Genomic DNA, 114909 nt, shown 5'->3' with positions numbered 1-114909 from the left:
TTATCGCGCACGCACGTTCGGAGACATCACGCAGGACCAGCTTGAAGACCTGATCGAAGGGATCGAGATCGAGGGCGTGGTCTACGGCAAGATCGACGCCAACATGGAACGTCGCACCGGCCGCAACCAGTGGATCGAAATGACCCTGACCGAAGGCAAGAATCGCGAAGTTCGCCGCGTTCTCGAACATCTGGGTCTTCAGGTCAGCCGTCTGATTCGCACGTCCTACGGCCCGTTCCGCCTGCTCGATCTGCCCAAGGGCATGGTCGTCGAAGTCAGCGAGCGTGAGCTTGAGAACTTCCGCCGTACCCTGCCGGACGCGAAGGCATGAAGCCGGCAAACGCACGTACGGGCCTGCGCATCGTCGCGGGCGAGTGGCGCGGCCGCAAGCTGGCGACGCCTGAGGGCGATACCACGCGCCCGACGGCGGACCGCACGCGCGAGACGCTGTTCTCGATGCTGGCGAGTCGTCTTGGCACGTTCGAAGGGCTGAAAGTGGCCGATTTCTTCGCGGGATCGGGCGCTCTCGGCCTAGAGGCTCTGTCACGCGGGGCGGCGCATTGCCTGTTCGTCGATCAGGATCCCGCCGCGATCCGCGCGATCCGCACCAACATCGCCAATTTGCAGGCGCAGGCGCAGAGCGACGTGCGGGCAAGCTCGGTCATGTCGCTGGGGCAGGCGAAAGACACGCTCGACCTCGTCCTGCTAGACCCGCCTTACGATACCGGCGCAGGGGCAGTGGCGATAGACAAGCTGAACCGGCTCGGCTGGATCGGCGAGCAGACGTGGGTCACCCTCGAAACCGGGCGCGACGAAAGCGTGTCGATCCGCGGCTTCGAGGTTGAGTCCACGCGCGACGTCGGCAAGGCGCGGCTGCATATCCTGCGCCGCACCGCCTGATCGCCCATATACCTGACGGCGTTACTTCTTGTGGGCCGACTTGGCCTTCTTGGGCGTGCTGCGGACTACCCCGATCTGGCTCGGGTTGATGCAGCTGTCCTTCACCGTAGCCGAGCAGACCTTGTAAGTCTGGCCGTCGATCGAAACCTCGGTCGGCCGGCCACGACTGTCGCGCGCGGTCACGTCGGCCTTCTGTTGGGGAGGCGGAGGCGCTGCCATGGCAGCCGTTCCGAGAGGAGCCGCGACGACGGCGGCAGCAAGCATAAGCAAGTAACGGGACATCCGGTTTTCTCCAATGACGAGACGAATCCCGCCCGGTGAAATTCACCGGACGGGTTCTGGTTCCCGCCAACAAAGATAGTTCTGTTTAAATTTTCACAGATCATTTGCCGCCGCGATTGCGGCAATTGTCCTGAAGTTTCTTCGTGCAGACCGGATAGTCCTTTTCCATCGCCGTTGCCGGCGGCGGAGTAAGCGCCCCCTTGTAGGGTCCGCCCTGATAGTTTTCGTCCGCCGGCATGGCGGGCGGCACCGACTGGCCGGCCGCCTGCGGGTCCGGTACGCCGGTAGTCGGCATGCCCTCACCCGGCGGGTTCGCCTGCGCCATCGGCGTGGACGGCTTCTGTCCGTTGAGCTGCTGGGCCACGGCGGTCCAGGCGATCTTCTGTTGGTCCGGGCTCATCTTGTAGATCTGGCCGCGCTGATCGGCCGTCATCGCCCAATAGCCTTTCTGCTGCTCGCCAGACAGGCTCCAGAAGTAGGCTTTGTACTCCGGCGTCCACGAATCGTAGTCGGCTTTCATGTCGGCCGGCCAGGCATCGTAAGTGCTCTTCTGGTCGGGTGTCATCGCACCGGAATCGGAAGGCGCGGCGGGCGATGGTGGCGCCTCGGGCGCGGGGGCGACATCGCCGGCGGTGCTTTGGGCCTGGATGGGGCCGGACAGCGCGGCGAGTGACAGAACAGCCGCCCCGGCCAACAGGGAAATACGCATGGCATCTCTCTCCGTATGATCGTTATGCGAAAGCGACGCCCGGTGCCGGGGATTGTTCCGCCGATGCGACGAAGCGGCCTTGCGCCGCGATGCCCCGTTCCCTAGATGTTCACGGGTGAACGATCTGCAATCCCCCATGACTGACCCCGCTTCGGACCCGCTTGTCGAGGGGCTGAACCCGCCCCAGCGTGAGGCGGTGCTGACCACCGAAGGTCCGGTGCTGATGCTGGCAGGGGCCGGCACGGGCAAGACGGCGGCGCTTACGCGCAGGCTGGCGCATCTCGTCCGCAGCCGCCTTGCCTGGCCCAGCGAGATCCTTTGTGTCACGTTCACCAACAAGGCTGCGCGCGAAATGCGGGAGCGTGTGGGCCACCTGATCGGCCCCGCTGTAGAGGGGATGCCCTGGCTGGGCACCTTCCACGCTATCGCCGCCAAGATGCTGCGCCGCCATGCCGAACTGGTGGGGCTTCAGCCAAACTACACGATCATCGATACCGACGATCAGCTTCGCCTGCTCAAGCAGCTTATCCAGGCCGAGGGGCTGGATGAAAAGCGCTGGCCCGCGCGCCAACTGGCCGGTTGCATCGATCGCTGGAAGAATCGCGGCCTCAACCCCGCCGATCTCGATGCCGGCGAGAACGAGGCCTATGCCAACGGGCGGGGCCAGAAGTTCTACCAGCTCTATCAGGACCGCCTGAAGACGCTGAACGCCTGCGATTTCGGCGACCTGCTGCTGCACATGCTCAACATCCTGCGCACCAATCGTGAAGTGCTGGAGCAATACCAGCAGCGCTTCAAATACGTGATGGTGGACGAATATCAGGACACCAACCAGGTCCAATACTTATGGCTGCGGCTGATCGCGCAGGAGCGCAAGAACATCTGCGTGGTGGGGGATGACGACCAGTCGATCTATTCCTGGCGCGGCGCGGAAGTGGCCAATATCCTTAAATTCGAAAAGGACTTTCCCGGCGCCAAGGTGATCCGGCTGGAGCAGAACTATCGCTCCACACCGCAGATCCTGGCCGCTGCCTCGGGCCTGATCGGCGAGAATACCCAGCGCCTGGGCAAGACGCTGTGGACCGAACGCCATCCCGGTGAGAAAGTCCGCGTGATCGGCGTGTGGGACGCGCCGGAGGAAGCACGCCGCGTGGGCGACGAGATCGAGCGGCTGGAACGCGAAGGCGCCCCGCTCGATCAGGTCGCCATCCTCGTGCGCGCGCAGTACCAAACGCGTGAGTTCGAAGACCGCTTCATCTCGATCGGCATGAAGTACCGCATTATCGGCGGCTTCCGCTTTTACGAGCGCGCCGAAATTCGCGACGCCCTCGCCTATCTGCGCGTAATCGCTCAACCTGCAGACGACCTTGCGTTCGAGCGGATCTACAACGCCCCCAAGCGCGGCCTTGGCGCCAAGGCGCTGGAGGCGCTGCACACCCTCGCCCGCCGCCGGGCCATCCCGCTGGCCATGGCCGCGATCGAGATTGCCGATACCGACGAACTGCCCGCCCGTGCGCGCAACACCTTCCTCTCGCTGATGCGCGATTTTGCGCGCTGGCGCGATCTGTCGGGCACCGAGAACCCGGCCGACCTCATGCGCACCGTGCTGGACGAGAGCGGCTATACGGATGCCCTGCAGGCCGAAAAGACACCGGAAGCAGCGGGCCGCCTCGAAAACCTGGTCGAACTCGCCCGCGCCATGGAGGAATACGAAAGCCTGGGCGACTTCCTCGAACACGTCAGCCTCGTGATGGACAACGATGCGGCGTCGGACGAGGAGAAGGTCACGATCATGACCATGCACGCCGCCAAGGGGCTGGAGTTCGACAACGTGTTCCTGCCCGGTTGGGAAGAAGGCGTGTTCCCCTCCCAGCGCGCGATGGACGAAGGCGGCCTTGCCAGCCTGGAGGAAGAGCGCCGCCTCGCCTACGTTGCGATCACCCGCGCACGGCGCAAGTGCACGATCCTGCACGCCGCCAATCGCCGCATCTATGGCCAGTGGACCAGTTCGATTCCCTCTCGCTTCATCGCGGAGCTGCCGGACGACCATGTCGAGGCGGAAACCACGCTTTCCGGCGGTGCCTCGCTCTGGCGCGCGCAGTGGACGGAAATGGCCGATCCTTTCGCCGAAGTGGCCCGCGCCCAGCCTGCACGGACGATGACGCGCGGCCCCGGCTGGCAGCGCGCCGCAGCGCAGGAATACGATCCCAAGCCGCGCCGCATCGCCGAATCGACGCGCAGCGCCGCCAGCTTCGCCGCCAAGCCCCGCACCGATATCGCGATCGGTGCACGCGTCTTCCACGAGAAGTTCGGCTACGGCAAAGTCACCGGGCAGGAAGGCAACAAGCTGGAGATCGATTTCGAGCAGGCCGGTGCCAAGCGCGTGCTGGACAGCTTCGTGAAACCCGCCAGCGAAGTGTGAGCGGGCCTCAGGCCAGATATCAGATCACACCGGGAACCAGTCGCGAACGCACTTTCGCCGCATATTCGCGATAACTTGGATCGATGCGGAGGACCTTCTCCTCCTCATCGGTGCGCATCCACAGCAGGATCCAGGTCAGCGCGTAGATCGCGACGTTCCACGGCGACAGGTAAAGCAGCAGATAGCCGACGTGGTTGACGATATAGGCCATGTACATCGGATGGCGCACCAGACGATAGAGACCGCCACTTTTCACGCCGCGATTGGCCGCCACCAACCCGAAACTGCGCCGCAGCGAAAGCTTGGCGATGATCGACAGCGCAACGCCGCCGACGATTAACGTGGTCGAGACGATATCGGGCGCCAGTTGCACGCCGTTCGGCACGACCAGCAGCGCCGCACCGGTGCCGCCGAAGCCCAGCAATACCGTCTTTAGCCCCGTCGCCACGTCACCCGGTCGCTGCAGCAGGATCAGCGCCACACCCAGCAGCTCGGCAATCAGAAACACCAAGAGCTGCGGATGCTGCGGTATGGCCGGCAGCATCCGCCCAACCACCAGATAGGCAAGCAAAAGCAGAAATGCACATTCCGCAAAATGGATCAGGCGAGCCAGTGTCATCGAAGTCCCCCACCCAACCGAAACGGTCGGGCACGGATAAATTTCTGACTGAGTGCTGGTAAACAGCCATTTAAATGGTTTGCAGGATCATCCGAACGTACGAGCGTTTAGGTTTTGCAAACCATCGCGAACTCCATCCGGCAGCTGGGGGATGCCCGCCCATCTGCTTCATGCCAGCAATACGCGCCCGTCCTTGGGACCGTGGACGCAATCTTCCGCCGGTACCCCCCAGTGATCTGACGCCTATTGCCCGTCCGGCGCTGCCTCGATCTGCGACAGCAGTGGATCGGGCCCGAAGGTGGCCGAACCGTCCGGCGCAAAATCCATGATCGCCTCGCCCTGGCGTGAACGCGGACGCCATGCCGGCAGCCCCGCCCCGTTGGGATCCCCCGTCTTCGCGAAATTGGCGACATAGGCGCTTATGGTCCGGCCCATTTCGTTGTCGCGCTCGCTGGTGGCATCGCCGTACTTGACCGCCTGCGTGCCTAGGAAGAAGGGAATGTCACTGGCATGCGCCGCACCCTTTTCCCCCCTGCCTTCGGCCGACAGCGAAGTGGCGACATAACCGAAGCGGTATTCCCAGACCGGAACGCCCTGATCGGCCACCAGCCCCGAAATCTGGCGCGCGCCCGCGATCATGCCGCCGGTGACGCCGCCAATATCATCGCTGGTGGCGCCAATGATCATCGGCACCTCCCGAAATTCGGCCGAGGCATAAGCCTTGCGCTGGTCCACCGCGATGCGTCCGTCCGGAAACGGGCTCGCGAAAGTGCGCGGCGTATCCGACGGCGCAAAAAGCGCAGCGAGGTTCAGCCCGTCCACCACATCGTCCGCCGACAGCGCGCGCAGCTTGGCCACGACCTCCGGATCGTCAGGCGCAATGCCCTTGCCTTCCGCAAAGCGCAGGCCGTCCGCTTCGGCCGAGGCGAGATCCGGGTCGGCCAGCGGCGTGCCGTCCCCTCCGGACAGAACCACCGCCTTGTCGAACAAACCGTTGGCCATGGGCGAGGTGACGAGGTTGTGCACCGACATCCCGCCCGCGCTTTCGCCGATGATCGTCACATTGTCGGGATCGCCGCCGAATGCCTCTATATTGCGCTGAACCCAGGAAAGCGCGGCAATCTGGTCGAGATAGCCGTAGTTGCCCAGCAGGCCGTCATCCTGATCGGCCTTGGTCAGCGCCGGATGGGCAAAAATGCCGAACCGGCCAACGCGATAGTTGAAGCTGAAGAACAGCACGCCCTGCCTGGCCAGCTCAGCCCCGGAATAGGTCGGCGGCGAGGCCCCGCCGTTCACGAAACCGCCCCCGTAGATCCAAACGACCACCGGCAGCTTGCCCTCCGCCTTTTCCGGCCGCCAAATATTGGCATAGAGGCAGTCCTCCGCCGGCGGGGTGCCAAGCGGGGCAGCATCGCCATCGAACGGCTTCTGCATGCAGTCATGGCCGTATTCGTCGGCCTTGCGTACGCCGTCCCAGTCCGCAGCGGCTTGCGGTGCACGCCAGCGAAGGTCTCCCACCGGCGGCGCGGCGAAGGGAATACCCTTCCAACTGATCACACCGTCTGCAACGATGCCTTCAAGACTGCTGTTTTCCACCTGAACGACGGTCTGCGGATCGGCCTGGGCGCCGCAGGCCGCGCCGAGGCAAAGCGATAGTGCCAGAACCAGTTTCGCGCCTCTGCTTCCGGACCGCATCCGCCAAGTCTCCTGCCTCGATGCCGCAAATCTGGCACAGCCGGGCTTCGCGCATCAAGCGCGATACCGATAAAGGGCATGAGATTGCCCCGCTAAATATCTGGAAATGCAAAACGGGGAGCCGATGGCTCCCCGAAATCTGCATCAGGCCAGCGCGGACACGCCGAGGAATTCGGGGATCGGGCCATTCCACCCGAAGTCCGTCGTTTCTTCCTCACGCTGACGGTTGCGACGGCCATCGCTACGAGCCGGCTTGGGTGCCGACCGCGCTTCGCGCTCCGGCGCGCTTGCCCGCGCGGGACGACGTTGGGCCCGCTCCTCACGACGTTCCTCGGGTCGCTCTTCACGGCGTTCGGTACGCTCACGCTTTTCGCGGCGCGGCTTCTCTTCGCGCTCGGCCGAGCGGGTCGACGCGCGCGAGGAACGCGCAGGCGCGGCCTCCGCACCATCCAGCGCCACTTCGAACACCGGAATCTTGCCGCCGGTCAGCTTCTCCACGCCTTCAATCGCCTCAGCATCTTCGGGCGCGACAAGCGTGAAGGCGCGGCCCGTGGCGCCGCCACGACCGGTGCGACCGATGCGATGGACGTAATCGTCCGGGTGCCAGGGCGTGTCGAAGTTGAAGACGTGGCTAACGCCCTTCACGTCGAGGCCGCGCGCGGCAACATCGGAGGCGACCAGGATGTTGATCGCGCCATCCTTGAAGCCCTGCAGTTCGGCCAGACGCGCGGGCTGGTCCATGTCGCCATGAATTTCGCCTGCGGCAAAGCCGTGGCTCTTCAGGCTCTTGGCCAGTTCGCGCACCGTGGTCTTGCGGTTGGCGAAGATAATCGCCGTGGTGACGTTGTCCGTCCTCAACAGGTGCCGCAGCACCTCCCGCTTCTTCCGCGACTGGACCGCCACCTTGTGCTGGACGATGTTGGTGTTGGTCGAGGCCGGACGGGCGACTTCGATATACTTGGGGTTCGACAGGAAGCGGTCCGCCAGCTTCTTGATCGGCGGCGGCATCGTTGCCGAGAACAGCAGCGTCTGCCGGTTGGTCGGCAGCTTCGAACAGATGCTTTCGATGTCGGGGATGAAGCCCATGTCGAGCATGCGGTCCGCCTCGTCGATCACCAGCATTTCGCAGCCGGTGAGCAGGATCTTGCCGCGCTCGAACAGGTCCATCAAGCGGCCGGGCGTGGCGATCAGAACGTCAACGCCTTCCTGCAGCGCCTTAACCTGGTCCCCCATCTGCACGCCGCCGATCAGCAGCGCCATCTTCAGATCGTGGTTCTTGCCGTACTTCTCGAAATTCTCGGCAACCTGCGCAGCCAGTTCGCGCGTCGGTTCGAGAATCAGCGACCGCGGCATCAGCGCGCGGCGCCGGCCATGGGCCAGAATGTCGATCATCGGCAGCACAAAGCTGGCGGTCTTGCCCGTGCCGGTCTGCGCGATGCCGATAAGGTCCTTCATCATGAGGACCGGGGGAATGGCCTGTGCCTGAATCGGAGTCGGTTCGCTGTAACCCGCGGTTTCCACCACGTGCAGCAATTCGTCAGACAGGCCGAGATCGGCAAAGCTCATAGGCAGACTGGTTTATCCGGAGTTCAGGGAAGCACGGGTATTCGCCGATTTCGCCACTGCCGATGTTACCATCGCCAATGCTGCCATCAAAGCATCGCAACGAGTGCGGGCCGAAGCCTTTCGCGCGGGCCGAACGTATACCTGCGCGGCCCTTTGCCCGAACCGCCCCGAAAGTCAAGGAAATCCGCGTAGGCGGGGCGATTTAACTGTCCCGCTCAGCGATCGGCGGCAACGAGCTGGCGAATGCGGGTCAGCTTGCAGTTGGATCCGCTGCGCGAAAGAAGCGTATCGCGATCCACGCAAAGCTGCCCATCCGGCGATCGGGAGAGCAGGAAACCGGAATAGAATGCACCCGCGCGGCAGGCTCGCTCCAGTTCCGCGCTGATGATCCGGCGATCACGCATGTAGAGCAGCAGATTGCGCTGACCGTCCGGCTGCACGCCCGCAATTCCGGCGATTGGCAGACACTTGCCGATCTTGCGCTCCGCATAGTGCGGAGCCCGTTGGGGCAGCGAGATGGGATCTTCGCCATCGGGCGGCGCCGGCAAGGGCATGCGCGGGGAAATCCGGATGGTCATGCGCTGCTCGATCCGGATTTGCCAGGCGTCCCCCGCCTCTCGTCCCTGAAAAGCGGAAATGGCGAACGGATGAACTCCGGTCGGATGAGCCCCCACCGAATCGGCCCAGCCTGCCGGCCAACCGCCGGCTGCATCGTCCTCCGGCGTGGCATAGCCGGCCGAATCGGGCTGAACCGCCTCCTTCGGGTGCGACGAATCACCCTTGTCCCGGTCGCTTCCGCCTGCCGCCGGGAACAGCAGCATGAGCGGATATAACAGGACTGACGCTAGATTCATGAAAAGAGCTGATCCCCGAACGGCCTGGAGCGCAACAAGGCCGCGCCCCTCCCCTTAGTGCTGGAGCTTGAACCACCGCTTAACCCAAACGGCAAGCCGTCCCGGCTGCAAACCACGTGAAACCAACAGGCGGCTGTGCCATATCGCCCGTATGACGATCACCGAAAGCCCCACCCAGGCGCCCGCCGCCCACTCCGCCGATGCATTCCTGGCCGAAGCCGCCGCGCTGCTGGGCCCGCGCGGCCTTACCGCCGATGCCGATCTGCTGGCCCCCTGGCTGACCGACTGGCGCGGCCGCTTCACCGGGAAGGCGCTGGCCATGGCATCGCCGGCCACCACCGAAGAGCTTTCGGCGCTGGCCGCACTCTGCACCCGACACGGCATCGCGATCGTCCCGCAAGGCGGCAACAGCGGCATGTCCGGCGGCGCCACGCCCGATCAAGGCGGCCACGCCCTCCTCGTCTCGTTGCGCCGCATGGCAACGGTTCGCCACTTCGACGCCGAAGCGCGCCAGATCACGTGCGAGGCAGGCGTGGTGCTCCAGAACCTGCACGAAATCGCCGAGGCACAAGGCCTGCGCTTTCCGCTCTCGCTGGGCGGCAAGGGCTCGGCGACGGTCGGCGGGCTGATCTCCACGAATGCGGGCGGCACGCAAGTGCTTCGCCATGGCTCCATGCGCGCACTGGTGTTGGGGCTTGAGGTCGTGCTGGCCGATGGCCGCGGCTATTCGATGCTCACCCCGCTCAAGAAGGACAATCGCGGGTTCGACCTCAAGCAGTTGTTCATCGGCTCCGAAGGGACGATGGGCATGGTCACCGCCGCCACTCTGAAGCTGGAGCCCGCCGTTGCCGAACGCGTGGTGATCTGGGCCGGCGTGCCCACGCTGGGCGCCGCGCGCAAGCTGCTGCTCCATTGCGAGGATGCCGCCGGCAATGCGCTGGAAGGGTTCGAGGTGATGCCGCAGGCCTGCCTCGACGCCGTGTTGGAACACATGCCCGACGCGCGCGCGCCGCTGGAAGGGCGCCATGGCTGGCACGTGCTGATCGAAGTCGTCGCCGACCGGACCGCCGCCGACACTCTGCGCGACCGCTGCGAGGCGATGATGGCCGATGCCTTCGAGGCGGAAATGCTGGAAGACGCCACCATGTCCACCAGCGAAGCGCAGGCAGAGGCCATGTGGCTGCTGCGCGAATCGGTTGCCCCGGCGGAACGCGCGCGCGGCCCGGCCGTTCAGCACGACATCTCGGTCCCCGTCGAGAAGATGCCCGACTTCGTGGAGACCACGGCGCCGATGATCGAGGCGAAGTGGCCCGGCACCGAAGCCGTCGCGTTCGGACACTTGGGCGACGGCAACGTGCATTACCACGTGATCGCCCCCAGCGTGACCGACGGCGCCGCCTGGCAGGCCCACGAAGGCAAGGAAATCAGCCGTTACGTCCACGATCTGGTCACCGAATGGGGCGGCTCGATCTCGGCAGAGCACGGCATCGGCCAGCTCAAGCGCGACGAACTGGCGCGCCTTGGCGATCCGGTGGCGCTGTCGATCCTGCATGCGGTGAAGCAGGCGCTCGATCCGCAGGGCCTGCTCAACCCCGGCAAGCTGATCTAAGCGACTCGCCGGATATCCCCGTTTCGGCCCGGGAGCGCGCTTGCGTGCGCTCCCTTCGCCTTATAAAGCGGCGCTCTTGGAAATTTCCCAGACTTGCGGAGAGTATCGCAATGGCCACCGCGCCGCAGAATCCTGCCCTGCCCCTGTTCTACAAGGACCTTGTGCCGCTGAATTCCCAGCAGCACGCCAGCTGGAAGACCCGTTCGACCGACAAGGCCACCTGGCTGGTCGGCGTAAACTCGGTGCCGCTGACCGTTGAGGAATTTCCGCAGGCCCAGCGCCACTACCCGATCATCTTCACTTCGGGTGAGAATCCGGTTCCGCTGATCCTGATGGGCATGAACGAAGGCGTGAACGTCTTTGTCGACGATGAAGGCATTGTCGGCCAGCCGGTCTACATCCCGGCCTATGCCCGCCGCTATCCCTTCATGCTGGCACGTCTGCGTCCGGACAGTGAAGAGCTGTCGCTCTGCATCGACCCGTCGAGCGACCTCGTCGGCGAGATGGAAGAAGGCGAAGCCCTGTTCAACGAAGGCGAGCCGACCGACGCCACGAAGAACATGCTCAAGTTCTGCGAGAACTTCGAGATCGCCGGCACCAAGACCGCCAACTTCATGGCTGAGCTGGCCAAGCACAACCTGCTGATGGAAGGCGAGCTGAACATCGACATCGGCACCGGCCAGCCCTTCACCTATCGCGGCTTCCAGATGGTGGACGAAACCAAGCTGCGCGAAATGCGCGGTGACGTGCTGCGCCAGTGGAACCAGAACGGCATGCTGCCGCTGATCTACGCCCACCTCTTCTCGCTCGACCTGGTTCGCGACATCTTTGGTCGCCAGGTTTCGCAGGGCAAGGGCCCGCAGATCCCGGCCAACGCCTGACCTTAAACCGGCTTTTCAAGCCGGGAGATCCAATGGGGTGAGAGATTTTTGACATTTTTGTCACACTCTCACCCCAATCTGTGTCAGCTTTTATCCACGGCCTTGCAAAGTCGTTACACTTTGCTTCATTCTAAGGGTTGAATGTCGGCCAAGGTTTGCTAAGTTGGCAGCGCCTGATCGGCGCTACCCTCATGGCCCGGTCGGGTTGGTGCACATCGTGCACCTCCTCCCTGAACCTTGGCCACCTCGCGCATCGCGCGAGGTGGTTTTTTAATGTCTTGGGCAAACCTGCGGTTTTGGCGACACTTGCCCCGCGAAGGCCTTGGCCAGCCGCGAATGGTTAGCCGCGAATCATTCCGCAGCCTGATCCCAATCCTTCCCGCCCAATTCGCTCACGCCCGCCGCCAGATGGCGAACCAGCCCCGTCAGCAGTTCGATCGTTCCGGGCAAGCCAGACCCTGGCTCCGACAGGTGCGAATCGAGATAGCAACTGCGATCCACCTCCAGTTGGATGGCGTGGATCCCCTCCCCCGGAACGGCATGGCGTTCCAGCACATAGCCACCGGCATAGGGCCGGTTATGCGCGGCAATCGCGCCATGCGCCGCAAACCAGGAAAAGGCGCCCGCGATCAGGCTGCCATGACAAGTGGCCCCAAAGCGATCCCCGACGACGAATCGCGGCGGCTCTCCGCCTATCCGCGCAGGCAGGGGCGGCATCGAATGGAGGTCCAGCAGCAGGGCCGCCCCCCACCGATCGCGCAAGGCGGCCAGATGCCGCGCCAGTGCGTCGTGATAAGGCTGATGGATGCCTTCTATACGCGCGGCAAGATCGGCCCGCTCGTGCCGCCTGCGCCATAGCTCACCCACGCCGGGCAGGCGCCGGGGAATCAGCCCGAGCCCGCTGCGCGCGCGCCGGCTGGGCAGGCCCGGCGATTCGGGGCGGGCAGCGCGACCGAACATGTCCCAATCGATATCGTCAGGCGCGCGATTGAGATCGATCATCGCCCGCGGCGCTTGTGCCAGCAGGAGACCGGCACCCGTCTCACGCGCAACCGCCTGGGCGATCCGATCCACGTAGCGATCCTCCAGCCGCAGGGCGACCGAATCGGGATGGCGCAGATCGTCCAGCAAGGCGCGCGGATAGGCCCGACCGGCATGCGGCACGGCGATCAGCACGGGAAGGATGGAAGGCTCCGCCCCTTCGAAAGTGAAAGCCGGTATGCCCGAAGCGCCGGGAATCCAGCCCCCGGACTGTTTTTGCGAATCGCTCTCGCCGGAACCCGATACCATCCCCCAAAACTGGCGCTTCGCCCCGTGCAAGTCAAAGCGTCCCGTATCCGGTCACCCGCTTTTTCCGGACGAGAATTTTAACGGGTTAAGCGCTATGTCTATGGCCTTAACCAGCGCGACGCGCTGTCTACGAACGATTCAGGACATAACGCCGATGATCCGCATCCTGCTTGCCGAAGACGACCAGGCCATGCGCACCTACCTTGCCAGGGCTTTGCAGAACGCCGGCTACGACATTACTGCCGTCGACCGGGGCACTGCCGCACTGCCCCTGCTGGAACGCGAGCATTTCGACCTGCTGCTTTCCGACATCGTCATGCCCGAGATGGACGGAATCGAACTGGCGCAGCGCTGCGCCGACATTTCGCCCACTACCAAGGTCATGTTCATCACTGGCTTCGCCGCAGTTACCCTGCGCGCCAGTCGAGAGGCTCCGCACGCCAAGGTGTTGTCGAAGCCGTTCCACTTGCGCGACATCGTGATGGAAGTGCAGCGCGTCTTCGGCCTGTCCGAGCACGCGCAGCTCTAACGCGTTTCATCCACAGGCAATCCACAGGCACGAAAATCGGAAGCCGAAGTTTTTTGAAAAAGCGGGTTGCCAACCGGATGGGTCACCGTTAGAGGCCCACTCCACCGAGCGGCACACCACGCCGCTACGGACTGACCGAATGGTGCGGGCGTATAGCTCAGTGGTAGAGCACTATGTTGACATCGTAGGGGTCGCAAGTTCAATCCTTGCTACGCCCACCATTCGAGAAACCCCGGAAATCCTCGGATTTCGCGGGGTTTTTCTTTGTCCAGCCCACACCCGCAGTCCCCTCGGATGAGAAAGTGTCGGGAGCCAGTCCTCGCGGACTGAGGGGCGGCCGCTAGACCGCTACCCGAGTGAAATCACTCCCGCCCCGGCCAACCTGTCCCGGCTTCGCGATTCCGAAAAAGGCGATTGGTCCAAAACGCAACTGCGTCACCACTTTTAGCGCTTGCGGGCAACACTCCGACACGGAACATCAAAGGCAACGCCAATCGCAAAAGGCAACGGCAGCCATGTTCGACGAGATTCGCGCCGAAATGGCCCGGCGCAGCCGGCCTGAGCGCGCCAGCCTGACGGCGGAGATGCACAGCCGAAAGCTGCCGCCCTTCTCCGCTCCCGCCCGCCTGATGCAAATCGTGTTGCTGGCCAGCGATGCCGAACTCGATGCCGCAGCCGTCCACTTCGATGCCAAGGGCGCCCGTCACGCGGTGATCGACCTGGGCGGCGCCACGCTCGTCTGGGAACGCCACAGCGAGTTCGCCACCTACAACTTCATCATTACCGGCGCTTTCGATTCGCCATTCGATGAGGAGGCCTTTGCACCATTCATCGCACCATGGCTCGACCGGATGCCTGGCGCGATCATCCGCTCCAGTTTCCTGGCAATCTGCCGCACCGGCGATCCCGGCCGGCTTCCCCAGCATCTGGAACAGTGGTTCGACGCCAACGATCTGGTCGTCTGCGATGTTCATGCCGGCCATGCGCGAATCTGGTCGGACTTCCGCCTCCACTCCGGTTTCGGTCGAATGTTCGTGGCCGTGCGCGATGACGATCCGCGCCGCATCCCCGCCCTTGCCCAGTCGCTGCTGGAACTGGGCAATTATCGCAAGCTCGCGCTGCTCGGCCTGCCCGCCGCGCAGGAGCACGGCCCCGAACTGCGGCGGATCGAGGAAAGCCTGGCCCGGCTGAGCGCCGATATCGACCATGCCGTGCGCCCGCGCGAGGAACTGCTCCACGCAATCGGCGAACTTGGCTCCCGAATCGCACAGATCGCCGCCACCACCCGCTATCGCATGAGCGCAACCGCCGCCTATGCGGCGATCTGCGACGACCGCGTGCAGTCGCTTGCGGTCAGCGACGTCGGCGGCGGGCAGACGCTGGTGGGCTTCACCCAGCGACGCCTCCACCCGGCCGTGCAGACATGTGCCAGCTTCGTGCAGCGGCTTGACGATCTGGCCGGGCGCGTCACCTGGACCGCCGAACTTCTGCGCACGCGCATCGATACCGAGATCGCGGCGCAGAACCGCGACCTGCTGGCCTCGCTCGATCGGCGCAATGCCATGCAGTTGCGCCTGCAGCAGACGGTCGAGGGCCTCTCCGTCGCGGCGATCTCTTACTATACCGTCAGTCTGGTCGGCTATCTGGCCAAGGCCTCGCACGCGGCATGGCATTGGCCCGATTACGAATTGGCCACCGGCATCAGCGTGCCCTTCGTGGTCGCATTCGTCGCCTGGACCACGCACCGGCTGCGCAAAGCACATGAGGATCATACCGAAAGCTGATCGAGCCGCCTGACGATGCACCACCCATCATGCCAGCCGATCATGCCGCACCATGCAAGCGCGCTGCCGCGCATTGCGCGTCGCCGGGCCGATACCTGCCTTGCTAACCGCTCCGCCGCTGCCTAAGAGACGCCCAATTTCTATCCCCAGGGGAGTCTTCAGGAATGGCGAAAATCAAGGTCAAGAACCCCATCGTCGAGATGGACGGCGATGAGATGACGCGGATCATCTGGCAGTGGATCCGTGAACGACTGGTCCTTCCCTACCTCGACGTTGATCTCAAGTACTACGATCTCTCGGTCGAAAAGCGCGACGAAACCAACGACCAGATCACGGTCGATGCCGCCAACGCCACCAAGGAATTCGGCGTTGCCGTGAAGTGCGCGACCATCACGCCCGACGAAGCGCGCGTGACCGAATTCAACCTCAAGAAGATGTGGAAGTCGCCCAACGGCACGATCCGCAACATCCTGGGCGGCGTCGTGTTCCGCGAGCCGATCGTGATCTCGAACGTTCCCCGCCTGGTTCCGGGCTGGACCGACCCGATCGTTGTCGGCCGTCACGCGTTCGGCGACCAATACAAGGCCACCGACACCCTGATCCCCGGCGCCGGCAAGCTGCGCCTGGTGTGGGACGGCGAGAACGGCGAGAAGATCGACCTCGACGTGTTCGACTTCCCGGCTCCGGGCGTCGCCATGGCGATGTACAACCTGGACGAATCGATCCGCGACTTCGCACGCGCCTCGTTCAACTATGGCCTCAACCTCGGTTGGCCGGTCTACCTGTCGACCAAGAACACCATCCTCAAGGCCTATGACGGCCGCTTCAAGGATCTGTTCCAGGAAGTGTTCGACAACGAGGGCTTCGCGCAGAAGTTCAAGGACGCCGGCATCATCTACGAGCACCGCCTGATCGACGACATGGTCGCCTCGGCGCTCAAGTGGTCGGGCAAGTTCGTCTGGGCCTGCAAGAACTACGACGGCGACGTGCAGTCGGACACCGTTGCACAGGGCTTCGGCTCGCTGGGCCTGATGACCTCGGTCCTGCTCTCGCCCGACGGCAAGACCGTCGAAGCGGAAGCCGCCCACGGCACGGTCACCCGTCACTACCGCCAGCACCAGCAGGGCAAGGCGACTTCGACCAACCCGATCGCCTCGATCTTCGCCTGGACGCGCGGCATCGCCTATCGCGGCAAGTTCGACGAGACGCCGGAAGTGGTGAAGTTCGCCGAGACGCTGGAGCAGGTCTGCATCGAAACCGTCGAAAGCGGCAAGATGACCAAGGACCTCGCCCTGCTGATCGGTCCGGACCAGAACTGGATGACCACCGAGCAGTTCTTCGAGGAAATCGTGAAGAACCTCGAAGCCAAGATGGCTGCCTGGGCCTGAGCCCCCAACTCAGATTCGGCGTCTGACTGGACCTGAGTTCGAAGAAAGCCCTCCGCCTGCAAAGGCGGAGGGCTTTCTTTTGTCAGCGACAGGCTGGTGAGCATGGGCGCCTCACCAAACCGCGTTTCTGTCGTATTTTTCCACCGTCGCCCCCGCGAAGGTGGGGGTCCCGCTTTCTAGCGGTCAGGCTGAGACGTCTGCCGGGACGGATCGGTCCGCGCGCCTGAAGAAGAACAAGCGGGATCCCCGCCTTCGCGGGGATGACGGAGATTATTTACGCAACCGGTGCAGCAGAACGATCCTGTCCTGCCGGATCAACGGGCCAAAAGCCTCAGCCCATCAGGCGAAGGCTTCCTCGCCCTCCAGCTTGGTACGGTGCATCAGCCGGCCGCTATTAGCCGGATACCAGGTGGCGCGGTGCATGGTTCCGGTGTTGTCCCAGATCACCGTCTCGCCCAGCGTCCACTTGTGGCGATAGACGAAGCGCGGCTGCGTCGCCCAGTCACGCAGGCGGACCAGCAGTTCCTCACTCTTGGCCCAGTCCATGCCGACCACTTGCTGCGCCGTATTGCCCAGCACCAGCGACTTGCGCCCCGATTCGTGGGTCCAGACCAGCGGCAGCGTATTCTCCCCGCGCGACTTCCACGCCATGAGCAATTCGTAGCTCGGCTCGGGCTGGTGATAGAGCTGCGACCGCCAGAGCGAATGAACGACTTGCAGCCCCTCGATCGCGGCCTTGTCCTCTTCGGGCAGCGCGTCATAGGCTGCGTAGGTATTGCAGAACTCGGTATCGCCGCCCTCTTCGGAGAGCTTGCGGCTCGACAGGATCGAGGCGCGGATCGGCACTTGCGACATGGTGCCGTCGATATGCCAGAAGAACGCGCCCTTCAGGTAATCGGCGTTCGGATTGATCCGCGTGTCCATCGTGATCGGATAGACATTGTCGCCATCCTTGCCCGCCTGCTCATGCACTTCATGCGCGAAAGTGCCGAGGGTCTTGGTGAAGGCGATCTGCTCATCATCCGTGAAATTGGACTCGGGGAACACCAGCACGCCGCGCGCTTCCAGCAGGTCGCGGATTTCCGCGGCCCGGCTGCCGGACAGCAGCGTATCCTTGTCGGCCCGGATCACCGCACCAATCTCGGGCGCGGCATCGGAAACGTTCCAATGGGCGGATGGAATCGAAGTCGTTGCCATCGAATGCTCTCCCAGACGCTCTGCGGCGTTCATTTGCTGAACATTCGTACAGCACGCTTGCAAGCAGCGTCAAGAACTGCCCCGTGAGCCATAAAAGAACCCGCCGGACCCGAAGGCCCGGCGGGTTGCAAAGGATGGCTGGACGGCGCCCCCCGACGCCTTTGGTGCCAACCTTATTCGAAGGGTTCTTCGCCCTCGAGCTTGGTACGGTGCATCATGCGGCCGCAATTCGGGTCGTACGCCTCGGCGCGGTGCATGGTGCCGGTATTGTCCCACATGACGAGATCGCCGACTTCCCATTCGTGGCTGTAGGTGAACTCAGGCCCGGTCGCCCATTCGCGCAGACCGTGGATGATCATCGCGCTTTCCAGCGCCGACTTGCCGATAACCTGCGCAGAAGTGCAGCCGATCACCAGGCTCTTGCGGCCGGACTTGTGCTTCCACACCAGCGGCAGTTCCTGCTCACCGATCTGGGCATAGCCCTGAAGCTTGGCGAGGCTGGGTTCCGGCTCATAGTAGAACAGGCTGGCCCAAGGCCCGTGAACCACGCGGTACTGCTCGTATTCGGCCTGCTTGTCGGCCGGCAGATCCTCGAACGCGGCGTAGGTGTTGGCGAAACCGGTGTTGCCGGTGCCCCTGGGGCTCGGCACGCGGCAGGAAAGCAGCGAGGCCAGGATCGGCACGTCGTTGCGGGTGCCATCGATATGCCAGTAGAGCGAACCCTTCAGGTACTCTGCCGCCATCGGGTTTTCCTTGGCGTCCAGCGTGATCTTCGAGATCACTTCGTCACCGCCCTTGCGCTCCGGCGCGAATGTGCCGAGCGTCTTGGTAAAGGCGATCTGCTCTTCATCGCTGAAATTCACTTGCGGGAACACCAGCACACCGCGCGCTTCCAGCAGTTCGCGAATTTCCGCCGCGATCTCGCCCGAGAGCAGTTCTTCCTTGGTATTGAGAACGCGGCTGCCGATCTTCGGCTTGAGCGCCTCTGCCTTCAGCTGGGTCTTGGTCGCGACCGACATCGTGCAAACTCTCCAAACAACATTACGCCGCCGTGCAGCGTTCGGAGAGGGCGATATCATGGACTGAACGCCTGTTCAAACAAGCGTGGAGTGCCGCTGCAATCAATCGCCAGCGCGCGTTTCGCCGGACAAGTCGCGTGTCAGGGCTTCGCTTCGAGCCGGTCCAGCCACGATTCGACCGTAGCCCGGGCCTGCGCATGCCCATCGGTGACGCCAAGCCCCTCTTCCATGACGATGCAGCGGCCGATCCCGGCCAGCATCAGCGCAAGGCCCGCCGGATCGAACCCTTCCAGCACTTTCAGGCGATCGCCGAACAAGTGCTCGATGATTTCCACCTGGCGCTTGCGCATGGCGACGCTGTGCTCCGCCATCTTCTCACGCACGGCGGGGCGATGGTTGGCCAGCGCCATGAATTCCAGAGACATCGCAGTGCGGCTGGTATCGACGAAGAAGCCCCAGAGCGCGCGTACGGGATCGTCGCTGGCCAGTGCCTGCTCGATCATCGCGTCGCTATCCGCCGCGCCCTGGCGGCAGACTTCCAGCAGCAGATCGTCGGTGGTGGGGAAATAGTAATGCACCAGCGAGGGCTTCAGTCCTGCACGGGCCGCCACTCGGCGCGTGCTGGCGGCGGCATAGCCTTCGTCCCGGATCAGGTCGACCGCCGCTTCCACGATACGCGCCCGCGTAGCCGACGTTTCCGCCCCGATCCTGCGTACTGCCCCTGCCATCTGAACTCCTTTGAAGATCGGCATGCGTAGGGCCAGCCGAACACAAGATCAACCGAGCCCGACTCACTTGCCTTTTGTTCCCGTTATGTTCACAATGTTGGAATGCGAGTCCACAAGGGCAGAGGGGCCGTCTCCGGACAGGCCAGCACGCGCTTCAACCTTCACCAGCGGGAGGCCGATGGCGACTGGCTGGACGCGTCGGCCGATATCGACGGCGAACCGCCGCCGCTGCGCACCACGGTAACCGAACTGACGCCGCGCACGATCCTGTCCTTCAACAAGTCGCCGGACGTTCCGTTCGACCGCTCGATCAATGCCTACAATGGCTGCGAGCACGGCTGCATCTACTGTTTTGCGCGGCCCACCCACGCCTATCACGACCTGTCGCCCGGCCTCGATTTCGAAACGAAGCTCTTCGTGAAGCCGCAGGCGGTAAAGCTGCTGCGCGAAACGCTGGCGAAGCCCAGCTACCGCCCTGCCCCCATCGCCATGGGCACCAATACCGATCCTTACCAGCCGATCGAGGCGCGCTACGGGCTGACGCGCCAGATACTCGAACTTTGTCTGGAAGTGCGCCATCCGGTAACGATCACCACCAAGTCTGACCGGGTGGTGCGCGATCTGGACATTCTGGCCGAACTGGCGCGCCACAACCTGACCCACGTGGCCGTATCGGTCACCAGCATGGACCCGGCGCTCTCCCGCCTGCTGGAGCCGCGCGCGGCTGCCCCTGCCAAGCGCCTTGCCGCGCTGGGCAAGCTGGCCGAAGCGGGCGTGCCCACGCACGTGTCGGTGGCACCGGTGATCCCGGCGATCACCGACACCTATATCGAAGGCATTCTGGAGGCCGCGGCGGAGCGCGGAATTCGCAGCGCGTCGTGGATCATCGTGCGCCTGCCCCACGAAGTCGCCCCGTTGTTCCGCGAATGGCTGGACACCCATTTCCCGGACCGCGCCGGCAAGGTCATGGCGACCATTCAGTCGATGCGCGAAGGGCGCGACAACGATCCGCAGTTCTTTTCCCGCATGAGGCCCGATGGCGTGTGGGCACAAGTGTTCCGGCAGCGCTTTGCAGTGGCGATGCGGCGGCTGGGCTTCGGCAAGCCGCAAGTCGCGCTCGACTGCTCGCAATTCCGGCCGCCGAGCAGAGACGGGCAACTCGCTCTGTTTTAGACAAAAGCCCGTTCCTTTGCGGTCGTGTCGGCGTTCCGCGCGGCCGCCTAGGGCTTGCCCATGAGCAAGGGCCCCATGAGCAAGGGAGGGTGCGATGTCCGATAACCCGATAGTCATCGAAACGCGTGGCGCGGTCGAGGTGGTGACACTGAACCGCGCAGAAGCGCTCAATACGTTTGACGAAGCCATGACATTCGCCTTGCGCGAATACTTCACGGAGTTGCCCGATCGGCAGGACGTGCGCGTAGTGGTGCTGCGCGCCGATGGCCGGCATTTCAGCGCCGGGCTGGACCTTGCCGGGTGGGACAACGACCGTTCGCGCGGGGCGTTGCAGCATTGCTGGCACCTTCAGCGCTCGATCGCCGGGCTGCTGGAACTGATGCGCGCCTGCCCGCAGCCGATCATCGGCCTGGGCCATGGCGCCGCCTGCGGGGCCGGCTTCTCGCTGCTGCTGGCCTGCGACATTCGCTACGGCACGCCGGACCTCAAGATGAACGCCGCCTACATCAAGGTCGGCCTGGGCGGATGCGATCTGGGATGCAGCTACTTTCTGCCGCGCATGGTCGGCGCGTCGGTAGCGGCGGAATACATGCTGACGGGCCGCTTCATGGACGCGGAAACCGCGCTGCGCCACGGCTTGCTGGGCATGATCGTCCCGCGTGAGGATCTGCTGGACCGGGCACTGGCCGTCGCGGATGAGATGCTGGCCAATGCCCCGATGGGACTTCGGCTGACCAAGGATGCGATCAACCGCAACCTTGACGCACGCTCGCTATCGGACGCGATGGCGCTGGAAGACCGGCAACAGGTGATGATGCTGATGAGCGAGGATTTCGCCGAGGGCGTCTCCGCCTTCCGCGCGCGCCGCGTGCCCGAATATCGGGATCGCTGAAGCGCCGCCGGCAACCGGACCGGGCTTGGCGTGTTCTCTCCTCCATCGAACGGGACAGGACAGGAGGCCCGACATGGAGGAAAGGATCGTGGAGACCGATCGCGCGCCGGAAGCGCCGGTCCATACCACCACCGTCATTCGCGAGCGTGGCTCCGGCGGCGGCGCGGGTATCATAATGGCGCTGGCGCTGCTGATCGCGGTGATCGGCGGCATCTACCTATTCAGCCGCCAGAGCGCGAGCGAGAGTGCCCGCGACAATGCCGTCGCCAACGCCGCGCAGGATGTCGGCGATGCCGCGAACAAGGTCGGCGATGCAGCGAAGGATGCTGCCGACAACCTTAACCACAAGGATTAAGGATCCCGCCTCAGGCCGGTAGCGAGTAATCGGCATAGAGGCGCCGCAGCGCCTTCTTGTCCAGCTTGCCGCTGCCGGTGTGCGGCAGTTCCTCTACGAACTCGATGGCGTCGGGCAACCACCAGCGTGCCACTTTGCCGGCCAGATAGTTCTGCAGGTCGGCCGCTGCGAGGGTAACGCCCGGCTTCCGCACGACCGCCAGCAAAGGCCGCTCATCCCATTTAGGATGCGGAATGCCGATGGCGGCCGCCTCCAGCACGTCGGGATGGCCGACTGCGGCGTTTTCCAGCTCCACCGAACTGATCCACTCCCCGCCTGACTTGATCAGGTCCTTGGTGCGGTCGGTCAGGTGCAGCGTGCCGTCGGGCGCGATCGTGGCGACGTCACCCGTCCCGAACCACTGGGCGCTATCGACCGCATCGTCTTCGGCCCGGAAATAGCGCTGCACGGTCCAGGGGCCGCGCACCTGCAGCGCCCCCGAAGTGTCGCCATCATGCGGCAGCTCCCGGTTCGGATCGTCCAGCGCGGTCACTCGCACTTCCGCGCCGTAGAGCGGCCGGCCCTGGCTGGACTTGACCGCCACCTGCTGCTCGAACGTCATCCCGTCCCAATCCGCCGGCTCGTAAGTCACCGTGGCGATGGGCGAAGTCTCGGTCATGCCCCAAGCCTGCACCACCCGCACGCCCGCGCGCATTAGCCGCTCGACCACGCTGGCCGGGACCGACGCGCCGCCGGACAGCACTTGTCTAATCGGCGGAAGCTCGCCCCCGGTCCGCTCCAGATGTTCGAACATGGAGAACCACACGGTGGGCACACCCGCCACGTGGGTCACCCCCTCCTCGCGCATCAACGTGCAGAGCGCATCGGGGTCGTTGGTCTGGCTCCAGACCATCTTCGCCCCGCTGGCGGCACAGGCCCACGGCAGCCCCCAGTTGTTGGCATGGAACATCGGCACGATCGGCAAGACCACCGAGCGCGGCGCTAGATCCAGCGCAGAGGGAGCGATCATCGCCAACGTGTGCAGCACTTGCGAACGATGGGTGTAGACCACGCCCTTCGGCTGCCCGGTGGTGCCGCTGGTATAGCAGAGCATGCAAGGAGAGCGTTCGCACCCGGTCGTCCAATGCGCCTCGCCATCCTCGCAGGCGATCCATGCGTCGAAATCCATGCCCCATTCGATCGAATCGAAGCAGATCGCATGTTCCAGTTTCGGGCAGAGCGGCAGAAGGCGTTCCACGATGGGGCGGAAGGCAGCATCGTAGAACAGCAGCCGATCTTCGGCGTGATTGACGATCCAGGCAAGTTGGTCGTCGAACAGGCGCGGGTTGACGGTATGGAGCACGCAGCCCGCGCCGGTGATCCCGTACCACGCGGCGAGATGGCGGCCATGGTTCATCGCCAGGGTGGCAACGCGCTCACCGGGGTAAATGTCGATCCGGCGGAGCGCCTGCACCAGCTTCAGCGCATCGCGGCGAATGCCGGCCCAGTTGGTGCGCGTAACGGCACCGTCCGCCCAGCGGGTGACGATTTCGCGATTGCCGTGCTCACGCGCGGCGTGATCAATCAGACCCGATACGCGCAGGTCCCAATCCTGCATGTCGCCTGGCATAGCCGTCTCCCGCCATGCCGCCGATGTTATGAGGTCTCATGCCCCGGAGGCAAGACGGTCCTTCCACGATCCGTCGCAAAGTCCCGACACTATTGTATCAATTCGGGATTCCGGTCAGCCGCCCGCGTTATGCGGCCCGCCGCAATCCCTCCGGCCCGCGACGCGCGATCAGCGAAATGTTGGACAGGCCCTCTACACTGGCAAGCTGTTCCGCGAAGTCACCGTCCAACGCAAAGTCGCGGCCGAGTCGCACTTTCTGGGTGCGACCGCCGCCGATGTGCAGCGTCGCCACCACCTCTCCGCAGCCCGCAGGCCCCGGACGCATCAGCATGGCCAATTCCTGCACCGCCTCCACTCGATCGATATCGAGCGACAGGAACATGCGCGCATCCGCCTTCACTTCCGCCAGCGGGCGGGCGCCGCGCACGGTCACACGCGGCGGTTCGTCCGCGCTGGGGCTATCTAGTTCGACGTTGAGGAGGACGCAGGCACCCTCCTTGGCCCATTTCACGAAGTTCTCCACCATGCTTTCCTCGAAGCAGGAGGCGGAGAAGTTGCCCGACTGGTCCGAGAAATCGGCCATGACGAAGTCCTTGCCGCGCTTGGTCTTTCGGCGCTGCACGTTCTCGACCATCGCCGCCATAACCGCGCCGGCACGACCTGCCCCGCTGCCGCCGGCCATCAGGCTGGAGTACGTGCGCGCGCCATTGGCCGAAGCCACCGCGCGGTATTGCTCCACCGGATGGGCGGCGAAATAGAAGCCGAAGTTCTCGCGCTCCTTGGCCATCTGGTCGATGCGGCTCCACGGCTCGGCATCGACAAGGCGCAGGCCCTGTTCGACGTGATCGTCGCCGCCGAACAGGCTGTTCTGGTCCGAGTTACGCTCTCGCGAGGAACGGTCCGCCTCGGCCAGCAGCGTATCGGCATTGGCCAGGACCTTGGCGCGATTGGGCTCCAGCCCATCGAATCCCCCCGCCGCGGCCAGGCTTTCGAGCTGGCGGCGGTTCATCGATCCGGCCGGGGCGCGGCGGAACACGTCGTCCAGACTCTCGAACTTGCCGTTGGCTTCGCGCTCGGCGACGAGCGCGTCCATCGCCTTCTCGCCCACGTTGCGAATGCCCGCCAGTGCATAGCGCACGGCGTGGCTGTCCGGCGTTTCCTCCACGCAGAATTCGGCTTCGGACATGTTGATGTCCGGCGGGGCCAGTTCGATGCCGTTGCGGCGCGCGTCGTCCACGAAGATCGCCAGCTTTTCCGACTGGTGCATGTCGAAGCACATCGATGCGGCGTAGAATTCGTGCGGGTAATGCGCCTTGAACCACGCGGTGTGGTAGGCGAGCAGTGCGTAGGCAGCGGCGTGGGACTTGTTGAAGCCGTAGCCGGCGAACTTGTCGATCAAGTCGAACAGTTCATTGGCCTTGGCCGCATCGATCCCGGAAACTTCCTTGCAGCCATCGACGAAGCGCTGGCGCTGCTTGTCCATTTCCGCCTGGACCTTCTTGCCCATCGCGCGGCGCAGAAGGTCTGCGTCACCCAGCGAATAGCCCGCCAGGATCTGCGCGGCCTGCATGACCTGTTCCTGGTAGACGAAGATCCCGTAGGTCTCGCTCAGGATGCCCGAGAGCTTGTCGTGCGGATACTCGATCGATTCGAGCCCGTTCTTGCGGCGGCCGAACAGCGGGATATTGTCCATCGGGCCCGGACGGTACAGCGAGACGAGCGCGATGATGTCGCCGAAGTTGGTAGGCTTCACTGCCGCCAGCGTGCGGCGCATTCCTTCCGATTCCAGCTGGAACACGCCGACGGTATCGCCGCGCTTCAGCAGTTCGTAGACCGCCGCGTCATCCCACGCGAGCGTGGACAGGTTGATGGTGATGCCGCGCCGTTCCAGCAGGTCGCACGCCTTCTTCAGCACCGACAGCGTCTTCAGGCCGAGGAAGTCGAACTTCACGAGGCCGGTGTCTTCCACCGACTTCATGTCGAACTGCGTCACCGGCATGTCGGAGCGCGGATCGCGGTAGAGCGGCACCAGTTGCGCCAGCGGACGGTCGCCGATGACCACGCCCGCGGCGTGGGTAGACGAGTTGCGCGGCAGGCCTTCCAGCTGCACGGCAAGGTCGACGAGGCGCTTCACCTCATGGTCGACGTCGTATTCGCGGCGGAACTCGGCGACCGGTGGATCCTTGGTCACGCCGTGCTGCTTGCGGCCGTGCAGCGCCTCGGTCAGCGTCCACGGGTCGGTCGGATGGTTGGGCACCATCTTGCAGAGCCCGTCGACCCGGCCGTAACCCATCTGGAGAATGCGGCCGCAATCGCGCAACACCGCGCGGGCCTTCATCTTACCGAAGGTGATGATCTGGGCGACGTGATCGTGCCCGTACTTGCGCTGGACGTAGCGGATCACCTCGCCGCGACGGGTTTCGCAGAAGTCGATGTCAAAGTCAGGCATCGAAACACGTTCCGGGTTCAGGAAGCGTTCGAACAGCAGGCCCAGCTTCAGCGGATCCAGGTCGGTAACGGTCAGCGCCCAGGCGACCAGCGATCCTGCGCCCGAACCACGGCCCGGGCCGACCGGAATATCGTTGTCCTTCGCCCATTTGATGAAGTCGGCAACGATCAGGAAGTAGCCGGGAAAGCCCATGCCGACGATGATCTGCACTTCGAAATCGAGGCGCTTGGCATAGTCGAGGAAATCCTCGGTAACGCCGCGCTCGGCCAGTTCGCGATAGGCAGCCTCGCGCTCCTCGCCCTGAAGGGCCATGGCGGCATCGAGCTCTTCCTCGGTCACGTCCGGCCAATAGGGCGCCAGGCGGCTGGCAAGGCCGGCGCGCGAATTGTCTGCCAGCATCCTCGCCTCGCCCTCAAGGTCGCCGGCAAGGCTGGGCAGCAGCGGCTTGCGGCGCGGCGGCATGTAAGCGCAGCGCTGCGCGACGACGAGCGTGTTGGCCAGCGCTTCGGGCAGGTCTGCGAACAGCTCCTGCATCATCTCGGCCGGCTTGACCCAGCGTTCGGATGAGGATCGCGGACGCTCCGGCGCGTCGACTTGCGTGGAGTTGGCGATACAGAGCATCGCGTCATGCGCTGGGTGGAACTTCGCCTCGGCATATTGCGCGGGGTTGGTGCCCACCAGCGGGATATCGCGTTCGTAGGCGAGTGCGATCAGGTCTTCCTCGCTCTCGTCCTCCACTTCCTCGCCCGTGCGGGTGATCTCGATATAGAGCCGGTCACCGAACAGCGATTGCAGCGTGTTGCAATAGCTCTCCGCCGCCTCCGCCTTGCCGGCTGCATAGAGCCGCGCCAGCGCGCCCTCCCCGCCGCCGGTCAGGCAGATCAGGCCGTCGGTATGGCCACGCAGGCTGTCCAGTTCGACATGGGCGTCCAGTTCCAGCGGCCGGTCGAGGTGCGCGCGGCTGACCAGATCGCACAAGTTGAGCCAGCCCGCCTCGTTCTGGGCGAACAGCGCCAGCCAGTCGATCGCGCGGTCCTGCCCTTGCGCCACCGCGCCGGGGCGGCCCACGGCCAGGAAAGTACCGACGATCGGCTGCACGCCCGCGCCCTTGCACGCCTGTGCATAGGTGGGGGCGCCATAAAGCCCGTTGCGATCGCAGATTGCGGCGGCGGGGAACTTGCGTTCCTTGGCCAGCTTGGCCGCGGCCTTGGGATCGATCGCCCCGTCCAGCATCGTGAAACTCGAAAAGATGCGCAGGGGAACGAAAGGTGCATGGGCCATCGGCCGAATTTAGGCATTGCGCCCCCACCCGATCAAGGCCCCCGCGCGATCAAAGCAGGGGCTGGGGATAAGCCGGGGGATAGGACCGCGCTGGCGCTACAACCGCCGACGGCGAACCGGACCGCAGATGGGCCAGAAAGCCTTGAAAGCGATCAGAAACAAGAGCATCGTCGGCGCCGCAACTTCATCGAGTCCGGCTTGCCCGAATTGCCGCCCCCACTTTCGGAATATCGGCCAAAGTTCCCGCAAGTCCCGTTCATGTTCCGGGCCGCGCACAATTCGTGCCCGCGCCCTTCGTCCATTTCCGTGGCCGTACTGGGAGACCTCTGAATGAAGTACGCCTATCTTGCCCTCATCCCCCTGTTGCTTGCGCCGGACGGCCTGCTGCCCGATGAATTCGCAGCGATGGCCCAGCAGCAACAGAACCGACCGGGTTCGTCGCCGAACGCCAAGCCGCCCGGCGGCGGCGGCAATGCCGCGCGCCCTCCCAGCGGGGGAGGCAACGCAACTCGTCCGCCAAGCGGAGGCGGCAATGTGCCCCATCCCCCCAGCGGCGGGGGCAACGCCACACGCCCGCCCAGTGGCGGCGGGAACGCAACGCGCCCGCCAAGCGGAGGCGGAAATGCAACCCGTCCCCCCAGCGGCGGTGGCAACGCCACACGCCCACCCAGTGGCGGCGGGAACGCAACGCGCCCGCCAAGCGGGGGCGGAAATGCGACCCGTCCCCCCAGCGGCGGCGGGAATACAACGCGGCCTCCCAGCGGAGGGAACTACCAGCGTCCGCCGAACAATGGCCGTCCGCCGGTCGTGAAGCAGCCGCATCGCCCCGGCACCGGGCGCCCCAACACATTCCGGCCGATGCATGCGCCGCCCTTCCGCTATCCGCACGGGTATTCCTATCGCCGCTGGCAGACGCGCATGATCCTGCCAGCCATCTTCCTGTCCTCGGCCTATCTGTTCCAGGATTATGCGATGATCGGCGTCGGCCCGCCGCCGGTCGGCTATTACTGGGTCCGCTATGGCCCCGATCTTCTGCTGGTGGATCGCCGCACCCGCATGGTGGTCGACGTGATCTACGGCGCCTTCTACTGACCAAACGAAACGGGGCGATGCCATGCCGGCAGCGCCCCGTTTTCATGTCCAAGAATCGGCGCGCTGTTCAGAGCAGCGCGACGATATCCTTTTCCAGCGCCTCCGGCTTATCCGTGGGCGCATAGCGGCGGACCACCTTGCCATCGCGGCCGATCAGGAACTTGGTGAAGTTCCACTTGATCGACTTGCTGCCCAGCACGCCCGGCGCTTCCGCCTTCAGCCACTGCCAAAGCGGCGGCGCATTGTCGCCATTCACCTCAACCTTGGCCATCAGCGGGAAGGAGAGGCCGAAGTTCACTTCGCAGAACTCGGCAATCTCGCCGGCATCGCCCGGTTCCTGGCCGCCGAACTGGTTGCACGGGAAAGCGACGACCTCGAAACCCTGCGCGCCGTGTTTGCGCCAGAGTTCCTCCAGCCCCTTGTACTGCGGCGTGAATCCGCACTTGCTGGCGGTGTTGACCACCAGCAGAACCTTGCCCGCCCGATCGGCAAGGCTGATGCTCTCACCATTGGGAAGGGTGGCCGTGAAGTCGGCGATCGTGCGCGGATCCTTGCTCAACCGGCGTTACTCAGGCGTCTTTGCTGGGAAAGTCGGCCCGGCGGGACAGGGCACGAATCTCGCCGATGCGGAACATACGATCACCGTCCTTCTGGATGGCGTAATCGTCCTGTTCGTTCTCCGGCAGGCTCATCACGAAATTGATGAGCGCGACCACGGTGCCGCGGCGGATCACCTTCAGGTTATGGAACAGGCCGCCCCCGTCCGCGCACTTGTGCAGTTCCGCCGAATCTTCCCAGTGGAACCGTTCCGGTCCGGAGCTTTCAGCCCGGATGGTGGACGGAATGTCGCTCATGTTCTGCGATCCTTCTGTGCGCTAGTATTCTATCGTATCTGGTATGCGAAATCACGGAATTCAACGAGAGTTCCGCTTTCGTATCGGGGATACCCACAAGAGGGATACCCCGTCGGCTGCGATAGCATCCGGGCGATAGGGAATCAGGCCAGCACGCCTTCGTGCAGGCGCACCACCCGGTCCATCGCCGAAGCCAGTCGCTCGTTGTGCGTGGCGACCAGCGCGGCACTGCCCTGCCCGCGCACCAGTTCCAAGAACTGGGCGAAGACCTTGTCTGCCGTCGCCTCGTCCAGATTGCCCGTTGGCTCGTCCGCCAGCACCAGACGCGGCCGGTTGGCCAGCGCGCGGGCAACCGCCACGCGCTGCTGTTCGCCGCCCGAAAGCTTGCTGGGCCGATGTTCCAGGCGCTGACCAAGGCCAAGCGCGCCCAGCAGTTCCTTCGCCCGCTCCTCGCACTCGCCGCGCGGCTTGCCGGTGATGAGCTGCGGCAGCACCACGTTCTCGATCGCGTTGAAATCAGGCAGCAGGTGGTGGAACTGATAGACGAAACCGATGTGATCGCGCCGCACCGCCGCACGCTGATCCTTGCCCAGCTTCGAAGCATTGATGCCGGCAATCTCGATCAAACCGCCAAAGCCGCCCTCCAGCAAGCCGATGGCCTGAAGCATGGTCGACTTGCCCGAGCCTGAAGGGCCCAGCAGCGCCACGATCTCTCCCGGCTGAACATCCAGATCGACACCGCGCAGCACGTCGATGGTGACGCCGCCCTGCTCGAAACTGCGGGTGAGGCCTTTGAGGCGGACTACAGGATCACTCATAGCGCAGCACCTGCACAGGATCGGTGCTCGCCGCCTTGTAGGCCGGATAGAGCGTGGCAAGGAAACTGAAGATCAGGGACATTACGCAGATCACCGCAACCTCGACGGGGTCGGAGCGGGAGGGCAGCTCGGTCAGGAAGCGGATCGACGGGTCCCAAAGGTTCTGGCCCGTGACGATCTCCACCGCATGGACAATCGGCTGACGGAAATAGAGGAAGATGAAGCCGATGATGACGCCGGCCACGGTGCCGAGCGCACCGATGCAGAAGCCGGTCGTCACGAAGACCTTCAGCAGCGAGCGGCGCGTGGCGCCCATCGTGCGCAGGATCGCGATGTCGCGCGTCTTCGCGCGCACCAACATGATCAGCGAGGAGAGGATGTTGAACACCGCCACCAACACGATGATCGACAGCACCACGAACATTGCCACGCGCTCCACCGCCAGCGCTTCGAATAGCGATGCGTTGATGGTCTTCCAGTCGGTGACGACCGCGCGGCCGGCGAGCTTGCGCTGAACGGGGGCGAGGATTTCACCGACGCGATCTGGGTTGGTGGTCGTCACCTCGATCATGCCCACGGTATCACCCGTCAGCAGCAGCGTCTGCGCATCGCGCATCGGCATCACCACGAAAGCATTATCATAATCGTAGACGCCAATCTCGAAGATCGCGGCCACGCGGTAGGAGATCTGACGCGGCACCGTGCCGAAGGGCGTGGCGCGGCCCTGCGGGTTGATCACCGTGATCATGTCGCCCACTTGCGCGCCCAGGTTCTGCGCCAGTTGGGTGCCGATCGCGACATTGTTGCTGTCCGGCCGCAGGTCGGCAAGGTTGCCGGTCTTCACCTTCTCCTTCAGGCGGCCGATGTCGGCGGGCGTATTGCCGCGCACCAGGATCGCCTCCACCCGGCCGTTGAAGCTGGCCAGCAGCGGCTGCTCGATCAGCGGCGATGCCCGAACGACACCTGGCGTGTCCTGAACGTCCTTGAGAACGTCCTGCCAGTTGTCCAGCCGGCCGCCATAGGCCTGGATGATCGCATGGCCGTTCAGCCCCACGATCTTGTCGAAGAGTTCGGCGCGGAAACCGTTCATGACGCTCATGACGATGACCAGCGCGGCGACGCCGAGCATGACGGCGACCAGGCTGATGCCGGCGACCAATGCGATAAAGCGCTCACCCTTGCCGGGCAGCATATAGCGCTTTGCGATGGTCCATTCGAATGGGGACAGGATCAAGCGACGGGTCCGTCTGAGATCGTAGGATAGGGCGGCATTAAGGCTATGCGAGGGGACTGGCAAGCATGACCGCTGGCGGCCTGCACGGGTGAATTCCCGTGGCTGAACAATACGTGAAGCGTTTTCGCGTTCCCTGCCCCGCCGCGAATCGTCCCGGCCGCTCCCATCGCTTTCCGGCATCGTCATCAGGCGGTCATCTTCGGCGCGCAAACGCCCAGCCTGAGGGCGCATGTCCGTGCCGTTACAAGGCGGTTGCGCTTCGTGCGCCCTTCACCCCTTGCAATTCCGGCCGATCCGATCCAAATGCGCGCCAGATATTGACGCGCCAACGGGCCGGAAAAAACACCCATGAACCTGACTCACCCCTTCCATGACGCCGACGGGGACAAGCTGCGCGAAGAGTGCGGCATCTTCGGCGTAATCGGCGCTCGTGAGGCGGCGAATATCGCCGCCGCCGGGCTTCACTCCTTGCAGCATCGCGGCCAGGAAGCGGTGGGCATCACCAGCTTCAGCGGATCGGAGTTCCACTCCTACCGCGGCCTCGGCCATGTGGCGCAGGTGTTCTCTCAGCGAGAGCTGGACACCCTGCCCGGCACCATGGCTTCCGGCCATGTGCGCTATGCCACCACCGGCGGTTCGGGCCTGCGCAACGTGCAGCCGCTGTTCGCCGATCTTGCCGACGGCGGCTTCTCGATCGCCCACAACGGCAACATTTCCAACGCGATGGCGCTGAAGCACGATCTGGTTTCGAAGGGTTCGATCTTCCAGTCGACCTCCGATACCGAGGTGATCATCCACCTCGTCGCCACCAGCCGCTATCCCACCCTGCTCGACCGTTTCGTCGATGCTCTCCGCATGGTCGAAGGCGCATACTCGCTGATCTGCATGACTGCAGAGGGCATGATCGCCTGCCGCGATCCGCTGGGCATCCGCCCGCTGGTGATGGGCCGCATCGGCGATGCCACCGTGTTTGCCTCCGAAACCGTGGCATTCGACGTGATCGGCGCCGAATTCGTCCGCTCGATCGAGCCGGGCGAGATGGTTCAGGTGGACCACAAGGGCACGATCTCCAGCCATCGCCCCTTCGGCAACCCTTCGCCGCGCCCCTGCATCTTCGAGCACGTCTACTTCAGCCGACCCGATTCGGTGATGGACGGCCGCTCGGTCTATCAGGTGCGCAAGCAGATCGGCATGGAACTGGCCAAGGAAGCGCCCGCCGCTGCCGACGTCGTCATCCCGGTTCCCGACAGCGGCGTGCCTGCCGCCATCGGCTATGCCCAGCAGTCCGGCATTCCGTTCGAACTGGGCATCATCCGTTCGCACTATGTCGGCCGCACCTTCATCCAGCCGGGTGACGCGGCCCGCCATGCGGACGTGAAGCGCAAGCACAACGCCAACCGCGCCGTCGTGGAAGGCAAGAAGATCATCCTGATCGACGATTCGATCGTGCGCGGCACCACCTCGCTCAAGATCGTCGAGATGATGCGCGATGCCGGCGCCGCCGAAGTGCACATGCGCATCGCCAGCCCGCCGACCGAGCATTCGTGCTTCTACGGCGTCGACACGCCGGAGCGTTCGAAGCTGCTGGCCGCCAACATGGACATCCAGGCCATGGCGGACTTCATCAAGGCCGACAGCCTGGCCTTCGTCTCGATCGACGGTCTCTACCGTGCGGTGGGTGAGGAAAAGCGCATCAAGAAGTGCCCGCAGTTCTGCGACGCATGCTTCTCGGGCGAATATCCGACCAAGCTGACCGACTTCACCGACCGTTTCGCCACCGAGCTGACCGCAGCGTGAGCGACGAAACCGGGGGGAAGCCCTTCGCGGGGCAGGTGGCGCTTGTCACCGGTTCCAGCCGCGGCATCGGTGCGGCCACGGCCGTGGCGCTGGCGGAAGCCGGCGCCCACGTCCTACTGACCGGGCGCGATACCAAGGCGCTGGAAGCGATCGAGGAGCAGATCTACCAGTCGGGCGGCGCGGCCACGATCGCGCCGGTAGACCTGGTGGAGCCGGACGGTATTGCCCGCCTTGCCACCGCCGTCTCGCAACGCTGGGGCAAGCTGGACATCCTGGTCGTCAACGCGGCGATCCTGCCCGAACTGACCAGCGTGGCCGATATCGACCAGCGCGCCTTCAACAAGGCGCTGACCACCAATGTTCTGGCCACGCAGGCGCTGATCGCGAACTTCGATCCGCTGCTGCGCAAGAGCGAGGACGCGCGCGTGATCGGCATGACCAGCACCGTCGCGGAAAAGCCGCGCGCGTTCTGGGGCGCCTATGCCGCCAGCAAGGCGGCCGGCGACGTGCTGCTGGAATGCTATGCGGAAGAAACGCGCAACACGTCGAAAGTGCGTGTCGCCATCGTCAATCCCGGCGCCACCCGCACCGCCATGCGCGCCCGCGCCTATCCGGGCGAGGCACCTGCCTCGGTCAAGGCCCCCGAAGTTGTGGCCGAACGGCTGGTGGCCTTGCTTGGCGAACAGTTCCCCAGCGGACATCGCGAAGCCGTTAACCAAGCCGCGTAACCTCCCGGTAACCGCGAAGGCGGCAATTTGTGCCGGACGGCGCCCATCCGCGCCGTCCAAGCCAAACGGGTACCGGTACGATGATCAAGACCGAACAGCCGCCGCAGGATCCGCCGCAGCGCTATGAGCTGGCCGCGCAGGAAGACCGCAGCGCGCCGCGCGTGCGTATTTCGATTCCCGCCAGCTTCCGCGCTTCGGGCGCGAAGGGATTCCAGACGGCCGTGCGCGACCTGTCGCTCTCCGGCTTCTCCACCACCGCGATCAGCCGCATCCATCCCGGCACTTACTGCTGGCTGACCCTGCCCGGCATGGCAGCCCTGCCCGCGCGCGTGATCTGGTGGCAGGACGGCCTTGTCGGCTGCGCCTTCGAACAGCTTCTCAGCCCGATCATCCTCGAATCCATCCTTGCCCGCTGGAGCGGCGCCGGCGGCTAAAGCGAGGATACCGCGGCGCATCGGCCGCATGTCATTCGTCCGACGTGGTGGCACGTTCGTAGAATAAGCGTCGATCTTCCCGCCTTTTGAAGAAGATACGCCTCCCAACCGAGCCGGAGCAATCCGCGCAGGATGGGAGACAGCGGTGGAGCAGCGTGAGGCCGAGGAACTGGCCCGGACCCTCGAAATGTGGGCTTCGCTAGGTCATGACACCGCAGCCGGCACAACCATGCTCCAGGCCGCCGCCGCCCTTCGCGAACAGGCCGCCCTCATCGCCTCCCTGCGCACCCGCATCCACGACGACAAGCACACGACCTGCTGTTGAAACGGCTCGCAAGCAGGTCGCCCAGGATCTCATGTATTTGCGCAAAGGCCCCGCCTGCTCGTTCCCGATCCGATCGGCGTACGCGCTTATCTAGGGCGAGGCCGGGCAGGAGTATGCCCGCAGATATGTCGCGTCCCAACAGCGGAGAAGGGAATCGAGAACCGCCAGGTTGGGCGGCCACGTGACGGCCAACGGCTTGCCGTTGCCGTCGAAGGGATGAAATTCCAGCGGCTTTGACGTTCCCGCAAGCCTGACCCGTGCGCTTTCAAGACCGGGCCGATCGCGCCGCAGGAATGCCAGAGTACCATCCACATAGATGTTCCAGGCTTCGGCCATTTCCCCGTCAGGCTTTTTCCGGGATTGGTCGAAAAGGGCAATCGCCCGTCGATAGTCGCCGGCGTTCGCCCGCATCTGGCCTTCATGCCAGGTAAGGATGGTGTCCGATTTTGCGTTCAACGTCCGCCAATCCCGGATCAGATCGGCCGCCGCAGTGAAACAGCCGTTCCTCGCCAGTTCACGCCAACCGGTCGCCCCTTGGTCAAAGGCTTGCTGATCCAGGGCAAGGAGCCTTGTCCGATCTACAGCACATCGGCTTTCGTCAGAAGCGGCTAACGCAGAGGTTGCGGGCGCGAGCATCGCGCATGCGAGCACCGCGAGCGCGGCGCGAAGGAAGCACGGTCCGGCGTTCATGCCGCCACCCTAGCCTCGTGCCACCGCTCAACCGAGTTAACGGGATGCAAGGGCGCGAGGCGGGCCGCACGCAAAAAACGGAGATCGCCGCGCTAGGCCTTCACCAGCGTCACTTGCGCCACATCGATGCCGCCGCCCAGGAACCCGCCTTCGCAATACATCAGGTAGAAGCGCCATAGGCGAACGAAGCGCTCGTCAAAACCGGGTGGCAGCCGCCCTTCCGCAACCGCCGCGTCGAAGTTCTCGCGCCAGTTGCGCAGCGTGCGGGCATAGTCCTGCCCGAAGCCCTTGCGATCTTCCCACGCCAGCCCGCGTTCCACGGCCAGGCGGCGGAACTCCGTCTCGTTGATCAGCATGCCGCCCGGGAAAATGAACGTCTGGATGAAGTCGGCGCTGCGGGCGTAGGATTCGAAAATCCCCTCGTCGATCGAGATGTACTGGATCGCTGCCCGGCCACCGGGCTTCAGATTCTGCGCCACGCAGTCAAGGAAGTCCGGCCAGTACCGACGGCCAACCGCCTCCACCATCTCCACAGAAGCGATGCCGTCGTACAGCGCGCCACCGTTCTGGGTGGCAACGTCGCGATAGTCCTGCTTGCGGAAATCGACCGAGCCGACCTGCGGCTTCCAGCGCGTACGCGCATAGGCAAGCTGTTCGTCCGACAGGCTGATGGCGTCCACGGAGACTTGCTCGCAATCGGCCAGGAAGGCGGCCAGCGTGCCCCAGCCGCACCCGATCTCCAGCACCCGTCCGCCGGGTTGAAGCCCCAGCCGCCGCCCAATGGCGACGATCTTGTTCGATTGCGCTGCGTCCAGCGGCGTAACGAATTGCGCCAACGCATTCGGACCGCTGCCCGGCCGCGCGTAGATCGCGCTGGAATAGAGCATCGTGTCGCCCAACCAGGCTTCGTAGAAATCGTTGCCCAGATCGTAGTGCGCATGGATGTTGCGCAGCGAACCGGAGCGGCTGTTGCGGCGCAGCCAGTGGATCATGCGCGTCACCAGCCGCCACGGCCCCCGCGCGCGGCCGGCATCGCCAAGGCTGCGGGCATTATCCATGAACAGCGCGAACAGCGGAACCGGATCGGGGCTGTCCCACTCGCCCGCATCCCACGCCTGATACCAGCCGACCGAGCCTGACGTCGCCAGCCGCAGCAGCGCGCGCCAGCTTTTCAGTTCCACTACGGCATTGAAACCGGGCTCTCGCCCGCCCAGAATACGCGTCTCTCCCGAGGGTAATGTCGCCTCTATCGAACCGCGCCCCAGCCCGGCATCGATACGGTCGAGAATCTTCGTAACGCCGCCCGACCACAACTTGGCAAGCCATTGCGGGCCGACGCCAATGGCGCGGCCGCCGTCCACCAGTTCTTCACCTCTCCCGGATGCATGCGCGTTCATGATTTCGGATATGATACCGAATTCGGCCAAGGGCAATTGCCTATACTGCCTAGTTGTTTGTCTTAATCCCCTGCCACGCAGCCAAGGCCCGTTCGCGCCCGTCGCGATGCTCCACCAGCTTCGCTGGATAGGCCTTGGGGCGGACGGACGGCGCGGGATCATGGATGTCCTCGTCTGACAAGTCGGCCAGTTCGGGCACCCATTCGCGGATATAGGCGGCAGCGTCGAACTTCTCGGACTGGCTGAGCGGCGCCATGATGCGCACGAACATCTGCGCATCCACGCCGGAGCCCGCGCTCCACTGCCAGTTCACGCTGTTGGAGCCATAATCGGCATCGACCAGCGTGTCCCAGAACCACTGCTCCCCCTCGCTCCAGTCGATCAGCAGATGCTTGATCAGGAAGCTGGCGGCGATCATCCGCACGCGGTTGTGCATCCAGCCGGTGTGCCAGAGCTGGCGCATCCCGGCATCGACGATGGGATAGCCGGTCATCCCGCGCTGCCACGCCTTGAGGTCCGTCTCAGCCCCCTTTCCCGTGCGCCAGTGGAGATGCGCGAAATCCTCCTTGGCGGAGCGGCTGCCATAGTCGGGCAGCATCAGGATCACGTTCTGCGCATAGTCGCGCCAGCCCAGCTCTCCCAGAAACGTGCCGACCGAGCCCCCGGCATCGGCCACGGCGTGCCAGGCCTGCGCGGGCGAGATCTCGCCGAAATGGAGGTGGGGGGAGAGGAACGAGGTACCGTCGACCGAAGGCAGGTTGCGTTGCGCCTCATAGCGGGCGGCTTCCTCGACGAAGGCGTGCAGCCGCTTCTTCGCGCCCTCTTCCCCCGGCTGCCACATGTCGCGCATGCCGCCTGCCCAGTCGGGCCTGGTGGGCAGGAGGTTCCAGTCCTCCAGCCGGTCGGACTTCGGCCACTTCGCCGGCGCGTCGATCTTCTGCGGTCGGCGCAAGGGATCGTGCGGGGGCATCCGATCGTTCAGCGACCGCCAGAACGGCGTGTAGATGCGATAGGGATTGCCCGATCCATTCAGCACCGATCCCGGCGGGGCGAGGTAATTGCCGTGGTGCAGGTGCAGGTCCACCACCTTGGCCACCGCCTTCTCCGCATTGCGCCACCACGGTTCGTAGTGGTGCAGCGCGTGGACCTCCCGCGCGCCGGTCTCGCTGGCCAGATCGGCCAGCACATCCTCGCACTTGCCCCGGCGCAGGATCAAGCGGGAGCCCTTTTCACGCAGCGCCTCGTCCAGACTGGCGAGCGAATGGTGCAGCCACCAGCGGGAGGCACCGCCCATGCGGCGGTGTTTCGGGGTGTCGTCGTCCAGCACATAGACCGGAATCACCGGTCCTTTGCTTGCGGCCTCGACAATGGCAGGCTGGTCGGACAAACGCAGATCGCGTCGCAGCCAGACGATGACAGGAGTATGCATGGTGCCGGAACGCGTATCGATCATGGCCGTTCCCTAACCGCATGAGCCCTTTGCCCAAAACCCCAATCCTGTCTCGCCACCGCATCGATCCGCGCAAGGCCGCGATCGTCGCCTGCCTGTGCTGGACGGGCTTCGCGTTCTTCACCTGGGCGGTGCCGACCGGCCATACGCAGTATATCGACCGGATCGGCCTGCTGTTCTGGCGCGCGGGCGACTTGCGACCGCTCGGCCCGGTAAAGCTGCTGGAATGGGTGCGCGATCTTACCGCATTGGGCGGATCGCTCCTCATCACATCGTTTACGACGATGGCGGTCGTCGCGCTGTTCTGGCTGAAGTGCCGACGCGAAGCCGTGCTGCTGGCACTGACCGTGCTGACCGGCAGTGTGGTCAACACCCTGCTGAAGGCGCTGTTCGGCCGCCCTCGCCCCGAAATCGTGCCCCACCTGACCGAAGCGGGCGGCGCCAGCTTTCCCAGCGGGCACAGCTTCAATTCGGCATCGACCTATATCGCCCTCGCCCTCGCCTTCGCAGCGCTCAGCCCGCGCGCTGGGGTTCGGCACACGCTGATCGCGGCGGCTATCGTGTTGAGCATGATGATCGCGTGGAGCAGGGTCTGGTTGGGTGTCCATTGGCCCAGCGACGTGATGGCGGGCTGGCTGGGCGGCGCGGCCTGGGCCTTCACTGCCAGCGCCCTGCTCTATCGCCCGGCGCAACGCGTGGCGGCGATCACCCGCCCGGACAGCCCGGAACAGCCGTAGGCACATCCACCCCCACGTTGAAGTTGCGGCGCACGGCGGGCCCGGTGAAGCGCGCGTCGCCGAAAGTCACGCGGGCCGTGCAGCCGTGCCGCTCTATCCGCGCCATCGGCAATTGCGACCAGGCCAGGAACTTCGCCGCCTCTGGCGTCGCCTTGGCGGCAGCTACGACCAGCGGATCAGCCATATTGTCCGCCACCGGCGCACCGCTTTCGATCAGTTTCGTGAGGCTACGCAAAGGATCGTAGCGACCGAACGTGACCTGCCCCTGCTGCCGCCAGATGACGTCCCGACGCCAGAATGCCAGTGGCTCGGGAGAGGCGAAGATGCGATCGGGTGCGGCATGGGGTTCTCCCACCGAGGGCGCGCGCCATGCGAGCACGGAAAGGCCGATGTTCAGCGCGATGAAGGCGGCCACTCCGGCCAATGCCGCCAGCGCGGGACCGCCTGCTCCGGCGTGACCTTGTTTCGCCCGGCGACGGCTCAGCCAGATTCCCGCGCCCAGCATCGCGAGCAGCCAGGGCGAGAGGATGAACAATCCGTCGGTATGGAACCAGTCCCCGCTCATCGGTGAGAGCAACTGGATGGCATAGACGTTCTGCAAGTCGAGCAGCGGATGCGTGACCGCGCCCAGATAGCAGAGTGCCACCAGCCAGCCGAAGTGCATTGGCAAGCCGCTGCGGAACACCGCTCCGCGTCGCACTTGCCAACGGTCGATCAGCCAGAGCAGCCCGGCCAGCAGCGGCGGCATCAGCAGCACGCCGCCGACCAGTCCATGCGTGAAGCCGCGATGCATCGCCAGCGGCGCCCATGGCGACCAGCCGAAGAACACATCGATATCGGGCATGTTGGCCGCCATCACACAGGCCGCCAGCCCCTTGCGCGTGCGCCGCTTCAGCCCGGTTGCGCCGAGTGCCCAGCCGACCAGACTGTGGGTAAGATTATCCATAGGAAGCAGTGTCTTGCATCGATGGCAGGAGAGCGGAAGCGATTATCGGTGCGAGGAGTAATATCCACGCAATGCGCACCGCTCGATTGCCTCGGAGAAAAACACTATCAAGCGCCCCAAACACCTCGTCGCCCCCGCGAAGGCGGGGCCCCGCTAGCTCTTGCCGCGCCCGCAAAGAAAAGCGGGGTCCCCGCCTTCGCGGGGATGACGGGTTTGGCGGCGTTGAGCCTGGATCGGCCACGTTTGGATTAGGGGTGCTGGACGAAACGCCCCCAACTCACCCTGCCGGCGTCGCCTCCACTACCCAGGTCTGGCCCTTGCCCAGCAGCTTGCCGAGGTCTGCGGTCTTGCCCGCGATCAGCTTCGCGCGCTCCTCAATCACGGCGCTTTCGAAAGTCGGCGCGGGATCGTCGTAGATCACGCCCAGCGCCATCGGAAACGGACCGAACGGCATTTCCACCAGCATATGCGCCAACCCCCGGTTGCGCACGTTGTGCACCGCCACGCCCGCCGCCTGCCAATCGCCATCCACGACATCGACCACCTTCAGCGAAAGCGTGTCCAGATCGAGCGCCAGACCCTTGGTATCCTTGGCAAATAGCAAAGGTGCGCCGTCACGCAGCATGATCTGATTGTCCGCCGCCACCGCCTTGGCAGTGAAGTCGTCGAAGCGGTCCTTGTTGTAGACGATGCAGTTCTGGAAGATCTCGATGAACGCCGCGCCCCGGTGTTCATAGGCGGCCTTCAGCACATCCGGCAGGTCCTTCGACACGTCATATCCGCGCGCCACGAACCGGGCGCCCGCCCCCAGTGCGAAAGCGCAAGGCAAGGCCGGGCGGTCCACCGATCCCACCGGCGAGGTGGGCGAACTGGTGCCGACCCGGCTGGTCGGCGAATACTGGCCTTTCGTCAGGCCATAGATCTCATTGTTGAACAGCAGGATCTGGCAATCGAGATTGCGGCGCAGCACATGCATCGTGTGGTTGCCGCCGATCGACATGCCGTCGCCGTCGCCCGTCACCAGCCAGACGTCCAGATCGGGATTGGCCAGCTTGATCCCGGTGGCGAAGGCCGGAGCGCGGCCGTGGATCGTATGGAAGCCATAGCTTTCGACGTAATAGGGGAAGCGGCTGGAACAGCCGATGCCCGATACGAACACGGTGTTCTTCGGATCGGCGCCGACCATCGGCAGAGTGCGCTGCACTGCCTTCAGGATCGCGTAGTCTCCGCAGCCGGGGCACCAGCGGACTTCCTGATCGGTTTCCCAGTCCTTCAATGTCGTCTGGATCGGGGTCATGTCGTTCATGAACTGCTTCTCCCGTTAAACCTGCAAGTGCGGCTCCGTTTAGGGCTGCTCCACTTCCGGTGCGGGCAGTTGGGTTTCGTTTACCGCAACCTCTCCGCCCTCATTGTCGGCAATGCCATCGAAGAATTTGCCGATCGCCACTTCCAATTCGGCGATGGCGAAAGGCTGGCCGCTGGTCTTCGCCAAGGGCACCGCATCGATCAGGAACTGGTCGCGAAGCACGGTCTTGAACTGGCCGGTGTTCATCTCCGGCACCAGCACGTTGTCGAAGCCTGCCAGCAGTTCGCCCAAGTTGGCCGGCAGCGGCCAGACGTGGCGGACGTGGACATGGCTGACGTCCAGCCCCCGCTTACGCGCGCGCCGCACCGCCTGATGGATCGGCCCAAAGGTCGATCCCCAGCCGACGACAACAAGCTTTCCGCTCGCGTTGCCAAGGCAGACCTCCTGCGCCGGGATGGTCTGCGCCACGCCGTCGATCTTGGCCTTGCGGGCATCGGTCTGCTGCTGGTGGACATCGGGAGCGTAATCGATGTTGCCGGTATCAAGCGCCTTCTCGATCCCGCCGATGCGGTGCATCAGGCCGGGCGTACCGGGCTTGATCCACGGGCGCACACCGCGCTCGTCGCGCTTGTAGGGTAGCACTTTGCCTTCGGGATCGTTGCTTTCTTCCAGGAATTGCGCGGGAAACGGCGCGAACGTCGCCGGATCGGGCACTTTCCACGGCTCCGACGCATTGCCGATATAGCCATCCGTCAGCAGGATCACCGGCGTCATGTACTGCGTGGCGATGCGGCACGCCTCTATCGCGCATTCGAACGCGTCCGCCGGGGACCGCGCGGCGACCACCGGCAGCGGCGCATCGCCATTGCGGCCATAGACCGCCTGATAGAGATCCGACTGCTCGGTCTTGGTCGGCAGCCCGGTGGACGGGCCGCCGCGCTGCGAATTGACGATGACCAGCGGCAGTTCGGTCATGATCGCCAGCCCCATCGCCTCTCCCTTCAGGGCAAGGCCGGGACCGGACGAGGATGTGACGCCAAGCTGCCCGGCGTAGCTGGCGCCGATGGCGGCGCAGATCGCGGCAATCTCGTCCTCCGCCTGGAAAGTGGTGACGCCGAACTCCTTCATCTTCACCAGATTGTGCAGCACGGCCGATGCCGGCGTGATCGGATAGCCGCCGAAGAACATCGACAGCCCGGCCAGTTGCGCACCCGCGACCAGCCCCAACGAGATCGCCTCCGCCCCGGTGATCGTGCGATAAAGGCCGGGCTCGGACGGCACCGGATCGATATGCAGCTTGCGCAGCGGGCCGGCCAGTTCCGCCGTCTCGCCATAGGCATGCCCGGCATTGAGCGCGGCCACGTTGGCCTCTGCCAGTACCGGGTTCTTGGCGAACTTGGCGTTCAGCCAGTCCACCAGCGGCTGCCGGTCCCGGTCGAACATCCAGAGCGCCAGCCCCAGCGTCCACATGTTCTTGCAGCGCAGCGATTCCTTATTGCCAAGGCCGAAGGGCTTCACCGCCTCCAGCGTCAGCGCGGAAATGTCGAAGGCCAGAACGTCCCACTTGGCAAGGCTGCCGTCCTCCACCGGATCGGTTTCGTACTTCGCCTTTTCAAGGTTGCGCTTGTTGAATTCGCCCGTGTCGATGATGACGAGGCCGCCGGGCTTCAGCGCATGGATATTGGTCTTCAGCGCGGCCGGGTTCATCGCCACCAGCACGTCCGGCGCGTCGCCTGCGGTGGTAATCTCGCTGGAGCCGAAATTGATCTGGAAGGCGGATACGCCGAACAGCGTGCCCTGCGGCGCGCGGATCTCGGCCGGGAAATCGGGGAATGTGGCCAGGTCGTTTCCGGCCAGCGCGGTGGACAGGGTGAACTGCCCGCCGGTCAGCTGCATGCCGTCACCCGAATCGCCCGCAAAGCGAACGACGACGGCTTCTACCGGGTGATCCTGTTCAGATGCGCCCTGATGCGGCGCTCGCGAGTTAGGTGAGCCTTGATCCGACAACACTGTCGCCATCATCGTCCTCCTCCGGGAGTACCGTTCTGATGCCGGCCGATTTGTCTCCCGCGTCCCAGACTATGCCTGCTTAGTATCCGTGCAAAACAGAAAAACTCTCAAGTGGGAAATCCCGAGCCTGCCCGTTTCGTTCCCGGAAGGGTTACCGGGGATGGAACCATAAATCGCGCTGGCTTTGCGCGTGGGCTTGGGCCATTGTGCCGGCCATGCGCTCCGAACCAGCGATCCATAAGCAGATCTCCGCGACGAGCCTCCTTCTGACAATCTGGATACCTTTCCGACGATGAACGATTTCGCGTCCCTGCCTTACCGCCCCTGTGTCGGAGTCATGCTGGTCAATTCCGACGGCAAGGTCTTCGTCGGCAAGCGAATCGACACCAAGGAAGGCGACTGGTGGCAGATGCCGCAAGGCGGCGTAGACGATGGCGAAGACCTGAAGGACGCCGCGCTGCGCGAGCTTTGGGAAGAAACCGGCGTGACCGAACAGAACGTCACGGTGCTGTCCCGCACGCGTGAGGAACTGCTGTACGACCTGCCGGACGAGCTGATCGGAAAGCTGTGGAAGGGCAAGTATCGCGGCCAGCGCCAGACCTGGTTCCTGCTGCGCTTCGAAGGCAGCGACGAGGCTGTCGATCTGGAAGCCCACAAGCCGGCCGAATTCAACGACTGGAAGTGGGTTGAGGCCGAACTGCTGCCCGACCTGATCGTGCCGTTCAAGAAGCGCGTCTACCGTGCCGTGCTGGAAGAGTTCCGCGCGCTGATCTGAATCGCGCAGCTTGGCGGGAGCGGCCTGATCGACAGGCGCTCCCGCTCAAAACCTTCAGTTTTCCGAGACCACCGGCTTGGGCGCAACCGCGTCGGCGCTGACCATGCGCGGTGCGCCGACCTTGGAGATTTCCGCCGCAAGCTGCTGGGTTTCCGTGCAATCCTTGCCGCACAGCGTCTGCAGGCGTGCCAGATTGCGGCCGGCCTTGTCGGTCGCGCCCTTTTCGGCGAGCGCGATGCCTTCGCCGGCGATCGCTTCCAGATTGCGCGGATCCGACGTCAGCGCCACGCGGTAATAGTGCAGCGCCTTGCCCTGAAGGCCCTGGCGGCGCGTGGCATCTGCCAGCGCGAGAAGAACGGTCACATTGCCGGGCGCTACCGTCAGCGCCGCTTCATAGGCATCGATAGCGGCATTGACGTTGCCGGACGCAACGGCGGCGCGGCCTTCGCTCAGCAGAGTGCCCGCACGCGGGTCGATCGCGGCAGCGGGCTGCGAGAAAATGGCGCTGGATGAAACGGCGACAACGAGAGAAAGGGCAATGGCAACAGGCGTGTAACGCATCAACAGGTCCTTGGCCGAGGGCTTCGTCCTCATCATGACGCCGACGCTATCACAGCCGGTGGAAGCGCGCGACGAAAAAGCCGTCTGTCCCGCCGTGCCACGGCGAAAGACGAAGCCCTTCCCCGCGCGGCGTTCCGGCCGGCAGCACCGGCATTTCGGCGCGCCAATCGGCGTGGCGGCGCAGGAAGCCGACAGCCTGATCGGCGCCTTCCTCGTCCAGCAGCGAACAGGTGACGAAGACCAACCGCCCGCCCGGCCGCACCAGTTCGGCGGCCACGTCCAGCAGGCGCGACTGGATCGCGGCATAGCGGGCAAGCTGTGCCTCGGTCAGCCGCCAGCGCGCTTCGGGATTGCGGCGCCAGGTGCCGGTGCCCGAACACGGTGCGTCGACCAGCACGGCATCGGCCGCACCGGCAAAGCGCTGGAGCGCCTGCATTTCCTTATTCGGATTGAGCAGCACCGTCTCGATCCCGGTCGCCCCGGCCCGTTCGGCACGCGGCGCAAGGCGTGAGAGGCGCGTGCGGTCCGCATCGGCGGCGATCAGCGTGCCGGTGTTTTCCATCGCGGCGGCCAGCGCGAGGGTCTTGCCCCCTGCCCCGGCGCACAGGTCGATCACCGTCTCACCCGGCTGCGCGGCCACGACTTCGCAGGTCAGTTGCGATCCGGTGTCCTGCACTTCGATCGCGCCCTGGAGATAGGCTTCGGACTGTTCGATGCGGGTTTCGGGCGGATAGCGCCAGCCGTGCACAGCCACCGAACGCTCCCCGCCTTCCGGCATGTCGAGCGGCCCGGCCTTGAGTGTGTTGACGCGAATGTCGAGCGGCGCGCGGTCCAGCAGAGTCGTAGCGTCGGCTTCGGAAACCCCGCTGGCGGCAAAGCGATCGACCAGCCAGTGCGGCGCGATGCCGGCTTCGGCCACCGGTTCACCGGCAACGATGATCGCCGGTGCATGGCCCGATCCATCGAACAGCGCCGACAGCTCCGGATCGTCCGTCGCGACGCGCAGCATCGCCGCGCGCCCGGTTTCCGGCACTTCACCGCAGGCGCGGATCGCGCGGTAGGTCAGTTCGCGGACCGCGCGGCGGTCCTTGCTGCCGGCAAAGCGGCGCGTGCGGAACCAGTCCGAAATCAGCCGGTCGGCAGGCGCACCATTGGCGCGCGCCGCCGCGATCACGAGGTCCAGAACCTCGATCGCCGCCTGAACGCGCGCGCCCGGTGTCATGCTTCCCGCCCCGTTCTTGCCGGAATCAGCGCGAGGGGTAGTTCGGCGCCTCACGCGTGATGGTCACGTCATGGACGTGGCTCTCACGCAGGCCGGCATTGGTGATGCGAACGAACTGCGCACCCTTGCGCAGATCTTCGACCGTGGCCGAACCGGTGTAGCCCATCGCCGCCTTAATGCCGCCGACGAGCTGGTGGATGACGTCCTTGGCCGGGCCCTTGTAGGCCACCTGGCCTTCGATGCCTTCGGGAACCAGCTTCATCTGGTCCTTGATGTCGCCCTGGAAGTAGCGGTCGGCCGAACCACGGCCCATCGCGCCTACCGAACCCATGCCGCGGTACGACTTGTAGGCGCGGCCCTGGTAGAGGAACGTCTCACCCGGCGCTTCCTCGGTGCCCGCCAGCATCGAGCCGACCATGATGGTCGATGCGCCGGCGGCCAGCGCCTTGGCAGCGTCGCCCGAAGTGCGCAGACCGCCATCGGCGATCACCGGCACGCCAGACTTGTCGGCCTCTTCGGCGGCATCCATGATCGCGGTCAGCTGCGGCACGCCGACACCGGCGACGATGCGCGTGGTGCAGATCGAGCCCGGCCCGATGCCCACCTTCACGCAGTCCGCACCCGCGTCGATCAGCGCACGCGCTGCTTCGGCGGTGGCGATGTTGCCGGCGATGACCTGCGCCGAGTTCGACAGCTTCTTCACGCGCTCAACCGCGAGCGCCACGTCCTTGTTATGGCCGTGGGCAGTGTCGATCACGACGACGTCGCACTCGGCGGCCAGCAGCGCTTCGGTGCGGGCAAAGCCCTTGTCACCCACGGTGGTGGCGGCGGCGACGCGCAGGCGGCCGGCGGCGTCCTTGGTCGCGTCCGGATAGGTGACGGCCTTCTCGATGTCCTTGACGGTGATCAGGCCGACGCAGCGGAAGTCGTTATCGACCACCAGCAACTTTTCGATACGGCGGGCGTGCAGCAGGCGGCGCGCCTCGTCCTGATCGACGCCCAGCTTCACCGTGGCGAGGTTCTCGTGCGTCATCAGTTCGCGCACCGGCTGTGCCGGGTTGGCGGCGAAGCGCACGTCGCGGTTGGTCAGTATGCCGACCAGCTTGCCCGTAGCCTCAACCACCGGGATGCCGCTGATGCGGTTGGCCAGCATGATCGCCTGTGCCTCTCCCAGCGTGGCGTCGGGCGAAATCGTGATCGGGTTGACCACCATGCCGCTCTCAAACCGCTTCACGGCGCGGACCGCGGCGCACTGTTCCTCGATCGTGAGATTGCGGTGCAGGACGCCGATGCCGCCCAGCTGGGCCATGACGATCGCCATGTCCGCTTCGGTCACGGTGTCCATGGCCGAGGAGATGACCGGGATGTTGAGGGAAATGTCGCGCGTAAGGCGCGTGCGGGTATCGGCCTGGGTGGGGACGATATCGGACTTGGCGGGACGCAGGAGTACGTCGTCGAAAGTAAGTCCGAGGGGAATGTCCATGTGCGCCACCATTATCTTGTCGGGGGAGAATCGTGGCGGCTCATGTAATCAAAGGGTGGCGCCAGTGCTAGCCCCCATTTTGCCTGCCAGGCCTCATTTTCCCGTGGGCGGAACGGGGCTGGATGCGGGCGTGGGGGCTGGTGCCGGCGTGCCCTTCGGCATGCTGCTCACGGCGCTTGCCGGAACCTTGCGCAGATCGCCGAACCAGCGGCCAAGTGCCGAAAGAAGCTTAACATCGTCCACCGCGCCGCCCAGTTCCAGCGGGTGCGCCATGTGCACCAGATCGTCGCTGGGCCGGTGATAGTCGCTATCGAAGAAGGCGCGCATCCGCGTCATGTCGCCATAGGCAGTGGACACCAGAACGGCCGGAATGTCGTGCTGCGCCAGTGCCCAGCCGTCCTGCCGGCGCACGTAATCGTTCGCCTCGTCGCTGTTGACCACCTTGAATTTCTCGGACTTGGCAACCTTCACGATCGTGGCGTCCAGCCCGGTCATTCCGCGCCCGACGATGGCGAACGGCGTGCCGTGCGGGGCAATGGCGTTCGAATCGATGTTGAAGGCCGCCACGATCTGGCGCAGCGGCAGCGGAGGATTCTCCGCAAAGGCATGGGCGCCGAGCAGCCCCAGCTCCTCACCCGTGGTGGCCAGGAAATAGACGTCGCGGTCCAGCTGCGGCCCGCGCGACAAGCGGCGCGCCACTTCGGTGAGCGAGGCGACGCCGCTGGCATTGTCTATCGCGCCGTTGCAGATCACGTCCTCTGCCGGCGGGGCGCCGCACTCGCCGAAATGGTCCCAATGCGCCAGGAACAGCACCGCGCCGGTATCCGGGCGGCGGCCGGGCAGCTTGCCGATCAGGTTATGCGTGCGGATCGTGGTTTCGCGCGTGGTCGCCTCCATCGAGGCGGTCAGATCCAGCGGGACCGGCGCGAAATCGGGCTTTTCGGCCAGCTTCTCCAGCCCCAGCAGCGTCTGGCCGGTGCCTTTCAGCAGGACCGTCATAGCCTCTCGGGTAATGAAGGCTTCCAGATCGCCGCCCAGCGAATCGTTGGACAGCGCATAGCCCGAGCGCTTGCGCCGCGCCGCCACCTGATCGAGGCTGCGGTCGCCATCCAGCACTGTCAACACGGCAGAGGCGCCCATCTCCAGCAGATCGTTCTGCCGCTGGCTGTCCGGTGTGTTTCCATCCAGCACCACCGCAACCCGGCCGGCCAGTTCGGTGCGCGAATAGTCACGCCCGCGCCCCTTGCCCACGAACAGCAGCGGCACGCTGCGCACCAGGCTGCGCTTACCGGAGGTGAGCACCAGGATGTCCTTGGGCGTGACCAGGCGGCCGCCCTTGCGCTGGAACTGCGCGGAAGATGCCGCCGGCTCGCGCGCGACAAGCATGACCGGAGCGAACCATTCATGACCGGGATCGTTGGTGCCGGAGGTCAGACCGATGTCGAACCACTGCTTGCCCAGATAGCGCAGCGTCTTCGCCTCGCCATCGGTGCCGGGTTCGCGGCCGTCGAAATCGTCGCTGGCCAGAACCGCGATCTGGGCGCGAAGGCGGCTGGCGATGTCCTGATCCGCGCGGGATGTCGACGCAGAATGAGCAATACCGGCGCCAAGGAGCGCAGCCAGCGAAGCCGCGCCCAAAGCCACCGCTCCGACCGTTCGGCCCATGCTCGCCTTGAAACCCCTGTTCATCGTTCCGCACCCTATACGCGCGAATTGCACCTGCGGTTAACGAATCTCACCCAGCCATCGGAAGCGATGCGATTTTTCTGGCCAGCGTGCCAAAGGAACCACAGCGCGCCTTTTCGATTGAACAGAACCGGGCCGCGCGATTAGGCTTCGGCCTGAGGGATCTGACAGAAGGGACAGCGGACGGATGCGGCTCGACAGGTTCAACCCCGACAACATCCGCGTAACCCAGGGCGGCAGCCGCTTTCCCGGCGGCGGCGGCGGCAAGCTGGGCTGCGGCACGCTGGTCATCGTGCTGATCGGCATGTTCGTCTTCGGCGTCGACCCGCAGCAGATGCTGGGCACGATCGAGAACGTGCAGCAGCAGGTGCCGCAGCAAGGGGCCCCTGCCCAGCCCGGCGAAACGCAGGATCCGGCGAAGATTTGCGGCCAGAACGAATATGCGCTGGAAGCCTGCAACGCGCTCAGTTCGCTGAACCAGACGTGGGAACCGCTGTTCAAGCAGGCCAACATCACTTTCGACCAGCCCGAACTGCACTTCTACAACGGCACCGACCGTTCTGGCTGCGGCGCGGCGCAGGCGGCGATGGGGCCGTTCTACTGCCCCGCCGACCAGGGCATCTACATCGATACCAGCTTCTATGACGAACTGGATCGCAAGCTGGGCGCCAAGGGCGATTTCGCGCGCTACTACGTCGTCGCGCATGAATACGGCCACCATGTCCAGCACTTGCTGGGCCTCGATTCCAAGGTCCGGCAGGCGCAGCAGCAGAACCCGTCGCAGGCCAATGCCCTGCAAGTGCGCATGGAGCTTCAGGCGGATTGCTATGCGGGCGTCTGGGCCGGCAAGCACAAGGACCGGATCGAGCCGGGCGACATGGAGGAAGGCATGACCGCCGCCAGCGCCATCGGCGACGATACGCTGATGAAGAACGCCGGCCAGCGCGTCAGCCCGGAAAGCTTCACGCACGGCTCCAGCGCCCAGCGCATGAAATGGCTGAAGCGCGGTCTGGACACCGGGAACGAGGACGCGTGCGATACGTTCACCGACCTGTAAGCATCAGTAATTCGGGCGGGTGCGACCGTTCGGCTGCCATCCATGCGACGATCTTCGCATGACCACTTGAGGCACGCCTGCACGCTCGTGCGCACTCCGCATTCAGGAGACGATCATGCGCCACGTATGGACTGCCGCCGTCTTGACCGCCCTGCTGGCTGGTCCTCTGATCACCTCCCCAGCCGTCGCCAAGCAGCGCCCGATCACCCATTCGGAACCCGATGCGGTGGACATCGCCAAGACGCCGGCAACCGACCTCAATCTCGACAAGACCAAGATCCCGCCCCTTCTGCAGGCCGCGACGCGGGAGCCCTATACGCTGGTTGGCATCAAGACTTGCGCCCAGATCTCTTCCGCCGTGCTGGCGCTGGACGATGTGCTGGGGCCGGATGCCGATCTGCCATCCGATCCGGGCGGCTCGATCAGCACCGGGCGCGTCGCCAAATGGGCGGTCGGCTCGCTGATCCCCTTCCGCGGCCTGATTCGCGAGATATCCGGAGCGAACGCGCAGGACCGTGCCGTACTCGCCGCGATCCGCGCAGGCGTTGCCCGCCGCTCCTTCCTGAAGGGTGTGGGCCACGTCAAGGGCTGCAAGTATCCCGCCTCTCCGGCGACGCCCGCGATCATCAAGGCCCATCTGCAAAGCCAGGAAAAGGACCGGAAGCGCGACGGCAAGCAGGATGATCGCACGACGGCGGACGACACCAAGCGGGACGGCAGTACCGTCCCCACCACCTCTACCCCCGTCGTACAGAAAGTGCCCTGAACGGCGTAGCCGGCGGGGACATCCCACCGGCCAGACCGTTTGAGCATTCAATCGTTCCAGGCGTTAGCCGCTTCGGTACGGGCCCGGTCGGCTTCGGCGCGTGCCCGATCGACTTCGGCACGGGTCCTTGCCATCTCCGCATTGAGTTCGGCGGTGATCTCACTGCGCATTTCGGCCGAGAGATGGCGGTTCGCGGCCACGGCGGCGCGGGCATCGGCGATCGCCTTCGTGGCCTGCAGGGATGCCTCGGCAGCCTCCCTCGGCGTGCCCGTGCAGATCACCGTGGACGAGGCGCCGCGGCTTGAGCGCGCCTCGCTGCGGGCGCTGTCTGCCGGGCAGCGGCTGTCGATCGTCATTTGCTGATAGACGCGCGATCCGTCCGCATTGCGCGCTACGATGCGAATGGTCTGCACCTTTCCATCGGAAGAGACGCGCTGCTTCACTTCCGGAACGCCCCGCATGGCTTGGGCAACGCTTGCCTGCACGGAGCGGGCGATGGCGCGATTGAGCGAAACGGATGCCGGCGGCTCGGGCGGCTGCGGCGGCACAGCCGGCACGGGCGGCATCGGAGCGCCGGCGACGTGTTGCGGCAGGGCCGGAGCCTCGGGCGCTTCGGGAGCGGGCGGCGCCATGGGCGCGGCGGGAACCGCACCAAGGCCCACCTCGGCCGATCCGACAGTGTCGGAATCGACAGCATCGGGATCTACAGGGCGGATGGCCTGAGCCGGAGCCACGCTGCGCGCAGCAGGCGCAGCAGGCGCAACGGGAGCCTCGGGCGCTTCCGGAACCTTGGGTGCATCCTCCATCGCGGCGTAAGTCACCGTGGCGGTCAGCGGCACCGAAACGATGGCCAGCGCAAAAAGGCTACGCGCGGCAACCTTGCGCGCGGGGGAGACTTCCGCCCGGCCAAGCGCCTTCAGCCGTTGGATGATCGGCTTTTCCCCCGCCAGCGTGCCGGCCATCGGCGCGGCCAGCGTCAGCCGCGTGCCGGCCGCGAAGCTGGCGATCAGCCGGCCATAGCGTGCCCGCATCTCTCGCCCGCAGCCGGCCATGACCCGTGCATCGCAGGCCGCTTCCTGATCGGAGCGCAGCGCGCGCCACGCCGCCCAGCCCAGCGGGTTGAACCAGTGCAGCGCGAACAGGGGCTGCAGCGCCATGATCGCAAGCAGGTCGTTGCCGGCGTGGTGTTCCAGTTCATGGGCGATCGCGAAATCGGACGATTCCGAATCCACGCCGGCCAGAAAACCCTGCGGCAGCGCCACGAACTTCTCGAACACGCCGAACGCCAGTGGTGCGGCGGCGGCGGGGCTTTCGAAGATCTTCACGTCCCCGGAACGGGCCACAAGCCGGGCCTGTCCAAGAATCTCCTGCCGCATCAGGTGATAGTTCCAGAACCGCCATGCCAGAAAGACGGCCGCACCGCCCAGCCAGACCGCCAGCAGCAAGGCCGCCCAAGGCACATGCGCAAGCAGGCCGGGATCGGCCGCTGGCACCGCCGCCAGCGGTTCCGCGATCGGCGGCGCGGACGTGGTGGCCGTGGCCGCCAGCGTCATCGACGCGCCCGCGGTCATGTCCCCCACAGATGCGGCCGGAGCCGCCATCTGCCCGGCAACCGCCGTGGCCGGCTCGGCCGCGATAGAAATGTGCGGGATCAGGCCACGCGGCAGCGCCAGCGGCGGCAGGATCAGCCGGATCATCGGCAATGCCCACAGCGCATAGGCGGCCGCCGGGCCGAACCAGCGCGCCACCGGGCGGCGAACCATCAGGATCAGCGCCATCAGGACGCCGGTCATCACAAGCGTATCGACAAGCCACTCGGTCATGACTTGAGCTCCTTCAGGAGTGCCTCGATTTCGGCAATGTCATCTTCGGTCAGCGCGTCCGCATCGGCAAGATGCGCGAACAGCGGCGCGGCGCGCCCGCCGAACAGGCGGTCGACCAGACGGCGGCTTTCGGTGCCGACATAGGCCTCCCGCGCGATCCGGGGGGAGTAGAGGAAGCGCTTGCCGTCCGGCTCGGTCGCGACGGCCTGCTTGGCCACAAGGCGCGACAGCAGCGTCTTCACTGTGGCCAGGCTCCAGCCGCGCGGCACGCAGACCTTTTCGCACACTTGCTGGGCGGTAAGCGGGCTGCGTTCCCACAGCGCCTCCATCACCGCATGTTCGGCGTCCGAGATACGCTCAGGACTTTCGGACTCGTCCGACATCCCACTCTCCATCGTTTACACACGTAATCGACTACGTTTGTAAACATGAACGTCAGATGAATTTTCGTCAAGCCGCCCGGCTACTTCACAAGGATGCCGATCATCACTGCAATGCCCAGAATGACCAGGAAGGCGTTGAACCCTACCAGCAATGCAGCCGGCAGCCGTGGCGTATCGGTTTCCGGCGCCGGGGCCACCGGCCGTAGCTGGCGCCATATGCCGGCCACGAAACAGAACTCTGCGAACAGCAGCAACATGATGGTAGTGGTCATGACCAGCCACTGGCTTACCACGCCCTGCAATAAGGCCCGTGCGCCGATGCCGGATGCCAACGCGCCCAGCCCGGTGCGCACCCAAGCCGCATACGTGCGTTCCGCCGCCAGGATCGTACGGTCTGCAGCGAGCACCGTGCGCCGGTCGGCCGTGTCGGCCTGCTTCTCGACATTCTCGGCAACGCGGCGGGCGTCTTTCGCGATCTCACCCGCCAATTCGCCTCGAGGAGTGTCGCTCATGACGGCTCCCCTTCCCGGTGCATTCAGCCTGCGGACTTGCCCAGCTTGCGCAGGCCCAGCGCAACGGCCAGCATGAACACGCCGCGCATGAAGAAGCTGATCGCGACCATGATCGCCAGGAAGCCAATGGCCGTTCGCGGGCTGGAGATCAGCAGCAGCACGCCCAGCACCACGTCCAGCGCGCCAAGGAACAGGCGCCAGCCCCGGTCATGCCGCGCCTTGACCGCGAAGGCGATCTCGAACCCGCCGGAGATCAGCAGCCATGCCCCGATCGCCCAGACCAGCGTAATCGCGCCGGCAACCGGATTGAACAGCACGTAAAGGCCCGCGAGCAACCCCAGCGCGCCCAGCAGGATCTCCGTCCAGCGTGCCCGCTTCGACATCGAATGGATGCCCGCCGCGATCCCGGCGACGCCGTAGACGCACAGCATGAAGCCGATCAGGAAACCGGTGGCGAAGCTGGCCACCACCGGATTGGCGACGACGATGATCGAAACGAAGATCAGCAGCAAACCGTAGGCCAGCACCCAGCCCCAGCCGAGCGGCGGAGAACCGAGATAGGGAGGGGCCAGAGGATCGGCAAAAGCACTCGGGTCGGTGTGTGAGGTCGTCATGCAATCGACTCCTGTTCCCGTGCAATGTTGCCCAAGTAATGCGACGGAGTGGTTTCGGTTGCAATGCAATTGGTTGATCAAATAGCGGCGCCAACGTCCTGCTTATCGATGCGCGATGCTCGAACCCGGCGATATCGCCGGCATTTATAGATCGGATTGTTCCGGGCTTGCCTTGGCTGCGCGGCACTGCGAGCCGCACATCCAGCCGGGCAGCCCGATCCGGATTCGTTCAGACCGGAAAAAGAAAACCGCCGGCGAACAGAAGTCCGCCGGCGGCCATCAATATCGTTCCGGGAGCCACGGCGCCGAAGCGCCGGTTCCCCGGCAATGCCGTCAATACACGCGCGCCTTGGGCTTGATGTACTCGGCATCGTCGGTGAGCGTGTATTCGTGGACCGGGCGGTAATCGAGGCGGATTTCGCCGCCCTTGCCGCCCCAGCCGTTGAACCAGCCCACGGTGTGCTTCATCCAGTTCGCGTCGTCGCGGTTCGGGAAGTCCTCGTGCGCGTGGGCGCCGCGGCTTTCCTTGCGCGCCTGGGCGCCGTGCAGCGTGACCGAAGCCTGCGAGATCAGGTTGTCCAGCTCCAGCGTTTCCACCAGGTCGGAGTTCCAGATCAGGCCGCGGTCGGTAACCTTGATGTCCTGCATGCGGTCATAGGTCTTGGCGAGCTTTTCCTTGCCTTCGACCATGAGTTCGTCAGTGCGGAACACGGCGGCGTGGGCCGACATGGTGCGCTGCATCTCGGTACGGACTTCCGCCGTCGGCGAATCGCCGTTGGCGTTGCGGAAGTGGTCGAGACGGGTAAGCGCGAGGTCGGCCGAATCCTTCGGCAGTTCCTGCTGCGCCGCGCCCGGCTTGACGATTTCCTTGAGGCGGTGGCCGGTTGCACGGCCGAACACCACGAGGTCGATCAGCGAGTTCGAACCCAGGCGGTTGGCACCGTGGACCGAGACGCAGGCCGCCTCGCCCACCGCGAACAGACCCGGCACCACGGTGTCCGGATTGCCATCCGGGCCGATGGTGACGACTTCGCCGTGGTAGTTACAGGGAATGCCGCCCATGTTGTAGTGGACGGTCGGCACGACCGGCAGCGGCTGGCGAGTAAGGTCCACGCCCGCGAAGATCTTGCCGCTTTCGGTGATGCCCGGCAGACGCTCGCCCAGCACCTTGGGATCGATGTGATCGAGGTGCAGGTAGATGTGGTCCTTGTGCGGGCCGACGCCGCGGCCTTCGCGGATTTCCAGCGCCATCGAACGCGACACGACGTCGCGGCTGGCAAGGTCCTTCGCGGAAGGCGCGTAACGCTCCATGAAGCGCTCACCCTCGGAGTTGGTGAGGTAGCCGCCCTCGCCGCGCGCGCCTTCGGTGATCAGCACGCCCGCGCCGTAGATGCCGGTGGGGTGGAACTGCACGAATTCCATGTCCTGCAGGGGCAGGCCGGCGCGCAGGACCATGCCGCCGCCGTCGCCGGTGCAGGTATGGGCCGAAGTGGCGGTGAAGTAGCTGCGGCCATAGCCGCCGGTGGCAAGCACCACGGCCTGCGAACGGAAGCGGTGGATCGAACCGTCATCCATGCAAAGCGCGATCACGCCGACGCACTTGCCGCCGTCCATGATCAGGTCGATGGCGAAGTATTCGATGAAGAAGTCCGCGTCGTACTTCAGCGACTGCTGGTAGAGCGCGTGCAGCATGGCGTGGCCGGTACGGTCCGCGGCGGCGCAAGTGCGCTGCACCGGCGGGCCTTCGCCCATGTTCTGCATGTGGCCGCCGAACGGGCGCTGATAGATCGTGCCGTCGGCGTTGCGGCTGAAGGGCACGCCGGCGTGCTCCAGCTCGTAGACCGCCGCCGGGGCTTCGCGCACCATGTATTCGATGGCGTCCTGGTCGCCCAGCCAGTCCGACCCCTTGACGGTATCGTACATGTGCCAGGTCCAGTGGTCCGGCGTGTTGTTGCAGAGCGAGGCGGCGATGCCGCCCTGCGCCGCCACGGTGTGCGAACGGGTCGGGAAAACCTTGGTGATGCACGCGGTCTTCAGGCCGGCTTCGGCCGAACCCATGGTGGCGCGCAGACCCGAGCCACCGGCGCCGACGACGACGGTGTCATAGGTATGGTCGATAATCTTGTAAGCAGGCGCGGACATTATGCATGTGCTCCCAGCGCGAGGCGAACGATGCAGAAGACGCCGAAGGCGATGCCACCGCAGGCGGCAAGGTTCAGCGCCGCGATGCAGGCGAACTTGTTGGCGTGCTCATGCACATAGTCTTCGACGAGGACCTGAAGGCCGAGACGCGCGTGCCAGAACGTGGTGACGACCAGCAGGATCATCGCCACGGCAGGCACCGGGCGAACCAGCCATTCGACGACCGAAGCATAGCTGAGGTCAGGCAGCATCACGAACGAGGCTGCGAGGAAAAGGCCGGTCAGCAGGTTGCCGATCGCAGTGAAGCGCTGCAGCAGCCAGTGGTGAACGCCGGTCTTGGCCGAGCCGAGGCCGCGCACGCGGCCGATGGAAGTTCCGTTACCCATGTTCCGTTCCTTCAGCGAAGCAGCAGGAGCGCCCAGAAGGCGACAGTGACGACCACACCCATGACCGGGGCCAGGATCGAGAAGGTCTTGTTGGCCTTCAGTTCGAAGCCGGCGCCGATATCGAGCACGAAATGGCGCAGACCGCTCATCATGTGCGAGAAGAAGGCCCAGGAGACGCCGACGAGCACGACATAGCCCGGAATCGAAGTCATGCACTTGGTGAACTGCGCGTAAGCTGCGGGGCCGCTGGCCAGCGCCCCCAGCCACCACAGCAGCAGGCCGAGGCCGGCAAATGCCATGCCATCGCCCGTCACGCGGTGCAGAATCGAGACGAACATGTGAGGGCCCCAACGCCAGATCTCGAGATGGGGCGAAAGCGGACGGTTCCTGGTGCCGTCTTTGGCCATGGCTCTTTCGAATCCTTTTTGCCTTTTAGCAGCCCCTGAGGCTGCCCCTGTCGAGAAGTCCCCTTAGACAAATCGCGGCTTGGCGCAAGTTCCGCGAAGCACATCGCGAATGCATCGCACACAAGCGGCTTTTCGTTCGGCACATCGGCCCGGCGGCTCGGGCCGCCTCACCCGGTCGTGTGCGCGAACGTCCTGCCACTGGCCTTGTCGGTCCCCGCGGCCTAAAGCCCAGCCCTATGACCAGCCCTATGAATCGTCGCATGAACATCATCGCGCCCGCCCTGCTGCTGGCCGCCTGCTCTTCCGCGCCGGGCGCCGCCGCGCAATCGGAAGACACCGCCGGGGACGATGCAGCGGGCAACGCAGACGCCTCACAGGCCCGACTCGTCGCCGCCTGCAAGGGCCATGACGGTTGGGCGGACGCCGCGCCGCCCGCGCATCTTTTCGGCAATACCTGGTACGTCGGCACTTGCGGCATCACCGCAATCCTGATCACCGGAAAGCAGGGCCACGTGCTGATCGACGGCGGTGTACCCGAAGCGGCCCCGCTGGTTCTCGCCAATATCAAGGCGGCGGGCTTCAAGCCGAAGGACGTGCGCTGGATCCTCTCCACGCATGAGCATTTCGACCATGCCGGCGCCCTCGCCGCGATCCAGCGCGCCACCGGCGCGCGCGTCGCCGCCCTGCCGGCCTCCGCCGAAGTACTGGAAAGCGGCAAGGCCAATGCCGCCGATCCGCAGTTCGGCCAGTTGGACGCCTTCCCGCCCGTTCACGTCGACAAGCGACTGACCGATGGCGAGCGGGTGACGCTGGGCAATATCACGCTCACCGCCCACGCTACCCCGTCCCACGCCGCAGGATCGACAAGCTGGACCTGGCGATCCTGCGATGACGCCGGCAAGTGCCTGAACATGGCCTATGCCGACAGCGTCAGCGCGATCTCCGTCAAGAGCTACCGCTTCACCGACCACCCCGAGCGTATCGCCGCCGTCCGCCAGGGCTACGCGCGAATCGCCGCCCTTCCCTGCGACCTGCTGATTACCCCGCATCCCGGCGCCAGCGATCTTTTCGCGCGTCTTGCGGGCACATCGCCGCTGGTCGATCCCACCGCGTGCCGCACTTATGCGGCCGCCGCCACTACCCGCTTCGACCAGCGCCTCTCCGAAGAGGGCAAGCCCGAAGCGAAGGAGACCCATTCGTGAGCTGGAAAATTACTGCCTTCGCCCCCCGTTCCGTGATCGAGGGCGCCCTTGTCGCCCACGAGGACGCCTTCGACTGGGATCCGGAGATCGTCATTTCCGGCAGCGAGATCGCCGAGGACAAGCCGGACGACTGGCAGCTTGAAGCCTGGATGGCGCACAAGCCGGGCAAGACCGAGAAGGACGCGCTGGCCGCGCTGTTCACCGGCGAGGCCCCCGCCTTCACGGTGGAGGAACTGCCGGAAACCGACTGGCTGGTCGCCAGCCAGGAAGGCCTGGAGCCGATCCGCGCCGGCCGCTTCTATGTCCATACCCCGGAATATCCGCCGCTGGATGAGCCCGGCATTACCGACTTCGTGATCCCCGCCAGCCAGGCCTTCGGCACCGGCCAGCACGCCACCACGGCGGGCTGCCTGGAGATGCTGACTTATATGAAGTCGCGCGGACTGATCATCCGCAACCATGCCGATATCGGCACCGGCACCGGCCTGCTCGCCTTCGCGGCGATGACGCTCTGGCCCCGCGCCCGCGCCACGGCGAGCGACATCGACGCGGTTTGCGCCACGGTGGTCGCCGACAATGCCGATGCAAACGGCGTGCCGCTGGGCGGCCGCCCCGGCGAACTGGTGATGACCATCGCCGACGGCATGGACGCGCCGCTGCTCGACGTGCGTGGCCCCTACGACCTAATCATGGCAAACATCCTCGCCGGTCCGCTCGTCAGCCTGGCACCGGACTTCGCCAAATCGCTGGCGCCGGGGGGACACCTTCTGCTCGCCGGTCTGCTGGAAACGCAGGAAGCATCGGTACGCCGCGCCTGCCGCCGCGCCGGACTTCGGCTCGTCGCGCGGCTGGTCAAGGGCGACTGGTCTATCCTCTGGATGCGCGCACGCCGGTTCTGAACCAAGGCACTCTCACCTTGCCGGGCCTGCGAACAGGTCCGGCAAACCACTCAGGCCCGGCGTAGCTCCAGCCCCGGGCCTTGCGGGCCTAGGCGCATCATGCCCATCAGGTCCGCCGCGATCGGCGCATCGAACGCGAAGCCGGCGCGATCCTCTACCACCCAGCGCACCGTCCCCGTCACCCGGGGATTGCCGGCCAGCGACAGCACCAGTCTGACGCCCTTTTCCAGCAGATTGCGCTCCACCACCAGCTGACATCCCTCTGGCGAGACGTGCTTTGCCAGCGCGGTCGCGTATGGGGATATCCCGAGGGCCACGTTCACTTCTCCAGGTCTTGCGGCATCAACCGCTTCATAGGGAAGAGTAATTAAGAAAGGTAAACGCTCCGTTAATACCTTCGCAACTTTTCTAACGCAAAAATACTTATATTTTACAGTTACTTACGTAATATAGCCAAATCAAAAATTAACTATGTTTCGTAAGATGGAATTAAGGGTTCCAAACAAGAATTGAGCACCAAGGGGGGCTGGTAACAACAGCTCATGAGGCCAAATATGCTTCGTACCGAAATCGACCGGCCTGCGGTCGTTGTGGGACCCCTGGGTGAAGCTCTCGACCGCAAGAGCCTGCCGCCGCGTGATACCCTACGCTGGGTTGCGCGCCGGAAGGCCGAGGTCGTGGCTGCCGTCAACGGGGGCTTGTTGACGATCGCCGAGGCCTGCGAACGCTACGATCTCACGCTCGAGGAACTTGCCTCGTGGCAACGCGCTGTGGAGCGCGAAGGAATGGCAGGGCTGCGCGCCACCCGCGTGCAGCACTACCGACAGGTGCACGAACGTAAGTCCCGCCTCTCCTGAGCGGAACTACGCTGCGGCACCCTTGCGCCGGCTCTGTCCCCCCGGCGTTGACCAATGGGCCCGGTCCGAGAACCTTGGACTGATATTGCGACCCGTCAGCCGGCGGCTTCGACGATCCGGGCCCATTCCGCCTCATCGATGACCTTGATGCCAAGGTCCGCCGCCTTCTTCAGCTTCGAACCCGCGCCGGGGCCTGCCACCAGGATGTCGGTCTTGGCGGAGATCGACCCCGCCGCCTTGGCCCCCAGCCGTTCGGCCTGTGCCTTGGCCTCGTCCCGGCTCATCGTTTCCAGCTTGCCGGTGAACACCACGGTCTTGCCCGCAACCTCGCTCTCCACCGTTTCCACGACATATGGCGGCGGCGAGACTTCGGAGAGGATATCCTCCCACACTGCGCGGTTGTGCTCTTCGTGGAAGAAGTCGCCCAGCGCCTCCACCACGGCCGGGCCGATGCCGTCGATCGAGACGAGTTCCGAATAGGCGTCGCTGGCGGCCTGCGCGGCTTCCTCGCCCACCTGCTCGCCCACAGCCTCATGCGACTTCTCGGCAATCTCGCGCAGCGCCGGCAGCGTTTCGAAACGCTTGAGCAGATCGCGCGCCGTCACTGCGCCGACATGGCGGATACCCAGGCCGAACAGCAGCCGCGCGGCATCGGGCTGGCGCTTGTTTTCCACCGCTGCCAACAGGTTGTCCACAGACTTGTCCTTCCACCCATCGAGCGCGAGGATCTCCTCGCGGCGCTTGCGCAGGCGGAAGATATCGGCCGGGCTTTCCAGCCAGCCCTTGGCGAAGAACTCGTCGATGGTCTTCTCGCCCAGTCCCTCGATATCGAGGGCGCCACGGCTGACGAAGTGCTTCAGGCGCTCGGTCCGCTGGGCGGGGCAGATGAGCCCGCCGGTGCAGCGCACATCCACCTCGCCCTCCTCAGCCACGGCTTCGGAGTGGCATTCGGGACAGTGATCGGGGAATGCGAAGGCCGGTCGCTCCACCTCGCGCGTCAGGTTGTCGACGATCTGCGGGATCACGTCACCCGCACGCTGGAGCACCACGGTATCGCCGGGGCGCACGCCCAGGCGGCCGATCTCGTCCCGGTTGTGCAGCGTAACGTTGGTGACGGTGACGCCGCCCACCAGCACCGGCTTCAGGCGCCCCACCGGGGTCAGCTTGCCGGTGCGCCCCACCTGGATGTCGATCGATTCGAGCGTCGTTTCCGCCCGCTCGGCCGGGAACTTGTGCGCCAGCCCCCAGCGCGGCGCCTTGGCGACGAAGCCCAGGCGCTGCTGCCAGTCCAGCCGGTCGATTTTGTAGACGACCCCGTCGATCTCGAACGGCAGGTCCGGCCGCCCGTCGCGGATCGCGCGGTAGGCGGTGAGCATTTCCTCGACCGTCTGGCAAAGCCGGAACTGCGGAGAAACCGGCAGGCCCCAGCTTTCGATGCGGCGGATCACCTCATGCTGGCTCGCCCCCGGCACATGGCTGGCAGCGCCCCAACCGTGCGCCCAGAAGCGCAGCGGGCGTTTGGCGGTGACGGAGGCATCCTTTTGCCGCAGCGATCCGGCGGCGGCGTTGCGCGGGTTGGCGAACTGGCGAACCTTGCTCTCGTCGAACGCCTCACCCTTTTCTTCGGCCAGAGCGCGCGCCTCGGCCATCAGCGTCTCGTTGAGCGCGTGGAAGGCGGCCTTCTCCATGTAGACTTCGCCGCGCACCTCGAACACTTCGGGAATGTCGTCACCGACCAGTTCCTGCACGATGTCGGCGATGTGGGCGACGTTGGACGTCACGTCCTCACCCACCTGCCCGTCGCCGCGCGTGGCGGCGCGCACCAGCTTGCCGTTCTCGTACCGCAGCGAGCAGGAAAGGCCGTCGATCTTGTCCTCTGCCGTCACCAGCACCGGCTCCTCGGCGGAGAGCGAGAGGAAGCGGCGGACGCGGCCGACGAAGTCTTCCACTTCCTCGTCCGTGAAGGCGTTGTCGAGGCTCATCATGCGAACTTCGTGCCGCACTTTGCCCAGCGGCGATGCGGCAACGTCGTGCCCCACCTTGTTCGACGGCGAATCGGGCCGGATCAGATGCGGATAGGCCGCCTCAAGCTCCGCATTGCGGCGCACCAGCGCGTCGTACTCGGCGTCCGTGATGTCGGGCGCGTCCTCGGCGTGATAAAGCCGGTTCGCCCTGTTGATCTGGCGCGCCAGACGCATGAGTTCATTGGCGGCCTCAGCCTCGCCCGGAAGGTCCGGCTTCGAAAACAGATCGGAATTTTCGCTCATCGCCCAGCCTATGCCGCAAGCCTTTGCCCGGTGGTAGACCACAAGGTGACACGGTTGACACTGTTTACACGGTTCAGGCGAAAAACTGTCGCCTTGCGGGTCGAAACCGTCACCTTGCACGGGCATCTGAACGTGCAAGGTGACACTTTGCGCAGCCGCCTGTCACCTTGTGAAGCGGCTTCGGTGCGCAGAGCAATGGAGATCGGGAAAGGCATCACGCGCGCGAAGCTACGCGCGTCGCGCCTTGTAGGAAAATCCGCCATGGGAGGCCTGCCGGGCGGCTGACCTATGCCGGCCTGTTCTTCTTCGCGCCGATCCGCGTCGCGGCATGGGGCGGCATGAAGGGCATGGGGCGGCGCGGCCGCCGTGGTGGCCGGGACGGGCAACCGCATCGGCAGCTGACCCGTCCCGAACTTTGAAAAAGGCGGCAGTGGCGCGTGCCGGGCAAGCCGGAACGCGCCACTGTCCCGTCATTCGCTTACGGTCACATCCACACGGCGGGCCTGCGAATTGGTATCGCCGTTGCCAGTCGTATCGGCAGGCTTGATCATCTTGATCGATGCCGCCGGGATGCCGGTATCCACCAGCGCCTTGCTGACTTCCTCCGCACGCCGCTTCGAAAGCGCGGCATTGGCCGCCGGATCCCCGGTCGGGTCGTTATAGCCCGAAACGGCCACGAAGGAGCCGGGGTGCGTGTCGATATAGTCCTTCACACTGCTTGCCGCGGTGGAAAGATCCTTGGTCACATCGGATTTGCCCACGGCGAAGAACACGCGCAGCACCGGCCGGCCATTGGTCACTTCGCTGACCATGCCGGAACCCGTGGGGATCGCGGCGGTTGGCGTGGGTTCGACCATGGGCGCGGTTTCGACCGCATCCGTGGTCGGCGCCATCACGGTAGTCGTGGTTTCCTTGTGGCCGCACGAACGCAGGGCCCAGATCAACGCAATCACCACCAGCGCGGCCAGCAGAAGCGGCAACCACTTGCCCATCCCGCCCGACGCGGCGCGGGCCGTTTCCTCGAAAGCCGGCGATGCCGCCGTCGGGTGCGCGCCCAACAGGCCGGAAACGCCGGGCGGCAGCGCGGCGTTGATCGACGCCCGCTCCCCATTCAGCAGAGTGGTCACTTCCGGCAAAGTGGGCGTTGAGCCCAGCATCTTTCCGATGCCGCCCGCCGCGAGCAGCCCGCCGACGCCCAGCAGAGAGCGCACGCTTTGCGGCGCAATCCCGAAATGGCCGGCAAGGGTGGACACCAGCCCGCCGAAACTGGATCCGAACAAGTCCGGAAAACCGCCACCATGCTGCGGCAGCGCCGGGTCGGTACCAAGATGGTCGGTCAGCGCGGCCTGATGGTCCAGCGGGTTGCCGCCGGCAAGGGCGGCCTTGATCATGCTGAGGACCCCGCCACCACCGCCGGCCGTGACGCGGCTTGCCATTCCGGCGAGGACGACGGGAATGATCCCGGTTAGAGCGCTGCCGGTGGCCTGCGGGCTTTCGCCCAGTTTCGCCGCCAGACTATCGACAGTTCCGGGCGCAATGGCCCCGCGAATGGTGTCGAGTAGAGCCATATTCTTCTCCTCTTTCGGCACCCCCCGATTTTTCAAGACAGGCCGCCCTCTTCCGGCGAGGCCAGCCCGGCACCTTAAGTGGAATCTCTTATCGTAAAAAATTGAGCAATCGGTACTTGTACCGACAAGGACGATCCAAATGTGTAAAAATCACATTCGATTTAAAATTCGATCGACCTTCATATATTTAAACAAATGCGCAGAAATACATACTTTTTATTTTCTGCCGCTTTTCATGGCATTATGCGCGCTAGACCCGGCACAGCCGCACCTTCGACGCGCGCCGCGCGCGCCGGCATTCAGCGAGAACCATGAAATTGCGCGATATCCGCCCGGCGAATGGGGCGACGGTTACGCCCGTTCCAGCAGACGGTTCGCCTGCGCCCGCGCTTCCGCAGTGACTTCCGCGCCGGAGAGCATGCGGGCGATCTCTTCCTGCCGTTCCGCATTGCTGAGCGGGGTGACCGAAGTTCGCGTGACCGTACCTTGCGAGGACTTGGCAATCATGAAGTGCCGATCGCCGCGCGCCGCCACTTGCGGGCTGTGCGTGACGGCCAGCAACTGCCCGCCCGCGCCGCTGCCATTCGCCAGCCGGGCCAGGCGTTCGCCGATGGCATCCGCCACCGCGCCGCCCACGCCGCGGTCGATCTCGTCGAAGATCACCGTCGCCGCGCCGCCCTCTTCCGCCAGCGCCACCTTGAGCGCGAGGATGAAGCGCGAGAGTTCGCCGCCCGAGGCGATCTTGGCCAGCGGCGCGAAATCGGCGCCGGGATTGGTGCTGATCAGGAATTCCACCTGATCCATGCCCTGCGCGCCCCAGCGATCCTCCGGCAGTTTCAGCACCGAGGTCTGGAAGCGTGCGGCGTCAAGCTTGAGCGGGGCCAGTTCGGCGGCAACCGCCTTGTCCAGCCGCTTGGCGGCGGCGCGGCGCAAGTCGTGCAGCGCCTCTGCCTGCTGGCGATAGGCCAATGCCGCCTTCTGCGCGGTGGTCTCCAGCGCGGCAACATGCCCTTCCCCGCCCTCGATCGCGTCCAGCGCCTCGCGCATTTCGCGCATCTTTTCGGGCAGGTCGTCCACCGCGCACATGTGCTTGCGGGCGGCGGCGCGCAAATCGAACAGGCGGGTTTCGATGCGGTCCAGCTCGTTGGGATCGAAAGCCAGCGCCTCTGCCGCGCGTTCCAGCTTTTCCTCGGCCTCGCCCGCCTCGATCAGGGCGCGGTCGAGTGCACCCAAGGCATCGGCCAGCAAAGGATGCTCGCCGGCGATACGGTCCAGCCGGCGGGCAGCGCCGCGCAGATTCGCCAGCGCCGAATCGGAACCGGTCCAGAGGTGTTGCAGGGCCGAGAGATCGTCGGCCAGCTTTTCGCCCTTCTGCATATCGGCGCGGGCGTGAGCGAGTTGCTCCTCCTCCCCCTCTTCCGGCGTCAGCGCGTTGAGTTCGGTGAGGTGCGCCAGCAGCAGGTCCTGATCCTCGGCCGCCTTGGCCACTTGCGCGCGGGCAGCGTCGAGCGCGCCCTGCGCGGTGCGCCAGGCCTTCCACGCAGCCTCCACGCCAGCCACATCGCCACCGGCGAACCGATCGAGCAGCATGCGGTGCCCCTTGGGGTTCACCAGCCCGCGATCGTCATGCTGGCCGTGAATTTCGACGAGAACCGGGGCAATCTCCCGCAGCAGCGAAACGCTGACCGGCTGGTCGTTCAGGAAAGCGCGGCTGCCGCCATCGGCGCGGAGCTGTCGCTTCAGGATCAGCGGCTCGCCCGGCTCGATCTCAAGATCCGCCTCGTCCAGAACGCTGCGCACCACGGCGGGCAGCGCGGCGAATTCGAAGCTGGCAGTTACGCTCGCGCGGTCCTCCCCGGCGCGAACAAGGCCGCTGTCAGCCCGATTGCCGATGACGAGGCCCAGCGCGTCCAGCAGAATGGATTTGCCCGCGCCCGTCTCACCCGTGAGGACGCCCAGCCCCCGCGCGAAATCGAGATCGAGCGCTTCGATCAGCACGATGTTGCGAATGGCGAGGCGTGTCAGCATGTTCGCGTTGCGTTCTAGCGAAAAGATTTTCGCCCGTCACGCCCTATCGCGTTGGAGCATTTTCTAATCGGATGGAATCATCCGATAACTCGGAAAATGAGACAGACAAACGAAAGATAGAGCGTTTTCTAATCAGGTGGAATCACCTGATGACTCGGAAAACGCGGAAAACCAAAAACTTAGAGCAGTTGATCCGATGCGATCGGATCGGAAACTACTCTAGAGCGTGACCCGGTTCGGTATGACCGGATCTCGCTCTATCCCGATAACGAAAACGCCGGCCGGCCGATGGGGCCGACCGGCGTCGAATCTCGTCCAAAGGCGTGCCCGTCAGGCTGCGACGTGCTTCGGCGCGTAGCGGTTCATCAGCTTGTAGGCGCGCTGATACCACTTCGATTCGGGATAGTTCGTTTCCAGCACGGCAGCGGCCTTCTGCGCCTCTTCCGGGATGCCGAGCGAGAGGTAACCTTCCACCAGGCGGAACAGCGCTTCGGGCGCGTGGCTGGTGGTCTGGAAATTGTCGACCACGTTGCGGAAGCGCAGTGTGGCGGCCAGCCACTTGCCGCTACGCTCGTACGAGCGGCCGATGGTCATTTCCTTGCCGGCCAGGTGATCGTTCACAAGGTCGATCTTCAGCTTGGCGTCGGCCGCGTAAGGCGTGCCGGGATAGCGGCGCATCACGTCGGTCAGCGCCTGCTTGGCCTGCTCGGTGGTCTTCTGGTCGCGCGTTACGTCGCTGATCTGCTCGTAGTACGAGATCGCGATCAGGTAGTAGGCGTAGGGCGCGTCCTTGTTGCCCGGATGGATCGAGAGGAAGCGCTGCGCCGACTGGATCGCCTTGTTGTAATCGCGCGCGGCGTAGTAGCTGAACGCGCTCATCAACTGGGCGCGGCGGGCCCAGGGCGAATAGGGGTGCTGACGTTCCACTTCGTCGAACAGCGCGGCGGCGGCCTTGGTCTGGCCCTTGTTCAGGCGATCCTGGGCAGCCGCGTAAAGCGTATCAACGTCACGCGCGACATAGGCGGTATCCTTGTTCTTATTGCCCCGCCCGGCACAGCCGGCGGTGAGAACGAGGGCCCCGGTAGCGGCGGCAAGGAGAGCGATCTTGAAGCGCGAACGTTCGAACATGGGGCCGGTCTATAGACAGCGCTTTGCTGAACGCCAAGTGAAGTTACACGCCCTTACACTTTGATCTTCGATCGGTTTGGAAATCCGGCGCCCCGGCGGATTTTGCGCCGCCCCCGCAAGTTACGCCGCGCACACGATCGGGCCGGGAAAAGCGCCGGTGTCATTCCGAATGCGCCGGCAACGCATTTTCAACCAAGGACTTGGCGGATTAATGGGCAGTTCGCCATTGTCTGGCCGCGCTGCCCTGCCATAGTGGCACCACATGGCCGGCACAAATGCACTTTCCTCCCCCGTCATGTCCGATGCGCTCGTGATCCTGGGCGCTGCGGGCATCGTCATTCCCGTGTTCAACCGATACCGCATCACCCCGGTGATCGGTTTCATCCTGGTGGGCCTGCTGGTCGGCCCGTTCGGCCTGGGCCGGCTGGTGTTCGACCATCCGTGGCTGTCCTGGGTGACCATCACCGATCCGGACGGGCTGGAGATATTCGCCGAATTCGGCATCATCCTGCTGCTGTTCTCGATCGGGCTGGAGTTGTCGTTCGCGCGCCTCTGGGCGATGCGGCGCTTCGTATTCGGGCTGGGATCGCTGGAACTGCTGCTGATCGGCGGGTCGATGACCTTCATCTTCGCCACGCTGGGGCAGGGAATCTCCGGCGCGATGGCGCTGGGGCTGGCGCTGGCGCTGTCCTCCACGGCGCTGGTGCTGAAGATCACCGATACCTCCAGCCCGGTCGGCCGCGCGGCGCTGGCCATGTTGCTGTTCGAGGATATCGCCCTGGTCCCCATCGTCTTCATGCTGGGCGCACTCGCCCCGCATGCCAAGGGCGCGGGGATGGACGGGCTGATCCACACACTGGTCTGGGGCACCGGCGTCGTCATCCTGCTGCTGATCGCCGGGCGCTTCCTGCTGCCGCCCCTCTTCGCGCAGGCCGCGCGGACGAAGAGCCCGGAACTGTTCCTCAGCGCCAGCCTGCTGGTGGTCATCCTCGCCTCGCTGGCGACCGCCGCAACCGGGCTTTCGCCCATCGTCGGCGCGCTGGTGGCAGGCCTGCTCATCGCCGAGACGGAATATCACACCGAAGTCGAACAGATGACGGAGCCGTTCAAGGGCCTGGCCCTCGGCGTGTTCCTGATCACGATCGGCATGCGGATCGACTTGCGCGTGGTGTGGGAGAATCTGGGCCCGATCCTGATCGCGACGATGGGCGTGATGGTGCTGAAGGCCATCGTCACCAGCCTGCTGCTGCGCCTGATGGGCGCGCGGCGCGGCACGGCGACGGAGACCGGCATCCTGATGGCCAGTCCTTCCGAAACCACGCTGATCGTGCTGAGCGCGGCAGGCGCGGCGCAGCTGATCCAGCCGGGCACCGCGATGTTCTGGCAGATCGTTACCGCGCTGGGCCTTACCATCACGCCCGCACTGGCCAAGATGGGCAAGATCATGGCCCGCCGCGTGGAGCGGCTGGAGGCTCCGCACCAGCCCGCCGAAGCCACCGACAAGCCGCCCACGCTGATCGTCGGCTTCGGCCGCGTGGGCCATCTGGTGGCGGACATGCTAACGCGCCATGGCCGCCCCTATCTGGCGGTGGACAGCAATTCCGACCTCGTCACCGAAGGCCGCCGGCTGGGCTACACCGTCGCCTTTGCCGATGCCGCACGGGGCGATGCCATGCTGCGGCTGGGCGTGGCGAACGCGGCGGCCGTGATCCTGACGATGGACGAGCCGGTCTCCGCCCAACGCATCGTGCGCAAGCTGCGCGCGGACTTCCCCGACATGCCGATCATCGCCCGCGCCCGCGATACCGTTCACGCCGGCGTCCTCTACCGCGCCGGGGCGACCCACGCGGTGCCGGAAACGCTGGAAAGCTCGCTCCAGCTATCGGAAGCGGCGCTGGTGGAAATCGGCGTGGCCATGGGCCCGGTAATCGCCTCCATCCACGAAAAGCGCGACGAATTCCGCGAACAGATCATGGAACAGGGCGGCCTTTCGCAGAAACCCGCACTCAAGTCCGGCCAACTGCGCGAGGCCAATACGAACTGACCGGCTGCAAGGCGGCCATCGGAGGAAACGCATGTCGATCACCGGATCCGCCCCAGGCCCGATGCGAAACCTCGCATGGCTGGCGCTTCCAGTATTCGGCATCGCGCTCGCCAGACTGGCCTGTCACAGCCGCTTGGCGGAACGGCATCCGCGGATAACCGCGCTGCTGTTCGTATGGATCACGGCCGATACACTGGTGCTGTCGCTGATGGCCCGCACCGGAGACCACCCTCCTTCGCGCGAAGCCGTGCTTGCCCGGCTGGCCAGCGCGGCGCTGATCGTGCTGCTTGGTGCGCCGCCGGCAGTGCGCGATGGCCTTGGGGCGATGCCGGCCATTCCCGAGGCACTGGCGATTACGCTGCTGCTCCATACCGGCTGGTCGCTGCTGCGCGCGGGTAAGGCTTGGCGAGCCAGCGTTCCCGGCGAGCGCTGGCGCATGGCGGCAATGCAAATCCTGCCCGAGCGGCTGCTGCGCCTCGCCATGGCCGAAGTGACCGTTCTTCGCATGGCGCTTGCCGGATGGGGCGCAAGGCCGGACGTACCCGGCGGTGCCCTGCCCTTCACGTATCACCGCCATCTCGCGCCAATGATGGGCGCACTGCTCGCCCTGCAAGCCATCGAAATCGCCGTGCTTGATGTGGTGCTGCGATTGTGGAGCCCGCGCATCGCGAATGTGCTGCTGGAATTGGGAATCGTGGCTCTGCTCTACTTCGTGGGCCTGATCCGATCGCTGCGACTGCGTCCTATCCTGCTGACCGATAAGGGATTGCGGGTTCGCAGCGGCCTGCTTGTCGAGCGATGCGTGGCTTACCGGGACATTGCCGGACTCGCACCCGAAATCTCGGCAGCCGAAGTCAAGTCCGGCGCCACGCACAACATGGCGCTGCTGGCATGGCCTAACGTGGTAGTAAGGCTTGCCAGCCCCATTGAGCGAAAGCCGCTGCTGCGCGCTAGGCCGCCGATCCGGGCGATTGCCTTTCGCGTGGATGACCCGGCTGCCTTCAATGCCGCACTGACTGCGCGCCTGCGTTCTGAAAACCGTTAACAAGCGCGCGAAATTGCGCCACAGGCTGGCCGTTTTGCAGGATATGCGATGACCGAAGACGAAAACCAGCCACTGGACAGAGCCCAAAGGCGGTTGCTGCGGCGCGTTTACAACGGGCGGACAGTGCCCATCGTGGTCGATGGCACGCCGTTCCTCACGTACAAGGAAGCCGCGAAGTATCTGGAATCGCTGCCGCCTGAGCAGCGCGAGGCGGCCTATGCGGTGATGAAGACCTTTGCCGGAAACCGGAAAGGCGAAGCGGCTACGGATTGATCGGCTGGTCCAGATAGTCCCCGATCCTTCGCCACAGTTCCAGCTTCGCGGTCTTCGGCATGCTGGCATGCGCGCCGCTGGAGGATGGCAGGTCGATCAGGGCCCAGCGGCTCTCCTGCCCGGTCAGTTGCCGGCGCCCGTCGCGGGCCGCCTTGCCGCCGTTGAAGCCGATCGCGCGCAAGTTCGGCAGCGTGGCGGCGAAGGCGGCAAGGTCGCGGTGCGTCGCGTCACGGATCGCAGCGTCCAGACTGCCCTTGCGTCTGGCGCTTTCGATCACGTCCCACAGCCCCACGCCATGCCTCTGCAGCGCGGCCAGCCTCTCGGCATAGGGCATCGCGGGCAGCGCGGTTTCGCCCAGCACTTCGCCGATAAGCCACCAGAAGGCGTTGCCCGGGTTGGCGTAATATTGCCCTGCCGCCAATGACTTCTCGCCCGGCAGGCTGCCCAGCAGCAGGACCCGCGTATGCCCGTCCACGCAAGGCGGGAAACTGGTTTTGACGGCGGCGGCAGGTGCGGCCGATGGCGTTTCACGGTTCATGCGAGGCCGCCCTCACGGCGCGCCGAAGCGCGGCTCGAACACCGACCATCCGGTGCGCTGCACCAGCCGCTCCAGCGCAATCTGGCCCAGCTGCGAATTGCCGCTTGGGTTGAGGCCGGGCGACCAAACCGCGATGCTGGCGATCCCGGGCGCCACCGCCAGGATGCCACCGCCCACGCCGGACTTGCCCGGCAGGCCGATGCGATAGGCAAAATCGCCCGAATTGTCGTAGTGCCCGCAGGACATCATCACGGCATTGATACGCCGCGCGCGTCGGGCGGTGATCAGGCGGTGGCCGTTGGACAGGCCGCCGTCCATCAGATAGCGGCCGGCCAAAGCCAGTTGCCGGCAGCTCATCGCCAGCGCGCAATAGTGGAAATAGGTGCCCAGCACGAGGTCCACCTCACCCTCGATATTGCCGAAGGCGCGCATGTAGTTGGCCAGCGCCTTGTTGCGAAAGCCGGTGTCCTGTTCGGCACGCGCCACCGCTTCGTCTATGCCGATGCTGTCGTCACCCGCTAGTTCGCGCACGAAGCGCAGCATCTGGCCGATCGCCTCACGCGGTTGGTGGTGGCCCAGCAGCACGTCGGTCACCACGATGGCCCCGGCATTGATGAACGGGTTGCGCGGGATGCCATGTTCGTTTTCCAGCTGGACGATCGAGTTGAAGGCGCTGCCCGAAGGTTCCCGCCCCACGCGTTTCCAAAGCTGGTCCCCCACCGCGCCCAGTGCCAGCGTCAGCGCGAAGACCTTGGAGATCGACTGGATGGAGAATGCCTCCTCCGCGTCGCCCGCAAGGTGCGTCTCGCCCTTTGCAGTGACCACGGCGATGCCGAATTTTTCGACCGGCACTTGGGCCAGCGGCCGGATATAGTCCGCCACTTTGCCGCGATGTTCCATGCCGCGCATCTCGGCGGCGATCTCGGCCAGGATGCGGTCAAGGCTGTCCATGGTCGAAATTCCCCGGATCGATAGGATGGCCGGCGACGTCCGGTCGGGTTCCCTCTGCCGCAACCGGGTGGCCCGGGCAAGCGAGAGAGGGACAATCGGACTATCCTAAATTGCTGCCGGGTCAGCCTGGCCACTCCGATGGAGAAACCGGCGGTGCCACCCTGATGGCCTTCGGGATTATAAAGTCCTGTAGATTCTGCCGCCCCCCGAATGCCCGTAGACTTGCTCCCTTGGATGGGCCCGTTTGAACGGAAATGTGGGGAGCGGTCTCGCGTGGCGACACAGCTATCGACGGCAAGCGAAACGATATCGGAACAGGGCCGCGCAACGCTTCGGCGGGACCGGAAGGCCCGGCGCGACCTGCTGACGCTGGGGCAGAGCCTTGCGCTTGACGAAGCGACGGTGCGGGACCTTCATGCCGCCCATCTCGACCGGCATGCCATGCAGTTCCGCGCGGCGCTGGGCCTGCGCGAGATGGATATCGTCAGCGCACAGGGCTGCGAGATCACGCTGCGCGGCGGGCGGCGTGTGCTGGATTTTTCGGGCGGTTTCGGCGCACTCGGCCTGGGCCACAACCATCCGCGCGTGATCGCGGCGGAACGGCGCTGCCATGAGGCGCTGGTGCTCGATTGCATCAAGATCGCGCCGCACAAGCTGCAAGGCGCGCTGGCCTACAATATCGCGCGTTTCCTGCCCGAACCGCTCGACGTCTCGTTCCTTGCCGTCTCCGCGGCGGAGGCGAACGAGGCGGCGATGAAGCTGTGCGAACGTGTGCAGACGCCGAAGGGCAAGACCCGGTTCCTTTGCGTGGACGGAATGGAAGGCGAGGATGCAAACGGCTCCGACGGGCTCCGGATGGGCGGGTTCCAGATGGGCGTGCCCCGGGAAAACCTGATCCATTGCCGCTATGGCGACATCGCTGCGCTGCGCGAGGCGATCGAGCGTGAGGCCGCCAAAAGTGAGGACGGCGGGCAAAACGCGATCATCGCAGTGATGGTGGAGACACTGCACGGCGCCTCCTGCGAGACTCCGCCGCCCGGTTACTTCCACGACTTGGTCGAGATCTGCGCCGCAAACGACATCCTGACGGTGTTCGACGAAACGAAAGTGGGCATGGGCCGCACCGGCCTGTTCTGCGCTTTCCAGCATGAGGACGCGGTGCCCGATATCGTCACGCTGGCGAAAACGCTGGGCGGCGGCAAGCGTGAGATCGGCGCCATGGTCACCTCCCAGTCGCTGTTCGACAAGGCTTACGGCAATACGCAGGACTGCAACCTGCACAGTTCCAGCTTCTCCGGCATGGGTGAGACCTGCGCCGTCGCCATAGAGACGCTGAACGTGCTGGCCGAGGAACGCCTGATCGAGCGGGCCGGAGCAATGGGCACCCACTTGCGCGGCGGGCTGGAGCGGCTTCACGCCCGATATCCCCGCCGCATCACCGCGCTGCGCGGCAAGGGGTGCTTCCAGGCCATCGAACTCGATCCGGGCGTCGACGTCGCCACCGTCGCGGGCGCGCTCTACGAACGGCACGACATCCTCACCCACTACCTGCCCGACGCGCCGCGCGTGCTCCACTTCATGCCGCCCTACGTGGTGAGCGAGACGCAGATCGACCGCCTGCTGGGCGCACTCGACGCGGAAATCGACGCCATCGACCGCGAAGCGAGCGAAGGGATGCCGCACTGATGGACATGACCGCATCGACAGCCCTGCCGAAAGGCGGGCCGGCCTTCGACCGCGAAACGGCCGCAAGCCGGAGCGGCTCGGCTGCCCGGATCGCGTGCATGCTGCTGATGGCCGTGGCCTTGGCGATGTTCGCGTTGAACATTCATCACGGCATCGGCGTCTATCCCGACAGCACGCGGTACATGGGCATCAGCCCGGTGCCTTACGACGCGCCGGTCTATCACTGGATGCTGGTGGGCGGCCACGCGCTGGGCCCATCGCTGATGACCGTGGCCGCCGTGCTGGCCGCGCTGTTCCTCTGCACCAACGTCCTGCTGATCTTTGCGCTGGTGCGGCGCGCCAGCGGGGATTGGCGGTTTGCCGCCGCGGCCACCGCGATCATCATTCTGGCCCCGCAATTCGTCACGCTCCACTCCGGCGCGATGTCCGAAGCGCCGTTCATGACCTTCATGATGGCCACCATGTGGTTCGCCTTGGACTACTTCCAGCACGGCCGCCGCCGCGACCTGCTGCTGGCCTCCATCCTGCTGGGCGTGGCGACGCTGACGCGCTTCACCGGGCCCCCGCTGGGCGCAGCGATCGCGCTGGTGATCCTGGCCCGCCCCGCGGTTCCGCTGGGCCGCCGCGTGGTCGATTGCGCGCTGCTGGCGCTGGCCGGTGGCGCCCTGTTCTTCGGCTGGGTTGTCTGGAGCACCGAGACCGTGGGCCACTCCATCGGCCGCGATCTGGTGTTCTATGGCAACATGGGGGCGCGGCAGTGGCACAACAATCTGGAAACGCTGGCCGCGTGGCTGTTTCCCGATGAGGTGCCACTGCCGCTGCGCGTCGCGCTGCTGCTGGCGGTGATCGGCTTCGCGGGCTGGCAGAGCCTGCGGCAATGGCATCGCTGGCGCTTGTCGACGGCGGAGAGCCCGGACCTGCGGGCAGCGTTCTCGCTGGTGCTGGCGATCTTCGTGGTCGCCTACCTGGCCTTCGTCTGGCTTTCCACGTCGCTGGAGGCCAACCTGTCGCTGAACGGGCGCTACGCGCTGCCGGCCTATTTCGCCTTCATGATGCTGCTGGCCGTGGAGGCGAGCGCGCTGGACCGTAGTGGCAAGGGCGCGCGCAAGAGCGAGCGCATCGTGCTGGCCGCCCTGGCCGTGCTGGCGCTGGCGGTGATGGGATCGCACACGGTGCGCTCCGCCGTGCGCACGCATCAGGTCTATGCCAAGGGCTTTGGCTATTCCGCGCGCATCTGGAGCGAATCGCCGACCATCGCGGCGGTCCGCACCCTGCCCGCCAATGCCGTGATCTATTCGAACGGCCCCGAAGTGATCGCCCTGCTGGACGAGCGCGCCGCGCTGGTTTCCCCGCATGAGCGCCAGCTCCGCACCGACCGGCCGGAGCCGGGCAACCCCGCCAGCCGCCAGATCGACGCGATCCGCGCGCGCGCCGCGGTGGGCGACGTGCCGGTCTATCTGGTGATCTTCGACAATGTAGACTGGCGTTTCTACCTCACGCCCGAGGAGACGCTGGTGCGCGATCTTTCGCCGCAAGTCGTGACCCGCCTCACCGACGGGCGCGTCTACCGCGTGCTGCCCGCGCCGGCACAGCCGGTGCACGTACAGCCCACGCCGGCACAGCCGGTGCACGTACAGCCCGCGCCGGCACAGTCGGTGCACGTACAGCCTGCCCCGGCGCAGCCCGTTTCAGGCCCGCGCCCATGATCGTCCCGCACCGCATCGCTACCACCGCCGCTTCATCTGGCTCCAGCCCGGCCTAATGCACCAGGAGAATCCGCAGATGCCCGCTTCCGTGTCCATGGAGAGCCGTACTGCCCGGCTGCGCGATTATCTCAGCCTTGCGCGGTTCGATCACATTTCCAAGCACGTGTTCGTCATCCCGGGCCTGATCCTGGCTTATGCCCTGCGCGAACCTTCGCTGCTGGACGCGCCGCAGCGGGTGGTGATCGGCTTCATCGTGGCCATTGCGATCGCGTCCGCCAACTACGTCATCAACGAATGGCTGGATCGCGAGTTCGACGCGCATCACCCCTCCAAGCATCATCGCAAGGCGGTGTCGCTGCAACTCTCGCCCGCGCTGGTCTACCTGGAATATGCGGCCTTCGCGATCGCCGGCCTGCTGCTGGCGGCGTGGATGGGCCGGCCGTTCTTCATCTGCGCGCTGGTGTTCCTGATCTCCGGGCTGGTCTACAACGTGCGGCCGATCCGATCGAAGGACCGGCCGTTCCTGGACGTCATTTCCGAATCGGTGAACAACCCGATCCGCCTGACGCTGGGCTGGCTGATGCTCGATCCCACCAGCATGCCGCCTGCCAGCCTGTTGCTGGCCTACTGGACCGGCGGCGCCTTCCTGATGGGATCCAAGCGCCTGTCGGAATATCGCGACATCACCGCCAGCGTCGGGATCGAGACGCTGAAGCGCTATCGCAAGTCGTTCGGCGGCTACACGGCGGAAAGCCTGATCGTCAGCTGCCTGACTTACGCGATGCTATCCTCGTTCTTCCTGGGCGTGTTCCTGATCAAGTACCGCATCGAATACGTGCTGGCCTTCCCGTTCATCACCGGGCTGTTCGGCTGCTACCTCTGGCTCTCGATGCTGCCGGACTCCATTGCGCAGCGGCCTGAGCGCATGTTCCGTTCCCGCCGGTTGATGACGATGCTGGGCGTGAACATCTGCGTGCTGCTGCTGGTGACGTTCTGGGACGTGCCCAGCCTCGATTCGCTGACGGATCGCAGCTTCACGCCGGTGGACATGGTGGATGGCCCGGGCAAGTAGGATGCACGCGCGCCCTTCCCGCATCGCCCGGATCGTCGGCCCGTTGGTGGACACGCTGGTGGACGAACAGTGCGCCACCGTGCGTGAGGATGCGCGCGCACAAGTCCGTGCCTATATGCTGGCCACGCTCGCCGCCATGCCGGATTTCTTCCGGTTGGGCTTTCACATCCTGGCCTACCTGTTCGAATTCACGCCGATCCTGCATGGAGAGCGGCGCTTCTCACGGCTGGTGCTGGCGCGGAGGCAGGCGCATGTCGCCCGCTGGCGCGGATCGTCGCTGGGGCCGATGCGTTCGATGATCGCGTTCTATGCCAGCTTTTCCGCCTATGGCCTCTATTCGGCCGCCTACCCCGCCGCAATCGCCGAAGGGGGCAGGATCGCCGCATGAGCGCCGATGGCATCGAACCGGCCAAACGCCGGACCAGCGAGATCGAAACCGCAGACGTAATCGTGATCGGCTCCGGCCCGGGCGGCGCGGTCAGCGCCACCGAACTGGCCTGCGCCGGGCACGCGGTGCTGATGGTGGAGGAAGGCGCGCACGTGCCGATCGCCCAGATGCCCCACTTCTCGCGTGATGAGATGCTGTTCAAATATCGCAATGCCGGGGTCAGCGTGGCGATGGGCGGCAGCAAGCTGGCCTGGGTGGAAGGCCGCTGCGTGGGCGGCGGCAGCGAAGTCAATCGTGGGCTCTATCACCGCACGCCGGACTATATCCTGGACGACTGGCGCCGCAGCTTCGGCGTGGACGATCTCGACCTTGCCGGCATGACCCCGCATTTCGAAGCGTGCGAGCAAGTCGCGCTGGTCGAATACGTGGCCGGGCGCCCGTCCGAAATGTCGCAGATGCTGCACCGGGGCGCGAGCGCCAACGGCTGGCACGCGATCGAGACGCCCCGCCTGTTCCACTATCGCGGGGACGGCAGCGGAGAGCGGCAATCGATGTCCGCCACTTTCGTCCCGCGCTTCCTGGCCGCCGGAGGCCGGCTTTCTCCCTCCACCCGGATCGACCGCCTGCGCCGCGCCAACGGCATGTGGATCGCCGAAGGCAGCCGCGCCGATGCGTCGGGCACGCGCCGCCCGGTCAGCTTCCGCGCGCCCGTGGTGATCGTCGCCTGCGGGGCGGTGCAGACCCCCGCGCTGCTGCGCCGTTCCGGGCTGACACGCAACATCGGCAACTCGCTGCGCTTCCACCCGATGGTCAAGGTGGTCGCCGAATTCGACCATGAGGTGAACCGGCCGGGCGATTCCGATCCGGTCCACCAGATCAAGGAATTCGAACCGCGCTTCGGCATGGGCTGCTCGATCAGCAATCCCGCGATGCTGGGCATGGCGCTGGCCGGGCGGGAAGATGCATGGAGCCTGATCGCCGAACGCTGGCGGTCCATGGGCATCTACTACGTCCAGAGCGGCGTCGGCACCGCATCGGTGCGCAACATGCCCGGCTTTCGCGATCCCTTCGTGCGCATTCGCTTCGCGCAGGAGGAACTGCGCGTGCTGGCGGAGGGGCTGGCACGGCTGGCGCAGGCGCTGTTCGCGGCGGGCGCGCTGCGCGTGCATCCCTGCGTCACCGGCTATCCCACGCTCCATTCGCCCGCCGACATCGCCCGCCTGCCCGAACTGCTGGCGGCGGCGGACGGCGCGCTGACTTCGGTGCACGTCTTCTCCTCCTGCCCGATGGGTGAGGACGAGCGGCGCTGCGCGGCCGATTCCTTCGGCCGGGTCCATGGTGCCGAGGGGCTCTACATCGGCGATGCATCGCTGCTGTGCACGCCCACCATGGTCAATCCCCAGGGCACCGTCATGGCCGTGGCGCACCGCAATGCGCAGGCGATGATGGCGCATCGGTTCCACTAGCATGGCGCAGCACCTGATCGTCGGCGGATCGGGCTTCATCGGCGCCCGCCTGGCCGCACGGTTGCACGCGCGGGGCGAACGGGTGCGCGTGCTGGATGTGGTGGACGATCCCGCCCGCCCGGCCGAAATCGAATTCGTGCCCGGCAGCGTCACCGATCCCGCCGCCGTTTCCGCCGCGATGCGTGGCGTGGACGTGGTCCACCACAATGCCGCGCTGGTCGCCCAGTCTGCGGCGGGGCGCGACTATTACCGCGTGAACGAGGGGGGCGCCGCGATCGTCGCCGAAACCGCCGTCCGCGCCAAAGTGCGCATGGTCGTGCATCTCAGCACCACGGCGGTTTACGGCCTGCCCCCGAATGGCCCGATCACCGCCGCCACCGTGCCCCAACCCATCGAGGACTATGGCCGCTCCAAACTGGCGGGAGAGCGGGCCATGCAGGCGATCTGCGACGCGGCGGGCATTCCGGTCGTCACCATTCGCCCGCGCGTGACGCTGGGCGCCGGGCGGCTGGGCATCTTCGCCATCCTGTTCGACTGGATCCGCGCCTCCCGCCGGGTCTACGTGATCGGAGACGGCCATCAACGCCAGCAGTTCATCCATGTGGACGATCTGATCGACTTCCACTTGCACGCCGTTGCCATGGGCCGGCCGGGCACGTGGAATGTCGGCACCGACCGCTTCGGCACCTTGCGAGAAGATCTGGGCGCGCTGATCGATCACGCCGCCTCCCGCTCACGCGTTACCGGGCTGCCGGTCGCCCCGTCGACGGCGGCGCTGCACGCTCTGCACAAGCTGGGCCTCTCTCCGCTGACCGCCTGGCACTATCGCACGTACCACCGGGATTGCCATTTCGACGTGGCCCCACTGCTGGCGACGGGTTGGCGACCGCGTTATGCCAATTTCGACATGCTTTGCGAAAACTACGACTGGTTCCTGGCGCAGAAGCCCAGCGCGGTGGACCGTGCCGCCTCACCCCACCGCCGCATGCTGGAACAGCGCGCCCTGCGGGTGCTGAAGGCGCTTTCCTGAAACGACCGAGGGCGCCGACACCAAGTGCCGACGCCCTCCGCCTGAACTTCACAGGATGGCAGGATCAGCCCGCCAGCGCGGCCTTCACCGCGGCGATGGCGTCGGCCGCCTTGTCGCCGTCCGGACCGCCGCCCTGCGCCATGTCGGCACGGCCGCCGCCGCCCTTGCCGCCCAGCGCCTCTACGCCCTTGCGGACGAGATCGACGGCGCTGATCGTACCGGTAAGGTCATCGGTGACGGCTGCGGCGATGCTGGCCTTGCCCTCGTTCACCGCGACGATCGCGGCGACGCCCGAACCCATGCGCTGCTTCGCCTGATCAAGCAGGCCGCGCAGTTCCTTGGGATCGAGCCCGTCCAGCACCTGGCCCGAGAACTTGACGCCATTGACCTCTTCATCGGCCGCCTCAGCCTTCGCGCCGCCGCCACCGAGGGCCAGCGCCTTCTTGGCTTCGGCCAGTTCGCGCTCCAGCTTGCGGCGTTCCTCGACCAGCGCGGTGACGCGGGCCTCGACCTCTTCGGGCGTGGTGCGCAGCACGCTGGCAGCGCTCTTCAGCGCTTCCTCGCGGCCGACCAGCCACTGACGTGCACCTTCGCCGGTCAGCGCTTCGATACGGCGCACGCCGGACGAAACTGCGCTTTCCGAAACGATGCGGAACACGCCGATGTCGCCGGTGGCGCGCACGTGGGTGCCGCCGCAAAGCTCGACCGAATAAGTGCGCTCACCCTCGGCGCTCTTCGCGGTAGTGCCCATCGACAGCACGCGGACTTCGTCGCCATACTTTTCACCGAACAGCGCCATGGCGCCGGCCTCGATGGCGTCTTCCGGCGTCATCAGGCGGGTGAGAACCGGATCGTTGGCGCGGATTTCGGCGTTCACTTCCGCCTCGATCGCGGCGATATCCTCGGCCGAGAGCGCGGTGGGGTGCGAGAAGTCGAAGCGCAGACGCTCGGCAGCGACCAGCGAACCCTTCTGGGTGACGTGGCCGCCCAGGCGGTTGCGCAGCGCGGCGTGCAGCAAGTGCGTGGCCGAGTGGTTGGCGCGCACGGCATCGCGGCGCGCAACGTCGACCGTCAGGTTGACGGCATCGCCCACCTTGATCGTGCCGGCCTCTACCGTGCCGCTCATCGCATGAAGGCGACCAAGCGGCTTCGACGTGTCGGACACCGCGATCTTCAGGCCGTTCGCGCCTGCAATCGTGCCGCGATCGCCTTCCTGTCCACCCGATTCGCCGTAGAACGGCGTCTGGTTGGTCAGCACGACAACCTGCTCGCCAGCGGTGGCGGACTGGACTTCCTTGCCGCCCTTCACCAGCGCCACGACCTGGCCTTCGCCGGTGGTCGAGGCATAGCCGGTGAATTCGCTGGCGCCTTCGCGCTCGGCAATGTCGAACCAGACTTCGCTGTCCGCAGCCTGGCCGGAGCCCTTCCAGGCGGCGCGGGCGGCGGCCTTCTGCTGGGCCATGGCGGCGTCGAAGCCGGCACGGTCCACGGCGATGCCGCGCGAACGCAGTGCGTCCTCGGTCAGGTCGTAAGGGAAACCGTAAGTGTCGTAGAGCTTGAACGCGGTCTCGCCCGGAAGCTCGCCGCCCTCGCCCATGTCGCCGGTGGCTTCGTCCAGCAGCTTGAGGCCGTTGGCCAGCGTGCGGCGGAACTGAACTTCCTCGCGCTCCAGCGTTTCCTCGATCAGCGGCTGCGCGCGGCCCAGTTCCGGATAGGCCTGGCCCATTTCGGCAACCAGCGAAGGCACCAGACGGTGCATCAGCGGATCCTTGGCGCCCAGCAGGTGCGCGTGGCGCATGGCGCGGCGCATGATGCGGCGCAGGACGTAGCCGCGACCTTCGTTCGAGGGCAGAACGCCATCGGCCAGCAGGAAGCTGGTGGAACGCAGGTGGTCCGCGATCACGCGGTGGCTGGCGCGCTGCTCACCCTCGGCGGCAACGCCGGTCAGGCTTTCGGACGCAGCGATCAGCGCCTTGAAAGTGTCGATGTCGTAGTTGTCATGCACGCCCTGCATGACCGCCGAAATGCGCTCAAGGCCCATGCCGGTATCGATCGAAGGCTTGGGCAGGTTGCCGACGATCTCGCCAGCGGCCTGCTCGAACTGCATGAACACGAGATTCCAGATCTCGATGAAGCGGTCGCCGTCCTCTTCCGGCGATCCCGGAGGGCCGCCCCAGATGTGGTCGCCGTGGTCGAAGAAGATTTCCGAGCACGGGCCGCACGGGCCTTCGTCGCCCATCGCCCAGAAGTTGTCCTTCGTGGGGATGCGGATGATCTTCGATTCCGGCAGGCCGGCGATCTTCTTCCAGAGGTCGAAGGCTTCGTCGTCTGTGTGGTAGACGGTGACGAGCAGCTTCTCGACCGGAAGGCCCCATTCCTTGGTCAACAGGGTCCAGGCGTGCGTGATCGCCTGTTCCTTGAAGTAATCGCCGAACGAGAAGTTGCCCAGCATCTCGAAGAAGGTGTGGTGACGCGCGGTGTAGCCGACATTGTCGAGATCGTTGTGCTTGCCGCCGGCGCGGACGCACTTCTGCGAGGATGTGGCGCGCGGCGCGAAGGGCGTTTCAAGACCGGTGAAAATGTTCTTGAACGGCACCATGCCGGCATTCACGAACATCAGCGTCGGGTCGTTATAAGGAACGAGCGGCGCTGACGGAACGGCCTCATGGCCGTTCTTGGCGAAGTAGTCGAGGAAGGACCGGCGGATCTCGTTGGTCGTGTGCATGATCGCGCCGATAATGCAGCCGCGCGGCGGCGGCAAGCGGGTTGCAACGGTCAGACTGTTCGGGAATTGCGATATCTCGTCCTGCGTGGCGGGAACGACACCCTTGTTGGGCTTAAATCGCCTTGGGCGCGGCTGTACTTGCCACCGGGGTGAAGCGGTGTTCCGTTCGACAGCGCTTGCGAAAAGAAAGCGGGGCCCCCGCCTTCGCGGGGGCGACGAAACGCTTTAACGTCCAACGCAGTTTGTCGCCGAACATTATGACTGCAAAGAAAAACCCCAGCCTTGTGGGGCCGGGGTTTTCTTATCTCTAGCAGAGATCGCCGAACTTATTCGACGTCGTCGTCCTCCGACGGGCCGACCATCATCTCTTCGGCCAGACCGTCGGTCTTGGCGCGGATCGCCTTTTCCAGACGCTCGCAGACTTCGGGGTTCTGCTTCAGATAGGTCTTCGAGTTCTCACGACCCTGACCGATACGGATCGAGTCGTAGGAGAACCATGCGCCCGACTTCTCGACGATGCCGGCCTTGACGCCGAGGTCGAGGATTTCGCCGATCTTCGAGACGCCTTCGCCATACATGATGTCGAATTCGACCTGCTTGAACGGCGGGGCGACCTTGTTCTTCACGATCTTGACGCGGGTGGCGTTGCCGACGACTTCGTCACGATCCTTGATCGCACCGGTACGGCGGATGTCGAGACGGACCGAAGCGTAGAACTTCAGCGCGTTACCACCGGTGGTGGTTTCCGGGTTGCCGTACATCACGCCGATCTTCATGCGCAGCTGGTTGATGAAGATCACCATGCAGCGCGAACGGCTGATCGAACCGGTCAACTTGCGGAGCGACTGGCTCATCAGGCGGGCCTGAAGGCCGACGTGGCTGTCGCCCATCTCGCCTTCGATTTCGGCGCGGGGAACCAGAGCGGCGACCGAGTCGACCACCAGCACGTCGATCGCGTTCGAACGCACCAGCGTATCGACGATTTCCAGCGCCTGTTCACCGGTGTCGGGCTGCGAGACGATCAGTTCGTCGATATTGACGCCCAGCTTCTTGGCATAGACCGGGTCCAGCGCGTGTTCGGCGTCGATGAACGCGGCGGTGCCGCCAGTCTTCTGCGCTTCGGCAATGCAGTGCAGTGCCAGCGTGGTCTTGCCCGAGCTTTCCGGCCCGTAGATCTCGATCACGCGGCCGCGCGGCAGGCCGCCGACGCCCAGAGCAATGTCGAGGCCGAGCGAACCGGTGGAGATCGCTTCGACCTGCATGGTCTCCTTGGAGCCCAGCTTCATCGCGCTGCCCTTGCCGAACGCGCGGTCGATCTGCGCGAGGGCGGCTTCCAGCGCCTTCTGACGGTCCATCGCTTCCTTTTCCTTGCCTTCCTGGATCAGCTTGAGCTGAGCAGCCATTTCACTTCCCCTTTGCTACCGGCCTGACCAGAAAGGTCAACGTCATGGGGAACGATGTATCCTCTTTGTTCCAGTAGAACAAGAGGGGAACTTTGGCTATTTTCCGATTTTTAATGCCGCGCCATGCGCGCCAGAACATCCCCGACTTTTTCGGAGAGCTGCTGCACCGAGAACGGCTTCGGCATGAACCACGCATTGGCGATGCCGATTTCCTTGCGCAGCTGCTCTTCCGCATAGCCCGACATGAACAGCACCGGCAGTCCGGGCGCAATGCGGCGAACCTCGCGCGCCATCGCCGGACCGTCCAGCGTGGGCATCACCACGTCGGACACCACCAGATCGAACCGGCCGCCCTGCTGGACCAGTTCCAGCCCCTCCTCGCCATCGCGCGCGCACGTCACCTGATAGCCCTGCCGCGTGAGCGCGCGTTCGGCGACGATGCGCACCGGATCCTCATCCTCCACCAGCAGGATCGATCCGCCGCCGGCCCACTGGCTGGGCGGCGCCTCATCCTTGATGGCCGGCACGCTCGTCTCGCCGGGCGCCATGTGATGCACCGGCAGGTAGACCACGAAGCGCGTGCCAAGGCCCATTTCGCTTTCCGCGAAAATGAAGCCGCCGGATTGCTTGACGATGCCGTAGACGGTCGAGAGGCCGAGCCCGGTGCCCTTGCCCTGCTCCTTCGTGGTGAAGAACGGTTCGAATATCTTGCCCAGATGCTCTGGCGGGATGCCGCTGCCGGTGTCCTGCACGATCAGCGCGGTATAGTCGCCCGCCGGAATGATCTCGCTGCGCATGGCCCGCACGTCGGTGGTGGTGACGCGGTGGGTGGCGAGCGTCAGCGTGCCCGAACCGTCCGAGCCCTTTTTCATCTGCATGGCGTCGCGCGCGTTGACCGCGAGGTTGACGATCACCTGCTCCAACTGCGTCGGATCCGCGCGAACGGGGCCGAGATCCCGGTCATGGGTGACGACGAGCTGGATCTTCTCGCCGATCAGGCGGCGCAGCATCTGCGAAACGTCCGCCACCACGTCCGGCAGCTGGAGCACTTCGGGCCGCAGCGTCTGCTGGCGCGAGAAGGCCAGCAGCTGACGCGTCAGCGAGGCGGCGCGGTTCGAGTTCGCGCGGATCTGCTGGATGTCGTCATAGTCCGAATCGCCCGGCGTGTGGCGCATCAGCATAAGGTCGCAGGTGCCCAGGATCGCGGTGAGCACGTTGTTGAAATCGTGCGCGACGCCGCCGGCCAACTGCCCCACGGCCTGCATCTTGGTGGCCTGCGCCACCTGCCGCTTGAGGCGCGTTTCCTCCGATGTGTCGGTCAGACCCAGCAGTACCGCCGCCTCGCCCAGCCCGCGCACGCCGGCAAGGCTGAGCGAGACCGGATCGTCGGGCAGTTCGGCCAGCCGCACGGCGATATCGCCCGCTGCCGAGGGCCCCTGCGCAAAACGACGAATCGCTTCGGACAGCGCGCGCTTGTCTTCCTTGGTGACGAGGTCGGTCGGATACGTCGGCGGAACGTGTCCTTCGCGACCCGCCGCCCGCATGAAAGCAGGGTTGGCGAACAGCAGGCGCCCGTCGCGGTCGGCCATGGCAAGGCCGAGCGGAAGCTGACTGAGCAATGCTTCAAGATGCGGCGCGGCGGTGCCGCTGCTGCCGCCTGCCCCGATGCCCTGCCCGGCCTCCACCACCAGCATCAGCGCCGGCGTGGTATTCGGATCGGGATCGCCGGGAAGATCGGGATCGGCCACCGGCACGTGATAGAGCACCAGCGGCCCGCCGCGCCCACTCTCGCGCGCCCAGCCGATCCGCTCACCCTCTTCCTGGCTGAGCAGCGACACGAAATCGAGCCCGGTCATGTCCGCCAGCGCATCGCCGGTGGCGCGCTGGGCGAAACCGGCGCTGGCGGCGCGGATGGTCCCGTCCGGATCGACCAGCGCGGCGGATATGCCGGCGCGGGTCAGGCCCTTGCCCAGCTTGCCGTCCACCTGCCTGGCCATGTCGCCAACCAGATCGACCGCGCTGACCGACTGGATACGCCAGACCAGAAAATCCTCGCCCCGGCCGGCGCGGCGCACTTCGATGCGCCAGTCGGCCTCGGCACCGCTCGCGCTGCCGTTACCGATCGCGGCGTGCACTTGCGTCACGCCCTGCCCGTCCCGCCAGACGGAGCGGACCAGTTCGGCAACCTGCTCATGCGCGGCGTCGCCCATCGGCAGGCGCGAGGGATCGTGGCCGGCGCCGAACCACGTCTCGTAGCTTGCATTGGCGCATGTGAGGCGGCCGGCGCGGTCCGTCAGCGCGATGGCCATGTCATCGCGGTCGATCGCAGCGACAGTGACGGACCAGTCCGGCAGGGCAAATTCCGTTTCGGCAACGTCCACCCGGCGGTTGGAGATCATCCAGGCAAGGCCCGCCAGGACCAGCAGCGCGCCGGCCAGAATCGCGGCCAGCAAACCGTCCCCGCTTACCAGCCAGACCAGCGCGACGCTCACCGCCAGAGCCAGCCCGATCACTCCCGCTTCGGACAACCTGCCGGTGTGCTGCTGGCCTGCGTTCATGCGATCCCTTCCCTGTCGGCAGCCCTTTCAGCGGCCTTTTCCTCCGCCTCGGTTGCCACTGCCCGGAACGGCGCGCGATTGCGGCGCGCGCGATGCTTGCGGCCGATCCAGTAGCGCCAGAACCATACCGTGAGGAAATAGCTGACGACGGCGGCGATCACCGACTGGATGAACAGCCCGATGACAACCGCAGGCGCGGTGTCGGACAGCATCCAGCCGCGCCACTGCGCCAGGCTCGCCCCCTCCCGCACCATCGCCTCCACCGTCGCGATGTCGGCATGGTAGCCGAAGCTGTTCCCGATCGCCACGGCCACCGGAAGGATGATCAGCAGCGTCGTCACCGGATTGGAGATGAAAGTGATCGCGGCGGCCAGCGGTATATTGCCGCGCACCGGCACGCACATCAGCGCCGCGCCAACGATCTGGACGCCGGGAATCAACGCGAAGATGCCGATGAACATGCCCACCGCCACACCGCGCGGCACCGAGCGGCGGGTGAAGCGGAACAGTTCCGGCCGGCGCGTGAACGGCGCGGTAAAGCGGTTCGCCTCCAACTGCGCGTGCGTGGGCATCTGGCCGTGCAGCCAGGCGCCGAGACGGTGGAGCAGCGCGCTCACCCGTGTTCGCGCAGGATGCGGCCCTGTTCCCGCTTCCAGTCGCGCTCCTTGATCGTATTGCGCTTGTCGGCCGCGTTCTTGCCCTTGGCGAGCGCAAGCTCAACCTTGGCGCGGCCGCGTCCGTTGAAATAGACCGACAGCGGCACCAACGTCATGCCCTTGCGCTCTACCGAGCCTTGCAGGCGCGCGATCTCACGCTCCTTCAGCAGCAGTTTGCGCGGACGCTTCGGCGTGTGGTTGAAGCGGTTGCCATGGCTGAATTCGGGCACGTTGGAATTGACCAGCCAGCACTCCCCGCCCTTGATTTCGGCATAGGCCTCGGCAATCGAGCCCTCACCAAAGCGCAACGACTTCACTTCGGTACCGGTCAGGACGATGCCGGCTTCGAAGACCTCGTCGATGTGGTATTCGAAGCGCGCACGACGGTTCTCGGCTACGGACTTCTTCTTGTCGAATGTAGGGTGCTGCGGACGTGCCATATCGAAGCGGCATTTAGGGTTTCCCGCGCAAAAAGGAAACGTCCGTTTAAACGATTTGCGACCGTATGGACGCCGGGCCGCACGGATCGCCGCCGCAAACACGCCAATCGCGCTGCAAAACGGCCCATTCTTCGCTCAAAACTCGGCAAAAGGCAGAGGATAACAAGTATTTAATCGCGCTGACGCGGCGCCAACCCCTTGCCGTTTCATATGGGCATGGAAATAGCTGCCGAATTCCAGGGGGAAATTACGAAGATGAAGTCACGTATGCGCTGCGCGCAAGCCATCCTGCCGGTTGCAGCGCTGGCGGCGTTCTGGTCGGCTCCGATCCTTGCCGCGGTGGAGCAGCCGGCCACTGCGCCGGCCCTGTCCGGCCCGCCGCCGCTGGATGCCTATGGCGAACTGCCGCGCGTGGAAGATGCGGCAATCTCCCCCGATGGCCGCAACATCGCCAGCGTCTCGCAGATCGAGGGGGATCGTCGCGTCGCCGTGATCGACGAGACCGGAAAGGTCGTCTTCAACACATCTTCCGGCAAGGCCAAGGTGCGATCGATCAAATGGGCGGACAACGATACCGTCCTGCTGACCAACAGCGCCACGGTGCCGGTGTTCGGCTTCACGGCGGCCAAGTACGAACTGTACGGCACGATCATCTTGCCGATCTCCGGCGGCGGCGCGGCGGGCATGGTGTTCAGCAAGAACAAGAACATCGCCAATACCACGACCGACCAGTTCGGCATCCGCACGATCGGCGGCAGGACGGTGGGCTTCTTCGGCGGCATCGCGCTCGACAGTTCGGCCGGCGGCGATCCGCAGTTCGTCCATGGTCGCACCACGCTCTATGCGGTAGACATCAAGACCAACCGCCCGCGCGTGGCCGCCCTCGCCCCGGCAGAGGATCACGGTCGCGACTGGCTGATCGACGGATCGGGCCAGATCGCCGCCACGCTCGATATCGACGAGAACAAGGGTTCCTGGAGGATCACCACGCCCAAGGGCCCGGAACTGGCGCGCGGTGTGGACCCGACCGGCCATGTCAGCCTGATCTGCTTCGGCAAGGACGGCAGCACCGTCCTCTATTCGATCCGCGACAAGGAAAACATCACGCGCTGGTTCGAGGTCCCGCTGGCCGGCGGTGAGGCTCGCGAGATTTTTTCCGAAGACAAGATCGATCGCATCTTCACCGATCGCAGCAACGGCCGCCTGCTGGGCTATCGCCTTGGTGACGACACCTCATCCACCGTGATGTACGATCCGGCCCAGCAGATGGCGTTGACCAAGATCTTCAAGGCGTTTCACGGCCGCGACCCGCATCTGATCGACTGGACGCCGGACTTCAAGAAAGTGCTACTTTCCACCAGCGGCAACGGCGACAGCGGCACCTGGTATCTGGTGGACGTGGCCGGCCGCCACGCCGAACCGATCGGCTCCGAACGCCCGGACATCGCGCCCGAACAGGTGGGGCCGATCTCCGTGGTGAAGTACAAGGCGGCCGATGGGCTTGAGATGGATGGTGTGCTGACCCTGCCGCCGGGCAAGGAAGCGAAGAACCTGCCCGTCATCGTCTTCCCCCACGGCGGCCCGGCGAGCGAGGACAAGCCGACGTTCGACTGGTGGGCCCAGGCCTTCGCCTCACGCGGGTATGCGGTATTTCAGCCCAATTTCCGCGGCTCGACCGGGCGGACTGATGAGTTCCGCCACGCTGGCGACGGCCAATGGGGCCGCAAGATGCAGACCGACATTTCGGACGGCCTTGCCGAACTGGTGAAGCGCGGCGTGGTCGATCCCAAGCGCGCCTGCATCGTCGGCGCCAGCTATGGCGGCTATGCCGCACTGGCAGGCGTCACGCTGCAACAAGGGCTCTACCGCTGCGCCGTTTCGGTGGCGGGGATCGGCGACGTGCGGATGATGTACGATACCGACCTTCAGGAAAGCGGCGATTCGCAAATGCTGCGCAAGAACCTGCGCGCGCAATTGGGCGAGCCGTCCGGCTACGACGCGATCTCCCCCCGGCCGCTTCGCAGCCAAGGCCGATGCGCCGGTGCTGCTGATCCATGGCAAAGACGACACCGTCGTCGCCTATCGCCAGAGCACGACCATGGCCGATGCATTGAAGGACGCCGGCAAGCCCTACGAAATGGTCACGCTCGCCAGCGAGGACCACTGGCTGTCACGTGAGGAGACGCGCAAGCGCATGCTCTCGGAAACGATGCGCTTCGTGCAGAAGTACAACCCGGCGGATTGAGGGATATGCTGCGCCTCTCCTACGCCCTGAGACTCAGCGCGGTGACGGTTTGCGCAACAATCGCCCTCGTTGCGGTGTTTGGGAGTTTGGCATCCTACAGCAGGCTCGGAAAAGGACGGGCACAGATGCAGGCGAATCTCGCCCATTTTCGAGCGGCCGGCGGCTTTGTCATGCAATTCCGTGCGGCTCATCAGCGCTATCCCACCAAGGACGAGTTGAACCGATGGACGCGCGGAAAGGGTATCGAACAGTGGGCAAGCACGCTGAGCGGAGATTCCTTTGGAGGCGTTTCGGTTGTATGTACGGACGCGCAACCTGAGCACGATTTTGCACCTCCATCATCGGACACTTACATCCTCAGCAGATGGCGTGGCGAATGGTTCGACTGCTACAGCCTGCCTTCCAGGACAAACAACATCGTCCACCCGCTACCCGGCGAAAACGCCAGATCCCATGTACTACTTTGGACACTCGCAACCCTGATGCTGCTTGTCGGATGGCTGATTGCCCCCTCCCGTCGGCGCCGACTATCGCGAGCTTGATATGGTGCTTCAACAAAAGCCTCGGAACAGTGGGCGGATCAGGATCGGATGGCTGGCGATTGCGCTCTGCCTCGTGGCATTCATCGGATGGTTCTGCCGGATGACGATGGCGATCAGCCATGACAAATCGATAAATTCCGACCTTCAGCGGCTCTGGGATAATCCGCAGGGCCTGCCGCTTGGGGTTGCAGTCCCTGCAAACAATCGCTGGATGCCAAATGCTTTCGTCGCAGACAGGTCTTCAGGCGAGTTCAGAAAAGTCAGTTTGCTGATCCTGGATGACCACTATCGAAGCACGGACCCTGCTTACCTCTCGGAAAACGGGGTAATCGGGGGCGTAATCAGCGGCAACGTCCTATGCTCGATCCCCGTCCAATCGCTACGGAACAATATCGAACTCGATCCGGCTGTCCGCAAGCTGATCGAAGCCGAATGCCCGAATACGCGCTAGCTCCACATTCTTGTCATCCAGCACGATCGAAGTGCTTGCCCTGCCCAGTTCTGGATCATCTTTCCTGATCTCTTCCCCACGCACAGCGATCCCAGCTTGCGCTGGTGTGACGACGTTGTGTGCGAAAACAAAAAGGGCGCCGGCTCGCACCGACGCCCTTCCCTATTCCGTAGAACAATCCGCTCAGACGAGGCCGGCGTGCACCAGCGCGTTGTCCACGGCCTTGCGGGCCTTGTCGCCGCAGGGGACCAGCGGCAGGCGCAGTTCGTTCTCGATCCAGTCGTGGACTTGCGCCAGCGCATACTTGCACGGGCCGGGCGAGCTGTCTTCGAACATGGCGTAGTGCAGCGGGTAGAGCAGGTCGTTGAGGCGGCGTGCTTCCTCAAGGTCGTTCGCCGCACAGGCGGCCTGAAACTCGGCGCAAAGCTTCGGCGCGACGTTCGCGGTTACCGAGATGCAGCCCACGCCTCCCGCCGCGTTGAACGGCAGGGCCAGTTCGTCGTCGCCTGAAAGCTGGCAGAAGTTCTTGCCGATGCCCATGCGGTGGTCGGTCACGCGCGAAAGGTCGCCGCTGGCGTCCTTGATGGCGACGAAACGATCCGGATAGCGACGGGCCAGCTCGATCACGGTTTCGGGCAGCAGGTCGGTCACCGTGCGGCCGGGCACGTTGTAGAGCACGATCGGCAGGTCGTTATGCTCGGCCAGGTAGCTGAAGTGGGCCAGCAGGCCCTCCTGGCTGGGGCGGTTGTAGTAGGGCGCCACCAGCAGCGCGGCCGATGCCCCGCACTTCTTGGAGAAGTTCATGTGCAGCAGCGCGTTCATCGTGTCGTTGCTGCCGCAGCCGGCAATCACGGGCACGCGGCCGGCCGCCTGCTCCACGCAGAGTTCGATCACACGGTGGTGTTCGGCATTCGACAGGGTCGAGTTTTCACCCGTGGTGCCGCAGGGTACGAGTGCCGATGAACCCGAATCAATCTGCCAGTCCACCAGCCGCCGAAAGGCCTGTTCATCGAACGCTCCATCGCGAAATGGTGTAACAAGAGCAGGAATAGACCCCGAGAACATGGACTTTACCTCAGCTGGCGTTCATTCATCGGACGATCGGTCCCGACGTTCAGCGCCTGATAAGGAGCCTTTTCCCCAAATGTCCAGCATGCAGCGTGCCGCCCCCCTCATCCTGCTTGCTTCGACGTTCCTTTCCACGCCCCCTGCGTTGGCGCAGGACGGCCGGGAATGGGACATCGCCAAGGCGCAGCAGATGCAATCGCACGACATGAGCGTGCACCAGTCCATCGACCGCTGGCGACAGCTTACCGCCAGCGACGCCCTCGATTTCGGCACTTATTCCAATTTCCTGATGACCTATCCCGGTTATCCGCTGGAAGACCGCCTGCGCGGCTATGCCGAAAGGGCGCTGACCCGCTATCCGGCGGATGCCAATTCCACGGTCGCCTTCTTCACGCGCTTCCCCCCGCTTTCGAGCGAGGCGGCGGGGCGCTACGCCGTGGCGCTATCGACATTGCAGCGGTCCGACGCCGCGCAGAAGGCCGTGGCCGCCTGGCGCGCAGGCAGCCTGGCGCCGGATGACGAGGCACGGCTGATGTCGATGTACGGCTCGCGCTTCACCCAGGCCGACCACGATGCCCGCATGGACGAACTGCTGTGGCAAGGCGCCACCGATCAGGCCGAGCGGCAGATTTCCTTCGTTTCCACGGCCAATCGTCCGCTGTTCATGGAGCGGCTGTCGATGCTGCAAGGCTCCGCGCCGGGCACCATGGGACTGACGCTGACGCCGCAGATGAATGCGGACCCCGGCTATATCTATGCCCGCGCGGTGCAAGCGCGAAAGTCGGGCAATCTGCCGGGCGAGATCGCGCTGCTGTCCAACCGCCCGCCGCTGTCGAAACCGGTGCCGGAGCCGGAAAAGTGGGTGCGCGAACTGCTGAACGCGGCGCGCGGCGCCGGTTCGGATTCGGCAGTGCGGATCGCCAGCTCGATCGACGATGCCTTCCCGCCGGGCACCGACATCTCCAAGCTGTCGTTCCGCCTGCGTGACGATTACACCACGCTGGTCTGGCTGGGCGGCACCAAGGCGCTGTGGTCGCTGGGCGATGCGCGCCGTGCCGCACCGCTGTTCTACCGCTATGGCGCCGCCGCGCAGACGCCGGGCACGCGGTCAAAGGGCTTCTACTGGGCCGGCCGCGCGCTGTCGCAGGCGGGCGATGCCTCCGGCGCGAACCGCTATTTCGAGATGGCGGCCGCCTATCCGCAATACTTCTACGGCCAGCTGGCGCTGGAACGATTGGGCCGCCCCCTGCCCGATCTGGACACCAAGCCGCGCGGGATGCCCACCTCGGCAGAGCGCAGCGCCTTCATGGCCAAACCGATCACCAAGGCCGTGCGCGACGTTGCCCGCGATGCCGACTGGAAGACCGGCGTGCAGTTCTTCAAGGAAATCTCCGACCAGGCGCAGAGCGAGGCGGACCACGTGCTGGTCGCCGACCTGGCGCGTGAGATCGGCCGGCGCGACCTTGCGGTGATCCTGGGCCAGAGCGCCCATGCCGATGGCTACGGCGATTTCGGCCAGATCGCCTATCCGATGATCCCGACGCCGCCGGGTGCGGACTGGACCATGGTGCACGCCCTCACCCGCCAGGAAAGCCAGTTCGCTCAGAACGCCTTGAGCCATGCCGGTGCGCGCGGACTGATGCAGCTGATGCCGACCACCGCGCGTGAGCAGGCAGGCAAGCTAGGTCTATCTTATGACGACAGCCGGCTGGTCAGCGATCCCACCTACAACATCCAGTTGGGCGATGCCTATTTCGCGCGGATGCGCAATTACTTCGGCGGGTCCTACCCGCTGGCCATCGGTGCCTACAATGCCGGCGCGGGCAACGTGAACAAGTGGCTGGCCGCCAACGGTGATCCGCGCATGGGTTCGGTGGACTGGGTGACCTGGATCGAACAGATTCCGATCTACGAGACCAAGAACTACATCCAGCGCGTGCTGGAGAATGCCGTGGTCTATCAGGCGATGTATCCGGAAAAGGCGGGCAGCCGTAGCAACATGCCGTTGAGCCGATTGATGGGTAAGAACACGCCGGGTTGAGGTTGGCGGGTGACGCGCTGCCATCGAATAGCAGCGCATCACCCGAGCCCACTAACCTCGTCGCCCCCGCGAAGGCGGGGGCCCCGCTTCCTTTTTCCTGCTGCCGCAAGAACAAGCGGGATCCCCGCCTTCGCGGGGATGACGGGGATGTTCGAACGAGATCGGGGAGTCACTGGGCTGGTCCGACCCAACCCAACCCAACCCAACCATGCAACGCCTAAGGCCGTCGATCAGGCCTGCTTGAGGCGATACAGTGCAGAGGCGTGCGAGCGCAGCTTGGCGGTCACGCGGCCCTCGCTCACGCCAAGGTCCTCGCCCTTCCACAGATCACGCACGGTTGCGCGCTGAAGGCCAAGCTCGCGCAAGGGCACGCTTACATCCAGCGGCGCATCGCCGGTGTTGAACAGCGCGAGATAGCGATCCTCACTCCCCTCGGCCCATGCCGACCAGACGCGGGTGTTGTCGGCCAGGAAATGCGGGCGGTTGCCGGTGCTGTGCTGGTTCACCGCCAGAACCTCCCGATTGGTGAGCAGCGCCATGGTCGCATCGTCGATGCCGCGCAGATCGCCGCCCATGATCAGCGGCGAGCGGGCGATGGACCACAGCGTCATCAGCGTCTGCTGCTCGTCGGGCGTGAAGCGGCTGCTGCGCTCGCCAAGGGCAATGCGGCCCAGCGGCAGCATGTCCGCATCGGGCCAGGAACCCGGCCCCGCGAAGGGAGACCAGTTCTCCAGCCGCGTGAACTGCGCGAAGAGTTGCGGCCATTCGTCCCAGAAATCGTCCGAAATGCGCCACATCTGCGCATGCTTGCGTACCTCGCTCCCGCGCGGCACCGGGGTTTCGCCGGGGGAGAGGCTAAGCACGATCGGACGGCCGCAACGGGCGATCGCCTTGGCAGCCGCCTCGATCTCCGGCGCGTGGGCGTCGTAGGGGCGGCTCATGTCGTCCATCTTCACGAAATCCACGCCCCACGAGGCATAGAGGCGGAAGATGCTGTCATAGTATTCCTGCGCGCCGGGCTTGCTCATGTCGACGCCGTACATGTCGGGATTCCACGGGCAGATGCTGGACGTGTCGGCAATGTCCTGCGCGCGGTAGGACGTGCCCAGGATCGGCAGATTCTTCTCGACCGCCAGCCGCGCGATGCCACGCATGACGTGGATACCGAACTTCATGCCCATCGCATGGACCTTGGCGGCGAGTGGCGCGAAACCCTTGCCGCCCTTGGACGAAGGGAACCGGTTCGGCGCCGGGACCAGCCGTCCGTTCGCGTCCAGCGCTGGGACCGGATGGGCGTTGTAGGTATAGCTGTTCGCTTCCGGCTCGTACCACTGGATGTCGACGGTGAAGACGTCGTAGCCGAAGGGCAGCAGCCGATCGCGCATGATCGCGGCGGTTTCCAGCGCCTGCGCCTCGGTAATCGTGCCCGCGAAGCTGTTCCACGAGTTCCAGCCCATCGGCGGACGCGGCGCCAGCGTGGCGCCAGGCACAGTCGGCAATGTGCCGACGCCTTCCGCTGCAACGGCGCGCGCGGCAAGGCCGGCGAACGGCGTGGCGGCGGCAGCGATCAGCGCGGAGCGGCGTGAGATGTCCATGATATCCTCGATCCCGAATGGTTTGCGCTCTTTTGTCGGACTAATTAACCCGATGCAAGCCGTGGAGAAGCCCCTCCTCCTCGGCCTCTCCCCTTGGCCCCACCCGCGACGCCGGATAAGGCTCAGCCGATGAAACCCGCAGGTCCCCCGATCACGCCCGCCGGCATGGCGAAATTGCGCGCCCGCTATGACCATCTGCTCGGCAAGGAGCGGCCGGAAATCGTCGAAATCGTCTCGTGGGCAGCGGGCAATGGCGACCGTTCGGAAAACGGCGACTATCTCTATGGCCGCAAGCGCATGCGCGAGATCGACCGGGAACTGGCCTTCCTCGCCCGCCGCATGAAGGCGCTGCGCGTGGTCGACCCGCGCGAGCAAACCGATCGCGCCAAGGTCTTCTTCGGCGCCACCGTCACGATCGCTGACGAGGACGACAACCACAAGACCGTCACCATCGTCGGCGATGACGAGCAGGACGCTTCGAAAGGCCTGATCGGCTGGAGCGCGCCCATGACCCGGGCCCTGCGCGGTGCGGCCGTGGGCGACCTTCGCATGGTGCGCCTACCCTCCGGCGAGAAGGAATGGGAAGTGATGGAGATCGCCTACCCGACTGCCTGAGGCGGCAAGGGTTCCATTTTCCACCTAGATTCCGCTTGGCCGCACCGGCGGCGCCATGGCACCATGCTCAGCAAGCTTAGGATCGCACCGACACGCATCGGCGCGGCCAGAGAGGAGCAGGACATGGCTGGCATCGGCATTGAAAATCTTCGCGAAGATCTGAATTTCGGCGCGCGCGTCACGGGCGTGACGTTCGAGACGCTGCAGGACGAGTCGGTCCGCCAGCAATTGCGCGACCTCTTTGTTGCGCGCGGCGTCATCGTCTTCGCCGACATGGAGCCCACCTCGAAGATGCAGGTGGCGCTCAGCCGCGTGTTCGGCCCGCTGAAGGACCACCCCACCAAGACCACCAAGCGCGACGAAGAAACCGGCGACGATGCCGAAGGCGTGATCGACATGCACTACAAGCCCAGCGACGAAGTAGCGCGCGGCGAAGGGCTGGTGGAAATCGGCGGCCAGATCCTTGCGCGCTTTTCTCCCTGGCATTTCGACCACTGCTACAACGACGAGTTGAACTACGCAGGCGTGCTGCGCGCACCAGTCAATGCGCCCGAAGGCGGCCGCACCGGGTTCATGGACGGCGTGGAACTCTATCGCCAGTTTCCCGAAAGCCTGCGCCGTCGGCTGGAGGGGCACAATGTCGTCTACACGCTCGACACCCGCCTCTCGACGATGAAGTACGGCGTGGATTTCACGCCGCTGACCGAGCACAGTTCCACCCCGCAACTGCTGGCCGAGGCCGCACGTTTTCCGCGCGCGATGCACCCGGCGGTGTGGAAGCGGCGGACCGGTGAGAAAGTGCTGCACTTCGGCCCATGGATGGCCGTCGCGCTGGAGCATCACGAAGATGCCGACGGCGACGCCCTGCTGGATGAGGCTGCGCAGGCGATCAACCGCCTTGGAACCGGCACCAGCGCCTATTGGCATGACTGGAAGCCCACCGACATGGTGATCTGGGACAACCACCGGATGCTCCACGCGGTAGAAGGCTGCGACGCGCGCTACGAACGCCGCACCCTGCGCACCACGATCAAGGGCGACTACGGCCTCGGCTATTTCGAAGACGGCAAGAAGATCGGCGAAGTCCTGCGCGAAATAGCCTGAGGCGCTTGACGGGCGGGAGAGCGCGCGGCCAGAACGCCCCTATGGGGGTTCGTCTTGCACCGGTCGCGCTTTGCTGCGCGCTTCTTCTTTCGCTGAGTTGCAAGCAGCAGTCGACTGCATCGCCGCTGGCCGATGCGACCGCTTTTGCGGCATCGGCAACGCAACCGGCAGGCGAGGCGCTGCGCCTTCAGGGCTATGTCAACGACGCTGCCGGCGTGCTTTCGGAAGAGGAAGAAAAACGGCTTTTCACCAGCCTCCTTCGACTGGAAAAGGAGACAGGCCACCAAATGGTTGTGGCCACCACCTCATCGCTCGGCGGCAAGGAAATTTCGGCCTACTCGCTTGCGCTTGGCAGACGTTGGGGGATCGGCCGCAAAGGGATCGATGACGGAGTGCTCATCCTGCTGGCGCCGAACGACCACAAGGCCCGCATCGAAGTCGGCTACGGGCTGGAACGCGCCCTGCCGGACTCGCTTTGCAAGAGGATCATGGATGAGGACATGATCCCGGCCTTCCGGACCGGCGCGTTTGGCTCGGGACTGGAAAAGGGCATTACCGCCCTGTCGCAGCACCTTCACTGACGCCTTCGCATCGACGCGAAACCATGCCATGAGCGCGCCTCGATGAAACGCATGTCCGGTCGCACGCTCAGTCTTTTCGCCCTGCTCGCTATCGGCGTGGCCGGCACCGTGCCTGCGCTCGCCCGCGAGAGTCTGGGGATTTACGCCACCTGGGGCGCGTTTCGCGATCCGGTTGTGCCGCGCTGCTATGCCATCGCCATGGCCGAGCCCAACCAGTCCGCACGTGAGTATCAGCCCTTTGCGGCGGTGGGCTCCTGGCCGCGCCGAGGTGCGCGGGGGCAGCTTCATTTCCGCCTCTCGCGCCGGATCGCGCCGCAGTCGACGATCACGCTCAACGTGGGCGGCCAGCGCTGGCAATTGACCGGCGGTGGCGGGGATGCCTGGGCGCGCAATGAGGGCGACAATAGCGCCATCGTCGCGGCCATGCGCTCCGCCCCGCGGATGACGGTGACTGCCACCGACCTCAGGGGCAACCGCTTCGTCAATGCATGGCCGTTGGCGGGCGCAGCGTCTGCCATGGATGCCGCGCTGATCGGCTGCGCCAAGGTTCAGTAACAAGTCCTCCCCGGCATGGGGAGGGGGACCGCCCGAAGGGTGGTGGAGGAGAGTTTCTCCAAGGCGCGACCACCGCGTTAGGCCGCGAATCCCCTCCGTCAGCGCTTCGCGCTGCCACCTCCCCGTATCGGGGAGGACTAAGGCCTCGTGGCCCCTGCCCTTCCCCGCATTAGATGTTTATCAGAACCGCACGCCCACGCCGGCCATCACCTGATGGCGATCGAGGTCGAGGTCGAAGCGCTGGCCGTCCGGAATATCGTCGCGATAGTCCAGTTCGCCCTTCTCGTAGTTCGAATAGCGGTATTCCAGCTTCACGAAGGCGTTGTTGCTGATCGCCTGCTCCACGCCGGCACCGATGCGCCAGCCGTCCGCATCGAGGTCGGTCTTGGTATCGACCGTGCCCACCGCGTTGCGCACGTCGAACTTGGCGTTGGTGTAGCCGCCCTTCACGTAGACCATCGTGCTGGGCGCGACCACGTAACCGACACGTGCGCCGACATAGAGGTCACGGTTGGTCTTGACGTTGCCGATGCCGAAGCCTTCGAAGTCGCCATCGTTGAACTTGGTCTTAGCGGTGGACCAGGTCACTTCCGCTTCCGGGCCGACGACGAAGTTGTTGATGCGGAAATCGTAGCCCGCGCCCACGCCGAAGGCGAAACCGTCGATCGACTGGTCGTTGTCGATATTGGAATCGTCGTCCACGCTGCTGCCCGCCTTCGTCACGTCGTACCCGGCAAGGGCTTCGACGTGGAAGCTGTCGAACGGCTGCACAGGAGCCGAATCCTGCGCGAAAGCGGGGGCGGAAATCAGTGCGACGCCGGTACCGAGGCAGAAAAGAGCCTTCTTCATGTGTTCGATCCAGTCCTAGTTTCTTGAGCAGGTCTCGCCTGCCGGGACTGGTCAAATGCCTGTCGCAAACGCTCGGTTTCCCTGAACCTAACATAACGAAATTATTGATGTTTTTCAGCAACACTGTTGCGATAGCTGGAGCGCTTGGCGCGTCGGGCCGGAGGAACCCGTCAAGGTTTGCGTGTGTTCGCGCAGGCGGGCGTACGCCTGCGTCGCGCGGATCATGATGCAGCCATCTTCCGCTTTTGCCCCGAATGCACTATATGGCGCGCCAATCATGACAGACACCATTTCCAGCTCTGCCGGGGCCGGCCCGATGCCGATCCCCGGGCACATCGATCCCGTTCCGGTGCCGCGCCCCGGCATCGTCGAAGGCGTGACCCCGCGTGAGGACGGCCGCACGGACCTTATCGGCCTGCCCAAGAAGCGCATTGCCGAACTGTTCGAAGGTGCCGGGCTAGACGCCAAGGCCGCCAAGCTGCGCGCCAAGCAGGTCTACCACTGGCTCTACCACCGCGGCGTCACCGAGTTCGAGGCGATGACCGATATCGCCAAGACCATGCGCCCCTGGCTGGCCGAACGCTTCGTGATCGGTCGCCCGGAAATCGTGGAGGCCCAGCACTCCAGCGACGGCACCCGCAAGTGGCTGCTGCGCACGGCCGACGCGCACGATTTCGAGATGGTGTTCATCCCGGACGCCGATCGCGGCACGCTCTGCGTATCCTCGCAAGTCGGCTGCACGCTCAACTGCCGGTTCTGCCACACCGGCACGATGCGCTTGGTCCGCAACCTGACGGTGGGTGAGATCGTCGGGCAGGTCATGCTGGCGCGCGATGCGCTGGGCGAATGGCCCAAGGGCCGCATGGACTTCGCCTTCTCCAGCGGCGTGGACGGCGCCGAAGCGGCCGAAGCCGATGACGACGGGGGCGACTACTCCGCCGACGGCCGCCTGCTCACCAACATCGTGATGATGGGCATGGGTGAGCCGCTCTACAATTTCGACGCTGTGCGCGATGCGCTGAAGCTGGTGATGGACGGAGAGGGCCTGGCCCTTTCGAAGCGCCGCATCACCCTCTCCACCTCGGGCGTGATCCCGCAGATGGCCCGCTGCGGCGAGGAGATCGGCGTGAACCTGGCCGTCTCGCTCCACGCGGTGACCAAGGACGTGCGTGACGAGATCGTGCCGATCAACAAGAAGTACGGGATCGAGGAACTGCTCCAGGCCTGTGCCGACTATCCGGGCGCTTCGAACGCGCGCCGCATCACCTTCGAATACGTGATGCTGAAGGACAAGAACGACAGCGACGACGATGCACGCGAACTGGTGCGCCTGCTGAAGCAGTTCAACCTGCCCGCCAAGGTCAACCTGATCCCGTTCAACCCCTGGCCCGGCGCGCAGTACGAATGCTCGACACCGGAGCGGATCCGCTCGTTCTCGGACATCGTGTTCAAGGGTGGTATCTCCGCCCCGGTGCGCACCCCGCGCGGACGCGACATCGATGCGGCTTGCGGCCAGTTGAAGACCGCCGCCGAAAAGAAGAGCCGCGCCGAACTGGAGCGCCTCTATGCCGAGAAGGAAGTGGCGCTGGGTTAATTCGTCGGCGCCCCGACCTGACCTCATCCTTCGTTTAGGGCCGCAAAGAAAATACGCATTTGGCGTAGGTTCGCTGCGGCCCTAAGCATTACGGGATCTGAGGAAGGGACCGTCATGACCGAGACCGTGAGTGAACACAGCGACAGTCTGATCGGCATGATCCACGTGCCCGGCGGCACTTTCACCATGGGATCGGAGCGTTTCTACCCGGAGGAAACGCCGCTGCGCCGCGTCTCGGTCGATGCTTTCTGGATCGACGAAACGACGGTCACCAACCGCCAGTTCGCCCGCTTCGTGGAAGAAACCGGCTACGTCACCGTCGCGGAGATCGCGCCCGATCCCAAGGACTATCCCGGCATGCCGCCGGAGATGGCGCAGCCCGGATCGCTGGTGTTCCACAAGAGCGCGACACCGGTAGACACCTCCAACCCCGGCAACTGGTGGCGTTTCGATTTCGGCACCTCATGGCGCCATCCCTATGGCCCCGACAGCGACCTCGACGCGCTGGAGCTTTGGGACCATCCGGTCGTGCAAGTCAGCCACGCCGATGCCGAAGCCTACGCCAAGTGGGCAGGCAAGGACCTGCCGACCGAGGCCGAGTGGGAATTCGCCGCGCGCGGCGGGCTTGAGGGCGTGGAATATGCCTGGGGTGACGAACTCGCGCCCGAGGGACAGATGCTTGCCAACTACTGGCAGGGCCTGTTTCCCTTCGCCAACCAGTGCCTGGACGGTTGGGAACGCACTTCGCCCGTGCGCAGCTTCCCAGCGAACGGCTACGGCCTCTACGACATGATCGGCAATACCTGGGAATGGACGCGCGATTGGTGGGCGGACAAACCGGAAGCGAAGAAGTCCGGCGGATCGTGCTGCGCTATCAGCAATCCGCGTGGCGGCAAGCTTAAGGACAGCTTCGATCCAGCCCAGCCCGACGTGCGCATCGGCCGCAAGGTGCTGAAAGGCGGATCGCACCTTTGCGCCGCGAACTACTGCCAGCGCTATCGCCCGGCCGCGCGCCATCCCGAGATGATCGACACGGCCACCAGCCACATCGGCTTTCGCTGCGTGGTCCGCGCCCCGCGCTAGAGCAGTTTCCGATCCGATTGCATCGGATCAACTGCTCTAGGATTTTGGTTTGCCGCGTTTTCCGAGTCATCAGGTGGCTCCACCTGATTAGAAAACGCTCTAGGATTTTGGTTTGCCGCGTTTTCCGAGTCATCAGGTGACTCCACCTGATTGGAAAACGCTCTGGGCGTCAGGGCGGCCCCGGACGCCACCCCTAAAACGCATCGGCGCGACAGGATGGACCTGCCGCGCCGATAAGCCCCACGATGGAGACCCCTGTTTAGCGCCCCAAACAGGGGCTTCTATCAGCGAGCGTATGCCAGCGTTGCCGGCCGCGCGATTTCCTCTGCGGCGGGAACGTATTCCGGGGTTTCGCGGAAATCGCCGGTCTGGGTGACGAGGCCCTGGTTGACCGCCCAGATCGCCGCTTGCGTGCGGTTCTGCACCATCAGCTTGCGCAGGATGGCCTTGACGTGGACCTTCACGGTCGCCTCGCTGATGTCCAGACGATAGGCGATCACCTTGTTGGGATAGCCCATCACCAGGCAGCGCAGCGTGTCGATCTCCCGATCGGAAAGCAGTTCGCTGAGCTGGACCTGCACATCCGCCTGTCCTTCGGCGATGGCCTGCTTCTGCGGCAGGTGCTGCAGCAGCGCGCTGGGCAGAACCTTCTCGCCCTGATTGACCAGTCGCAGCGATTCAATCAGCGGTTCGGCGCCGATTTCCTTCAGCAGATAGGCGTGAGCGCCGAACTGGAAGGCATCGACCATTTCGCCGAATTCGAACTCATCGGCCAGCAATACGGCCCGCATGTAGGCGTGACGATCCTTCAACGTGGACAGGCAACTCAACAGATCGTCGCAATGCCCCATGTCGAAAATGGTCAGGCCCAGGTTTGCGCCGGCATTTTCCGCCAGCAGCTCGTCACAATCCCGGTAGAAGCGGCTGCAACGAAACTCGCACTTGTCGAGGATCTTGCAGATTCCCTCACGAACCAGCGAATTGAATCCCACAATGGAGACACATACTTCATCAAACTGCGCCATCGTCTTTCTCTCCTGAATCCTGGAAATACGGACGACCCAAGGTATGCTTTTTGATTGAGGCGATTAAAAATCGCCAACACTATTGCAGGAGGGTGGACGCAGGCGGGCAAAATCGCCCGGCATGGCCGAAAAGAAGACAAATTAGACATTCGGTGGATGACCAGACGGATCTGGTGCCCCCCTCCTATGCCCCTTCATACCCCACAGCATTAGGTGCAGTCCCTTAGAACATATCCAGGAGTTCAAGTCGAGAGCCCTCGATTATGGAGAAAACAGCGATGCCGAATTGGCACACAACATAAAATCCGCGCATATCCAGCGGTTTAGTTACTGGTTTCAACATTTTCACTGGCAGTAACCTTAGAGAAACCGCAGATTTCCGGACTCCTCTACCCCGAAATAGGTAGAATCGCGATATTATCTTTTAAAATCAGTTAGATATGGTCATTTGTGCAATTGCGCACACAACCCGACCGGGTTAGATTTGACCCAAATTCCGGCTTTTGGGCCTCGAGAGGCCTACTCCATATCATCCTAAATGAGGGAATTCGGGCGGCGACTCGGACTTCCTGTGCGACCGGCAGAGCCGCCACCCCCGCCTCCCGAGTGATCGGAGCGAAATAATTCGCTGCCGAAAGCGCGCGTTAAGGCGGCATTTCACCATTAGGAGGATGCTCGATCTTAGCGGAGCGTCATTGCACCCAAAATGGCGACATCGGCTCTTGCCTTCGCCATCTTTAGGGCGTGGCCGGACATCGTCGGAGGCCGGCCGGGTCATCCCGCGGGCAAAACCCCGGCTGACCTTTCAGTTAACTTGGCTGAACTTTTGCCGCGGCGCAGCAAATTGAAGCGCGATGCAGCATGCCAGGCGGTGATCCGGAAAGCGGGAAATCGTGCCTCAATGCGGGCGCCACTCGTCGTCGCGCCGAAGTATTGGCGCGCGTTTTTAAGTCATGAATTGAGTAATACGATTTTGTTCGGGAGCACCGGCACCTCCCCGGTATCCGGCATGTCAGACCCTGCGAACAGATACCTGCAAGGTCAGCGCTCGATCGCCCTGACCAACACGAAGGCTTCCGCCGCTTCGGCGAATACGCTGGATCCGCGCAGGCGTGCCAGCGCCTCGATCGTCGTCAGCGAGCGTTCGTCCGGAAATGCCTTCACCTGGCTTTCGAACATGCCGAAAGCTTCCAGCTTGCGCGTCAGGGTTGCGGCAATGTCGATATGGACGTTCGGCACGAAGGCCGGCGTCATCGGCGCCGCGTACCAATTGGTTTCAGACAGCGTTTCGTAACACAATATGCGCGAGGGCACCCGCCGGTCACGCGGGCGCGCGGCCACCATCGCGGCCAGGAACGCCAGTTGATGATCCGCGTGGATATCGCCCAGGAACGGCAGGAACAGCGTATCGGGCCGCACCTCGCGAACCAGTTGCCCCACGGCGGCATTGAGGTCCGCCGCCGCCATCGTATCGAGCGCCGCCGCCGGCAGGCCCAGCATATGCACCTGGCTGACGCCCAGATGCGCGTGCGCCCGCCGCATTTCGGCCTGCACCTGCAGCACGGATTCCTCGCTGAACTGGGGCGGCCGGCCGCTGGTGACCACTGCCACCTGCACGTCCAGCCCTTCGTCCGCCATCCGTGCCATGGTGCCGCCGCAGCCCAGCACTTCGTCGTCCGGATGCGGTGCGATCACCAATACCTTGCCGTAATGCCGCAGTCCCGTACCGGGGCGCCCCGCCATCGCTAACCCTCCAGGATCGCGTGGAGCGGCGGATGTCGGCCTTCGATCTCCCACTCGACAAGGTCGAGCAGGCCCCGCCCCGTCTGCACCGTCAACACTTGCCCATGGCGGGCGACGATCTGGCCGGGCATCGCATGATGCTGTTCCGCACCCTGGACCGGCCGCGTGGCCCAGACGGTGATCCGGCGATCGCCCGAACGGGTGAAGGCCCCTGGATAGGGCCGCCCCACCGCACGCACCAGACGATCGATGCTGGCAGCCGATCGGCGCCAGTCTATCGCCCCGTCCGCCGGCGTGCGCCGGGTCGCCCAGGTGGCATAGCGCTCATCCTGCGGCGTGCGTGGCTGCTCCCCCGCAGCCAGTCGGGGCAGGACGCCGCGCAGCATGGTGCGCAGTGCATCCATGTGCTTGTCGTAAAGGCCCTGCGCCGTCTCGTCGCGCGCCACGTGGAAGTATTGCTGGGCCAGAATGTCGCCATCGTCTGTGCCCGCACCGATCCAGAACAGGCTGGATGCCGAAATCGGTTCATCCAGCAGGATCGTCCAGGGGATCGCCGCGCGCCCGCGTAGTCGCGGCAGCGGCGCCGGATGATAGCCGATCGATCCCTTCGCGCCGATCGCCAGAAAATCCTGCCCGCAAAGCTGCGACCACCCGACCACGAACACGTAGTCCGGCCGCGCCGCGCGGACCAGCAGCAGCGTTTCGGGATCGTTGGTGCGCGCCACCGTCGCCAGCTTGGCCCCGGCCTGAGTAGCGTGCGGCCGGATGTCCACCAGGTCCGAATGCCGCTTGAACAGTTCTTCCGGCAAAGTGACCGCCAGGGGAACGCACCAGCCCGCCGCGGCGGCCAGTTCCTCCATCAGCACAGCGGTGCTGCCCACCGCGCCGACGACGACGGCCCGCAAGGGATCGTTGGCCATGACCGCGTCAGCCTGTGGCGACTTGCGAAGGACCGGTCTTCCCATCCCTGGGAATGGCGCCGGACGCTGCCGAGCCCGCCGGCGCGAGGTCCGCCGATGCCGGGGAGCCATCTATCGCATCGTGGCGGTTCCACGGATCGCGCAGCAGGTCCATCTCGTCCAGAAGCTGGTGGTTGACCTTGCGCACGTCATAGACCTTTTCGGCCAGATCGCGGGACCGTGCGCCCATGCTGGCCACCAGTTCGGGGTCGTCGATGAAGCGCTGCATCGCCGTGCGCAGGGCATCGGCATCGCGCGGGGCGACAAGGAAGCCGTTCTCCCCCTCGATGATCGGATCGCGGCAGCCCGGCATGTCGGTGGTGATGACCGCGCGGCCGGTCGCCATCGCTTCAAGGATCGTGCGCGGCAGCCCTTCGCGATAGTAGGACGGCAGCACGAAGACCGAACAACTGGCAAGATAGGGCCGCACGTCAGTCGTGCCCGGGATGAACTGCACCGGATACTGGCGCGAAAGCCGCGCGCATTCCACTTCGTCTATCCCGGTAGGGTTGGCATGTTCGTAGTGACCAAGGATGCAGAATTCGACATCGGGATGATCGCGCCGGATCACCGCCGCCGCCTCCAGGAATTCCTGTATCCCCTTGTCGCGCATCAGGCGCCCGACCAGCAGGAAGCGCATCCGCCCGCGCGGCAGGGGCGCAGCGGTGAAGCGCTCAAGATCGACGCCCGATCCCGGCACGCGCACCACGTTCTGGCGATCGCTGACGATGCCAAGGTCGATCATGTCCTGCCGATCGTCCGAATTGAACACGAAGACGCCGCGCGAACGGCGCACCGCCTCTCTATAAAGGCGCGCGACGGAGCGGCGCAGCAGGCGGCGATGCGCGCTCGCCTCGCTGAACACATAGCCCAGGCCTGACATCATCGCGAAGAAGCGCGGCACGCACATCAGCCGCGCGGCGATGCCGCCGTAGATGATCGGCTTCTGGGTATAGGCCAGCACGAGGTCCGGTTTTTCCGCGACCATCAGCCGCGTATAGGCCGCCAGCAGCCCGATATCCCCTAGGATACTGGTGCCGGTACGGTCCATCGGCACGATCCGGAATGCCACGCCCCAGTTGGCGAGATCCGCTTCCACCGCCGCGTTGCCATCGGGGGCGACGGCGACGACATGGTGCCCATTGGCCTTCAGTTCACGCAGCAACGCCCCCCGGAAATTGGTGAGCGAGTAGGCGAGACTGGACAGGACGAGAACTTTCATAACGACTTCGAAGCCCCCCCGGGGTGAATGATCAGCATGAAATGCAAGGCCATTTCTACGGCCATTCCGAATGCCCCAATCGATCCCCACTATGGCCCCAATGATGGGCGCGCGCGCGCCGGCCGCAAAGCTTCTAATCGGCTGATAGCCCTTAGAGATGATTTCCGACGATTTAGGGATGAGCGAGAGACGGCAGACCCAAACCATTTGGAACATGCTGCATGCCCGCAAGTCGAATCCACCACCTAATTCCTACGTCTGTCGGCAATTTCGGCTGATGACTTCATGAATACATGCGCGCCACCAAGTTCACCGGTAGACAAGCAAGACCTGCGGGGCCGGAACATCCGGCATCGCAGGCGAACCACTTCGCCACGAGCAACCCGCGAAGGCAGATGTCATGAACCAAACCGTCGCCGGAAGCGCGGCCTCGAAAATGACCGGCGGCTCCGCCAACACGTTCCTGCGCGTGCGGAAGCTGGGATCGAGCAATGCGCGCTCCCGCTCCTCGATCGCGCAATTCAGCCTGCGCCGCACGTTTCGCAATACCGTGCTGATGCTGCTGGACTTCACGATCCTGGGAGCGACGCTGGCGCTGGCCTTCACCTTCATCGGGCGCACCGGCTTTCCGCGATCGGACGGCCATCTTGCCGCCGTCCTGGCCTTTGCCGGGCTCGCCATCGGCTGCTTCTATATGACCGGGCTCTATCGGCGGAGCTGGCGCTACTTCAGTTTCTCGCACGCGATGCATCTGGCCTTGCTGACGATCCCCGCCTTCGGGTTGGGTTGGGCGGCGATCCTGCTGGTTCCCGGCGTGCAGGCGGAACGGCCGCAACTGGCCGCCATCGCGCTGGCGCAATGGCTATTCGCGATCACCGCCCTGCTCGCGGTGCGCGGCGCCCGGCGCGCGCTGCGCGAAAAGCTTTCGGAAACCGCCAAGACCCAGCCCGCCGCCGCGCAGGGCCGCGATTTGCGCCGGGCGCTGCTGGTCGGCTCTCCCGACTGGGCGCTGTCGATCATCGACGTGCTGAAGCGGGAGAGCACGCCCACGCTCTCCATCGTCGGCATCCTGTTGCCCGCCGCCAACGACACGCTGCTGCGGATCGCCAAAGTGCCGGTACTGGGCACGCATGAGGACATTGCGCATGCGGTGGACGAGCTGGAGCTGCAGGGCCGCCGCCCTTCGCTGGTGATCGCCTGCGACGACGGCACCGACCTTTCCAACCGCGAAATGGCGCGGCTGACATCCCGTTCCCGCCAGATGGGGTTGGAACTTTCGCGCATCCGCGACGGCTGGAGCCACATCCTCCAGCGCGGCCACGGCGCCGCGCCGGACGAGCTATCGGTGAAGGACTTGCTCGGCCGCAGCGAATTCACGCTGGAGGGTGAGCAGATCACCAGCCAGATCACCGGCAAATGCGTACTGGTGACCGGCGCGGGCGGCACCATCGGCGGCGAACTGTGCTGGCAGCTTGCCAGCTTCCGCCCGTCGCGCCTGGTCCTGCTCGAACATAGTGAATTTCATCTTTACGCCATCGAGATGAAACTGCGCGAGCAGTTCCCCGATCTCGATGTCCAGCCCGAACTCTGCAACGTGCGTGAGCGGGATGACGTGCGCCGGGTGTTCGAGAAGCACCGGCCGGTGATCGTCTATCACGCAGCGGCGCTGAAGCATGTGCCGATCGTGGAGACCAACCCCTGCGCCGGGGTCCACACCAATATCCTGGGCACCCGCATCGTTGCCGACGCGGTGTGCGAGTATTCGGTCAAGGCGATGGTCCAGGTCTCCACCGACAAGGCGGTGAACCCGGTGGGCATGATGGGCGCCACCAAGCGGGTGGGCGAACTCTATGCGCAGGCGCTGGACATGTGCGGCGTGGACGACAGCGAGGCACCGCGCTTCATGACCGTACGCTTCGGCAACGTGCTGGGATCGAGCGGGTCCATCGTCCCGCTGTTCCACCGCCAGTTGCGCGAAGGCCGCCCGCTCACCGTCACCCACCCCGATATCGAACGCTTCTTCATGACCGTGCGCGAGGCGGTGCAGCTGATCCTGCAAAGCAGTTCGGCCGCGCTGGCCCAGAATACCCGGCGCGGCACGATCTTCGTGCTCGACATGGGCAAGCCGGTGCGCATCGTAGACCTCGCCTACCGCATGATCCGGCTCTACGGCCTCCAGCCCGAGATCGACGTGCCGGTCGAATTCGTGGGCCTGCGCCCAGGCGAGAAGCTGTTCGAGGAACTGTTCGACATCTGCGAGGAGCAGTTGTCCTCCGGTATCAAGGGGATCTTCGAGGCACAGTCGAAGCCGATCCCCCTGCCCTTCATATCCCGCTCGATCGACCGGCTCGCCCGCGCAGTGGAGCTGGGTGACCATGTGGAGGCGCGGCGGATCACCCATACCCTGGTCAAAGTGCCGAGCGGCAGCGCCGGGTTCGAGCTGATCCAGAATGAAGCGCTGACCGGCCCGCGCGGTTCGGGCGAGCCGGTTAAAGTCTGAAATCCCAGGGAGGCATCATGACTCTGGCCGATTCCGGCGCTCTTGCCGCGGCGTGCTCCGACTATTCCGGGCACCATGAGGAAACACCGCTGCGCAGCCTCTGGCCGCGGCATGAGCCTGACGAGATCGAGGCGGTGGCCGCGGTGCTGCGTTCGGGCAGGGTCAATGCGCTGGTCCATGGCGAGCATAACCGCGCCTTCGCGGCGGAATTCGCCCGCTATGTCGATGAAGCCGCCCCGCCCGAAGCGCTCTGCATCGCCAACGGCACGCTGACGCTGGAAGTGGCGCTGCGCGCGCTGGGCGTGGGTCCGGGCGACGAAGTGATCGTGCCGGCGCGCAGCTTCTTCGCCACCGCCAGTTGCGTGCTTGCGGTGGGCGCGCTGCCGGTCTTCGCGGATGTCGATCCGGTCAGCCAGAACATCGATCCCGCCTCGGTCGAACGCATGATCGGCCCGGCGACGCGGGCCGTGATCTGCGTCCATCTGGCCGGCTGGCCCTGCGACATGGATGCCTTGGCCGCACTCTGCGCCGATCGGGATTTGAAGCTGATAGAGGACTGCGCGCAGGCACATGGCGCCGTGTGGCGCGGTCAGCGCGTGGGATCGTTCGGCGATGCGGCCTCATTCTCGTTCTGCACGGACAAGATCATGTCCACCGGTGGCGAAGGTGGACTGCTGCTGTTCCGCAACCACGATGCGTGGGAATGCGGCTGGTCGATCAAGGATCACGGCAAGGACTGTCGCAAGGTCCACGAAGGCGGCGGCGCCCCCGGCGCGTTCCGCCATATCCACGACCATCTCGGATCCAACTACCGGATGACCGAAATGCAGGCGGCGTTGGGCCGTCGCCAGCTTGGGAAGCTGCCGCTCTGGCTGGCCGCGCGGGCGCGCAATGCGCGCATTCTGTGCGACGCTCTGGCCGATCTGCCCGGTGTGCTGCTGCCCGAACCGCCCGCCCATGCCCGCCACGCATGGTACAAGTTCTATGTCCAGCTGGCCGACGAAACAGGCGACCGACGCGGGCACGTGTTGGAACGGCTGATCGCGATGGGTCTGCCCGCCGCCACCGGATCGTGCCCGGACATGAGCCGCGAGGCGGCGCTGGACGGCCTGCCGATCCGCCGCGACGGCCCATTGGAACAGGCCGCGCGCCTGGGCCGCCGCACACTTATGTTCCCGGTGGACCACACCCTGGGCGAAGAGGCGATGGCCCGCATCGCCCACGGCCTGCGCGCCGCCATTGCGGAGGCGTCATGATCGATCGCGCCTGGCGCCCGCAGTTCATCGTCATCGGCGCGGTCAAGGCGGCCACGACGTGGGTTCAGGCGCGCCTTGTCGAAAACCCGGCGATCTTCATGCCGCCGCCCGAGCCGCACTATTTCAGCAACGAGTTCGCGCGGGGCGAGGACTGGTATCGCGGCTTTTTCGAGGAGCGACCGGAAAGCGCCTATGTGATCGGCGAAAAATCGGCCGACTATCTTGCCCATCCGCTGGCAGCCCGGCGCATCGCCGCCACCCTGCCCGACGTGCGGCTGGTCCTCCAGTTGCGCGATCCGGTCGAGCGCGCCTATTCGGACTACAAGATGTTCTACCGGCGCGGCACCGTGAAGGGGCCGCCGGAAGACTATCTGGCCACACCGGACAGCCCCTTTCCGCGCTTCCTGCAGGACGGGCTCTACGCCTGCCACCTTTCGCGCTGGTTCGATCTGTTCCCGCGCGACCAGATCCTGGTCTACCTCTACGAAGAGGTCGTCGCGGATCCGGCGCACATCGTGGACGCCGTTTCGCATCACATCGGCGTCGATCCGGTTCACGAAGCGGAACCTGCCACGCGGGAGAACAGCAGCCGTTCGGCCATCCTGCCGCTGCCGCTGCGCCGGGCGCTGGCCCCGTTGAAGAGCAGCCTTCGCCCCCTGCGCGGCCATCCTGTGTTCGAGGGCATGCGATCGCTGCTGGCGCGCGAAGTGGCCTATCCCCCGCTAACCCCCGCACTGCGCGCGAGGCTGCGCGATTTCTACGCCCGCGACGTGGAGAGCCTGGAGGCGATGTCGGGGCTGAACCTTGCGCGCTGGAAATCGCCCACGCGCAACGTGCCCGTGGCGTAAGAACCCGCCACCGCAAAATCCCCTCCCCTTCCGGCGTGCTCTTAGGGAGAGCCTCCGGCACCCCTGAGGGACGGTGAGCTAGCCCTTAATAACCAAGGAAATTTGACGTATCTTCCGTAATCTGGAGGCGATGATTCCTGGATCTGGCCTGAGGGAAGGCGGATCGTTCCAAGGTTGTCGGGGAGCGTATCATGGCAACACTGCGCAATTGTCCGCGTTCTGGGCGTCCGCATTCGTGGGCCCGTGCATGGAAGTCGGCCATCGCCATACCGCTGGCCTGCTGTCTGATACCGGCATCGATGTTGGGCGGCTGTTCGTCGCCGACAGGATCGATGCCCACGCTCGCATCCACTCCGGCAGGTCCCTACCGGGTGGGTGCGGGCGACAAGCTGCATATCGTGGTCCAGGATCTGGATGCCGCCAACGGCGACTACACGGTGGAGGACACCGGCGCGATCTCGCTGCCCTATATCAAGCAGATCACCGTCGCCGGATTGTCCTATCGCGAGATCGAACAGGGCATCGCCGCCGCCCTGCTGAGGCAGGGGATCATGAGCGGCGATCCCGTGGTCAATGTCGGCGCGGTGGAGCTTCGCCCGTTCTACGTCACCGGCGAAGTGAACAAGCCCGGCCAGTTCCCCTATCGCCAGGGAATGACCGTGCTGTCCGCGCTGTCCGCCGCCGGCGGCTATACCTATCGGGCCAAGACTGGTGAGGTAGCCATCACCCGCACGGTCGACGGCAAGGAGATGACCGCGAAGGCGGTGGAAACCACGCCGGTCCTGCCGGGCGATACCATCCGCGTCTACGAACGCTGGTTCTAGGCGCGTGAAGCCCCGCCATCTAGCGCTCGCCGCCCCGGTTCCGCTGCTGCTGGCAACGCCGCAGCAGGCCTGGGCACAGGCGAAGGAAATCGGCTCCACCGCGCCCGCCGTATTCGCCAACGATCCTGACTATCGCGTGCTTCCGCTCCACCTCGGCTCGCTGAACGTGACGCTGGGCGGAGAGGCCGATGTCCTTTACGACAGCAACATCTACGCCTCGCCGAACAACGCGCAGGACGATGTGCGTTTCGACATATCTCCCCGCGTCGCCATCGCCACGCAGCCGGCGCCGGTGACGTTCGAGCTGAACGCCAGCGGCACCGTCCGCCGCTATGCCACCCATTCCACGGAAAATTCCGAGAGCTGGCTGGTCGACGGCGATGTGCACTGGCAGACCGGGCCGACATCCAACCTTTCCGCCAGCGTCTTCTCTCGCCGATCGATCGAAGACCGGTCCGACCCGGAAGCGCGCCGCAACCCGAACGCCGGCCCGCGCCGGATCGACAGCCTGGGCGGCGTCGTCTCCTATCACCGCGTCGCCACGCGCACACTGCTGGACGTTCAGGCGGACGTGACCAAGTTCAACGCCCTGTCCAGCATCGATTCCGATCGCGACTTCACCGCCTATGCCGGGCAGGCGACGTTCGGCCTGCGCGTCACCGGCAGGGCCTATGCCACCGCCACCGCCTTCGTTGCCCGGCGCGATTTCCGGATCGACCTGACGCCCAGCGGCGACAAGCGCAACACCACCACGTTCGGCGGACGGCTGGGCATCGATTTCCAGCCCGGCGGCGTGCTGGAGGGCGGCCTTTCGGTGGGCGTGTTCCGCCACAATCCGGACGACCCGTCCACCCCCGGCCACACCGGCCTGTCGGTGGCGGGCAACCTCACCTACCACCCCACCCGCCGTACCGCCGTGCTGCTCGATGCCTTCAACGGCGATGTCGCGACGTTCCGCGTCGGCGCCACGCAGCGTACCGACACGATCACCAAGCTGAGCGTGCAGCAGGAAATCCGCCACAATCTCTATGGCACCCTGTCGGTCGGCTATCGCAAGACCAAGTACACCGGATCGGGCATCCACGAAGAGACGGTCACGGGCGGCGGAGAGCTGGAGTATCTGGTGTCCCGCAATATCTCCGTGGCCGCCACGGCCGGCTACGGCTCCCGCAGCAGCGACAGTTCCACGCTGGAGTTCGACCGCTTTCGTGGCGGTGTGGCACTGCGCGTAAGGTTCTGAAAGTTCGCTTGGAAAAGGCCCAAAGGGCATTTTCGGTGCGGCACCGGCCCTCAACCGCGCAGCCTCCCATCAAGGATACACTGATGGGAGGTCGCGTGGTGGAGCAAGACGGCGCCGCCAAATTCGCCTAAGGCGAATTTCCAAACGAACTCCGCCTGAACCTCATGTCAGTTCATCGTAGATCGTCCGGATCGCATCGACATGCCGGGCTTGCGAGAACCGTCCCCGCGCCGCCACCGTCGCATCCTGCCGCATCGTCCGGGCCAAAGTCGGGTCCGCCAGCAAATCCGCCGCCGCACGCGCCATCGCGCGCGGATCGTCGGGCGGGCAGAGCACGCCGCAGCCCTGCCGCAATGCCTCCGGATTGCCGCCTGAATCGGTAGCCACGACCAGCGTGCCCACCAGCATCGCCTCTACCAGCGTGCGCCCCAGCGGCTCATCCACGGCGGGGACCAGCAGCAGGTCGCAGCCCGCCAGCCAGGCATGCCCGGGCGACCGATATCCCATGCGGACCACCCGCGCGGGCGCACCCACGGCAGCGATGCGATCGTCCAGTTGCCGGTCCAGTTCGGTTTCGCGCGGTTCGCCGAACATCGCGCCCAGCACGGGCCGGTCGATCTCGCGCCCCAGTGCCTCCACGGCCTTTACGAAGGCCAGTGGGCGCTTGCGCTCCACGAAGCTGCCGAAATAGCCGCAGATCACCGTTTCCGGCGGACTGCCCGTCTCCTCCAGGATCCGCTTGCGCATCGCCTCGCGGTCGGCGGTGATCGATACGTCGAAGGGGCTGTGGATCACCCGCGCCGTCCGCGCGGCACCGCGACGCCCGCGTGGCAGCGCGAAGGCGGAAACCGCAACGATCCGATCCGCCAGCACCGGCGCCACATAGCGCAGCCCGCGCGCGCCAGGATCGCCGCGATGGTGCCAGACCAGTCGCGCGCCGGCCAACCGCGCCGCCAATGCCCAGCTGGCATGGCTGCGCCCGTCGTTGGTGTGGACGATATCCACCCCGCGTTCCTTCAGGAAGCGCACGCGGCGCGGCAATCCCGCCAGCGTTCCCAATACTTTGCCAATGCCGATACTGCGGCCGGGCACGAAAGGCCGCGTCGGCCGCGCCGGGTCCGGGCATTGGGCAATGCCCGAAAAGAACGCGGCAAGCCGCCCGTCCGGCACTTCCGGCACGACGATCACCTCGATCTGCGCAGGGTCCAGCCCGTCGATCAGCCCGCGCAGCGAGACATGGCTGCCGCCCAGCGCATCGCCCGCCAGCGGATAGCACACCGTCGGCCGCTGCCTGTGCACCGCGACCGGCGAGGAAACGCCCTCGTGCAGCGCGGGACCCTCAAGTGCTGGGTTGGCATCCAGCGCCTTCACAGACCAAGCACCTTGTTGCGATAGGCCAGGAACTCTTCGAAGTTGGGAACGCCGTTGCGATTGGCATCGCCCCAGGCATCGGCAACCTTCGGATTGGCGCCGATCGTGACTTCCCAGTTATCGTCCATGCCGTCCTTGTCCGCATCGGGATAAGGCTGCCCGGCGGTCTGCGCGGGCATCACCGGGGCCGGCTGGCCGATCCGGCCGGAGCCGTGCTCCACATCGTAGACCACCTGATCGTCGATCGAATCCCGCGGAAAAGCGCCGGACTTCGCCAGTACCTGACTATAGGCGTTCGTGGCGGAAAGCGGGTTGATCGTCAGCGCACAAGGCGGCTTGTTGACCAGTGCCTGCTCCGCCTCCTGGTTCATGTCCTGAAACGCACCGACAAAGCGATTGTCCCACGAATAGATGATCGCGGCGCCGCCCTTGGACGTGCTGGTATCGCGGGCGATGCCCACGGTCAGGTTGGTGGTGTTCGGCCCGCCGATGAAGCTGTTGCCCACGAAAGAGACCGGCGTGCCGCCAAACAGCTCCCACACTTCGGCAAAGCGCGACTGGGCGTTGTAGAAAATGTTGTCGACCACTTCGAGGCACGAGTTCCGGGGGAAATTCACGTCCGGCATGCGGTCCCCGTTGTGTGCGCAGAGGTTGTTGATGAAGCTGAAGTGCTGCGCATCGACGGGATCGCTCGCCAGCAGCGCGCACTTGTCATGCGAGGGAATGCCCCAGGCGAAGATCGAATTGCTGACGGTGATGTAATCGTTGTCCGCATAGCCGTTGATCAGCTCGTCCCGCGCCC

101 protein-coding genes, 1 tRNA gene and 1 pseudogene (2 of these 103 cut by a window edge) are annotated in these 114909 nt (G+C 65.0%); 49 read left to right on the top strand and 54 right to left on the bottom strand.

Annotated elements, in window-relative coordinates; all coding sequences use genetic code 11:
• Positions 1–331 carry the final stretch of a pseudouridine synthase gene (locus WBP07_RS03335; protein WP_395394270.1) on the top strand. It extends 1148 nt beyond the left edge of the window, so the window shows 331 of its 1479 coding nt (coding positions 1149–1479); the start codon falls outside the window, past its left edge; the stop codon is at positions 329–331.
• On the top strand, positions 328–900 hold the full coding sequence (rsmD, locus tag WBP07_RS03330; protein WP_395394269.1) for a 16S rRNA (guanine(966)-N(2))-methyltransferase RsmD: 573 nt from the start codon (positions 328–330) through the stop codon (positions 898–900). Before WBP07_RS03335 ends, rsmD begins: the two co-directional genes overlap by 4 nt.
• 21 nt (positions 901–921) lie before the next feature.
• Here rsmD and WBP07_RS03325 read toward each other — a convergent pair whose 3' ends face one another.
• Together WBP07_RS03325 and WBP07_RS03320 are read right to left on the bottom strand one after the other, a co-directional pair.
• On the bottom strand, positions 922–1119 hold the full coding sequence (locus tag WBP07_RS03325) for a hypothetical protein (protein WP_395394268.1): 198 nt from the start codon (positions 1117–1119) through the stop codon (positions 922–924).
• A gap of 163 nt (positions 1120–1282) precedes the next feature.
• Positions 1283–1891, bottom strand: a complete 609-nt coding sequence (locus WBP07_RS03320) for a hypothetical protein (protein WP_395394266.1) — start codon at positions 1889–1891, stop codon at positions 1283–1285.
• A gap of 136 nt (positions 1892–2027) precedes the next feature.
• On the opposite strand from WBP07_RS03320, the gene WBP07_RS03315 reads away from it, so the two are divergent.
• The gene (locus WBP07_RS03315) at positions 2028–4313 is read left to right on the top strand and encodes an ATP-dependent helicase (protein WP_395394264.1); all 2286 of its coding nucleotides are present in this window, start codon (positions 2028–2030) and stop codon (positions 4311–4313) included.
• Between the two features lie 19 nt (positions 4314–4332).
• On the opposite strand, the gene WBP07_RS03310 is transcribed toward WBP07_RS03315, so the two are convergent.
• The 4 genes from WBP07_RS03310 to WBP07_RS03295 form a co-directional block, all read right to left on the bottom strand.
• Positions 4333–4932 (bottom strand): methyltransferase family protein, encoded by a 600-nt coding sequence (locus tag WBP07_RS03310; RefSeq protein WP_395394263.1) that lies wholly within the window; start codon positions 4930–4932, stop codon positions 4333–4335.
• 243 nt (positions 4933–5175) lie between these two features.
• Positions 5176–6627, bottom strand: coding sequence for a carboxylesterase/lipase family protein (locus WBP07_RS03305; RefSeq protein ID WP_395394261.1), 1452 nt, complete (start codon positions 6625–6627; stop codon positions 5176–5178).
• Between the two features lie 144 nt (positions 6628–6771).
• A complete protein-coding gene (locus tag WBP07_RS03300; protein WP_395394260.1) occupies positions 6772–8193 on the bottom strand; it encodes a DEAD/DEAH box helicase in 1422 nt (473 codons plus the stop codon).
• A 215-nt stretch (positions 8194–8408) separates the two neighbouring features.
• Positions 8409–9047, bottom strand: a complete 639-nt coding sequence (locus WBP07_RS03295; RefSeq protein WP_395394259.1) for a hypothetical protein — start codon at positions 9045–9047, stop codon at positions 8409–8411.
• Positions 9048–9198: 151 nt separating this feature from the next.
• On the opposite strand from WBP07_RS03295, the gene WBP07_RS03290 reads away from it, so the two are divergent.
• Together WBP07_RS03290 and WBP07_RS03285 are read left to right on the top strand one after the other, a co-directional pair.
• A complete protein-coding gene (locus WBP07_RS03290; protein WP_395394258.1) occupies positions 9199–10656 on the top strand; it encodes an FAD-binding oxidoreductase in 1458 nt (485 codons plus the stop codon).
• Between the two features lie 110 nt (positions 10657–10766).
• Positions 10767–11537 (top strand): SapC family protein, encoded by a 771-nt coding sequence (locus WBP07_RS03285; RefSeq protein WP_395394257.1) that lies wholly within the window; start codon positions 10767–10769, stop codon positions 11535–11537.
• 351 nt (positions 11538–11888) lie between these two features.
• Here WBP07_RS03285 and WBP07_RS03280 read toward each other — a convergent pair whose 3' ends face one another.
• Positions 11889–12827 carry an N-formylglutamate amidohydrolase gene (locus tag WBP07_RS03280; RefSeq protein WP_395394256.1) on the bottom strand — a complete coding sequence of 313 codons (939 nt, stop codon included), beginning with the start codon at positions 12825–12827 and terminating at the stop codon, positions 11889–11891.
• A gap of 154 nt (positions 12828–12981) precedes the next feature.
• On the opposite strand from WBP07_RS03280, the gene cpdR reads away from it, so the two are divergent.
• The 4 genes from cpdR (at position 12982) to WBP07_RS03260 (ending at position 16528) form a co-directional block, all read left to right on the top strand.
• Positions 12982–13356 (top strand): cell cycle two-component system response regulator CpdR, encoded by a 375-nt coding sequence (gene cpdR / locus WBP07_RS03275; protein ID WP_395394255.1) that lies wholly within the window; start codon positions 12982–12984, stop codon positions 13354–13356.
• 146 nt (positions 13357–13502) lie between these two features.
• A tRNA-Val gene (locus WBP07_RS03270) sits at positions 13503–13577 on the top strand.
• Positions 13578–13871: 294 nt separating this feature from the next.
• Positions 13872–15140 carry a DUF3422 family protein gene (locus WBP07_RS03265; protein WP_395394254.1) on the top strand — a complete coding sequence of 423 codons (1269 nt, stop codon included), beginning with the start codon at positions 13872–13874 and terminating at the stop codon, positions 15138–15140.
• A gap of 164 nt (positions 15141–15304) precedes the next feature.
• Positions 15305–16528, top strand: a complete 1224-nt coding sequence (locus tag WBP07_RS03260; RefSeq protein WP_395394253.1) for an NADP-dependent isocitrate dehydrogenase — start codon at positions 15305–15307, stop codon at positions 16526–16528.
• 339 nt (positions 16529–16867) lie between these two features.
• Here the strand turns inward: WBP07_RS03260 and WBP07_RS03255 are convergent, their stop codons facing one another.
• From WBP07_RS03255 to WBP07_RS03245, 3 genes are all read right to left on the bottom strand, one after another.
• On the bottom strand, positions 16868–17725 hold the full coding sequence (locus WBP07_RS03255; RefSeq protein WP_395394252.1) for a TauD/TfdA dioxygenase family protein: 858 nt from the start codon (positions 17723–17725) through the stop codon (positions 16868–16870).
• A 173-nt stretch (positions 17726–17898) separates the two neighbouring features.
• Positions 17899–18744 (bottom strand): TauD/TfdA dioxygenase family protein, encoded by an 846-nt coding sequence (locus tag WBP07_RS03250; RefSeq protein ID WP_395394250.1) that lies wholly within the window; start codon positions 18742–18744, stop codon positions 17899–17901.
• Positions 18745–18884: 140 nt separating this feature from the next.
• A complete protein-coding gene (locus tag WBP07_RS03245; RefSeq protein ID WP_395394248.1) occupies positions 18885–19472 on the bottom strand; it encodes a TetR/AcrR family transcriptional regulator in 588 nt (195 codons plus the stop codon).
• 102 nt (positions 19473–19574) lie between these two features.
• On the opposite strand from WBP07_RS03245, the gene WBP07_RS03240 reads away from it, so the two are divergent.
• The 3 genes from WBP07_RS03240 (at position 19575) to WBP07_RS03230 (ending at position 21892) form a co-directional block, all read left to right on the top strand.
• A complete protein-coding gene (locus WBP07_RS03240; RefSeq protein ID WP_395394247.1) occupies positions 19575–20645 on the top strand; it encodes a PA0069 family radical SAM protein in 1071 nt (356 codons plus the stop codon).
• A 94-nt stretch (positions 20646–20739) separates the two neighbouring features.
• Positions 20740–21537 carry an enoyl-CoA hydratase/isomerase family protein gene (locus WBP07_RS03235; RefSeq protein WP_395394246.1) on the top strand — a complete coding sequence of 266 codons (798 nt, stop codon included), beginning with the start codon at positions 20740–20742 and terminating at the stop codon, positions 21535–21537.
• Positions 21538–21610: 73 nt separating this feature from the next.
• Complete coding sequence (locus WBP07_RS03230) at positions 21611–21892, top strand: hypothetical protein (protein WP_395394245.1); 282 nt, start codon at positions 21611–21613, stop codon at positions 21890–21892.
• A gap of 10 nt (positions 21893–21902) precedes the next feature.
• On the opposite strand, the gene WBP07_RS03225 is transcribed toward WBP07_RS03230, so the two are convergent.
• Together WBP07_RS03225 and dnaE are read right to left on the bottom strand one after the other, a co-directional pair.
• Positions 21903–23501 carry a long-chain fatty acid--CoA ligase gene (locus tag WBP07_RS03225; protein WP_395394244.1) on the bottom strand — a complete coding sequence of 533 codons (1599 nt, stop codon included), beginning with the start codon at positions 23499–23501 and terminating at the stop codon, positions 21903–21905.
• 127 nt (positions 23502–23628) lie between these two features.
• Positions 23629–27231 (bottom strand): DNA polymerase III subunit alpha, encoded by a 3603-nt coding sequence (dnaE, locus tag WBP07_RS03220; protein ID WP_395394243.1) that lies wholly within the window; start codon positions 27229–27231, stop codon positions 23629–23631.
• 858 nt (positions 27232–28089) lie between these two features.
• Here dnaE and WBP07_RS03215 point away from each other — a divergent pair.
• Positions 28090–28323, top strand: a complete 234-nt coding sequence (locus WBP07_RS03215; protein WP_395394242.1) for an RcnB family protein — start codon at positions 28090–28092, stop codon at positions 28321–28323.
• Between the two features lie 67 nt (positions 28324–28390).
• Here WBP07_RS03215 and WBP07_RS03210 read toward each other — a convergent pair whose 3' ends face one another.
• The 4 genes from WBP07_RS03210 to WBP07_RS03195 all read right to left on the bottom strand — a co-directional run bounded on the left by WBP07_RS03210 (position 28391) and on the right by WBP07_RS03195 (position 31229).
• The gene (locus WBP07_RS03210) at positions 28391–28882 is read right to left on the bottom strand and encodes a glutathione peroxidase (RefSeq protein ID WP_395394241.1); all 492 of its coding nucleotides are present in this window, start codon (positions 28880–28882) and stop codon (positions 28391–28393) included.
• Between the two features lie 10 nt (positions 28883–28892).
• Complete coding sequence (locus tag WBP07_RS03205; protein WP_395394240.1) at positions 28893–29177, bottom strand: hypothetical protein; 285 nt, start codon at positions 29175–29177, stop codon at positions 28893–28895.
• Positions 29178–29320: 143 nt separating this feature from the next.
• Entirely contained in the window at positions 29321–29995 is a 675-nt protein-coding gene (locus tag WBP07_RS03200) for an ABC transporter ATP-binding protein (protein WP_395394239.1), read from the bottom strand.
• Entirely contained in the window at positions 29988–31229 is a 1242-nt protein-coding gene (locus WBP07_RS03195; protein WP_395394238.1) for a lipoprotein-releasing ABC transporter permease subunit, read from the bottom strand. The genes WBP07_RS03200 and WBP07_RS03195 overlap by 8 nt, the downstream gene beginning before the upstream one ends.
• 348 nt (positions 31230–31577) lie before the next feature.
• Here WBP07_RS03195 and purF point away from each other — a divergent pair, with 348 nt between their 5' ends.
• From purF to WBP07_RS03175, 4 genes are all read left to right on the top strand, one after another.
• Positions 31578–33026, top strand: a complete 1449-nt coding sequence (gene purF, locus WBP07_RS03190) for an amidophosphoribosyltransferase (RefSeq protein ID WP_395394237.1) — start codon at positions 31578–31580, stop codon at positions 33024–33026.
• Positions 33023–33754 (top strand): SDR family NAD(P)-dependent oxidoreductase, encoded by a 732-nt coding sequence (locus WBP07_RS03185; RefSeq protein ID WP_395394236.1) that lies wholly within the window; start codon positions 33023–33025, stop codon positions 33752–33754. The genes purF and WBP07_RS03185 overlap by 4 nt, the downstream gene beginning before the upstream one ends.
• An 80-nt stretch (positions 33755–33834) precedes the next feature.
• Entirely contained in the window at positions 33835–34188 is a 354-nt protein-coding gene (locus WBP07_RS03180; RefSeq protein ID WP_395394234.1) for a PilZ domain-containing protein, read from the top strand.
• Positions 34189–34333: 145 nt separating this feature from the next.
• Positions 34334–34513, top strand: a complete 180-nt coding sequence (locus WBP07_RS03175; protein WP_395394233.1) for a hypothetical protein — start codon at positions 34334–34336, stop codon at positions 34511–34513.
• Positions 34514–34603: 90 nt separating this feature from the next.
• Here WBP07_RS03175 and WBP07_RS03170 read toward each other — a convergent pair whose 3' ends face one another.
• The 3 genes from WBP07_RS03170 to WBP07_RS03160 form a co-directional block, all read right to left on the bottom strand.
• A complete protein-coding gene (locus WBP07_RS03170) occupies positions 34604–35203 on the bottom strand; it encodes a hypothetical protein (protein WP_395394231.1) in 600 nt (199 codons plus the stop codon).
• 92 nt (positions 35204–35295) lie between these two features.
• On the bottom strand, positions 35296–36600 hold the full coding sequence (locus WBP07_RS03165) for a class I SAM-dependent methyltransferase (protein WP_395394230.1): 1305 nt from the start codon (positions 36598–36600) through the stop codon (positions 35296–35298).
• Positions 36601–36649: 49 nt separating this feature from the next.
• On the bottom strand, positions 36650–38029 hold the full coding sequence (locus WBP07_RS03160) for a cryptochrome/photolyase family protein (RefSeq protein WP_395395710.1): 1380 nt from the start codon (positions 38027–38029) through the stop codon (positions 36650–36652).
• Between the two features lie 50 nt (positions 38030–38079).
• On the opposite strand from WBP07_RS03160, the gene WBP07_RS03155 reads away from it, so the two are divergent.
• Positions 38080–38787 carry a phosphatase PAP2 family protein gene (locus tag WBP07_RS03155; RefSeq protein ID WP_395394229.1) on the top strand — a complete coding sequence of 236 codons (708 nt, stop codon included), beginning with the start codon at positions 38080–38082 and terminating at the stop codon, positions 38785–38787.
• Here WBP07_RS03155 and WBP07_RS03150 read toward each other — a convergent pair.
• The 3 genes from WBP07_RS03150 to WBP07_RS03140 all read right to left on the bottom strand — a co-directional run bounded on the left by WBP07_RS03150 (position 38756) and on the right by WBP07_RS03140 (position 43061).
• Positions 38756–39733, bottom strand: a complete 978-nt coding sequence (locus tag WBP07_RS03150; RefSeq protein WP_395394228.1) for a metal-dependent hydrolase — start codon at positions 39731–39733, stop codon at positions 38756–38758. The genes WBP07_RS03155 and WBP07_RS03150 overlap by 32 nt on opposite strands.
• A gap of 277 nt (positions 39734–40010) precedes the next feature.
• Entirely contained in the window at positions 40011–41039 is a 1029-nt protein-coding gene (locus tag WBP07_RS03145; RefSeq protein WP_395394227.1) for a 2-oxoacid:ferredoxin oxidoreductase subunit beta, read from the bottom strand.
• Positions 41040–41078: 39 nt separating this feature from the next.
• Positions 41079–43061 (bottom strand): 2-oxoacid:acceptor oxidoreductase subunit alpha, encoded by a 1983-nt coding sequence (locus WBP07_RS03140; protein WP_395394225.1) that lies wholly within the window; start codon positions 43059–43061, stop codon positions 41079–41081.
• Between the two features lie 280 nt (positions 43062–43341).
• Between WBP07_RS03140 and WBP07_RS03135 the strand changes: the two genes are divergently transcribed.
• Positions 43342–43824, top strand: coding sequence for an RNA pyrophosphohydrolase (locus WBP07_RS03135; RefSeq protein ID WP_395394224.1), 483 nt, complete (start codon positions 43342–43344; stop codon positions 43822–43824).
• Positions 43825–43878: 54 nt separating this feature from the next.
• On the opposite strand, the gene WBP07_RS03130 is transcribed toward WBP07_RS03135, so the two are convergent.
• From WBP07_RS03130 to WBP07_RS03115, 4 genes are all read right to left on the bottom strand, one after another.
• Positions 43879–44421, bottom strand: a complete 543-nt coding sequence (locus tag WBP07_RS03130; protein WP_395394223.1) for a tetratricopeptide repeat protein — start codon at positions 44419–44421, stop codon at positions 43879–43881.
• A 13-nt stretch (positions 44422–44434) separates the two neighbouring features.
• Entirely contained in the window at positions 44435–45607 is a 1173-nt protein-coding gene (locus WBP07_RS03125) for an RsmB/NOP family class I SAM-dependent RNA methyltransferase (RefSeq protein WP_395394222.1), read from the bottom strand.
• 25 nt (positions 45608–45632) lie between these two features.
• On the bottom strand, positions 45633–47090 hold the full coding sequence (gene guaB / locus WBP07_RS03120) for an IMP dehydrogenase (RefSeq protein ID WP_395394220.1): 1458 nt from the start codon (positions 47088–47090) through the stop codon (positions 45633–45635).
• A 93-nt stretch (positions 47091–47183) separates the two neighbouring features.
• A complete protein-coding gene (locus tag WBP07_RS03115; protein WP_395394219.1) occupies positions 47184–48779 on the bottom strand; it encodes a M28 family peptidase in 1596 nt (531 codons plus the stop codon).
• A gap of 184 nt (positions 48780–48963) precedes the next feature.
• On the opposite strand from WBP07_RS03115, the gene WBP07_RS03110 reads away from it, so the two are divergent.
• A complete protein-coding gene (locus WBP07_RS03110; protein ID WP_395394218.1) occupies positions 48964–49833 on the top strand; it encodes a neutral zinc metallopeptidase in 870 nt (289 codons plus the stop codon).
• Between the two features lie 115 nt (positions 49834–49948).
• Complete coding sequence (locus WBP07_RS03105; RefSeq protein ID WP_395394217.1) at positions 49949–50599, top strand: hypothetical protein; 651 nt, start codon at positions 49949–49951, stop codon at positions 50597–50599.
• Between the two features lie 47 nt (positions 50600–50646).
• On the opposite strand, the gene WBP07_RS03100 is transcribed toward WBP07_RS03105, so the two are convergent.
• The 7 genes from WBP07_RS03100 to sdhC form a co-directional block, all read right to left on the bottom strand.
• Positions 50647–52422, bottom strand: coding sequence for a M56 family metallopeptidase (locus WBP07_RS03100; protein ID WP_395394216.1), 1776 nt, complete (start codon positions 52420–52422; stop codon positions 50647–50649).
• On the bottom strand, positions 52419–52805 hold the full coding sequence (locus WBP07_RS03095; protein WP_395394215.1) for a BlaI/MecI/CopY family transcriptional regulator: 387 nt from the start codon (positions 52803–52805) through the stop codon (positions 52419–52421). The genes WBP07_RS03100 and WBP07_RS03095 overlap by 4 nt, the downstream gene beginning before the upstream one ends.
• 80 nt (positions 52806–52885) lie before the next feature.
• A complete protein-coding gene (locus WBP07_RS03090) occupies positions 52886–53317 on the bottom strand; it encodes a YidH family protein (RefSeq protein ID WP_395394214.1) in 432 nt (143 codons plus the stop codon).
• A gap of 23 nt (positions 53318–53340) precedes the next feature.
• Positions 53341–53931: an HdeD family acid-resistance protein gene (locus tag WBP07_RS03085; RefSeq protein WP_395394213.1), complete on the bottom strand. Its 591-nt coding sequence runs from the start codon at positions 53929–53931 to the stop codon at positions 53341–53343.
• A gap of 333 nt (positions 53932–54264) precedes the next feature.
• Complete coding sequence (gene sdhA / locus WBP07_RS03080; protein ID WP_395394211.1) at positions 54265–56073, bottom strand: succinate dehydrogenase flavoprotein subunit; 1809 nt, start codon at positions 56071–56073, stop codon at positions 54265–54267.
• A complete protein-coding gene (sdhD, locus tag WBP07_RS03075) occupies positions 56073–56459 on the bottom strand; it encodes a succinate dehydrogenase, hydrophobic membrane anchor protein (protein WP_395394210.1) in 387 nt (128 codons plus the stop codon). Before sdhD ends, sdhA begins: the two co-directional genes overlap by 1 nt.
• A gap of 11 nt (positions 56460–56470) precedes the next feature.
• On the bottom strand, positions 56471–56866 hold the full coding sequence (gene sdhC / locus WBP07_RS03070) for a succinate dehydrogenase, cytochrome b556 subunit (protein WP_395394209.1): 396 nt from the start codon (positions 56864–56866) through the stop codon (positions 56471–56473).
• Between the two features lie 260 nt (positions 56867–57126).
• On the opposite strand from sdhC, the gene bla reads away from it, so the two are divergent.
• Positions 57127–58068, top strand: a complete 942-nt coding sequence (gene bla / locus WBP07_RS03065) for a subclass B3 metallo-beta-lactamase (protein WP_395394208.1) — start codon at positions 57127–57129, stop codon at positions 58066–58068.
• Positions 58065–58967, top strand: a complete 903-nt coding sequence (locus tag WBP07_RS03060; RefSeq protein WP_395394207.1) for a 50S ribosomal protein L11 methyltransferase — start codon at positions 58065–58067, stop codon at positions 58965–58967. Before bla ends, WBP07_RS03060 begins: the two co-directional genes overlap by 4 nt.
• 50 nt (positions 58968–59017) lie before the next feature.
• Here the strand turns inward: WBP07_RS03060 and WBP07_RS03055 are convergent, their stop codons facing one another.
• Entirely contained in the window at positions 59018–59284 is a 267-nt protein-coding gene (locus WBP07_RS03055) for a PilZ domain-containing protein (protein WP_395394206.1), read from the bottom strand.
• Between the two features lie 237 nt (positions 59285–59521).
• Between WBP07_RS03055 and WBP07_RS03050 the strand changes: the two genes are divergently transcribed.
• Positions 59522–59824, top strand: a complete 303-nt coding sequence (locus WBP07_RS03050) for a DUF1153 domain-containing protein (protein ID WP_395394205.1) — start codon at positions 59522–59524, stop codon at positions 59822–59824.
• 95 nt (positions 59825–59919) lie between these two features.
• Here WBP07_RS03050 and ligA read toward each other — a convergent pair whose 3' ends face one another.
• From ligA to WBP07_RS03030, 4 genes are all read right to left on the bottom strand, one after another.
• Positions 59920–62091, bottom strand: coding sequence for an NAD-dependent DNA ligase LigA (ligA, locus tag WBP07_RS03045; RefSeq protein WP_395394203.1), 2172 nt, complete (start codon positions 62089–62091; stop codon positions 59920–59922).
• A gap of 470 nt (positions 62092–62561) precedes the next feature.
• Positions 62562–63659 (bottom strand): OmpA family protein, encoded by a 1098-nt coding sequence (locus WBP07_RS03040; protein WP_395394202.1) that lies wholly within the window; start codon positions 63657–63659, stop codon positions 62562–62564.
• A 351-nt stretch (positions 63660–64010) separates the two neighbouring features.
• A complete protein-coding gene (gene recN, locus WBP07_RS03035) occupies positions 64011–65687 on the bottom strand; it encodes a DNA repair protein RecN (RefSeq protein WP_395394200.1) in 1677 nt (558 codons plus the stop codon).
• Positions 65688–66017: 330 nt separating this feature from the next.
• Positions 66018–66815, bottom strand: a complete 798-nt coding sequence (locus WBP07_RS03030) for an outer membrane protein assembly factor BamD (RefSeq protein WP_395394199.1) — start codon at positions 66813–66815, stop codon at positions 66018–66020.
• 262 nt (positions 66816–67077) lie between these two features.
• Here WBP07_RS03030 and WBP07_RS03025 point away from each other — a divergent pair, with 262 nt between their 5' ends.
• The 3 genes from WBP07_RS03025 (at position 67078) to WBP07_RS03015 (ending at position 70177) form a co-directional block, all read left to right on the top strand.
• Positions 67078–68859, top strand: coding sequence for a cation:proton antiporter (locus tag WBP07_RS03025; RefSeq protein WP_395394198.1), 1782 nt, complete (start codon positions 67078–67080; stop codon positions 68857–68859).
• 61 nt (positions 68860–68920) lie between these two features.
• Positions 68921–69904, top strand: coding sequence for a hypothetical protein (locus WBP07_RS03020; RefSeq protein WP_395394196.1), 984 nt, complete (start codon positions 68921–68923; stop codon positions 69902–69904).
• Positions 69905–69952: 48 nt separating this feature from the next.
• Entirely contained in the window at positions 69953–70177 is a 225-nt protein-coding gene (locus WBP07_RS03015) for a hypothetical protein (RefSeq protein ID WP_395394195.1), read from the top strand.
• On the opposite strand, the gene WBP07_RS03010 is transcribed toward WBP07_RS03015, so the two are convergent.
• On the bottom strand, positions 70167–70715 hold the full coding sequence (locus WBP07_RS03010) for a DNA-deoxyinosine glycosylase (protein ID WP_395394194.1): 549 nt from the start codon (positions 70713–70715) through the stop codon (positions 70167–70169). The genes WBP07_RS03015 and WBP07_RS03010 overlap by 11 nt on opposite strands.
• Positions 70716–70727: 12 nt before the next feature.
• On the bottom strand, positions 70728–71666 hold the full coding sequence (locus tag WBP07_RS03005; protein ID WP_395394192.1) for a glutaminase: 939 nt from the start codon (positions 71664–71666) through the stop codon (positions 70728–70730).
• 273 nt (positions 71667–71939) lie between these two features.
• On the opposite strand from WBP07_RS03005, the gene WBP07_RS03000 reads away from it, so the two are divergent.
• The 6 genes from WBP07_RS03000 (at position 71940) to WBP07_RS02975 (ending at position 79014) form a co-directional block, all read left to right on the top strand.
• Positions 71940–73352: an aspartate aminotransferase family protein gene (locus tag WBP07_RS03000; protein ID WP_395394191.1), complete on the top strand. Its 1413-nt coding sequence runs from the start codon at positions 71940–71942 to the stop codon at positions 73350–73352.
• Positions 73352–75058 carry a glycosyltransferase family 39 protein gene (locus WBP07_RS02995; RefSeq protein WP_395394190.1) on the top strand — a complete coding sequence of 569 codons (1707 nt, stop codon included), beginning with the start codon at positions 73352–73354 and terminating at the stop codon, positions 75056–75058. The genes WBP07_RS03000 and WBP07_RS02995 overlap by 1 nt, the downstream gene beginning before the upstream one ends.
• A gap of 76 nt (positions 75059–75134) precedes the next feature.
• On the top strand, positions 75135–76130 hold the full coding sequence (locus WBP07_RS02990) for a UbiA family prenyltransferase (protein ID WP_395394189.1): 996 nt from the start codon (positions 75135–75137) through the stop codon (positions 76128–76130).
• A gap of 1 nt (position 76131) precedes the next feature.
• Positions 76132–76518, top strand: a complete 387-nt coding sequence (locus WBP07_RS02985; RefSeq protein ID WP_395394188.1) for a hypothetical protein — start codon at positions 76132–76134, stop codon at positions 76516–76518.
• A complete protein-coding gene (locus WBP07_RS02980) occupies positions 76515–77984 on the top strand; it encodes a GMC family oxidoreductase N-terminal domain-containing protein (RefSeq protein ID WP_395394187.1) in 1470 nt (489 codons plus the stop codon). Before WBP07_RS02985 ends, WBP07_RS02980 begins: the two co-directional genes overlap by 4 nt.
• 1 nt (position 77985) lies before the next feature.
• Entirely contained in the window at positions 77986–79014 is a 1029-nt protein-coding gene (locus WBP07_RS02975; RefSeq protein ID WP_395394186.1) for an NAD-dependent epimerase/dehydratase family protein, read from the top strand.
• A 64-nt stretch (positions 79015–79078) separates the two neighbouring features.
• Here the strand turns inward: WBP07_RS02975 and alaS are convergent, their stop codons facing one another.
• The 5 genes from alaS to smpB form a co-directional block, all read right to left on the bottom strand.
• On the bottom strand, positions 79079–81739 hold the full coding sequence (alaS, locus tag WBP07_RS02970; protein ID WP_395394185.1) for an alanine--tRNA ligase: 2661 nt from the start codon (positions 81737–81739) through the stop codon (positions 79079–79081).
• 326 nt (positions 81740–82065) lie between these two features.
• On the bottom strand, positions 82066–83142 hold the full coding sequence (gene recA, locus WBP07_RS02965) for a recombinase RecA (RefSeq protein WP_395394183.1): 1077 nt from the start codon (positions 83140–83142) through the stop codon (positions 82066–82068).
• 110 nt (positions 83143–83252) lie between these two features.
• Entirely contained in the window at positions 83253–85700 is a 2448-nt protein-coding gene (locus WBP07_RS02960) for an ATP-binding protein (protein WP_395394182.1), read from the bottom strand.
• Positions 85697–86317 carry a DUF2062 domain-containing protein gene (locus tag WBP07_RS02955; protein ID WP_395394181.1) on the bottom strand — a complete coding sequence of 207 codons (621 nt, stop codon included), beginning with the start codon at positions 86315–86317 and terminating at the stop codon, positions 85697–85699. Before WBP07_RS02955 ends, WBP07_RS02960 begins: the two co-directional genes overlap by 4 nt.
• Positions 86314–86796, bottom strand: coding sequence for an SsrA-binding protein SmpB (gene smpB / locus WBP07_RS02950; protein ID WP_395394180.1), 483 nt, complete (start codon positions 86794–86796; stop codon positions 86314–86316). The genes WBP07_RS02955 and smpB overlap by 4 nt, the downstream gene beginning before the upstream one ends.
• Positions 86797–87006: 210 nt before the next feature.
• Here smpB and WBP07_RS02945 point away from each other — a divergent pair.
• The 3 genes and pseudogenes from WBP07_RS02945 to WBP07_RS02935 form a co-directional block, all read left to right on the top strand.
• A pseudogene (locus tag WBP07_RS02945) lies at positions 87007–88815 on the top strand (alpha/beta fold hydrolase); the annotation flags it as partial.
• Positions 88712–89041: an alpha/beta hydrolase family protein gene (locus WBP07_RS02940; RefSeq protein ID WP_395395709.1), complete on the top strand. Its 330-nt coding sequence runs from the start codon at positions 88712–88714 to the stop codon at positions 89039–89041. The pseudogene WBP07_RS02945 and the gene WBP07_RS02940, both read left to right, overlap by 104 nt.
• Before the next feature lie 504 nt (positions 89042–89545).
• A complete protein-coding gene (locus WBP07_RS02935) occupies positions 89546–90034 on the top strand; it encodes a hypothetical protein (RefSeq protein WP_395394179.1) in 489 nt (162 codons plus the stop codon).
• A gap of 183 nt (positions 90035–90217) precedes the next feature.
• Here the strand turns inward: WBP07_RS02935 and dapA are convergent, their stop codons facing one another.
• Positions 90218–91099 carry a 4-hydroxy-tetrahydrodipicolinate synthase gene (gene dapA, locus WBP07_RS02930; RefSeq protein WP_395394178.1) on the bottom strand — a complete coding sequence of 294 codons (882 nt, stop codon included), beginning with the start codon at positions 91097–91099 and terminating at the stop codon, positions 90218–90220.
• A gap of 79 nt (positions 91100–91178) precedes the next feature.
• Between dapA and WBP07_RS02925 the strand changes: the two genes are divergently transcribed.
• Positions 91179–93143 carry a lytic transglycosylase domain-containing protein gene (locus tag WBP07_RS02925; protein WP_395394177.1) on the top strand — a complete coding sequence of 655 codons (1965 nt, stop codon included), beginning with the start codon at positions 91179–91181 and terminating at the stop codon, positions 93141–93143.
• A 230-nt stretch (positions 93144–93373) separates the two neighbouring features.
• Here the strand turns inward: WBP07_RS02925 and WBP07_RS02920 are convergent, their stop codons facing one another.
• Positions 93374–94738: a glycoside hydrolase family 27 protein gene (locus WBP07_RS02920; protein WP_395394176.1), complete on the bottom strand. Its 1365-nt coding sequence runs from the start codon at positions 94736–94738 to the stop codon at positions 93374–93376.
• A 129-nt stretch (positions 94739–94867) separates the two neighbouring features.
• Here WBP07_RS02920 and greB point away from each other — a divergent pair, with 129 nt between their 5' ends.
• The 4 genes from greB (at position 94868) to WBP07_RS02900 (ending at position 97593) form a co-directional block, all read left to right on the top strand.
• Positions 94868–95353 carry a transcription elongation factor GreB gene (gene greB / locus WBP07_RS02915; protein WP_395394175.1) on the top strand — a complete coding sequence of 162 codons (486 nt, stop codon included), beginning with the start codon at positions 94868–94870 and terminating at the stop codon, positions 95351–95353.
• A gap of 63 nt (positions 95354–95416) precedes the next feature.
• Positions 95417–96457, top strand: coding sequence for a TauD/TfdA dioxygenase family protein (locus WBP07_RS02910; RefSeq protein ID WP_395394173.1), 1041 nt, complete (start codon positions 95417–95419; stop codon positions 96455–96457).
• Between the two features lie 41 nt (positions 96458–96498).
• Positions 96499–97038 (top strand): TPM domain-containing protein, encoded by a 540-nt coding sequence (locus WBP07_RS02905; protein ID WP_395394172.1) that lies wholly within the window; start codon positions 96499–96501, stop codon positions 97036–97038.
• 42 nt (positions 97039–97080) lie between these two features.
• A complete protein-coding gene (locus WBP07_RS02900) occupies positions 97081–97593 on the top strand; it encodes a hypothetical protein (protein WP_395394171.1) in 513 nt (170 codons plus the stop codon).
• Between the two features lie 180 nt (positions 97594–97773).
• Here WBP07_RS02900 and WBP07_RS02895 read toward each other — a convergent pair whose 3' ends face one another.
• Positions 97774–98442 (bottom strand): outer membrane protein, encoded by a 669-nt coding sequence (locus WBP07_RS02895; protein ID WP_395394170.1) that lies wholly within the window; start codon positions 98440–98442, stop codon positions 97774–97776.
• 277 nt (positions 98443–98719) lie between these two features.
• On the opposite strand from WBP07_RS02895, the gene rlmN reads away from it, so the two are divergent.
• Entirely contained in the window at positions 98720–100036 is a 1317-nt protein-coding gene (gene rlmN / locus WBP07_RS02890) for a 23S rRNA (adenine(2503)-C(2))-methyltransferase RlmN (protein ID WP_395394169.1), read from the top strand.
• Positions 100037–100192: 156 nt separating this feature from the next.
• Positions 100193–101119, top strand: coding sequence for a formylglycine-generating enzyme family protein (locus WBP07_RS02885; RefSeq protein WP_395395708.1), 927 nt, complete (start codon positions 100193–100195; stop codon positions 101117–101119).
• Between the two features lie 284 nt (positions 101120–101403).
• Here the strand turns inward: WBP07_RS02885 and WBP07_RS02880 are convergent, their stop codons facing one another.
• On the bottom strand, positions 101404–101868 hold the full coding sequence (locus WBP07_RS02880) for a LuxR C-terminal-related transcriptional regulator (protein WP_395394168.1): 465 nt from the start codon (positions 101866–101868) through the stop codon (positions 101404–101406).
• Between WBP07_RS02880 and WBP07_RS02875 the strand changes: the two genes are divergently transcribed.
• On the top strand, positions 101839–102198 hold the full coding sequence (locus WBP07_RS02875) for a hypothetical protein (RefSeq protein ID WP_395394166.1): 360 nt from the start codon (positions 101839–101841) through the stop codon (positions 102196–102198). The genes WBP07_RS02880 and WBP07_RS02875 overlap by 30 nt on opposite strands.
• 987 nt (positions 102199–103185) lie before the next feature.
• Here the strand turns inward: WBP07_RS02875 and WBP07_RS02870 are convergent.
• Genes WBP07_RS02870 through WBP07_RS02860 form a run of 3 tightly spaced genes read right to left on the bottom strand, consistent with a single transcriptional unit; the run spans position 103186 to position 106068 of the window.
• Positions 103186–103887, bottom strand: a complete 702-nt coding sequence (locus WBP07_RS02870; RefSeq protein WP_395394165.1) for a PIG-L deacetylase family protein — start codon at positions 103885–103887, stop codon at positions 103186–103188.
• Between the two features lie 2 nt (positions 103888–103889).
• Positions 103890–104807 (bottom strand): methionyl-tRNA formyltransferase, encoded by a 918-nt coding sequence (locus WBP07_RS02865; protein WP_395394163.1) that lies wholly within the window; start codon positions 104805–104807, stop codon positions 103890–103892.
• Between the two features lie 7 nt (positions 104808–104814).
• Complete coding sequence (locus WBP07_RS02860) at positions 104815–106068, bottom strand: glycosyltransferase family 4 protein (protein ID WP_395394162.1); 1254 nt, start codon at positions 106066–106068, stop codon at positions 104815–104817.
• Between the two features lie 400 nt (positions 106069–106468).
• Between WBP07_RS02860 and WBP07_RS02855 the strand changes: the two genes are divergently transcribed.
• The 5 genes from WBP07_RS02855 (at position 106469) to WBP07_RS02835 (ending at position 112736) form a co-directional block, all read left to right on the top strand.
• Positions 106469–108568, top strand: coding sequence for a polysaccharide biosynthesis protein (locus WBP07_RS02855; protein WP_395394161.1), 2100 nt, complete (start codon positions 106469–106471; stop codon positions 108566–108568).
• Between the two features lie 17 nt (positions 108569–108585).
• The gene (locus WBP07_RS02850; RefSeq protein ID WP_395394160.1) at positions 108586–109824 is read left to right on the top strand and encodes a DegT/DnrJ/EryC1/StrS family aminotransferase; all 1239 of its coding nucleotides are present in this window, start codon (positions 108586–108588) and stop codon (positions 109822–109824) included.
• A complete protein-coding gene (locus tag WBP07_RS02845) occupies positions 109821–110672 on the top strand; it encodes a sulfotransferase (RefSeq protein ID WP_395394158.1) in 852 nt (283 codons plus the stop codon). The genes WBP07_RS02850 and WBP07_RS02845 overlap by 4 nt, the downstream gene beginning before the upstream one ends.
• 332 nt (positions 110673–111004) lie before the next feature.
• On the top strand, positions 111005–111496 hold the full coding sequence (locus WBP07_RS02840) for a polysaccharide biosynthesis/export family protein (protein WP_395394157.1): 492 nt from the start codon (positions 111005–111007) through the stop codon (positions 111494–111496).
• A 4-nt stretch (positions 111497–111500) separates the two neighbouring features.
• A complete protein-coding gene (locus tag WBP07_RS02835) occupies positions 111501–112736 on the top strand; it encodes an outer membrane beta-barrel protein (protein WP_395394155.1) in 1236 nt (411 codons plus the stop codon).
• Between the two features lie 162 nt (positions 112737–112898).
• On the opposite strand, the gene WBP07_RS02830 is transcribed toward WBP07_RS02835, so the two are convergent.
• Positions 112899–114107: a glycosyltransferase family 4 protein gene (locus WBP07_RS02830; protein WP_395394154.1), complete on the bottom strand. Its 1209-nt coding sequence runs from the start codon at positions 114105–114107 to the stop codon at positions 112899–112901.
• Positions 114104–114909, bottom strand: the 3' portion of a protein-coding gene (locus WBP07_RS02825; protein WP_395394152.1) for a polysaccharide lyase family 1 protein. It continues 580 nt past the right edge of the window; 806 of the gene's 1386 nt are visible here — the last part of the coding sequence; its start codon lies off the right edge, out of view; the stop codon is at positions 114104–114106. Before WBP07_RS02825 ends, WBP07_RS02830 begins: the two co-directional genes overlap by 4 nt.

It is taken from the genome of Novosphingobium oxfordense (genome assembly GCF_044029435.1).
Lineage (GTDB): Bacteria > Pseudomonadota > Alphaproteobacteria > Sphingomonadales > Sphingomonadaceae > Novosphingobium.
The sequence above is the reverse complement of the archived record's forward strand: the minus strand, read 5'-3'. Positions and strand labels throughout refer to the sequence as shown.

Bases quoted from the DNA above. Each gene is read 5' to 3' on its own strand.
- dnaE (WP_395394243.1), bottom strand. From the start codon at position 27,231: ATGGCCCATGCACCTTTCGTTCCCCTGCGCATCTTTTCGAGTTTCACG.
- WBP07_RS03300 (WP_395394260.1), bottom strand. From the start codon at position 8,193: ATGAGCTTTGCCGATCTCGGCCTGTCTGACGAATTGCTGCACGTGGTG.
- WBP07_RS02925 (WP_395394177.1), top strand. From the start codon at position 91,179: ATGTCCAGCATGCAGCGTGCCGCCCCCCTCATCCTGCTTGCTTCGACG.
- smpB (WP_395394180.1), bottom strand. From the start codon at position 86,796: ATGGCACGTCCGCAGCACCCTACATTCGACAAGAAGAAGTCCGTAGCC.
- WBP07_RS03050 (WP_395394205.1), top strand. From the start codon at position 59,522: ATGCTTCGTACCGAAATCGACCGGCCTGCGGTCGTTGTGGGACCCCTG.
- WBP07_RS03090 (WP_395394214.1), bottom strand. From the start codon at position 53,317: ATGAGCGACACTCCTCGAGGCGAATTGGCGGGTGAGATCGCGAAAGAC.
- WBP07_RS03295 (WP_395394259.1), bottom strand. From the start codon at position 9,047: ATGAATCTAGCGTCAGTCCTGTTATATCCGCTCATGCTGCTGTTCCCG.
- WBP07_RS02860 (WP_395394162.1), bottom strand. From the start codon at position 106,068: ATGAAAGTTCTCGTCCTGTCCAGTCTCGCCTACTCGCTCACCAATTTC.
- dapA (WP_395394178.1), bottom strand. From the start codon at position 91,099: ATGTTCTCGGGGTCTATTCCTGCTCTTGTTACACCATTTCGCGATGGA.
- WBP07_RS03260 (WP_395394253.1), top strand. From the start codon at position 15,305: ATGGCGAAAATCAAGGTCAAGAACCCCATCGTCGAGATGGACGGCGAT.
- WBP07_RS03100 (WP_395394216.1), bottom strand. From the start codon at position 52,422: ATGACCGAGTGGCTTGTCGATACGCTTGTGATGACCGGCGTCCTGATG.
- WBP07_RS03015 (WP_395394195.1), top strand. From the start codon at position 69,953: ATGACCGAAGACGAAAACCAGCCACTGGACAGAGCCCAAAGGCGGTTG.
- bla (WP_395394208.1), top strand. From the start codon at position 57,127: ATGAACATCATCGCGCCCGCCCTGCTGCTGGCCGCCTGCTCTTCCGCG.
- WBP07_RS03110 (WP_395394218.1), top strand. From the start codon at position 48,964: ATGCGGCTCGACAGGTTCAACCCCGACAACATCCGCGTAACCCAGGGC.
- WBP07_RS02995 (WP_395394190.1), top strand. From the start codon at position 73,352: ATGGACATGACCGCATCGACAGCCCTGCCGAAAGGCGGGCCGGCCTTC.
- WBP07_RS03130 (WP_395394223.1), bottom strand. From the start codon at position 44,421: ATGATGAGGACGAAGCCCTCGGCCAAGGACCTGTTGATGCGTTACACG.
- WBP07_RS03225 (WP_395394244.1), bottom strand. From the start codon at position 23,501: ATGCCAGGCGACATGCAGGATTGGGACCTGCGCGTATCGGGTCTGATT.
- WBP07_RS03280 (WP_395394256.1), bottom strand. From the start codon at position 12,827: ATGGTATCGGGTTCCGGCGAGAGCGATTCGCAAAAACAGTCCGGGGGC.
- WBP07_RS03250 (WP_395394250.1), bottom strand. From the start codon at position 18,744: ATGTCGGTCGCGACCAAGACCCAGCTGAAGGCAGAGGCGCTCAAGCCG.
- WBP07_RS03200 (WP_395394239.1), bottom strand. From the start codon at position 29,995: ATGAGTGATCCTGTAGTCCGCCTCAAAGGCCTCACCCGCAGTTTCGAG.
- WBP07_RS03215 (WP_395394242.1), top strand. From the start codon at position 28,090: ATGCATGCGCCGCCCTTCCGCTATCCGCACGGGTATTCCTATCGCCGC.
- WBP07_RS03020 (WP_395394196.1), top strand. From the start codon at position 68,921: ATGCGAAACCTCGCATGGCTGGCGCTTCCAGTATTCGGCATCGCGCTC.
- WBP07_RS03290 (WP_395394258.1), top strand. From the start codon at position 9,199: ATGACGATCACCGAAAGCCCCACCCAGGCGCCCGCCGCCCACTCCGCC.
- WBP07_RS03005 (WP_395394192.1), bottom strand. From the start codon at position 71,666: ATGGACAGCCTTGACCGCATCCTGGCCGAGATCGCCGCCGAGATGCGC.
- WBP07_RS02985 (WP_395394188.1), top strand. From the start codon at position 76,132: ATGCACGCGCGCCCTTCCCGCATCGCCCGGATCGTCGGCCCGTTGGTG.
- WBP07_RS03135 (WP_395394224.1), top strand. From the start codon at position 43,342: ATGAACGATTTCGCGTCCCTGCCTTACCGCCCCTGTGTCGGAGTCATG.
- rlmN (WP_395394169.1), top strand. From the start codon at position 98,720: ATGACAGACACCATTTCCAGCTCTGCCGGGGCCGGCCCGATGCCGATC.
- WBP07_RS03235 (WP_395394246.1), top strand. From the start codon at position 20,740: ATGTCCGATAACCCGATAGTCATCGAAACGCGTGGCGCGGTCGAGGTG.
- WBP07_RS02845 (WP_395394158.1), top strand. From the start codon at position 109,821: ATGATCGATCGCGCCTGGCGCCCGCAGTTCATCGTCATCGGCGCGGTC.
- WBP07_RS02910 (WP_395394173.1), top strand. From the start codon at position 95,417: ATGCTCAGCAAGCTTAGGATCGCACCGACACGCATCGGCGCGGCCAGA.
- sdhD (WP_395394210.1), bottom strand. From the start codon at position 56,459: ATGGGTAACGGAACTTCCATCGGCCGCGTGCGCGGCCTCGGCTCGGCC.
- alaS (WP_395394185.1), bottom strand. From the start codon at position 81,739: ATGCACACGACCAACGAGATCCGCCGGTCCTTCCTCGACTACTTCGCC.
- ligA (WP_395394203.1), bottom strand. From the start codon at position 62,091: ATGAGCGAAAATTCCGATCTGTTTTCGAAGCCGGACCTTCCGGGCGAG.
- WBP07_RS03285 (WP_395394257.1), top strand. From the start codon at position 10,767: ATGGCCACCGCGCCGCAGAATCCTGCCCTGCCCCTGTTCTACAAGGAC.
- WBP07_RS02980 (WP_395394187.1), top strand. From the start codon at position 76,515: ATGAGCGCCGATGGCATCGAACCGGCCAAACGCCGGACCAGCGAGATC.
- WBP07_RS03030 (WP_395394199.1), bottom strand. From the start codon at position 66,815: ATGTTCGAACGTTCGCGCTTCAAGATCGCTCTCCTTGCCGCCGCTACC.
- WBP07_RS03315 (WP_395394264.1), top strand. From the start codon at position 2,028: ATGACTGACCCCGCTTCGGACCCGCTTGTCGAGGGGCTGAACCCGCCC.
- WBP07_RS03150 (WP_395394228.1), bottom strand. From the start codon at position 39,733: ATGGATAATCTTACCCACAGTCTGGTCGGCTGGGCACTCGGCGCAACC.
- WBP07_RS03165 (WP_395394230.1), bottom strand. From the start codon at position 36,600: ATGAACGCGCATGCATCCGGGAGAGGTGAAGAACTGGTGGACGGCGGC.
- WBP07_RS03145 (WP_395394227.1), bottom strand. From the start codon at position 41,039: ATGAACGACATGACCCCGATCCAGACGACATTGAAGGACTGGGAAACC.
- WBP07_RS02870 (WP_395394165.1), bottom strand. From the start codon at position 103,887: ATGGCGGGGCGCCCCGGTACGGGACTGCGGCATTACGGCAAGGTATTG.
- WBP07_RS02895 (WP_395394170.1), bottom strand. From the start codon at position 98,442: ATGAAGAAGGCTCTTTTCTGCCTCGGTACCGGCGTCGCACTGATTTCC.
- WBP07_RS03160 (WP_395395710.1), bottom strand. From the start codon at position 38,029: ATGCATACTCCTGTCATCGTCTGGCTGCGACGCGATCTGCGTTTGTCC.
- greB (WP_395394175.1), top strand. From the start codon at position 94,868: ATGAAACCCGCAGGTCCCCCGATCACGCCCGCCGGCATGGCGAAATTG.
- WBP07_RS02990 (WP_395394189.1), top strand. From the start codon at position 75,135: ATGCCCGCTTCCGTGTCCATGGAGAGCCGTACTGCCCGGCTGCGCGAT.
- guaB (WP_395394220.1), bottom strand. From the start codon at position 47,090: ATGGACATTCCCCTCGGACTTACTTTCGACGACGTACTCCTGCGTCCC.
- WBP07_RS03240 (WP_395394247.1), top strand. From the start codon at position 19,575: ATGCGAGTCCACAAGGGCAGAGGGGCCGTCTCCGGACAGGCCAGCACG.
- WBP07_RS03180 (WP_395394234.1), top strand. From the start codon at position 33,835: ATGATCAAGACCGAACAGCCGCCGCAGGATCCGCCGCAGCGCTATGAG.
- WBP07_RS03025 (WP_395394198.1), top strand. From the start codon at position 67,078: ATGGCCGGCACAAATGCACTTTCCTCCCCCGTCATGTCCGATGCGCTC.
- WBP07_RS02850 (WP_395394160.1), top strand. From the start codon at position 108,586: ATGACTCTGGCCGATTCCGGCGCTCTTGCCGCGGCGTGCTCCGACTAT.
- WBP07_RS03115 (WP_395394219.1), bottom strand. From the start codon at position 48,779: ATGAACAGGGGTTTCAAGGCGAGCATGGGCCGAACGGTCGGAGCGGTG.
- WBP07_RS02880 (WP_395394168.1), bottom strand. From the start codon at position 101,868: ATGGTCGATGCCTTCCAGTTCGGCGCTCACGCCTATCTGCTGAAGGAA.
- WBP07_RS03205 (WP_395394240.1), bottom strand. From the start codon at position 29,177: ATGAGCGACATTCCGTCCACCATCCGGGCTGAAAGCTCCGGACCGGAA.
- WBP07_RS03085 (WP_395394213.1), bottom strand. From the start codon at position 53,931: ATGACGACCTCACACACCGACCCGAGTGCTTTTGCCGATCCTCTGGCC.
- WBP07_RS03310 (WP_395394263.1), bottom strand. From the start codon at position 4,932: ATGACACTGGCTCGCCTGATCCATTTTGCGGAATGTGCATTTCTGCTT.
- recA (WP_395394183.1), bottom strand. From the start codon at position 83,142: ATGGCTGCTCAGCTCAAGCTGATCCAGGAAGGCAAGGAAAAGGAAGCG.
- WBP07_RS02960 (WP_395394182.1), bottom strand. From the start codon at position 85,700: ATGAACGCAGGCCAGCAGCACACCGGCAGGTTGTCCGAAGCGGGAGTG.
- WBP07_RS03320 (WP_395394266.1), bottom strand. From the start codon at position 1,891: ATGCGTATTTCCCTGTTGGCCGGGGCGGCTGTTCTGTCACTCGCCGCG.
- WBP07_RS02905 (WP_395394172.1), top strand. From the start codon at position 96,499: ATGGGGGTTCGTCTTGCACCGGTCGCGCTTTGCTGCGCGCTTCTTCTT.
- WBP07_RS03170 (WP_395394231.1), bottom strand. From the start codon at position 35,203: ATGAACGCCGGACCGTGCTTCCTTCGCGCCGCGCTCGCGGTGCTCGCA.
- WBP07_RS03265 (WP_395394254.1), top strand. From the start codon at position 13,872: ATGTTCGACGAGATTCGCGCCGAAATGGCCCGGCGCAGCCGGCCTGAG.
- rsmD (WP_395394269.1), top strand. From the start codon at position 328: ATGAAGCCGGCAAACGCACGTACGGGCCTGCGCATCGTCGCGGGCGAG.
- WBP07_RS03040 (WP_395394202.1), bottom strand. From the start codon at position 63,659: ATGGCTCTACTCGACACCATTCGCGGGGCCATTGCGCCCGGAACTGTC.
- WBP07_RS03095 (WP_395394215.1), bottom strand. From the start codon at position 52,805: ATGTCGGACGAGTCCGAAAGTCCTGAGCGTATCTCGGACGCCGAACAT.
- recN (WP_395394200.1), bottom strand. From the start codon at position 65,687: ATGCTGACACGCCTCGCCATTCGCAACATCGTGCTGATCGAAGCGCTC.
- WBP07_RS03230 (WP_395394245.1), top strand. From the start codon at position 21,611: ATGGAGGAAAGGATCGTGGAGACCGATCGCGCGCCGGAAGCGCCGGTC.
- WBP07_RS03255 (WP_395394252.1), bottom strand. From the start codon at position 17,725: ATGGCAACGACTTCGATTCCATCCGCCCATTGGAACGTTTCCGATGCC.
- WBP07_RS03245 (WP_395394248.1), bottom strand. From the start codon at position 19,472: ATGGCAGGGGCAGTACGCAGGATCGGGGCGGAAACGTCGGCTACGCGG.
- WBP07_RS03105 (WP_395394217.1), top strand. From the start codon at position 49,949: ATGCGCCACGTATGGACTGCCGCCGTCTTGACCGCCCTGCTGGCTGGT.
- WBP07_RS03010 (WP_395394194.1), bottom strand. From the start codon at position 70,715: ATGAACCGTGAAACGCCATCGGCCGCACCTGCCGCCGCCGTCAAAACC.
- WBP07_RS03305 (WP_395394261.1), bottom strand. From the start codon at position 6,627: ATGCGGTCCGGAAGCAGAGGCGCGAAACTGGTTCTGGCACTATCGCTT.
- sdhA (WP_395394211.1), bottom strand. From the start codon at position 56,073: ATGTCCGCGCCTGCTTACAAGATTATCGACCATACCTATGACACCGTC.
- WBP07_RS02885 (WP_395395708.1), top strand. From the start codon at position 100,193: ATGATCCACGTGCCCGGCGGCACTTTCACCATGGGATCGGAGCGTTTC.
- WBP07_RS03140 (WP_395394225.1), bottom strand. From the start codon at position 43,061: ATGATGGCGACAGTGTTGTCGGATCAAGGCTCACCTAACTCGCGAGCG.
- purF (WP_395394237.1), top strand. From the start codon at position 31,578: ATGAACCTGACTCACCCCTTCCATGACGCCGACGGGGACAAGCTGCGC.
- WBP07_RS02865 (WP_395394163.1), bottom strand. From the start codon at position 104,807: ATGGCCAACGATCCCTTGCGGGCCGTCGTCGTCGGCGCGGTGGGCAGC.
- WBP07_RS02975 (WP_395394186.1), top strand. From the start codon at position 77,986: ATGGCGCAGCACCTGATCGTCGGCGGATCGGGCTTCATCGGCGCCCGC.
- WBP07_RS02840 (WP_395394157.1), top strand. From the start codon at position 111,005: ATGCCCACGCTCGCATCCACTCCGGCAGGTCCCTACCGGGTGGGTGCG.
- WBP07_RS02855 (WP_395394161.1), top strand. From the start codon at position 106,469: ATGAACCAAACCGTCGCCGGAAGCGCGGCCTCGAAAATGACCGGCGGC.
- sdhC (WP_395394209.1), bottom strand. From the start codon at position 56,866: ATGGCCAAAGACGGCACCAGGAACCGTCCGCTTTCGCCCCATCTCGAG.
- WBP07_RS03325 (WP_395394268.1), bottom strand. From the start codon at position 1,119: ATGGCAGCGCCTCCGCCTCCCCAACAGAAGGCCGACGTGACCGCGCGC.
- WBP07_RS03125 (WP_395394222.1), bottom strand. From the start codon at position 45,607: ATGACACCGGGCGCGCGCGTTCAGGCGGCGATCGAGGTTCTGGACCTC.
- cpdR (WP_395394255.1), top strand. From the start codon at position 12,982: ATGATCCGCATCCTGCTTGCCGAAGACGACCAGGCCATGCGCACCTAC.
- WBP07_RS02920 (WP_395394176.1), bottom strand. From the start codon at position 94,738: ATGGACATCTCACGCCGCTCCGCGCTGATCGCTGCCGCCGCCACGCCG.
- WBP07_RS02900 (WP_395394171.1), top strand. From the start codon at position 97,081: ATGAAACGCATGTCCGGTCGCACGCTCAGTCTTTTCGCCCTGCTCGCT.